Origin of the sequence: Escherichia sp. E2748 (genome assembly GCF_005781125.1) — a bacterium.
Lineage (GTDB): Bacteria > Pseudomonadota > Gammaproteobacteria > Enterobacterales > Enterobacteriaceae > Escherichia.
This window is the reverse complement of sequence record NZ_VATP01000019.1, coordinates 171,191-252,583: the sequence shown is the minus strand read 5'-3', so window position 1 is coordinate 252,583 and position 81,393 is coordinate 171,191. Positions and strand designations below refer to the sequence as shown.

76 protein-coding genes and 1 pseudogene (1 of these 77 running past the window's edge) are annotated in these 81,393 nt (G+C 52.6%); 55 read left to right on the top strand and 22 right to left on the bottom strand.

Going from position 1 to position 81,393, the window contains the following annotated elements; genetic code table 11:
* Positions 1–121: 121 nt before the first annotated feature.
* The 31 genes and pseudogenes from FEK42_RS16250 to FEK42_RS23255 all read left to right on the top strand — a co-directional run.
* Complete coding sequence (locus FEK42_RS16250; protein WP_000799656.1) at positions 122–1,174, top strand: site-specific DNA-methyltransferase; 1,053 nt, start codon at positions 122–124, stop codon at positions 1,172–1,174.
* A gap of 67 nt (positions 1,175–1,241) precedes the next feature.
* Positions 1,242–1,457 (top strand): phage lysis protein EssD, encoded by a 216-nt coding sequence (gene essD, locus FEK42_RS16245; protein ID WP_000839596.1) that lies wholly within the window; start codon positions 1,242–1,244, stop codon positions 1,455–1,457.
* Positions 1,458–1,461: 4 nt separating this feature from the next.
* Positions 1,462–1,776 (top strand): DUF1327 domain-containing protein, encoded by a 315-nt coding sequence (locus FEK42_RS16240; protein ID WP_135493256.1) that lies wholly within the window; start codon positions 1,462–1,464, stop codon positions 1,774–1,776.
* Positions 1,777–1,831: 55 nt separating this feature from the next.
* Entirely contained in the window at positions 1,832–2,365 is a 534-nt protein-coding gene (locus tag FEK42_RS16235; protein ID WP_001274714.1) for a lysozyme, read from the top strand.
* Positions 2,362–2,799: a lysis protein gene (locus FEK42_RS16230; protein ID WP_135493257.1), complete on the top strand. Its 438-nt coding sequence runs from the start codon at positions 2,362–2,364 to the stop codon at positions 2,797–2,799. The genes FEK42_RS16235 and FEK42_RS16230 overlap by 4 nt, the downstream gene beginning before the upstream one ends.
* Before the next feature lie 201 nt (positions 2,800–3,000).
* The gene (locus FEK42_RS16225; RefSeq protein ID WP_000839225.1) at positions 3,001–3,498 is read left to right on the top strand and encodes a KilA-N domain-containing protein; all 498 of its coding nucleotides are present in this window, start codon (positions 3,001–3,003) and stop codon (positions 3,496–3,498) included.
* Complete coding sequence (locus FEK42_RS16220; protein ID WP_001283921.1) at positions 3,495–3,752, top strand: hypothetical protein; 258 nt, start codon at positions 3,495–3,497, stop codon at positions 3,750–3,752. Before FEK42_RS16225 ends, FEK42_RS16220 begins: the two co-directional genes overlap by 4 nt.
* A gap of 608 nt (positions 3,753–4,360) precedes the next feature.
* Positions 4,361–4,855 carry a DUF1441 family protein gene (locus tag FEK42_RS16210; protein WP_000373425.1) on the top strand — a complete coding sequence of 165 codons (495 nt, stop codon included), beginning with the start codon at positions 4,361–4,363 and terminating at the stop codon, positions 4,853–4,855.
* Complete coding sequence (locus FEK42_RS16205; protein ID WP_000934130.1) at positions 4,855–6,957, top strand: phage terminase large subunit family protein; 2,103 nt, start codon at positions 4,855–4,857, stop codon at positions 6,955–6,957. The genes FEK42_RS16210 and FEK42_RS16205 overlap by 1 nt, the downstream gene beginning before the upstream one ends.
* Positions 6,954–7,166, top strand: a complete 213-nt coding sequence (locus FEK42_RS16200) for a hypothetical protein (protein ID WP_001072975.1) — start codon at positions 6,954–6,956, stop codon at positions 7,164–7,166. Before FEK42_RS16205 ends, FEK42_RS16200 begins: the two co-directional genes overlap by 4 nt.
* Positions 7,166–8,674 (top strand): phage portal protein, encoded by a 1,509-nt coding sequence (locus FEK42_RS16195; RefSeq protein WP_000985957.1) that lies wholly within the window; start codon positions 7,166–7,168, stop codon positions 8,672–8,674. The genes FEK42_RS16200 and FEK42_RS16195 overlap by 1 nt, the downstream gene beginning before the upstream one ends.
* The gene (locus tag FEK42_RS16190; protein ID WP_021538845.1) at positions 8,619–10,646 is read left to right on the top strand and encodes a ClpP-like prohead protease/major capsid protein fusion protein; all 2,028 of its coding nucleotides are present in this window, start codon (positions 8,619–8,621) and stop codon (positions 10,644–10,646) included. The genes FEK42_RS16195 and FEK42_RS16190 overlap by 56 nt, the downstream gene beginning before the upstream one ends.
* A gap of 86 nt (positions 10,647–10,732) precedes the next feature.
* Positions 10,733–11,056, top strand: a complete 324-nt coding sequence (locus FEK42_RS16185; protein WP_001097050.1) for a DUF2190 family protein — start codon at positions 10,733–10,735, stop codon at positions 11,054–11,056.
* Complete coding sequence (locus FEK42_RS16180; RefSeq protein WP_001283153.1) at positions 11,049–11,324, top strand: DNA breaking-rejoining protein; 276 nt, start codon at positions 11,049–11,051, stop codon at positions 11,322–11,324. The genes FEK42_RS16185 and FEK42_RS16180 overlap by 8 nt, the downstream gene beginning before the upstream one ends.
* Positions 11,325–11,335: 11 nt before the next feature.
* Positions 11,336–11,926 carry a phage tail protein gene (locus FEK42_RS16175; RefSeq protein WP_000677120.1) on the top strand — a complete coding sequence of 197 codons (591 nt, stop codon included), beginning with the start codon at positions 11,336–11,338 and terminating at the stop codon, positions 11,924–11,926.
* Complete coding sequence (locus FEK42_RS16170) at positions 11,923–12,324, top strand: phage minor tail U family protein (RefSeq protein ID WP_001079400.1); 402 nt, start codon at positions 11,923–11,925, stop codon at positions 12,322–12,324. The genes FEK42_RS16175 and FEK42_RS16170 overlap by 4 nt, the downstream gene beginning before the upstream one ends.
* A gap of 10 nt (positions 12,325–12,334) precedes the next feature.
* Positions 12,335–13,078: a phage tail protein gene (locus FEK42_RS16165; RefSeq protein WP_135493258.1), complete on the top strand. Its 744-nt coding sequence runs from the start codon at positions 12,335–12,337 to the stop codon at positions 13,076–13,078.
* A 60-nt stretch (positions 13,079–13,138) separates the two neighbouring features.
* Complete coding sequence (locus tag FEK42_RS16160; protein WP_001298500.1) at positions 13,139–13,525, top strand: phage minor tail protein G; 387 nt, start codon at positions 13,139–13,141, stop codon at positions 13,523–13,525.
* Positions 13,526–13,533: 8 nt separating this feature from the next.
* On the top strand, positions 13,534–13,863 hold the full coding sequence (locus FEK42_RS16155; RefSeq protein WP_001161009.1) for a phage tail assembly protein T: 330 nt from the start codon (positions 13,534–13,536) through the stop codon (positions 13,861–13,863).
* Positions 13,835–16,900 (top strand): phage tail tape measure protein, encoded by a 3,066-nt coding sequence (locus tag FEK42_RS16150; RefSeq protein WP_059336911.1) that lies wholly within the window; start codon positions 13,835–13,837, stop codon positions 16,898–16,900. The genes FEK42_RS16155 and FEK42_RS16150 overlap by 29 nt, the downstream gene beginning before the upstream one ends.
* On the top strand, positions 16,900–17,229 hold the full coding sequence (locus FEK42_RS16145; protein ID WP_000447253.1) for a phage tail protein: 330 nt from the start codon (positions 16,900–16,902) through the stop codon (positions 17,227–17,229). The genes FEK42_RS16150 and FEK42_RS16145 overlap by 1 nt, the downstream gene beginning before the upstream one ends.
* Positions 17,230–17,238: 9 nt before the next feature.
* Positions 17,239–17,937, top strand: coding sequence for a phage minor tail protein L (locus FEK42_RS16140; protein ID WP_001152385.1), 699 nt, complete (start codon positions 17,239–17,241; stop codon positions 17,935–17,937).
* Between the two features lie 4 nt (positions 17,938–17,941).
* Positions 17,942–18,685, top strand: a complete 744-nt coding sequence (locus FEK42_RS16135; RefSeq protein ID WP_032152077.1) for a C40 family peptidase — start codon at positions 17,942–17,944, stop codon at positions 18,683–18,685.
* Positions 18,583–19,230 carry a tail assembly protein gene (locus tag FEK42_RS16130; RefSeq protein ID WP_000741576.1) on the top strand — a complete coding sequence of 216 codons (648 nt, stop codon included), beginning with the start codon at positions 18,583–18,585 and terminating at the stop codon, positions 19,228–19,230. Before FEK42_RS16135 ends, FEK42_RS16130 begins: the two co-directional genes overlap by 103 nt.
* 60 nt (positions 19,231–19,290) lie before the next feature.
* Positions 19,291–22,689 carry a host specificity protein J gene (locus FEK42_RS16125; RefSeq protein ID WP_135493259.1) on the top strand — a complete coding sequence of 1,133 codons (3,399 nt, stop codon included), beginning with the start codon at positions 19,291–19,293 and terminating at the stop codon, positions 22,687–22,689.
* A gap of 67 nt (positions 22,690–22,756) precedes the next feature.
* Positions 22,757–23,356, top strand: coding sequence for an Ail/Lom family outer membrane beta-barrel protein (locus tag FEK42_RS16120; protein ID WP_135493260.1), 600 nt, complete (start codon positions 22,757–22,759; stop codon positions 23,354–23,356).
* Positions 23,357–23,420: 64 nt separating this feature from the next.
* A complete protein-coding gene (locus tag FEK42_RS16115) occupies positions 23,421–25,778 on the top strand; it encodes a prophage tail fiber N-terminal domain-containing protein (protein ID WP_135493261.1) in 2,358 nt (785 codons plus the stop codon).
* On the top strand, positions 25,778–26,047 hold the full coding sequence (locus FEK42_RS16110) for a hypothetical protein (protein WP_001204893.1): 270 nt from the start codon (positions 25,778–25,780) through the stop codon (positions 26,045–26,047). Before FEK42_RS16115 ends, FEK42_RS16110 begins: the two co-directional genes overlap by 1 nt.
* 12 nt (positions 26,048–26,059) lie before the next feature.
* Positions 26,060–27,100, top strand: a complete 1,041-nt coding sequence (locus tag FEK42_RS16105; protein WP_135493262.1) for a tail fiber domain-containing protein — start codon at positions 26,060–26,062, stop codon at positions 27,098–27,100.
* Between the two features lie 42 nt (positions 27,101–27,142).
* Positions 27,143–27,430, top strand: a complete 288-nt coding sequence (locus tag FEK42_RS16100; protein WP_138211890.1) for a hypothetical protein — start codon at positions 27,143–27,145, stop codon at positions 27,428–27,430.
* A 33-nt stretch (positions 27,431–27,463) separates the two neighbouring features.
* Positions 27,464–27,544, top strand: a pseudogene (locus tag FEK42_RS23255) (capsid protein); the annotation flags it as partial.
* Here FEK42_RS23255 and FEK42_RS16095 read toward each other — a convergent pair.
* Both FEK42_RS16095 and FEK42_RS16090 read right to left on the bottom strand, forming a co-directional pair.
* Positions 27,541–27,789 carry a DinI-like family protein gene (locus tag FEK42_RS16095; RefSeq protein WP_001217539.1) on the bottom strand — a complete coding sequence of 83 codons (249 nt, stop codon included), beginning with the start codon at positions 27,787–27,789 and terminating at the stop codon, positions 27,541–27,543. The pseudogene FEK42_RS23255 and the gene FEK42_RS16095 overlap by 4 nt on opposite strands.
* Before the next feature lie 61 nt (positions 27,790–27,850).
* Positions 27,851–28,948: a site-specific integrase gene (locus FEK42_RS16090; protein WP_135493263.1), complete on the bottom strand. Its 1,098-nt coding sequence runs from the start codon at positions 28,946–28,948 to the stop codon at positions 27,851–27,853.
* A gap of 88 nt (positions 28,949–29,036) precedes the next feature.
* Here FEK42_RS16090 and dusA point away from each other — a divergent pair, with 88 nt between their 5' ends.
* Together dusA and pspG are read left to right on the top strand one after the other, a co-directional pair.
* Positions 29,037–30,074: a tRNA dihydrouridine(20/20a) synthase DusA gene (dusA, locus tag FEK42_RS16085; protein ID WP_135410829.1), complete on the top strand. Its 1,038-nt coding sequence runs from the start codon at positions 29,037–29,039 to the stop codon at positions 30,072–30,074.
* A 133-nt stretch (positions 30,075–30,207) separates the two neighbouring features.
* On the top strand, positions 30,208–30,450 hold the full coding sequence (pspG, locus tag FEK42_RS16080; RefSeq protein WP_000891404.1) for an envelope stress response protein PspG: 243 nt from the start codon (positions 30,208–30,210) through the stop codon (positions 30,448–30,450).
* A gap of 163 nt (positions 30,451–30,613) precedes the next feature.
* Here pspG and FEK42_RS16075 read toward each other — a convergent pair whose 3' ends face one another.
* Entirely contained in the window at positions 30,614–31,597 is a 984-nt protein-coding gene (locus FEK42_RS16075) for a quinone oxidoreductase (protein ID WP_130259467.1), read from the bottom strand.
* Positions 31,598–31,679: 82 nt separating this feature from the next.
* On the opposite strand from FEK42_RS16075, the gene dnaB reads away from it, so the two are divergent.
* From dnaB to FEK42_RS16045, 6 genes are all read left to right on the top strand, one after another.
* Positions 31,680–33,095 carry a replicative DNA helicase gene (gene dnaB, locus FEK42_RS16070; RefSeq protein ID WP_000918363.1) on the top strand — a complete coding sequence of 472 codons (1,416 nt, stop codon included), beginning with the start codon at positions 31,680–31,682 and terminating at the stop codon, positions 33,093–33,095.
* Positions 33,096–33,147: 52 nt separating this feature from the next.
* Positions 33,148–34,227, top strand: a complete 1,080-nt coding sequence (gene alr / locus FEK42_RS16065) for an alanine racemase (RefSeq protein WP_130218569.1) — start codon at positions 33,148–33,150, stop codon at positions 34,225–34,227.
* A 253-nt stretch (positions 34,228–34,480) separates the two neighbouring features.
* Complete coding sequence (tyrB, locus tag FEK42_RS16060) at positions 34,481–35,674, top strand: aromatic amino acid transaminase (protein ID WP_135493264.1); 1,194 nt, start codon at positions 34,481–34,483, stop codon at positions 35,672–35,674.
* A 339-nt stretch (positions 35,675–36,013) separates the two neighbouring features.
* The gene (aphA, locus tag FEK42_RS16055; protein ID WP_130205816.1) at positions 36,014–36,727 is read left to right on the top strand and encodes an acid phosphatase AphA; all 714 of its coding nucleotides are present in this window, start codon (positions 36,014–36,016) and stop codon (positions 36,725–36,727) included.
* Between the two features lie 110 nt (positions 36,728–36,837).
* Entirely contained in the window at positions 36,838–37,254 is a 417-nt protein-coding gene (locus FEK42_RS16050; RefSeq protein ID WP_130205818.1) for a secondary thiamine-phosphate synthase enzyme YjbQ, read from the top strand.
* A gap of 3 nt (positions 37,255–37,257) precedes the next feature.
* On the top strand, positions 37,258–37,608 hold the full coding sequence (locus FEK42_RS16045; RefSeq protein ID WP_135408646.1) for an MmcQ/YjbR family DNA-binding protein: 351 nt from the start codon (positions 37,258–37,260) through the stop codon (positions 37,606–37,608).
* A 213-nt stretch (positions 37,609–37,821) separates the two neighbouring features.
* Here FEK42_RS16045 and uvrA read toward each other — a convergent pair whose 3' ends face one another.
* Positions 37,822–40,644 (bottom strand): excinuclease ABC subunit UvrA, encoded by a 2,823-nt coding sequence (uvrA, locus tag FEK42_RS16040; protein ID WP_130205822.1) that lies wholly within the window; start codon positions 40,642–40,644, stop codon positions 37,822–37,824.
* A 252-nt stretch (positions 40,645–40,896) separates the two neighbouring features.
* On the opposite strand from uvrA, the gene ssb1 reads away from it, so the two are divergent.
* Positions 40,897–41,433 carry a single-stranded DNA-binding protein SSB1 gene (gene ssb1 / locus FEK42_RS16030; RefSeq protein WP_000168309.1) on the top strand — a complete coding sequence of 179 codons (537 nt, stop codon included), beginning with the start codon at positions 40,897–40,899 and terminating at the stop codon, positions 41,431–41,433.
* 99 nt (positions 41,434–41,532) lie between these two features.
* On the opposite strand, the gene FEK42_RS16025 is transcribed toward ssb1, so the two are convergent.
* Entirely contained in the window at positions 41,533–41,814 is a 282-nt protein-coding gene (locus FEK42_RS16025; protein ID WP_064525602.1) for a YjcB family protein, read from the bottom strand.
* A gap of 439 nt (positions 41,815–42,253) precedes the next feature.
* On the opposite strand from FEK42_RS16025, the gene FEK42_RS16020 reads away from it, so the two are divergent.
* Complete coding sequence (locus tag FEK42_RS16020; protein WP_130259473.1) at positions 42,254–43,840, top strand: EAL domain-containing protein; 1,587 nt, start codon at positions 42,254–42,256, stop codon at positions 43,838–43,840.
* 2 nt (positions 43,841–43,842) lie between these two features.
* On the opposite strand, the gene soxS is transcribed toward FEK42_RS16020, so the two are convergent.
* Complete coding sequence (gene soxS, locus FEK42_RS16015; RefSeq protein WP_000019357.1) at positions 43,843–44,166, bottom strand: superoxide response transcriptional regulator SoxS; 324 nt, start codon at positions 44,164–44,166, stop codon at positions 43,843–43,845.
* A gap of 85 nt (positions 44,167–44,251) precedes the next feature.
* On the opposite strand from soxS, the gene soxR reads away from it, so the two are divergent.
* The 3 genes from soxR (at position 44,252) to FEK42_RS16000 (ending at position 48,409) form a co-directional block, all read left to right on the top strand.
* Positions 44,252–44,716, top strand: a complete 465-nt coding sequence (gene soxR, locus FEK42_RS16010; protein WP_000412432.1) for a redox-sensitive transcriptional activator SoxR — start codon at positions 44,252–44,254, stop codon at positions 44,714–44,716.
* A 544-nt stretch (positions 44,717–45,260) separates the two neighbouring features.
* Positions 45,261–46,610: a guanine/hypoxanthine transporter GhxP gene (gene ghxP / locus FEK42_RS16005; protein ID WP_130205830.1), complete on the top strand. Its 1,350-nt coding sequence runs from the start codon at positions 45,261–45,263 to the stop codon at positions 46,608–46,610.
* A gap of 149 nt (positions 46,611–46,759) precedes the next feature.
* A complete protein-coding gene (locus tag FEK42_RS16000; protein WP_130205832.1) occupies positions 46,760–48,409 on the top strand; it encodes a Na+/H+ antiporter in 1,650 nt (549 codons plus the stop codon).
* A gap of 82 nt (positions 48,410–48,491) precedes the next feature.
* Here the strand turns inward: FEK42_RS16000 and actP are convergent, their stop codons facing one another.
* The 3 genes from actP to acs form a co-directional block, all read right to left on the bottom strand.
* Complete coding sequence (actP, locus tag FEK42_RS15995) at positions 48,492–50,141, bottom strand: cation/acetate symporter ActP (protein ID WP_130259474.1); 1,650 nt, start codon at positions 50,139–50,141, stop codon at positions 48,492–48,494.
* The gene (locus FEK42_RS15990; RefSeq protein WP_001296646.1) at positions 50,138–50,452 is read right to left on the bottom strand and encodes a DUF485 domain-containing protein; all 315 of its coding nucleotides are present in this window, start codon (positions 50,450–50,452) and stop codon (positions 50,138–50,140) included. The genes actP and FEK42_RS15990 overlap by 4 nt, the downstream gene beginning before the upstream one ends.
* Positions 50,453–50,652: 200 nt before the next feature.
* Entirely contained in the window at positions 50,653–52,611 is a 1,959-nt protein-coding gene (gene acs / locus FEK42_RS15985) for an acetate--CoA ligase (protein ID WP_138211889.1), read from the bottom strand.
* A gap of 393 nt (positions 52,612–53,004) precedes the next feature.
* Between acs and nrfA the strand changes: the two genes are divergently transcribed.
* The 8 genes from nrfA (at position 53,005) to gltP (ending at position 61,035) form a co-directional block, all read left to right on the top strand.
* Positions 53,005–54,441 (top strand): ammonia-forming nitrite reductase cytochrome c552 subunit, encoded by a 1,437-nt coding sequence (nrfA, locus tag FEK42_RS15975; RefSeq protein WP_130205836.1) that lies wholly within the window; start codon positions 53,005–53,007, stop codon positions 54,439–54,441.
* Positions 54,442–54,486: 45 nt separating this feature from the next.
* Positions 54,487–55,053 (top strand): cytochrome c nitrite reductase pentaheme subunit, encoded by a 567-nt coding sequence (nrfB, locus tag FEK42_RS15970; RefSeq protein WP_001296647.1) that lies wholly within the window; start codon positions 54,487–54,489, stop codon positions 55,051–55,053.
* Positions 55,050–55,721 (top strand): cytochrome c nitrite reductase Fe-S protein, encoded by a 672-nt coding sequence (gene nrfC / locus FEK42_RS15965; RefSeq protein ID WP_000220281.1) that lies wholly within the window; start codon positions 55,050–55,052, stop codon positions 55,719–55,721. The genes nrfB and nrfC overlap by 4 nt, the downstream gene beginning before the upstream one ends.
* The gene (gene nrfD / locus FEK42_RS15960; RefSeq protein ID WP_130205839.1) at positions 55,718–56,674 is read left to right on the top strand and encodes a cytochrome c nitrite reductase subunit NrfD; all 957 of its coding nucleotides are present in this window, start codon (positions 55,718–55,720) and stop codon (positions 56,672–56,674) included. Before nrfC ends, nrfD begins: the two co-directional genes overlap by 4 nt.
* A gap of 19 nt (positions 56,675–56,693) precedes the next feature.
* Positions 56,694–58,412, top strand: coding sequence for a heme lyase CcmF/NrfE family subunit (locus tag FEK42_RS15955; protein WP_138211888.1), 1,719 nt, complete (start codon positions 56,694–56,696; stop codon positions 58,410–58,412).
* Positions 58,405–58,788 carry a heme lyase NrfEFG subunit NrfF gene (gene nrfF / locus FEK42_RS15950; protein WP_130205843.1) on the top strand — a complete coding sequence of 128 codons (384 nt, stop codon included), beginning with the start codon at positions 58,405–58,407 and terminating at the stop codon, positions 58,786–58,788. Before FEK42_RS15955 ends, nrfF begins: the two co-directional genes overlap by 8 nt.
* Positions 58,785–59,381 (top strand): heme lyase NrfEFG subunit NrfG, encoded by a 597-nt coding sequence (gene nrfG / locus FEK42_RS15945; protein ID WP_130205845.1) that lies wholly within the window; start codon positions 58,785–58,787, stop codon positions 59,379–59,381. Before nrfF ends, nrfG begins: the two co-directional genes overlap by 4 nt.
* A 340-nt stretch (positions 59,382–59,721) precedes the next feature.
* Positions 59,722–61,035, top strand: a complete 1,314-nt coding sequence (gltP, locus tag FEK42_RS15940; protein ID WP_130205847.1) for a glutamate/aspartate:proton symporter GltP — start codon at positions 59,722–59,724, stop codon at positions 61,033–61,035.
* Between the two features lie 78 nt (positions 61,036–61,113).
* Here gltP and yjcO read toward each other — a convergent pair whose 3' ends face one another.
* The 7 genes from yjcO to yjcS all read right to left on the bottom strand — a co-directional run bounded on the left by yjcO (position 61,114) and on the right by yjcS (position 71,275).
* Positions 61,114–61,803: a Sel1 family TPR-like repeat protein YjcO gene (gene yjcO, locus FEK42_RS15935; RefSeq protein WP_064525643.1), complete on the bottom strand. Its 690-nt coding sequence runs from the start codon at positions 61,801–61,803 to the stop codon at positions 61,114–61,116.
* Positions 61,804–61,896: 93 nt separating this feature from the next.
* Positions 61,897–64,044 (bottom strand): formate dehydrogenase subunit alpha, encoded by a 2,148-nt coding sequence (fdhF, locus tag FEK42_RS15930; RefSeq protein ID WP_077629246.1) that lies wholly within the window; start codon positions 64,042–64,044, stop codon positions 61,897–61,899.
* 197 nt (positions 64,045–64,241) lie between these two features.
* Positions 64,242–65,708 (bottom strand): multidrug efflux transporter outer membrane subunit MdtP, encoded by a 1,467-nt coding sequence (mdtP, locus tag FEK42_RS15925; protein WP_130205853.1) that lies wholly within the window; start codon positions 65,706–65,708, stop codon positions 64,242–64,244.
* Positions 65,705–67,756 carry a multidrug efflux transporter permease subunit MdtO gene (mdtO, locus tag FEK42_RS15920; protein ID WP_135408657.1) on the bottom strand — a complete coding sequence of 684 codons (2,052 nt, stop codon included), beginning with the start codon at positions 67,754–67,756 and terminating at the stop codon, positions 65,705–65,707. Before mdtO ends, mdtP begins: the two co-directional genes overlap by 4 nt.
* On the bottom strand, positions 67,756–68,787 hold the full coding sequence (gene mdtN, locus FEK42_RS15915) for a multidrug efflux transporter periplasmic adaptor subunit MdtN (RefSeq protein ID WP_000446357.1): 1,032 nt from the start codon (positions 68,785–68,787) through the stop codon (positions 67,756–67,758). Before mdtN ends, mdtO begins: the two co-directional genes overlap by 1 nt.
* A gap of 18 nt (positions 68,788–68,805) precedes the next feature.
* A complete protein-coding gene (locus FEK42_RS15910) occupies positions 68,806–69,081 on the bottom strand; it encodes a YtcA family lipoprotein (protein WP_001308208.1) in 276 nt (91 codons plus the stop codon).
* A 208-nt stretch (positions 69,082–69,289) separates the two neighbouring features.
* Positions 69,290–71,275 (bottom strand): alkyl sulfatase YjcS, encoded by a 1,986-nt coding sequence (gene yjcS / locus FEK42_RS15905; RefSeq protein WP_135493265.1) that lies wholly within the window; start codon positions 71,273–71,275, stop codon positions 69,290–69,292.
* A gap of 290 nt (positions 71,276–71,565) precedes the next feature.
* Here yjcS and FEK42_RS15900 point away from each other — a divergent pair, with 290 nt between their 5' ends.
* Complete coding sequence (locus FEK42_RS15900; RefSeq protein WP_130224323.1) at positions 71,566–72,273, top strand: response regulator transcription factor; 708 nt, start codon at positions 71,566–71,568, stop codon at positions 72,271–72,273.
* Here FEK42_RS15900 and FEK42_RS15895 read toward each other — a convergent pair.
* Genes FEK42_RS15895 through FEK42_RS15870 form a run of 6 tightly spaced genes read right to left on the bottom strand, consistent with a single transcriptional unit; the run spans position 72,270 to position 78,344 of the window.
* Entirely contained in the window at positions 72,270–73,271 is a 1,002-nt protein-coding gene (locus FEK42_RS15895; RefSeq protein WP_130205861.1) for a carbohydrate kinase family protein, read from the bottom strand. The two genes, FEK42_RS15900 and FEK42_RS15895, sit on opposite strands and share 4 nt — an antisense overlap.
* Positions 73,268–74,128: a ketose 1,6-bisphosphate aldolase gene (locus FEK42_RS15890; protein ID WP_135493266.1), complete on the bottom strand. Its 861-nt coding sequence runs from the start codon at positions 74,126–74,128 to the stop codon at positions 73,268–73,270. Before FEK42_RS15890 ends, FEK42_RS15895 begins: the two co-directional genes overlap by 4 nt.
* Positions 74,129–74,142: 14 nt before the next feature.
* Positions 74,143–74,826, bottom strand: a complete 684-nt coding sequence (locus FEK42_RS15885) for a D-lyxose/D-mannose family sugar isomerase (protein ID WP_135493267.1) — start codon at positions 74,824–74,826, stop codon at positions 74,143–74,145.
* Between the two features lie 54 nt (positions 74,827–74,880).
* Positions 74,881–75,822 (bottom strand): ABC transporter substrate-binding protein, encoded by a 942-nt coding sequence (locus tag FEK42_RS15880; RefSeq protein ID WP_130205867.1) that lies wholly within the window; start codon positions 75,820–75,822, stop codon positions 74,881–74,883.
* Positions 75,823–75,852: 30 nt separating this feature from the next.
* Positions 75,853–76,827, bottom strand: a complete 975-nt coding sequence (locus FEK42_RS15875; protein ID WP_130215630.1) for a ribose ABC transporter permease — start codon at positions 76,825–76,827, stop codon at positions 75,853–75,855.
* The gene (locus FEK42_RS15870; RefSeq protein ID WP_135493268.1) at positions 76,824–78,344 is read right to left on the bottom strand and encodes a sugar ABC transporter ATP-binding protein; all 1,521 of its coding nucleotides are present in this window, start codon (positions 78,342–78,344) and stop codon (positions 76,824–76,826) included. The genes FEK42_RS15875 and FEK42_RS15870 overlap by 4 nt, the downstream gene beginning before the upstream one ends.
* Before the next feature lie 113 nt (positions 78,345–78,457).
* On the opposite strand from FEK42_RS15870, the gene FEK42_RS15860 reads away from it, so the two are divergent.
* The gene (locus FEK42_RS15860; protein ID WP_135493269.1) at positions 78,458–80,722 is read left to right on the top strand and encodes a hybrid sensor histidine kinase/response regulator; all 2,265 of its coding nucleotides are present in this window, start codon (positions 78,458–78,460) and stop codon (positions 80,720–80,722) included.
* An 80-nt stretch (positions 80,723–80,802) separates the two neighbouring features.
* Positions 80,803–81,393, top strand: partial view of a GNAT family N-acetyltransferase gene (locus FEK42_RS15855; protein ID WP_131161367.1) — the 5' portion only. Its footprint extends 42 nt past the window's final position; the window shows 591 of its 633 coding nt (coding positions 1–591); its start codon is at positions 80,803–80,805; its stop codon lies off the right edge, out of view.

Here is an 81,393-nt window from a genome sequence, read left to right as displayed (position 1 = left end):
CTGGTGGGTGTTGGTAGCACGTGCCAGCCATTCGCTCATGCTTACTGGTCACAAGCGAACCACGGCCCACTGCTTTAGCGCAAAAGCAGAGTGAGCCTACCAGAGTTACGCTTACTGATCCATGAAAAATACTGTAAAAATAAACAGTGTTGATTTAATCAACGCTGATTGCCTGCATTTTATTCAGTCCCTGCCTGATGATTCCATTGACCTGATTGTTACCGATCCGCCGTACTTCAAGGTGAAACCCAACGGCTGGGACAATCAGTGGAAAGGGGACGAAGATTACCTTAAGTGGCTGGACCACTGTCTGGCCCAGTTCTGGCGGGTGTTAAAACCTGCCGGAAGCCTTTACCTGTTCTGTGGGCATCGCCTGGCATCTGATATTGAGATCATGATGCGTGAACGTTTCAACGTGCTTAACCATATCATCTGGGCGAAGCCGTCCGGACGTTGGAATGGGTGTAATAAAGAAAGTCTGCGCGCATATTTTCCTGCCACAGAGCGCGTTCTGTTTGCTGAACATTACCAAGGGCCATATCGCGGCAAAAGTGACGGCTATGCGGCAAAAGAAAGGGAACTCAAACAGCACATAATGGCACCGCTGATATCGTATTTCAGGGATGCTCGTGCCGAACTGGGTATAACGGCAAAACAAATTGCCGAAGCCACAGGTAAGAAAAATATGGTTTCCCACTGGTTTGGTGCCAGTCAGTGGCAGTTGCCGAATGAGGCTGACTATCGGAAGTTACAGGCACTGTTTTCCCGTATAGCGGCAGAGAAGTTTCAGGAACAACAACTGGAACAACCACACCACCAGCTGGTGGCATCTTATGATTCACTGAATCGCAAATATTCTGAATTGCTGGATGAGTTTAAATCTCTCCGGCGCTATTTCTCCGTATCAGTCTCCGTGCCTTATACCGATGTCTGGATGCATAAACCCGTTCAGTTCTACCCGGGTAAACATCCGTGTGAGAAACCGGCGGATATGCTCAGGCAAATAATCAATGCCAGTAGTCGACCTGGTGATCTGGTTGCTGATTTTTTTATGGGATCCGGTTCCACAATAAAAGCAGCAATGGCGCTGGGGCGTCGGGCCTTAGGTGTTGAGCTTGAGTCAGAGCGGTTTAACCAGACAGTGAAAGAGATAAACGAGCTGGTGGGGAAATAATCTGGTGGCCACGTCAGGTGGCCTTTTTATTTCCATTACACAGCACCCGCATCTGCGAGGTGGGGTTATGAAATCCATGGATAAGTTAACAACGGGTGTCGCCTATGGCACCTCAGCAGGTAGTGCCGGGTACTGGTTTTTACAGTTGCTCGATAAAGTCACGCCCTCACAGTGGGCGGCAATAGGTGTGCTGGGTAGTCTGGTGTTTGGCCTGCTGACGTATCTGACAAATCTTTATTTCAAGATTAAAGAAGACAAGCGTAAGGCTGCACGGGGAGAGTAATTCAATGACTCAAAACTATGAACTGATTGTGAAAGGGATCCGCAATTTTGATAATAAAGTTACGGTAACTTTAGCGTTACGGGACAAAAAACGCTTTGACGGTGAAATTTTTGACCTGGACATCTCGCTGGACCGTGTTGAAGGTGCCGCGCTGGAGTTTTATGAGGCAGCAGCCAGAAGGAGCATCAGACAGGTCTTCCTGGATGTTGCTGCTGGGTTATGTGAAGGGGACGAGCTGTTGCCAGAAACGCGCCCCTGTTCAGAGGCGCGGTATACCATAAAAATTAACAGTTCTGATAACTCGATTACGGGTTGTTAGCTTTTTGCAGTTGGCTTTCCAGTATCTTTCATTGGTAGCATCCTGATAAATATCCATGAGCGCAAAAATCAAATACGGCCTGTCAGCTGCTGTTCTGGCGCTGATTGCTGCAGGCGCGTCTGCTCCTCAAATACTTGACCAGTTTCTGGATGAAAAAGAGGGTAACCACACTACGGCATACCGCGATGGTTCCGGTATATGGACCATCTGTCGTGGTGCCACAATGGTGGATGGTAAGCCCGTCATACCGGGAATGAAGCTGTCGAAGGAAAAATGCGACCAGGTTAACGCTATTGAACGTGATAAGGCGCTGGCATGGGTGGAGCGCAATATTAAAGTACCACTGACCGAACCACAGAAAGCGGGTATAGCGTCATTTTGTCCCTATAACATTGGCCCCGGTAAGTGTTTCCCGTCGACGTTTTATAAGCGGCTGAATGCCGGTGATCGTAAGGGCGCATGCGAGGCGATTCGCTGGTGGATAAAAGATGGTGGGCGCGATTGCCGCATACGTTCAAATAACTGCTATGGACAGGTTATTCGTCGTGACCAGGAAAGCGCATTAGCCTGTTGGGGGATAGATCAGTGAGCAGAGTCGCCGCGATTATTTATGCTCTGGTTATCTGCATCATCGTCTGCCTGTCATTGGCTGTTAATCATTACCGTGATAACGCCATCGCCTACAAAGAACAGCGCGATAAGGCCGCATCCATTATCGCTGACATGCAGAAACGTCAACGTAATGTAGCTGAACTCGATGCCAGATATACAAAGGAGCTTGCTGATGCTAACGCGACTATCGAAAGTCTCCGTGCTGATGTTTCTGCTGGGCGTAAGCGCCTGCAAGTCGCCGCCACCTGTGCAAAGTCAACGACCGGAGCCAGCGGCATGGGCGATGGAGAAAGCCCAAGACTTACAGCAGATGCTGAACTCAATTATTACCGTCTCAGAAGTGGAATCGACAGGATAACCGCGCAGGTTAACTACCTGCAGGAGTACATCAGGACGCAATGCCTGAAATAATTTTTTTGCAAATCACAAAGTCAATTTAATGAGCCTCGCGATGCGGGGCTTTTTGCAATAAATGCGTACCGCAACGCATGTTTTTTACACCGAACCTGCCCCTTTGGAATGGGCCTTTGAGGATACCAGTTAGTGCTGGCGAGCCTCGGTGGGCTGGTTTCCTGTGCGGCAAAGGTTCATTTCAAAGAGTAGGTACACGCTATGAAATCATTAACCCTCTTCAATCAACCAATTCGTATCGGTGAAGATGGCATGATCTGCCTCACTGATATGTGGAAAGCCAGTGGTAAAAGTGAATCTGAATCTCCGTACCACTACCTGCGAAACAAGCAGACCAAAGAGTTCTTAGCCGAGCTGGAGAAAAACCACGAATCTGTGGTTTTTACTGAGCGCGGTGTACACGGTGGAACATATGGCGGGAAGTTTGTTGCTTATGATTATGCAGCATGGCTAAACCCCGGATTTAAATATGCAGCCTATAAAGTCCTGGATGACTACTTCACCGGAGAACTTCAGCATCGCAACAGCTTAAGTGCGCAGCTCAATATGAAGTGTCATGAGTTTGATCAGAAAAAAGATATGGCGAGCTTCTGTGGACAAGGGCTGGCGGCATGGCGCTATACGAAGCCAGTGTTGGTCGCTGAGATTAACTCCCTGGCTAACCAGCTGCAGATAACGATCCCCGGGCTTCCGGGATGAGTGATCGTGTCATTGAATGCGCCTCCAGAGCGGGGCGCGACTTCTCAGAGTTCATGAAAGGCGAGAAGGGCATGATGGAAGCATTGGCCTCGGTGGATGAGTTTGGCGAGCAGCTGCGCCTCAACGGCTGTGTCAATCATCACTTTGTTAGCTACATGATGCGGAACTCGATCATGCAGGCATTCATGGACATGGCAAAAGCCGAGAGGAAAGAAGAGCGCCGGCGTAAGCGAGCGGAAGCAAAAGCGAAGTAGCCATTACAAAGCCCATCTACTGGTGGGCTTGATAATGGCTTATACCCTACACGGGATAACTTAACTGATATCCCTTTTAACGGATAAAGGTATTCAAGCCTGACACATCATGCGCTGTATCGTCGCTGTATTCCTGCATTAACCATGACCGTAGCCCGACGGGGAACTCCTTCTGCGCGAGTGTGCGGGAATAATCAAAAACGATGCACACCGGGTTTTTACCGCGCTAATGATTCGCGGGTTTGTCCCTCATGCTCGCCAGTCCTGTGCGGGGGTGGAAGAAACAGGACACTCACACAGATTCTTGTGGGTCGATGCTATTCCTTTCTGGATTATCCCGATGCCATTCATGCAAGGGCTGTATCAGACGTTCGTCATGGCTGTCAGGCTGACGGGTCCTCCCGGTGGGGTGGCCTGCCACGGGGCGGGAGCGTCGCGGAAAAAGGCTAGTTTTTGAAATTTCATTCGTCATCACCACTACTGTAATGTATTGATATTACAGTGGTTTTATTTTTGTGGTGTCGATTTTGATTGTTTTTTGTTCATCGCTAACACCGTTTGCCTAAAGTTGTTCGCAAGATGCATGTTTAAAACATTCTGGAGCGGGTATGGATCGAGAGTTAAAAAATCTGACGCTGAATATCAGTCAACTGGCGGCACTGTCAGGTGTACATCGCCAGACTGCTGCGGCAAGGCTGCAAAATCTACCCGTTGCAGGGGGGCATGAAAGCAACCTCAAGCTTTATCGGGTGGTTGATATTGTGTCGGCATTTCTGGCATTACCACCGCCGGTTGCAGAAGGCGAAATGGACGCGCATGAGCGCAAAGCCTGGTATCAGTCTGAACGTGAGCGTCTTAAGTTCGAACAGGAAACGGCACAACTCATTCCGGCCAGTGATGTCAGACGGGAGTTTGCCATCTGGGCAAAAGCGGTCGTGCAGGTGCTGGAGACATTACCGGATATTCTTGAACGTGACTGCGGTCTGCAGCCTGCCGCTGTGAGCCGTGTTCAGTCCATTATTGATGATCTGCGCGATCAGATAGCCCTGCGGGTGACTGAAGCAGGTGCGGATGATGAGGAGGAATTACAGCAGGAGGAGTAATGCTGAATCAGGAAACCGCAAAGGCAGCACGAACCGATTCAGGTTATATCCTTCGCGCACCGAGACGAATGCGGGTTGCTGATGCCGTTGCTCAGTATATGCGGGTGCCCATGGGGGCAGGGAACTCAGTCCCGTGGGATCCGCTGGTGGCACCGTATGTTATTGAGCCGATGAACTGCCTGGCCTCGCGTGAATACGACGCAGTGATATTTGTTGGCCCGGCACGAACCGGCAAGACTATCGGCCTGATTGACGGCTGGGTGATTTACAACGTGATTTGCGATCCTGCTGATATGCTGATTATTCAGATGACGGAGGAAAAAGCCCGCGAACACTCCAAAAAACGACTCGCCAGAACGTTTCGCGTCAGCCCGGAAGTGGTCAGTCGCCTGAGTCCGAACAAAAATGACAACAACGTTTATGACAGAACATTCCTTGCTGGTAACTACCTGAAAATCGGCTGGCCGTCAGTCAATATCATGTCCTCATCAGATTATAAATGCGTCGCGCTGACGGATTATGACCGTTTTCCGGAAGATATTGATGGCGAGGGGGATGCTTTCTCTCTTGCCTCAAAACGTACCACAACATTTATGTCCAGTGGTATGACGCTGGTGGAGAGTTCCCCCGGCAGGGATGTGAAGGATGTGAAATGGCGACGGACTTCACCGCATGAGGCTCCACCAACCACGGGGATACTATCGCTCTATAACCGTGGCGATCGCCGTCGCTGGTACTGGCCCTGTCCACACTGTGGTGAGTATTTTCAGCCCTGCGGCGATGTGGTTGCTGGTTTCCGTGATATTGCCGATCCCGTGCTGGCAAGTGAGGCGGCTTATATTCAGTGTCCTTCCTGTTCAGGACGGATTATGCCTGAACAAAAACGTGAGCTGAACGGACGTGGGGTCTGGTTGCGGGATGGTGAATCCATCAATGCGGATGGCAGTCGTTATGGTGATCCCCGACGCTCACGTATTGCGTCATTCTGGATGGAGGGTCCGGCAGCTGCTTACCAGACACTCTCGCAACTCGTTTACAAACTGCTTACTGCAGAACAGGAATACGAGACAACCGGAAGTGAAGAAACACTCAAGACGGTTATCAATACCGACTGGGGATTACCTTATCTTCCCCGCGCCAGCATGGAGCAACGAAAAAGTGAACTGCTTGAGCAGCGGGCAGAGCCAGTTCCTTCCCGCAGTGTGCCGGATGGCGTTAATTTCCTTGTGGCGACAGTGGATGTGCAGGCGGGACGTCATCGCCGTTTTGTGGTTCAGGTAACGGGCTATGGCAGCCGTGGCGAACGCTGGATTATTGATCGTTACAACATCACGCAGTCATTGCGCGGTGACAGCGACGGGGAGAGCCAGCGAATTGATCCGGCCAGCTATCCGGAAGACTGGGATGTCCTGCTGACGGATGTTTTTCATAAAAGCTGGCCGCTGGCCTCCGATCCTTCTCAACAAATGCGACTGATGGCAATGGCGGTGGACTCCGGCGGTGAAGACGGGGTCACTGATAATGCCTATAAATTCTGGCGTCGTTGCCGTCGTGATGGCCTTGGTAAACGTATTTACCTGTTTAAGGGCGACAGCATCCGGCGCGCAAAACTGATCACCCGTACATTCCCTGATAACACCGGACGAACGGGCCGACGGGCGCAGGCCGCAGGTGATGTGCCGCTCTGGCTTCTTCAGACGGATGCACTGAAAGACCGGGTGAATAACGCGTTATGGCGTGACTCGCCAGGTCCCGGCTATGTGCATTTCCCTGACTGGCTGGGGAGCTGGTTTTACGACGAACTGACGTATGAAGAGCGGAGCAGTGACGGGAAATGGAGTAAGCCGGGTCGCGGTGCCAACGAAGCTTTTGACCTGATGGTGTATGCCGAGGCTCTGGTCATTCTGCATGGATACGAAAAGATCCGCTGGCCGGATGCACCGGAGTGGGCGAGCCGGGAAACCTGGCTGGAGTGTGTCCCGGACAGTACCGAACCGTCACCCTCACCGGAACCGGTATCCACGCCTGTTAAAAAACAAAAACGGAAGAAAACAGTAACTGACGATGTTAACCCCTGGCTGACTTCCGGAGGATGGTTATGAACCAGAATGATATCGAAGCCATGATTCAGCGTTATACGGAAGCTGAAATGGCGGTGCTGGACGGAAAATCCGTCACCTTTAATGGTCAGCAGATGACCATGGAAAACTTATCTGAGATCCGGCAGGGACGGCAGGAGTGGGAGCGCCGCCTTGCGGCTCTGATTACACGACGACGGGGGCATCCCGGGTACCGGCTGGCGAGGTTCTGATGGCAATTCTTGATGATGTGATTGGCGTTTTTTCACCAGGATGGAAAGCGGCAAGGCTGCGTTCCCGGGCGGTGATCCAGGCTTATGAGGCCGTAAAAACTACGCGGACACACAAAGCCCGGCGGGAAAACCGAACTGCCGACCAGTTAAGCCAGTACGGGGCCGTGTCGTTACGTGAGCAGGCCCGTTACCTTGATAACAACCACGATCTGGTCATTGGTGTATTTGACAAGCTGGAAGAACGGGTGGTGGGGAAAAACGGGATTATTGTCGAGCCACATCCGGTATTACGCAATGGGGCCATTGCCCGTGATCTGGCAGCGGAGATACGCACCCGATGGAGTGAATGGTCTGTCAGTCCGGAAGTTACCGGGCAGTTTACCCGTCCGATGCTGGAACGTCTGATGCTGCGTACCTGGCTGCGCGATGGTGAGGTGTTTGCCCAGATGGTTTCCGGGCGCATAAACAGCCTGACGCCTTCTGCCGGTGTTCATTTCTGGCTGGAGGCACTCGAGCCAGACTTTATTCCCATGACCAGTGATGAGAGCAACAGGCTGAATCAGGGCGTGTTTGTTGATGACTGGGGGCGTCCCGAAAAATATCTGGTGTATAAAAGTCGTCCTGTATCCGGACGGCAGATGGAAACCAAAGAAGTGGATGCAGAGCGAATGCTGCATCTTAAATTTGTTCGCCGTCTGCACCAGATGCGCGGGACGTCTTTATTGTCCGGTGTGCTGATCCGCCTCAGTGCCCTGAAAGAATATGAAGATTCTGAGCTGACTGCAGCAAGGATCGCTGCTGCTCTGGGGATGTACATCCGCAAAGGCGACGGACAGAGCTATGAAACGGATGGTAATGACAGCAAGGAGAATGAACGCGAGCTTACCATTCAGCCAGGCATTATTTACGACGATCTGAAACCCGGCGAAGAAATCGGAATGGTGAAGTCGGATCGCCCCAATCCTAACCTTGAAACTTTTCGTAATGGTCAGTTGCGTGCCGTGGCGGCGGGCAGTCGTCTGAGTTTTTCCAGTACAGCGCGCAACTATAACGGCACTTACAGCGCCCAGCGTCAGGAGCTGGTTGAATCCACTGATGGCTACCTGATCCTGCAGGACTGGTTTATTGGTGCCGTCACCCGCCCGATGTATCGTGCCTGGCTGAAACAGGCTGTGGCATCCGGTGTTATCAGGCTACCCCGCGATCTTGACCGTTCTTCACTGTATACCGCGGTGTATTCCGGACCGGTGATGCCGTGGATTGACCCTGTTAAGGAGGCTGAGGCCTGGAAAATTCAGATTCGTGGTGGAGCGGCGACAGAATCAGACTGGGTACGTGCAGGTGGTCGTAATCCGGATGATGTCAAACGTCGGCGCAAGGCAGAAATTGATGAAAACCGCAAGCTGGATCTGGTATTTGATACCGATCCGGCCAGTGATAAAGGAGGCAGCAGTGCCGCAACGAAACGACAGGAGCCGCAGCACACCGACGACCAGTCCGAAGAATAATTCCTGGTTCAGGATGCAGGCTGGTCACCAGAGTGACGCGGATATTTATATTTATGACGAGATTGGTTTCTGGGGTGTTACAGCGAAGCAGTTTATCAGTGATCTGAATGCACTGGGCGATATCACCCACATTAATCTCCATATTAATTCACCGGGTGGCGATGTCTTTGAAGGCATCGCCATTTTTAATGCGCTGAAAACACATGGTGCGTCCATTACCGTTTATGTCGACGGTGTGGCGGCGTCAATGGCGTCGGTCATTGCGATGGTGGGAAACCCGGTCATTATGCCGGAAAACACCTTCATGATGATTCATAAACCATTTGGCTTTACGGGCGGTGATGCGGAGGACATGCGCACCTATGCCGACCTGCTCGATAAGGTTGAGGCGGTTCTGTTACCCGCTTATGCACAGAAAACCGGGAAAACCACCGATGAAATTGCTGCCATGCTGGCGGATGAGACCTGGATGTCCGGTGCCGAATGTCTGGCACATGGATTTGCTGATCAGGTAACGCCAGCCGTTAAGGCAATGGCATGTATTCAGTCAAAACGTACAGAGGAATTTAAAAAGATGCCGGAATCCATTCGAAACATGATTACTCCGCCACGCAACAGTGCTCCACGCGTACAGGATAATGAACCTGTAGCCTCCCGGACGCCAGTGCAGGCAGCAGCACCCGTGGTGGATGAAAACAGTATCCGTGCGCAGGTACTGGCAGAGCAAAAAGCGCGTGTAAACGGTATTAATGATTTGTTTGCCATGTTTGGCGGGCGTTATCAGACGCTGCAGGCTCAGTGTCTTGCCGATCCTGAATGTTCGCTGGAGCAGGCCCGCGAAAAGCTGTTGAACGAGATGGGGCGCGAGTCCACGCCATCCAATAAAAATACCCCGGCTCATATTTATGCCGGTAACGGTAATTTTGTGGGGGACGGGATCCGCCAGGCGCTGATGGCGCGTGCCGGATTTGAAAAAACCGAACGTGATAATGTCTACAACGGGATGACCCTGCGTGAATATGCTCGTATGTCACTGACTGAACGGGGGATTGGGGTTTCCAGTTATAACCCGATGCAGATGGTCGGTGCGGCGTTCACACACAGTACGTCTGACTTCGGTAATATTCTGCTGGATGTTGCGAACAAAGCCATTCTGCAGGGCTGGGAAGATGCCCCTGAAACCTATGAACAGTGGACGCGGAAAGGTCAGTTGTCTGATTTTAAAATTGCCCATCGTGTGGGTATGGGGGGCTTCAGTGCTCTGCGTCAGGTGCGTGAAGGGGCGGAATATAAATACGTCACCACCGGAGATAAACAGGCCACTATTGCACTGGCGACCTATGGCGAGCTGTTCAGTATCACCCGTCAGGCCATTATCAATGATGATCTGAATATGCTGACCGATGTCCCGATGAAACTGGGCCGTGCGGCGAAATCCACTATTGCCGATCTGGTTTATGCCATTCTGACGTCTAACCCGAAAATCTCCACAGATAATGTAAGTCTGTTCGATAAAGCGAAACATGCAAACGTACTGGAGAGCGCTGCAATGGACGTGGCATCGCTGGATAAAGCCCGCCAGTTGATGCGTGTTCAGAAAGAGGGGGAGCGTCATCTGAATATTCGTCCTGCGTTCGTACTGGTACCGACGGCGATGGAGTCTGTTGCTAACCAGGTCATTCGCTCCTCAAGTGTCAAGGGGGCTGACATTAACGCCGGTATTATTAACCCGGTGAAAGATTTTGCGACCGTTATTGCAGAGCCTCGTCTTGATGATAACAGCCAGACCACTTTCTACCTGGCTGCGTCCAAAGGCTCCGATACGATTGAAGTGGCTTATCTCAACGGTGTGGATACGCCATATATTGATCAGATGGAGGGCTTCAGTGTGGATGGCGTGACAACGAAAGTGCGTATTGACGCCGGTGTCGCGCCAGTTGATCACCGCGGTCTGGTGAAATGTACGGCGTAAACGTCGCAGACAACAACTCTGATGGCCCGTAAGGGCTTTTTTTGTACCTGAAATCAGCCCCTGAACGGGGCTGTGCGGAGACAGTTATGGCAAAGAATTTTGTAGAAGAAGGAAAAACGGTGGCGATTGTTGCCAGTGCAGCCATCAGCAGCGGAGATCTGGTGCAGGTGGGCGATGTTTTTGCGGTGGCGCTGACCGATATTCCACAGGGTGAAACAGGCGACGGCATGACCGAAGGTGTGTTTATGCTGCCTAAGCTGAAAACGGATGACATGAAAACGGGTAAGAAGGTTTATCTGAAGTCCGGAAAAGTTCAGCTGACTAACAGCGGCTCTGATCCGCTGGTCGGGGTTGTCTGGGCAGATGCTGGAACCAGTGCAGAAGAAGTGCCGGTAAAACTCAATGTCTGATCCCTTTTCCCGGTTGGCAGCGCGTATGGATGCTATCACGGTCAGAAAGATGGGAAAGACAGCCTCGATTAATGATGTCGATATGACTGTGATCCCTGGAGAAACACTGGCAGAGCTGAATGCTCTGTCCGGACCTGCGGTCTCTCTGGTGGTGTTTTCTTCGGGATACCGCCCACGGCGCGGGGATCGCGTTGTTTATGACGGACAACAATGGACGGTCACACGGCATGAACGCTTTAACGGTAAGCCAATGATTTTTATTGAGTAAAGAGGTGTGGGATGAAGGGGCTTGAGAATGCCATCCGCAATCTGAACAGCCTTGATACCCGTATGGTGCCACAGGCCAGCGCATGGGCGATAAACCGTGTGGCACAGAAAGCGGTCTCGGTTGCCACCCGGCAGGTTGCCGGGAATACCGTTGCGGGAGATAACCAGGTGAAAGGGATCCCCCTGAAACTGGTACGTCAGCGTGTCCGGGTGTTTAAAGCCAGTCCGTCAGGAAAAATGACGGCCAGGATCCGCGTTAACCGGGGCAATCTGCCCGCCATCAAACTGAACACAACACGGCGGCGTGCTGGTGAAGGACTGAGAGTGGGAAAATACTTTTTCCGGGGGGCATTTGTTCAGCAACTGGCGAATGGCCGCTGGCATGTTCTGAGGCGTCTTCCTGAAGCGCGTTTTGCAACAGGGCATGACCATCAGGGCAGGCCAAGAAAAAATCGTCTTCCTGTGGAGGTAGTGAAAATCCCGCTGTCCGGACCGCTGACACAGGCATTTGAAGATGCCCGCGACCGCATCATTGCTGCGGAAATGCCGAAACAGCTGGGGTATGCACTGAAACAACAACTGAGGTTATGGCTGACCCGATGAACCGACATACACAAATCCGCCAGGCCGTACTGGCACGCCTTCGGGAACAGTGTGGAGACAGCGCCACGTTTTTTGACGGGCTTCCGGCATTTATTGATGCGCAGGAACTGCCTGCCGTGGCGGTGTGGCTGAGTGATGCTCAGTACACCGGAAAAATGACGGATGAAGATGACTGGCAGGCTGTTCTGCATATTGCTGTCTTCATCCGGGCACAGGCACCGGATTCAGAGCTGGATATGTGGATGGAGAGCACCATTTTCCCGGCCCTGAATGATGTACCGGCACTTTCCGGACTCATCGACACCCTGATCCCACTCGGTTTTAACTATCAACGTGATAATGAGATGGCCACCTGGGCGATGGCGGAAATCACGTACCAGATCACGTACACGAATTAAGGAGGTGGCAATGACCACACCAAATCCACTGGCAAAGACGAAAGGTGCGGGGACGACGTTCTGGATGTATACCGGCAACGGCGACGCATTTGCGAACCCTTTGTCGGACACTGACTGGCTGCGTCTTGCGATGGTGAAGGATCTGCAACCTGGCGAAATGACCGCTGATGCAGAAGATGATACTTATCTCGATGATGAAGATGCAGACTGGAAAACGACAACCCAGGGGCAGAAATCAGTCGGTGATACTTCGGCGACGCTGGCCTGGCGTCCGGGTGACAGCGGGCAGAAAAAACTGGTTCAGTTGTTCGACTCCGGTGAAGTCTGCGCGTTTCGTATCAAATATCCCAACGGTACTGTTGATGTTTTCCGTGGCTGGCTGAGTTCACTGGGTAAAACCATTGCCTCAAAAGACGTGATGACCCGCACTGTGAAAATCAGCGGTGTGGGGCGTCCGTATCTGGCAGAGGAAGGCACTGATACAGTGAGCGTTACCGGGCTGACGGTGGCACCGGCATCTGCCAGTGTAAAAGTGGGAGCAACCACCACGCTGACCTTTACAGTAAAACCTGACGGAGCCAGTGACAAAGCGATCAGTGTGCATTCGTCAGATCCACAGACTGCCACGGTGACCCTGAACGGGCTTGTAGCCACGGTGAAAGGCGTGAAGCAGGGCAGTGTCAGCATTGTGGGCATGACCGCTGACGGGAATTTTGTGGCTGTGGCTGCGGTGACTGTCAGCGCCGCAGGTTAACAGGACGATACTCATCATTTGCCCCGGTTATCCGGGGCTTTTTTGCAGGTGGAGAACATGATGTTTCTGAAACAGGGCACGTTTAATTATGAAAAACAGTCCGTGGTGCTCAGTGAGCTGTCCGGGCTGCAGAGAATTGAATATCTGGCGTTTGTTCAGCAGCGAACGGCAAAGTTTGATGCCGGTGAGGGAGAACTGCCGGAGGCTGAACGACAGATTGCTTTTCTGCGGATGGGGATGGATATCAATGCCTGGCTGGTTTCCCGCTCACTGTGGAATGCGGATCAGTCTAAGGATGTAGAGACGCTTTGCGCATCCGTTATTACAACATGGTCGTATGATGCCCTGGGTGCGGGGGCGGAGATGGTTCTGTCGCTGAGCGGTATGGGGGCCATTGATAATGCCGGGGATGATGAGCATGAGGCGCTGACGCCGGAAAAGTCCTGACGCGGGAAATGCAGTTTGTCATGCGGCTTGCCCGGGAGTTCCGGCGGGCAGACTGGCGGCGGATGCTGTCGGAAATGTCGGCCACTGAGCTTGGTGAGTGGGGCGATTATTTCCGGATGCAGAGCTTCAGTGATGTGTGGATGGATGCGCAGTTTGCCTCGCTGAAGGCATTGATCGTGAGAATGGTGTCCGGCAGCAGTGATGCTGCGGTGGCTGATTTCAGCCTTTTACCGGAAGAGAACGGGATACCGGAGCGAACGGACGAAGAACTGATGCATCTTGGGGAAGGTATTTCCGGAGGTGTGCGTTATGGACCAGATAGCCAACCTGGTCATTGATTTGGGGATTGATGCGGCAGAGTTTAAAAATGAAATCCCCCGTATCAAAAACCTTCTGAATGGTGCAGCCAGCGATGCAGAACGGTCTTCTGCCCGTATGCAGCGTTTTATGGAGCGTCAGACTCAGGCCGCCCGGCAGACAACGCAGGCGGCGTCTTCGGCTGCAACAGCCGCATCCGTCCATGCGCAGACGGTGGAGAAGAACGCACAGGCTCATGAACGCATGGCCCGCGAGGTGGAGAAAACCCGCCAGCGCATGGAGGCGCTGAGCCAGAAAATGCGCGAGGAACAGGCGCAGGCCATGGCTCTGGCGGAGGCTCAGGATAAAGCGGCTGCTGCGTTTTATCGTCAGATTGACAGTGTGAAACAGGCCAGTGCGGGGCTGCAGGAATTACAGCGTATTCAGCAGCAGATCCGACAGGCCAGAAACAGTGGCGGGATTGGTCAGCAGGATTATCTGGCGCTGATTTCTGAGGTTACGGCGAAAACCCGTGTTCTTACACAGGCTGAGGAAGAGGCTACCCGACAGAAAGTGGCGTTTATCCGTCAGCTTAAAGAGCAGGCAACCCGCCAGAATCTTTCTTCTTCTGAGTTGCTTCGTGCTAAGGCTGCCCAGCTGGGGGTAAGCAGTGCTGCAGAAGTGTATATCCGCAAAATGGAGCAGGCAGGAAAAGCCACGCATTCGCTGGGGCTGAAAAGTGCAGCGGCCCGTCAGGAGATAGGCGTTCTGATAGGTGAACTGGCCCGCGGAAATTTAGGTGCGCTGAGGGGATCCGGAATAACGCTGGCTAACCGTGCCGGGTGGATAGACACATTGATGTCACCGAAAGGCATGATGCTTGGCGGGGTTATTGGCGGTATTGCCGCGGCTGTCTATGGTCTGGGTAAAGCCTGGTATGACGGTCAGAAGGAGGGGGAAGAATTTAACCGCCAGCTGTCGCTGACGGGGCATTATGCCGGAGTCACTGCCGGGCAGCTGTGGACGCTCAGTCGTGCTATTTCCGGGAATGGTATCACGCAACATGCTGCAGCCGGTGCGCTGGCTCAGGTGGTGGGGAGTGGTGCATTTCGTGGAAACGATATCGGTATGGTGGCGAGAGCTGCCGCACAGATGGAGCGATCGGTTGGCCAGTCGGTCAGCGATACCATAAGTCAGTTTAAGCGGCTGAAGGATGATCCTGTAAATGCCGCGAAGGCTCTGGACAATGAGCTGCATTTTCTTACTGCCACTCAGCTTGAGCAGATACGCGTCCTTGGGGAACAGGGGCGGTCCAGTGATGCGGCACGGATAGCCATGTCTGCACTGGCAGAGGAAACCGGTCGGCGTACTGCGGATATTGATAATAACCTCAATGCGCTGGGCAGTACGCTGAAGTATCTGTCTGATTTATGGAGTCGTTTCTGGGATGCGGCCATGAATATTGGTCGTGAAGACTCGCTGGATGAACAGATTTCCGCTTTACAGGAGAAAGTGTCGCGGGCGAAAAGACTCCCCTGGACGGCATCATCTTCTCAGGTTGAGTACGATCAGCAGCGTCTTAACGAGCTTCAGGAGAAAAAACGCCAGAAGGATTTGCAGGATGCAAAAGAGCAGGCAGAGCGGAATTATCAGGAGCAACAGAAACGCCGTAATGCTGAAAATGCTGCACTGAACCGGATGAATGAAACGGAAGCAGCACGACATCAGCGTGAAATTGCGCGTATTAATGCCATGCAGTACGCCGATCAGGCTGTCAGGGATGCGGCGATACAACGTGAAAATGAACGTTACGAGAAAGCCCTGGCATCCGGTAAGAAAAAAACACGCGAAACCCGTAATGATGAGGCCACCCGGTTATTGCTGCAGTACAGTCAGCAACAGGCACAGGTGGAAGGACAGATTGCTGCTGCCAGACAGTCAGCAGGCATTGCCACGGAAAGGATGACAGAAGCGCATAAACAGCTTCTGGCTCTGCAGCAGCGCATCAGCGACCTGGACGGGAAAAAACTGACGGCAGATGAAAAGAGTGTGCTGGCCCGTAAAGATGAACTGATTCAGGCACTGACGCTGCTGGATGTAAAACAGCAGGAGCTTCAGAAACAGACGGCACTCAACGAGCTGAAGAAAAAAACAATTCAGCTGACCAGTCAACTGACTGAAGAAGAGCGCGCTCAGCGTCAGCAACATGACCTGGATATCGCCACGGTGGGTATGGGTGATCAGCAGCGGCAGCGATATCAGGTACAACTGAGTCTTCGCCAGAAATACCAGCAACAGCTGGAGCAGTTGAGGCGGGATAGTGAGCAGAAAGGGACATATAACACGGATGACTACAGAAAGGCCGAGCAGGCGCTGACGGAGAGCCTGAACCGACAACTGAATGAGAATCGCCGTTACTGGCAACAGCTTGAAGTTGTGCAGGGTAACTGGAAAAACGGAGTCCTGCGTGCATTTCAGGATTTTACCGTGGATGCAGATAATACGGCAGGAACAGCAGAACAGGTGTTCTCGTCAGCCTTCAGCAACATGGGAAATGGCCTGGCAACTTTTGTCACTACCGGCAAACTCAATTTCAAATCCTTCACCTCTTCTGTGCTGTCAGATATGGCGAAAATCCTGGCGCAGGCAACCATGATGAAATCGATAAAAGGGATTGGCAGTGTACTGGGATTTGATCTCAGCAGCCTTTCCCTGAATGCCAATGGGGGGATTTATCAGTCTGCTGATTTGAGTCGCTACAGTGGCACGGTGGTTAACCGTCCGACGTTTTTTGCTTTTGCAAAAGGCGCGGGTGTGATGGGGGAAGCTGGACCTGAAGCCATTCTGCCACTGCGTCGTGGTGCTGACGGTAAGCTGGGGGTTGTGGCGGATATTGGTGGTTCAGGTATGGCGATGTTTGCCCCGCAGTACAACATCGAGATCAATAACGATGGCACGAACGGGCAGATAGGTCCGGCTGCCCTGAAGGTGGTTTATGACCTTGGGAAAAAAGCGGCAGCGGACTTTATGCAACAGCAGGCCCGTGATGGTGGTCGGTTAAGTGGAGCATATCGGTAATGGAGACGTTTCACTGGAAAGTGCGCCCGGATATGAATGTGGTATCAGAGCCGAAAGTGGTGACAGTGAAGCTGGGCGATGGTTATGAACAGCGTCGTGCGGCGGGACTGAATAACCAGTTGTCGACTTACAGCGTGACGATACGTGTTCGTAAATGTGAACACCCATCTTTAAAAGCCTTTCTGGAACGGCACGGTGGCGTCCGCGCATTTCAGTGGACGCCACCTTATGACTGGAAGCCGATCAGGGTGGTTTGTCGTAAATGGTCGGCAAGCGTGGGGGCGTTGTGGGTAACCATAACGGCAGATTTTGAACAGGTCGTGGCATAGGAGGCTCTGATGCAGGATATTCCACAGGAAACACATCATGAGACGACACGCCTCACTCAGTCAGCCCAGGTGGTGCTCTGGGAAATCGATCTGACAGAGGTCGGTGGTGAACGTTATTTTTTCTGTAATGAGCAGAACGAAAAAGGTGAGCCGGTTACCTGGCAGGGGCGGCAGTATCAGGCATACCCCATTCAGGGGACGGGATTTGAACTGAACGGCAAGGGCAGTGCTGCCCGTCCGACACTGACGGTTTCTAACCTGCACGGAATGGTCACCGGGATGGCGGAAGACCTGCAGAGTCTGGTCGGCGGAACGGTGGTCAGGCGTAAGGTTTACGCCCGTTTTCTGGATGCGGTGAACTTCGTCAACGGAAACAGTGACGCCGATCCGGAGCAGGAGGTGATCAGCCGCTGGCGCATCGAGCAGTGCAGCGAACTGAGCGCGGTCAGTGCCTCTTTTGTACTGTCCACGCCGACGGAAACGGACGGTGCTGTTTTTCCGGGGCGCATCATGCTGGCTAATACCTGCACCTGGACCTATCGCGGTGATGAGTGCGGTTATCACGGTCCGGCTGTCGCTGATGAATATGACCAGCCGACGTCCGATATCACGAAGGATAAATGCAGCAAATGCCTGAGTGGTTGTAAGTTTCGCAATAACGTCGGCAACTTTGGCGGCTTCCTTTCCATTAACAAACTTTCGCAGTAATCCCATGACACAGACAGAATCAGCGATTCTGGCGCACGCCCGGCGATGTGCGCCAGCGGAGTCGTGCGGCTTCGTGGTGAGAACGCCGGAGGGGGAAAGATATTTTCCCTGCGTGAATATCTCCGGTGAGCCGGAGGCGTATTTCCGGATGTCGCCGGAGGACTGGCTGCGGGCAGAGATGCAGGGTGAGATTGTGGCGCTGGTCCACAGCCACCCCGGTGGTCTGCCCTGGCTGAGTGAGGCTGACAGGCGGCTGCAGGTGCAGAGCGATTTGCCTTGGTGGCTGGTCTGCCGGGGTGAGATTCATAAATTCCGCTGTGTGCCGCATCTGACCGGGCGGCGCTTTGAGCACGGGGTGACGGACTGTTACACGCTGTTCCGGGATGCTTATCATCTGGCGGGGATTGAGATGCCGGATTTTCATCGCGGGGATGACTGGTGGCGTCACGGTCAGAATCTCTATCTGGATAATCTGGAGGCCACAGGGCTGTATCAGGTGCCGTTGTCAGCGGCGCAGCCGGGCGATGTGCTGCTGTGCTGTTTTGGTTCATCGGTGCCGAATCATGCCGCCATTTACTGTGGTGACGGCGAGCTGCTGCACCATATTCCTGAACAACTGAGCAAACGAGAGAGGTATACCGACAAATGGCAGCGACGCACACACTCCCTCTGGCGTCACCGGGCATGGCACGCATCTGCCTTTACGGGGATTTGCAACGATTTGGCCGCCGCATCGACCTTCGTGTGAAAACGGGGGCCGAAGCCATCCGGGCGCTGGCCACACAGCTCCCGGCGTTTCGTCAGAAACTGAATGACGGCTGGTATCAGGTGCGCATTGCCGGGCGTGATGCAGGTGAAACCGAATTATCTGCCCGTCTTAATGAGCCGCTGGCAAATGGTGCCGTGATCCATATCGTGCCGCGTCTGGCGGGAGCTAAAAGTGGCGGTGTATTTCAGGTGGTGCTGGGGGCGGCGTTGATTGCGGTGGCATGGTGGAACCCTGTGGGCTGGCTGGGTGCCGCGGCTGTATCGGGCATGTATGCGGCAGGGGCCAGTATGATCCTGGGCGGTGTGGCGCAGATGCTGGCACCGAAAGCCAGGACGTCCACGGCAGCCAGTACAGATAACGGCAAACAGAACACCTATTTCTCCTCACTGGATAACATGGTTGCTCAGGGCAATGTTTTGCCTGTTCTGTACGGTGAAATGCGTGTGGGGTCGCGGGTGGTTTCTCAGGAGATCAGCACGGCAGACGAAGGGGACGGTGGTCAGGTTGTGGTGATTGGTCGCTGATGCAAAATGTTTTATGTGAAACCGCCTCCGGGCGGTTTTGTCGTTTATGGAGCATGACGAATGGGTAAAGGCAGCAGTAAGGGGCATACCCCGCGAGAAGCGAAGGACAACCTGAAATCCACGCAGTTGCTGAGTGTGATTGATGCCATCAGTGAAGGGCCGATTGAAGGTCCGGTGGATGGATTAAAAAGCGTGCTGCTGAACAGTACGCCGGTGCTGGACACTGAGGGGAATACCAACATCTCCGGTGTCACAGTGGTGTTCCGGGCAGGTGAGCAGGAGCAGACTCCGCCGGAGGGATTTGAATCCTCCGGCTCCGAGACGGTGCTGGGTACGGAAGTGAAATATGACACGCCGATCACCCGGACCATCACGTCTGCAAATATCGACCGTCTGCGCTTTACCTTCGGTGTGCAGGCACTGGTGGAAACCACCTCAAAGGGGGACAGGAATCCGTCGGAAGTCCGCCTGCTGGTTCAGATACAACGTAACGGTGGCTGGGTGACGGAAAAAGACATCACCATTAAGGGCAAAACCACCTCGCAGTATCTGGCCTCGGTGGTGGTGGATAACCTGCCGCCGCGACCGTTCAATATCCGGATGCGCAGGATGACACCGGACAGCACAACAGACCAGCTGCAGAACAAAACGCTCTGGTCGTCATACACCGAAATCATCGATGTGAAACAGTGCTACCCGAACACGGCACTGGTCGGCGTGCAGGTGGATTCGGAGCAGTTCGGCAGCCAGCAGGTGAGCCGTAATTATCATCTTCGCGGGCGCATTCTGCAGGTGCCGTCGAACTATAACCCGCAGACGCGGCAATACAGCGGTATCTGGGACGGGACGTTTAAACCGGCATACAGCAACAACATGGCCTGGTGTCTGTGGGATATGCTGACCCATCCGCGCTACGGCATGGGGAAGCGTCTCGGTGCGGCGGATGTGGACAAATGGGCGCTGTATGTCATCGGCCAGAATTGCGACCAGTCGGTGCCGGATGGCTTTGGTGGCACGGAGCCGCGCATCACCTGTAATGCCTACCTGACCACACAGCGTAAGGCGTGGGATGTTCTCAGTGATTTCTGCTCGGCGATGCGCTGTATGCCGGTATGGAACGGGCAGACGCTGACGTTCGTGCAGGACCGACCGTCGGATAAGGTGTGGACCTATAACCGCAGTAATGTGGTGATGCCGGATGATGGCGCGCCGTTCCGCTACAGCTTCAGCGCCCTGAAGGACCGCCATAATGCCGTTGAGGTGAACTGGATTGACCCGAATAACGGCTGGGAGACGGCGACAGAGCTTGTTGAAGATACGCAGGCCATTCTCCGTTACGGTCGTAACGTCACGAAGATGGATGCCTTTGGCTGTACCAGCCGGGGGCAGGCACACCGCGCCGGGCTGTGGCTGATTAAAACGGAGCTGCTGGAAACGCAGACCGTGGACTTCAGCGTGGGTGCAGAAGGGCTTCGCCATGTACCGGGCGATGTCATTGAAATCTGTGATGATGACTATGCGGGTATCAGCATCGGCGGGCGCGTGCTGGCGGTGAACAGCCAGACGCGGACACTGACGCTCGACCGTGAAATCACGCTGCCATCCTCCGGCACCACGCTGATAAGCCTGGTTGACGGACAGGGGAATCCGGTCAGCGTGGAGGTCCAGTCCGTCACCGACGGCGTGAAGGTGAAAGTGAGACGGGTTCCTGACGGCGTTGCAGAATACAGCGTGTGGGGGCTGAAGCTGCCGACGCTGCGCCAGCGCCTGTTCCGCTGCGTGAGTATCCGTGAGAACGATGACGGTACGTATGCCATCACCGCCGTGCAGCATGTGCCGGAGAAAGAAGCCATCGTGGATAACGGGGCGCACTTTGACGGCGACCAGAGCGGCACGGTGAATGGTGTCACTCCGCCAGCAGTGCAACACCTGACCGCAGAAGTCACCGCAGACAGCGGGGAATACCAGGTGCTGGCGCGCTGGGATACGCCGAAGGTGGTGAAGGGCGTGAGCTTTATGCTTCGCCTGACCGTGGCAGCGGATGACGGCAGTGAGCGGCTGGTCAGCACGGCCCGGACGACGGAAACCACATACCGCTTCAGGCAGCTGGCTCTGGGAAATTACAGTCTGACAGTCCGGGCGGTAAATGCGTGGGGGCAGCAGGGCGATCCGGCGTCGGTATCGTTCCGGATTGCCGCACCGGCAGCGCCATCGCGGATTGAGCTGACGCCGGGTTATTTTCAGATAACCGCCACGCCGCATCTTGCGGTTTATGATCCGACTGTACAGTTTGAGTTCTGGTTCTCGGAAAAGCGGATTGCGGATATCAGGCAGGTTGAAACCACAGCCCGCTATCTTGGCACGGCGCTGTACTGGATAGCCGCCAGTATCAATATCAAACCGGGCCATGATTATTATTTTTACGTTCGCAGTGTGAACACCGTCGGCAAATCGACATTCGTGGAGGCTGTCGGTCGGGCGAGCGATGATGCGGAAGGTTACCTGGATTTTTTCAAAGGCCAGATAACCGAATCCCATCTCGGCAAGGAGCTGCTGGAAAAAGTCGAGCTGACGGAGGATAACGCCAGCAAACTGGAGGAGTTTTCGAAAGAGTGGAAGGACGCCAACGATAAATGGAATGCCATGTGGGGCGTCAAAATTGAGCAGACCGAAGACGGCAGGCATTATGTCGCGGGGCTTGGCCTTAGTATGGAGGATACGGAGGAAGGCAAACTGAGCCAGTTCCTGGTTGCCGCTAACCGTATCGCGTTTATTGACCCGGCAAACGGGAATGAAACGCCGATGTTTGTGGCGCAGGGCAACCAGATATTCATGAACGAAGTGTTCCTGAAGTATCTGACGGCTCCCACCATTACCAGTGGCGGCAATCCGCCGGTATTTTCCCTGACACCGGACGGGCGGCTGACGGCGAAAAATGCCGATATCAGCGGTAACGTGAATGCGAACTCCGGGACGCTCAATAATGTCACGATTAACCAGAACTGTCGGATTCTGGGAAAACTGTCTGCCAACCAGATTGAAGGTGATATTGTCAAAACGGTGGGAAAAGCCTTTCCGAGAAATGGCAGTTATGCCAGCGGTACAATAACGGTCACTGTGTACGATGACCAGGCTTTTGACCGTCAGATAGTAATCCCACCCGTTCTGTTTCGCGGTGGTAAGCATGAAAACTTCAACAGCAACAACCAACAGTCATACTGGTATTCAACCTGTAAGCTGCAGGTGCTGAAGAACGGACAGGAAATCTTTCAGCAACCCGCGACGGATGTCAGCAGGGTATTTTCATCCGTCATTGATATGCCTGCCGGACACGGTCATGTCACCCTGACTTTCAATGTTTCTTCATATGGTGCTAATAACTGGACGCCAACGACCAGTATCAGCGACCTTCTTGTTGTCGTGATGAAGAAATCAACAGCCGGTATCAGTATCAGTTGAATTTTATAACCCCAATACGGGCGCCAGAAATGGCGCCTTTTTTATTGCAGAAAAGCGAGAGGTAATTATGCGTAAATTATGTGCTGTTATTCTGTCTGCAGTAGTCTGGCTGGTCGCCGCTGGTACGCCAGCGAGTGCAGCAGAGCATCAGTCCACACTAAGCGGCGGGTATCTTCAGTCCCATACTGATATGCCCGGCAACGATGACCTGAAGGGCATTAACGTGAAATACCGTTATGAATTTACGGACACGCTGGGGCTGGTGACGTCATTCAGCTATGCAGGAGACAAGAATCGCCAGCTTACCCGTTACAGCGATACCCACTGGCATGAAGATTCCATTCGTAACCGCTGGTTCAGCGTGATGGCGGGGCCGTCTGTGCGCGTGAATGAATGGTTCAGCGCGTATGCGATCGCGGGTGTGGCTTACAGCCGTGTGTCGACTTTTTCCGGGGATTATCTTCAGGTGACCGACAACAAGGGGGATACGCACGATGTGCTGACCGGAAGTGATGACGGTCGCCACAGCAACACGTCTCTGGCGTGGGGGGCTGGCGTGCAGTTTAACCCGACCGAATTCGTGGCCATTGATATTGCTTATGAAGGTTCCGGCAGTGGCGACTGGCGCACTGACGGTTTCATCGTGGGTGTCGGTTATAAATTCTGATTAGCCAGGTAACACAGTGTTATGACAGCCCGCCGGTTCAGGCGGGCTTTTTTGTGGAGTGGATATGGCAGCAGTAAAAATCTCAGGTGTGCTGAAAGATGGTGCGGGTAAACCAATACAGAACTGCACTATTCAACTGAAGGCAAAGCGTAACAGCACCACGGTACTGGTGAACACGGTGGCCTCTGAAAATCCGGATGAAGCCGGGCGTTACAGCATGGATGTTGAGTATGGCCAGTACAGCGTCATCCTGCTGGTTGAAGGTTTTCCGCCTTCACATGCCGGGACCATTACCGTCTATGAAGGCTCCAGACCAGGTACGCTGAATGATTTTCTCGGTGCCATGACGGAAGATGATGTCATGCCGGAGGCATTGCGTCGTTTTGAGGCAATGGTGGAAGAAGCGGCACGCAACGCCGAAGCCGCCTCTCAGAGCGCAGCGGCGGCAAAGAAATCCGAAACTGCAGCGGCATCATCGAAGAACGCGGCGAAAACCTCAGAAACGAATGCAGCTAACAGCGCACAGGCGGCAGCGTCCTCGCAGACTGCATCGGCAAACTCCGCGACAGCAGCCAAAAAATCAGAAACCAACGCGAAAAACAGTGAGACAGCCGCAAAGACGAGCGAAACCAACGCAAAGTCCAGCCAGACGGCAGCGAAAACAAGCGAAACGAATGCCAAAGCCAGTGAAACTGCGGCGAAAAGCAGTCAGGATGCAGCAGCCGAAAGCGAGAGTGCTGCAGCTGGTTCTGCGACTTCAGCAGCTGGATCAGCAACTGCTGCGGCTAACAGCCAGAAAGCCGCGAAGACGAGCGAAACTAACGCAAAGTCCAGCCAGACGGCAGCGAAGACCAGCGAAACGAATGCCAAAGCCAGCGAAACTGCGGCGAAAAACAGTCAGGATGCAGCAGCCCAAAGCGAGAGTGCCGCAGCTGGTTCTGCAACAGCGGCAGCTAATAGCCAAAAAGCTGCAAAAACCAGTGAAACTAACGCAAAGACGAGTGAAACAAAAGCAGCAGCCAGCGAGACAGAAGCAACGTCAGCCGCAACAAGAGCAGAGAATGCAGCCCGGATTGCAGAAGATGCCGCTGATCCTGCTTCTGTCCCTCCGCTTCCTGATATCTGGCTACCCTTGAATGATTCTCTGGAAGCGATAACAGGGTATGCCCCGGGCTATAAAACAATAACCATCGGCAGTGATGAAATAACAATGCCTGTTAATGGCATATGCCAATTTAGCCGGGCTTCATCTGCAACGTATATTGATAAGTCCGGGCATATTACCGTGGCAGGGAATAACGTTCCTCGTTTTGAAAAATATGGTTTGCTGATAGAGAATCAGCGAACAAACATGTTCGTAAATAGTTTTAATCCTGATGCCTGGAATAAAAGCGGTGGTATATCTGTAACATCATCAACAGATGAATTTGAGTTTAAATATGGACGTTTCACGGTAGGAAGCGATATAGCAGGAACGACAACAGGGAGAAATATATGCACAGTTGCTGGTAACAAAGGCATAGATGTGACTGGCGATGATCAGTACAGTAAAGGTCCGTATGTTACCGCGTCGTTCAGGGTAAGAAGTGATCTCAATGTTCGCGCACGTATCCGTTTTGAACGGTATAACTCGGAAGGATACACCTTCCTTTGCGACGCCTATTTGTCATTACAGACCCATGAACTACAAATTACTGGTGGCAATGCCCAGCTATTAACAGCAAACTTTGAAATCGATCCAGGTAGTGGATGGATATACTTTCAGGCAACACTGAAATGTCTGCCAGAATGGGGAATGGTTGGTACGCAGCTGCAAATTGCAGCCGACAGAGCTGTGGGGTCTTTTGCAACAGGTGACTGGATAGAAGTAACCACCCCGCAATTCGAGTATGGTGCTTGTGCAACTTCCTTCATCATAACGACAACTGAGCCAGCGACTCGTGCATCAGATTTATGTAAATTTCCGCTGATGAAAAATATGTATACCATGCCTTTTACGTTCATGGTGGAAGTCCATAAAAACTGGTTTATTTCTCATAATGCGGCACCGCGTGTCATTGATTCAGAAAATCACCAGTCCGGAGGCCCATTTATTATGGGGTTTGGTTCTTCTGGAACTATTAGTCAGGACGGTTATTCGTATTGCGATATAGGCGGGGCTAACCGACGTGTATATGAGTCATGCGGAGTAAGAGATCTTGTTATGGGATTCAGGGTTAAGGCTGACGGCATGACATGCTCATTTGCAAATAAGCATATAAGCACAGAAACAAAAACAGTATGGAAATATATTCGTGAAGCTGCTGTGATTCGTATCGGGGGACAAACGACGACAGGATTACGACACCTTAATGGTCATATAAAAAACCTCCGTTTCTGGAACAGAGCATTGTCAGATACGCAGCTTAAGGAATACGTATAATGCGGGATATAACATTACGATTCGATAACAGAGAACAGTTTAACGCAATTGTATATGACAGTGGCCTGTTCAGTCTTGAAGAAGAAAACGGGGTTCTTGTTGATGTTATTGGCTGCGTTATCGATTACGAGGAGCCAGAAAACGAAAGATGTACAGGCATTGATCGCGGTGGTTTTTTCGTAAACATGAGGATCGTTGATAGCAGTAAAAACATATCTTCTTTAATGCCTTTCATTACGACAGATCAGCATGTAAGGACATGGGCTTAATGGAGTAAGACAATGGTTACAAAAACAGTAATTCCTGATGACATCAAAACGCTAAAATCCGATGTTAGTAAACTAAAAGCTGATCAAGGAAGCTATGCAACAAAATCTTATGTAGACAATAAAACAACATGGAATGGTTATTGCAATGTAATCTATGATCAAAAAACATTGCCAACAACTGGAACTATATTCAGCGGTAAGCTGCATTTGTCAAATAAGACTGGTGAAACGGAAAACGCTTATAGTGACATATATACCAGAAAAAATATTGATGGTACTAAAGATACAATGACGAGGATCGTCACACATAACGGGACAAAAGGTATCTTTTGGGACTTTAGTGATCTTTACGGAGGAACTTTAATTTTCCCTGGCACTGCTGGTTATTTGAAAATGGGTAAGTGCCTCATGTCCTATGGGGATCGTGTAGATAATGCCCTGATTAAATTTGATTATACAGACACATTACAGATCAAATATGCCAATCATGGTTCGACCATGACACTAAACACACAGGGAACCGCTCACGCTGGCGTTACTGCTAAATTGTGGGGCAATTCTAGCCGTCCGGTTGTTTATGAAGTTGGTGTAGATGGTGGGGCTTTTATATTCTTTGGTCAAAAACAAACAGATGACACATATGCATTTGCTGTTAATGGTGCATGTCAAGCGACCGCATTTAACCAGACCTCTGACCGAGACCTGAAAGATAATATTCAGGTGATTGATAATGCAACCGATCGCATCCGTAAGATGAATGGTTATACATACACGCTTAAAGAAAACGGGATGCCTTACGCTGGTGTTATCGCACAGGAAGCCTTAGAAGCAATTCCAGAGTCCGTAGGCTCTACGATAAAATATAGGGACGGTGGTAGCGGATCTGAAGGCGAAGAAGGTGAACGGTATTACACTGTAGATTATTCTGGTGTTACTGGCTTGCTTGTTCAGGTAGCCAGAGAGTCAGACGACAGAATAACAGCACTGGAAGAAGAAAACGCAGAATTAAGACAAATGTTATCTGCAATTGAGGCGGCGCTTGCGTCTAAATAATATTAAGGGGCCGAGCGCCCCGTTTTATTGGGTAGGATGAAAATGGATATAACACCCTTACTTCATGCACTTTGTGCTGTGGCTGCGCAGCTACTGATTGGTCTTTTTACCGGGAACTGGGCTTACGGAGCGATAGCCGGTTGTACGTTCTTCATTGCGCGTGAACACACCCAGGCAGAATATCGCTGGATTGAAATGTTCGGACATGGCAAGCGTATGAATATGCCGTGGTGGGGCGGTTTTGATCCGCGCGTGTGGGATGTAGCAAGCCTGATGGATTTTGCTGTGCCGGTGATGGCGTGTCTGCTGGTCTGGCTGTTTATCCGTTAAACATAAAAAGCCGCAGCAACTTGTCATGGCAGAATACTGCGGCTGGCTGGTGAACTTCCGATAGTGCGAGTATTGAATGATTTCCAGCCGTTATCGATTTTACGTATTAATTAATGAACAAACCACTCGTCAGCAGACTCCCAGGTATCTTTCAGAGTTTCCTGAACAAAAGTTTTAGCTGAATCTTTATCGGCGGTGCGCGTAACAGAAAGGCCATCGTTGCTGGTGGCTTTTACGATCACCTCTACATCGTCATAACGCTTACTGATGCGTCGAGTTAATTCTTCCTTCAACGCATCCACAGCACCGTTTGGCATTTTAGTCATTTTCTCTTTGGCTATGCAGATCTCAATACGCATAAAAATCCCTCTATACTGTGTTTGTATACAGTATTATTTTTAACTGTATGAATAAACAGTGTCAAGAGGTCTTATTTCTGCTCCTTTGGAGTTCTTCAAAACGATTATGTAAAGATTTTGGATACAGTTCGGTATATACCTGCCATAGCACGTTTAATGAACGATGCCCTGTAACCTGGGCGACTTCCTCAATACTAAAACCAGCCTCAAATAAGCGACTTGCCCCTTCTCTACGCAAATCATGGTATCGCAGATCTTTAATACCTAATTTGCTTCTTACCCTCTGAAATCCTGCGGTAACAGAAGTGCTGTTGTATGGAAAAATGAATTCAGATTTTTTGGGTTGTCGTTGGACGATATCCCAGGCTTCCCCAAGCAAGGCCACTTTCATATGGTTACCTTCCTTTTTACGTGGATCTTTCCTGTCTCTTACTAGTATAGATTTTTGTTCCTGGTCGAGATCTTCCCATCGTAACCGGCATACTTCTCCGATTCGCATACAGGACCACACAGAAAATTTGAGGATATCAACGAACGGAATTTTTGAGCATTTATGAGTAGATCGTTGTTGAAGGCCTTCAATGAGCATGTCTAGTTCATCAGATGCTGGTCTACGATTACGACGATTTGATTTACCAATTAAACCAAGTTTAAGTAGATATGGACGAGCGGCTTTTGCTGGGTTTGATGTGTAATTAATTCCGTATACAGGTTTGGCTGCATCCAGAACACTGCCAAGATAACTAACATCGTGGCTAACAGTAGCTGGACCTGCACCGGCGTTGTTTCTCAACCTGCAATGTTCTATTACGTCATTTTCTGTTAATTCAGATAGTCTGATCGCAGAAATGTCACTATCCATAAGTAGTTCCAGCACATATCTTTTAGTGCGGCCTGCTTTACCTCCTGCATTTGGATCATTTAAATATTTGTGTAGCAAATCACGGACAGTAAGGCCGTCAATCTCGCTTGATGATGGGATTCCATACAAATCTAGTTCCATCACTTTCTGTGTACCCCATGTTTTGGCATGAGCATGTTTGGGAAAGGTTTTACTTTCCCTGTAAGTGATGACACCTTTTTCTTTAATAATCACGGTGCAACGATAGCGTGGTGTGCCATCGGATTTTAGCCGTTTCTCTATGTTATAGTACGCCATTACTCAATCTCGTCATTTCAGGTTCCCATGCGTTGTGGGAACCTGTGCGGGAACCTAACGCGAGAAAAATAGCCTGAAATGTTCAAAAATGCACGATAATCATGAAACACAAAAAATTAATCAAACCAGCGTGATGCCTGAAAAAACTGGTGTTTACTGGAATTCTCGGTTTAGCATTGCTCCTATGCTCGACTGGACGGACAGACACTGCCGTTATTTCCTGCGTCTGCTCTCCCGTAATACGCTGCTCTATACCGAAATGGTGACCACAGGGGCGATTATTCACGGTAAAGGTGATTACCTGGCATACAGTGAAGAAGAGCATCCGGTGGCGTTGCAGTTGGGCGGTAGCGATCCGGCGGCGCTGGCGCAGTGTGCGAAGCTGGCAGAAGCGCGCGGATATGATGAGATCAACCTGAATGTTGGCTGCCCGTCAGACCGGGTACAGAACGGCATGTTTGGCGCGTGCCTGATGGGGAATGCGCAACTGGTGGCTGACTGCGTAAAAGCGATGCGCGACGTAGTGTCGATTCCAGTGACGGTGAAAACGCGTATTGGCATTGACGACCAGGACAGCTATGAATTTCTCTGTGATTTTATCGACACTGTTTCCGGCAAAGGCGAATGCGAGATGTTTATTATCCATGCGCGCAAAGCCTGGCTTTCTGGTTTAAGTCCGAAAGAAAACCGTGAGATCCCGCCGCTCGATTACCCGCGTGTCTATCAACTGAAGCGTGATTTCCCGCATCTGACTATGTCGATTAACGGCGGCATCAAGTCACTGGAAGAGGCTAAAGCACACCTGCAACATATGGATGGCGTGATGGTCGGGCGTGAAGCGTATCAAAACCCAGGCATTCTGGCGGCGGTGGATCGAGAGATATTTGGTTCCTCGGATACCGATGCCGATCCGGTGGCGGTGGTACGAGCTATGTATCCGTACATTGAGCGTGAACTCAGCCAGGGGACGTATCTCGGTCATATCACCCGGCATATGCTGGGGCTGTTCCAGGGGATTCCTGGTGCGCGGCAGTGGCGGCGGTATTTAAGTGAAAATGCCCATAAAGCGGGCGCTGACATTAACGTGCTGGAACATGCGCTCAAACTGGTAGCGGATAAGCGTTAATTTTTCACCACAAAGTAGTCAAATTCACCACGCCCTGCGCTTCGACGCGGGGCGTTTTGTTGATAAATCAATATGTTATTTCTGGCATGATTCTTGTAAAGCCAGCAAGAGATTTCATTTTTGGGAGAACATCATGCTGGAACTACTTTTTGTGATTGGCTTTTTTGTCATGTTGATGGTCACCGGCGTTTCATTGCTGGGCATTATCGCTGCGCTGGTTGTGGCGACGGCCATTATGTTCCTCGGTGGGATGCTGGCATTGATGATTAAGTTGCTGCCGTGGCTGCTGTTGGCGATTGCGGTAGTGTGGGTGATCAAGGCGATTAAAGCGCCAAAAGTGCCTAAATATCAGCGTTATGACCGCTGGCGTTACTAAGGGATTGTGCGGATGATCACAACCTCGGGTTTTATCCTTAGAACAAAATAGGAATTGATAATCAAATCTGTCACTATTGCGCGTCAAACAAATTCATCGAGCTGTACCCTACATACAGCCGAACTATAAAAGAAAGGGCTTCCCAGGTGGAAGCCCAATTTCTTTATGGAATCAGTAAGCTGGAACCCTGCGTCGCCCGGCTTTCCAGAATCTCATGCGCACGCCGCGCATCCTTCAGCGGGTACTTCTGATGTTCTGCGACATCCACTTTAATTACGCCGCTGGCAATCAAAGAAAACAGTTCATTACTGGCTTCAGTTAACTCTTCCCGCGTGGTGATATAGCCTTGCAGGGAAGGGCGTGTCACATACAGCGAGCCTTTCTGATTGAGAATGCCTAAGTTCACACCCGTCACCGCGCCTGATGAGTTGCCAAAACTGACCATTAAACCGCGACGTTGCAGGCAATCCAGCGAGCGTTCCCAGGTATCTCTGCCCACGGAATCGTACACTACGCGCACTTTCTTGCCGTCGGTGATCTCTTTTAACCGCTCGACCAGATTCTCTTCGCGATAGTTAATGACCTGCCATGCCCCGGCTTTTAAGGCGCTTTGCGCTTTTTGCGCCGTTCCCACGGTGCCAATAAGTTTTGCCCCTAAGGCTTTTGCCCACTGACAGGCAATTAAGCCAACGCCGCCAGCAGCCGCATGGAACAGGAACTGTTCGTCAGGTTTGATTTCATACGTTTTGCGTAGCAGATAATAAACCGTTAAGCCTTTAAGGAATGATGCGGCGGCTTGCTCAAAAGAGATCGCCGCGGGAAGAATTGCGGCTTTATCGGCATTGACGTTATGCACAGAGCTGTAAGCCCCTAACGTTGACTGCGCATAAACCACGCGATCGCCTGCTTTAATATGCTTCACGCCGCTGCCGACTTTGCTCACTATGCCAGCCGCTTCTGTGCCTAACCCGCTGGGTAGCGATGGCGGCGGATAAAGGCCGCTGCGGATATACGTGTCGATAAAATTGATGCCAATGGCTTTATTTTCGACCTGGATTTCATTCTCTGCCGGATCGACAGGAGTAAACTCCACGGCTTGCAGTACTTCCGGGCCACCGTGCTTGTGAAATTCAATTCGTGTTGCCATGTGTCCTCCAGAACGTATCGTCAGGGTCTGCTTCATATGGTAAAGTTTCGACCCATTCTTTATCTCGGTAACTCCATTCACTATGGCAGGAAATAAACCCTTCAACAAACAGCAGGCTGAACCCCGCGAACGCGATCCACAAGTTGCCGGGCTGAAAGTGCCTCCGCACTCGATCGAAGCGGAGCAGTCGGTGTTGGGCGGTTTAATGCTGGACAACGAACGCTGGGACGATGTGGCCGAGCGTGTAGTGGCAGACGATTTCTACACCCGTCCGCACCGCCATATTTTTACCGAAATGGCGCGTTTGCAGGAAAGCGGTAGCCCGATAGACTTGATAACTCTGGCGGAATCGCTGGAGCGCCAGGGGCAACTTGATAGCGTCGGTGGTTTCGCTTATCTGGCAGAGCTGTCAAAAAATACGCCAAGTGCGGCGAACATCAGCGCTTATGCTGACATCGTGCGCGAACGTGCCGTTGTCCGTGAGATGATCTCAGTTGCTAATGAGATTGCCGAAGCCGGTTTTGATCCGCAAGGGCGCACCAGCGAAGACCTGCTGGACCTGGCTGAATCCCGCGTCTTTAAAATTGCCGAAAGTCGTGCCAATAAAGACGAAGGGCCGAAGAACATCGCCGATGTGCTCGACGCTACCGTGGCGCGTATTGAGCAACTGTTCCAGCAGCCGCACGATGGCGTCACCGGGGTAAACACCGGCTATGACGATCTCAACAAAAAAACCGCCGGTTTGCAGCCGTCGGACTTGATTATCGTCGCGGCGCGTCCGTCGATGGGTAAAACGACATTTGCGATGAACCTCGTCGAAAATGCGGCGATGTTGCAGGATAAACCGGTGCTTATCTTCTCGCTGGAGATGCCATCGGAACAGATTATGATGCGTTCTCTGGCATCACTGTCGCGCGTTGACCAGACCAAAATCCGTACCGGGCAGCTGGATGATGAAGACTGGGCGCGTATTTCCGGCACGATGGGCATTTTGCTCGAGAAACGTAACATCTATATTGATGATTCCTCCGGTCTGACGCCAACGGAAGTGCGCTCGCGCGCGCGTCGTATTGCCCGTGAGCACGGCGGCATCGGGCTTATCATGATCGACTACCTGCAGTTGATGCGCGTACCGGCGCTTTCCGATAACCGTACGCTGGAAATTGCAGAAATCTCCCGCTCGCTGAAAGCGCTGGCAAAAGAACTGAATGTGCCGGTGGTGGCCCTGTCCCAGTTGAACCGTTCTCTGGAACAACGTGCCGACAAACGTCCGGTCAACTCCGACTTGCGTGAATCCGGCTCCATCGAGCAGGATGCGGACTTGATCATGTTTATCTATCGTGATGAGGTTTATCACGAGAACAGTGATTTGAAAGGCATCGCGGAAATTATTATCGGTAAACAACGTAACGGCCCAATCGGGACGGTACGCCTGACCTTTAACGGTCAATGGTCGCGCTTCGACAACTACGCGGGGCCGCAGTACGATGACGAATAATAATTATTTTATGTATTAGGTAATTAAAGCAAACACTTATCAAGGAATACAAATGCAAGCGGCAACTGTAGTGATTAACCGCCGCGCTCTGCGACACAACTTGCAACGTCTGCGTGAACTGGCCCCCGCCAGTAAACTGGTTGCGGTGGTGAAAGCGAACGCTTATGGTCACGGTCTTCTTGAAACCGCGCGAACGCTTCCTGATGCCGACGCCTTTGGCGTAGCCCGTCTCGAAGAAGCCCTGCGGCTTAGAGCAGGGGGCATCACGCAACCTATATTGTTACTGGAAGGCTTTTTTGAAGCAGACGATCTGCCGACGATCTCCGCTGAACATCTGCATACCGCCGTGCATAACGAAGAACAGCTTGCTGCTCTGGAAGAGGCCAGTCTGGAGGAGCCAGTTACCGTCTGGATGAAACTCGACACCGGTATGCACCGACTGGGCGTTTTACCGGAACAAGCTGAGGCGTTTTATCAACGTCTTACGCAATGTAAAAACGTCCGTCAGCCGGTGAATATTGTCAGCCACTTTGCTCGCGCTGATGAGCCAAAATGCGGCGCGACTGAGAAACAACTCGATATCTTCAATACCTTTTGCGAAGGCAAACCCGGCAAGCGTTCAATCGCCGCATCGGGTGGAATTTTGTTATGGCCGCAGTCGCATTTTGATTGGGTGCGCCCGGGCATCATTCTTTACGGCGTGTCACCGCTGGAAGATGGCTCCACCGGTGCTGATTTCGGTTGCCAGCCAGTGATGTCACTGACCTCCAGCCTGATTGCCGTGCGTGAGCATAAAGCGGGTGAACCGGTAGGCTATGGCGGCACCTGGATTAGCGAGCGCGATACCCGCCTTGGCGTGGTGGCGATGGGCTATGGCGATGGCTACCCGCGCGCCGCGCCGTCCGGTACGCCAGTGCTGGTTAATGGTCGTGAAGTGCCGATTGTCGGTCGCGTGGCGATGGATATGATCTGCGTAGATTTAGGTCCACAGGCGCAGGATAAAGCCGGGGACCAGGTCATTTTATGGGGCGAAGGTTTGCCCGTAGAACGTATCGCAGAAATAACAAAAGTGAGTGCTTACGAACTTATCACGCGCCTGACGTCAAGGGTCGCGATGAAATACGTGGATTAATCGTTCTGTAATAGTTGATTGTCTATGCCGGATGCGGCGTGAATGCCTTATCCGGCACGTAATATCTTGTAAATTCAATAAATTGATATTCTCGCATAGGCCTGATAAACGTCATGCTTCTGGTGGTTTTGCGTTTGTCATCAGTCTTACCCTCTGGTTAATTGCCGTTCGTCGCTGAACATCCTCTCGATCTTCGCCATCTTCCGGTTTATTGTGTTTTAACCACCTGCCCGTAAACCTGGAGAACCATCGCGTGTTTCAAAAAGTTGACGCCTATGCTGGCGACCCGATTCTTTCGCTTATGGAGCGTTTTAAAGAAGACACCCGCAGCGACAAAGTGAATTTGAGTATCGGTCTGTACTACAACGAAGACGGGATTATTCCGCAACTAAAAGCTGTCGCGGAAGCGGAAGCGCGTCTGAATGCACAACCTCATGGCGCTTCGCTTTATTTACCGATGGAAGGGCTGAACAGCTATCGCCATGCCATTTCGCCGCTGCTGTTTGGCGCTGACCATCCGGTGCTACAACAACAGCGTGTGGCGACCATTCAGACGCTCGGTGGTTCGGGGGCATTAAAAGTAGGCGCTGACTTCCTGAAACGCTACTTCCCGGAATCAGGCGTCTGGGTCAGCGATCCTACCTGGGAAAACCACGTAGCAATATTTGCAGGGGCTGGATTCGAAGTGAATACTTACCCCTGGTATGACGAATCGACTAACGGCGTGCGTTTTAATGACCTGTTGGCGACGCTGAAAACATTACCTGCCCGCAGCATTGTGCTGCTGCATCCGTGCTGCCATAACCCAACGGGCGCCGATCTCACCAACGACCAGTGGGATGCGGTGATTGAAATTCTCAAAGCACGCGAGCTTATCCCATTCCTCGATATTGCCTATCAAGGATTTGGTGCCGGTATGGAAGAAGATGCCTATGCCATTCGCGTGATCGCCAGCGCCGGATTACCTGCTCTGGTGAGCAATTCATTCTCGAAAATTTTCTCCCTCTACGGTGAGCGTGTCGGCGGTCTTTCTGTGGTGTGTGAAGATGCCGAAGCCGCAGGTCGCGTACTGGGGCAGTTGAAAGCAACTGTTCGCCGCAACTACTCCAGCCCGCCGAATTTTGGTGCGCAGGTGGTGGCTACGGTGCTGAATGATGCGGCGTTAAAAGCTAGCTGGCTGGCAGAAGTGGAAGAAATGCGTACCCGTATTCTGGCGATGCGTCAGGAACTGGTGAAGGTATTGAGTAAAGAGATGCCAGAACGCAATTTTGATTATCTGCTTAAGCAGCGCGGCATGTTCAGTTATACCGGTTTAAGCGCTGCTCAGGTTGACCGACTGCGTGACGAGTTTGGTGTTTACCTGATTGCCAGCGGCCGCATGTGTGTTGCCGGACTTAATGCGCAAAATGTGCATCGCGTGGCGAAGGCGTTTGCAGCCGTGATGTGATGTCGTTAGCAGGTGGTTGAACAGCCGCCTGCTCAATTTTAACTTGTTGATATAATTAGTATCATTGAGAATAGAGAGAAAGAAAAACTCTGCCCCTCATATAAAGCCGCTCACTTCTGGTAAGCGATATTAACCACGGACTAAATGGATATACCTACTCCATGGATAGACATTAAGCTATTAAAAAACACGAACTTCTCTCATGTGATCCTGCTCCCTTTCTCTAACAAAACCGCAGATAATCCTTCCTTTCCCTCGCTGCTGGCGTTATGGTCAGATGGTTTTTTCAACAAATCTCACAATAAAAAGTTTTAACTTACTGACTATTTAGGGAAAAATATGCGCAAGATCACACAGGCATTGAGTGCCGTTTGCTTATTGTTCGCTCTAAACAGTTCCGCTGTTGCCCTGGCCTCATCACCTTCACCGCTTAATCCGGGTACTAACGTAGCCAAACTCGCTGAACAGGCGCCAATTCATTGGGTTTCAGTCGCCCAAATTGAAAACAGTCTGGCAGGACGCCCACAGATGGCTGTTGGGTTTGATATTGATGACACTGTTCTGTTTTCCAGCCCTGGATTCTGGCGCGGCAAAAAAACGTTCTCGCCAGAAAGCGAAGATTATCTAAAAAACCCGGCATTCTGGGAAAAGATGAACAACGGTTGGGATGAATTTAGTATTCCAAAAGAGGTCGCGCGTCAGCTGATTGATATGCATGTCCGCCGTGGCGACACCATTTTCTTTGTGACAGGTCGTAGCCCTACGAAAACTGAAACAGTGTCAAAAACGCTGGCTGATGACTTTCACATTCCTGCAACCAGTATGAACCCGGTGATTTTTGCGGGCGATAAAGCAGGACAAAATACAAAAACGCAGTGGCTACAGGATAAAAATATCCGAATTTTTTATGGTGATTCCGATAACGATATTACCGCTGCACGTGATGTTGGCATCCGTGGCATCCGCATTCTGCGAGCCTCCAACTCCACCTACAAACCCTTACCACAAGCGGGTGCATTCGATGAAGAGGTGATCATCAATTCAGAATACTGATAAGTCGGGAGAGCGCCTGACTCTCCCGAATGCTGTTTTTTTAATCGCATCTTTATCCTTTCGCTGTCTTGCTGCAAACTGATTAAGAGAGTTTTATCAAGGAGCAGCACATGTGGTTTCAAAAGACGCTCACGCTTAGCGCTAAATCTCGTGGGTTTCATTTGGTAACGGATGAAATCCTGACTCAACTAGCTGATATGCCGCGTGTTAATGTCGGTTTACTGCACCTGTTGCTGCAACACACTTCCGCCTCTCTGACACTTAATGAGAATTGCGACCCCACAGTACGCTATGACATGGAGCGTTTTTTCCTCCGCACCGTTCCCGACAACGGAAACTATGAGCATGACTATGAAGGGGCAGACGATATGCCTTCTCATATCAAATCCTCGATGCTGGGGGTATCGCTCGTACTGCCAGTGCATCAGGGGCGTATTCAGACCGGCACCTGGCAGGGAATATGGCTTGGGGAACATCGCATCCACGGCGGTTCGCGTCGCATTATCGCGACACTACAAGGGGAGTAAAAAATGACCATTTCGGAGTTGCTACAATATTGCATGGCAAAACCAGGCGCAGAACAGAGTGTGCATAGTGACTGGAAAGCAACGCAAATCAAAGTGGAAGATGTGCTGTTTGCGATGGTGAAAGAAGTGGAAAATCGCCCAGCGGTTTCGCTGAAAACCAGCCCTGCGCTGGCCGAGCTTTTGCGACAGCAGCATAGCGATGTTCGTCCCAGTCGGCATCTGAACAAAGCGCACTGGAGCACCGTATATCTCGACGGCTCGTTGCCGGATTCGCAAATCTATTATCTGGTCGATGCGTCTTATCAGCAGGCGGTGAATTTGCTGCCGGAAGAAAAACGTAAATTGCTGGCGTAACTCTGAAAGGAAAAAGCCGTTCAGCAAGCGGCCTGAGAATGATGACAAACGCAAAATTGCCTGATGCGCGACGCTTATCAGGCCTACGTAACCCATGCAATATATTGAAATTGCATGTTTTTGTAGGCCTGATAAGGCGTTCACACCGCATCCGGCAAGAACAAAGCGCACTTTGTCAATAATCTGAGGCCGCTCAGAAAGCGGCCTTAACGATTACAGCATCGGCTTGAGGAAGCGTGCCGTGTGTGATGCTTCACACTCCGCGACGGTTTCTGGCGTACCGGAGACGAGGATCTCGCCGCCGCCGCTACCACCTTCCGGCCCCAAGTCGACAATCCAGTCTGCGGTTTTGATTACGTCGAGATTGTGCTCAATCACCACAATGGTGTTGCCCTGATCGCGCAGTTTATGCAGCACGTCGAGCAGTTGCTGAATATCGGCGAAGTGCAGGCCGGTAGTCGGCTCGTCGAGAATATACAGCGTCTGCCCGGTGCCGCGTTTTGACAGCTCACGCGCCAGCTTCACACGCTGGGCTTCACCGCCGGAAAGCGTGGTTGCGGACTGCCCCAGGCGAATGTACGTCAGGCCAACATCCATCAACGTTTGCAGCTTACGCGCCAGTGCAGGTACGGCATCGAAGAACTCTCGCGCCTCTTCGATGGTCATATCCAACACTTCGTGGATGGTTTTGCCTTTGTACTTAATCTCCAGCGTTTCACGGTTATAGCGTTTACCTTTGCACTGGTCGCACGGTACGTAAATATCCGGCAGGAAGTGCATCTCCACTTTGATTACACCATCGCCCTGACAGGCTTCGCAGCGTCCGCCACGGACGTTAAAGCTGAAACGCCCCGGCGTATAGCCGCGCGCACGAGATTCCGGTACGCCCGCAAACAGTTCGCGCACAGGCGTAAACACGCCAGTATAGGTCGCCGGGTTAGAACGCGGAGTACGACCAATCGGGCTTTGGTCGATATCGATGACTTTATCGAAATGCTCAAGTCCCTGAATATCTCGATACGGTGCCGGTTCGGCGATGGTTGCGCCGTTCAACTGGCGTTGGGCAATCGGGAACAGCGTGTCGTTAATCAGCGTCGATTTACCGGAACCTGAAACACCTGTAATGCAGGTAAACAGACCGACTGGCAGTGTCAGCGTCACGTCTTTCAGGTTGTTGCCACGCGCGCCTGTCAGCTTCAACACTTTTTCCGGATCCGCCGGAACGCGTTTCTTCGGCACTTCAATCTTGCGTTTGCCGCTCATGTACTGCCCGGTCAACGACTCCGGCACGGCCATAATCGCTTCCAGCGGACCTTCCGCGACCACTTCACCACCGTGTACACCCGCGCCCGGGCCAATGTCGATAACGTGGTCAGCGGCGCGAATAGCGTCTTCGTCGTGCTCCACCACAATCACGGTATTACCGAGATCGCGCAGGTGGATAAGCGTACCCAGCAGGCGTTCGTTATCGCGCTGGTGCAGGCCGATAGACGGCTCATCCAGTACATACATCACGCCAACCAGCCCCGCGCCAATCTGGCTCGCCAGACGGATACGCTGGGCTTCACCGCCGGAAAGCGTTTCTGCCGAGCGGGAAAGTGTCAGATAGTTCAGACCGACGTTAACGAGGAATTTCAGACGATCGCCAATCTCTTTGAGGATTTTTTCTGCAATCTTCGCCCGCTGACCAGCGAGTTTGAGATTGTTGAAAAACTCCATCGCATGACCAATGCTCATGTCGGAGATAGCAGGCAGCGGCGTATTCTCGACATACACGTGGCGTGCTTCCCGACGCAGACGTGTTCCGTCGCAGCTGGTACACGGGCGATTGCTGATAAACTTGGCTAACTCTTCGCGTACCGCGCTGGATTCCGTCTCTTTATAACGGCGCTCCATATTGTGCAGCACGCCTTCGAACGGATGACGACGAATGGAGGTATCGCCGCGATCGTTCATGTATTTGAATTCAATATTTTCTTTGCCAGAACCGTAAAGCACCACTTTATGCACGTTCGCGCTCAGGCTGCCCCACGGCGCTTCGACGTCGAACTTATAGTGATCTGCCAGCGATTTCAGCATCTGGAAGTAATAGAAGTTGCGGCGATCCCAGCCACGGATCGCACCGCCAGCCAGCGACAGTTCCGGATTCTGGATCACGCGGTCAGGATCGAAATATTGCTGTACGCCGAGGCCGTCACAGGTCGGGCAGGCCCCCGCCGGGTTGTTAAACGAAAACAGACGTGGTTCCAGTTCACGCATACTGTAGCCGCAAATCGGACAGGCGAAGTTGGCGGAAAATAGCAGCTCTTCCGCTTTTGGATCGTCCATATCAGCGACGACCGCTGTACCGCCAGAAAGCTCCAGCGCCGTTTCAAACGACTCAGCCAGACGTTGGGTGAGATCGTCGCGCACTTTGAAACGATCAATAACCACTTCAATGGTGTGTTTCTTTTGCAGTTCCAGTTTCGGTGGATCGGAAAGATCGCAGACTTCGCCATCTATGCGCGCACGGATGTAGCCTTGACTTGCCAGATTCTCCAGCGTTTTCGTGTGTTCGCCTTTGCGCTCTTTAATAATCGGCGCCAGCAGCATCAGACGTTTACCTTCCGGCTGCGACAGCACGTTATCCACCATCTGGCTGACAGTTTGCGCCGCCAGCGGAACATCGTGGTCCGGGCAGCGCGGCTCACCGACGCGAGCGTACAGCAGACGCAAATAGTCGTGGATTTCGGTGATTGTCCCCACCGTAGAGCGCGGGTTATGAGACGTCGATTTCTGTTCAATTGAGATGGCGGGTGAAAGCCCCTCAATATGGTCGACGTCCGGCTTTTCCATCAGTGACAGAAACTGCCGCGCGTAGGCGGAAAGGGATTCAACGTAACGACGCTGCCCTTCGGCATATAAGGTGTCGAAAGCGAGCGAGGATTTGCCAGAACCCGAAAGCCCGGTCACGACAATGAGTTTGTCGCGGGGGATAACGAGGTTGATGTTTTTTAGATTATGGGTGCGGGCGCCCCGAACTTCGATCTTATCCATTCACCTTTCCCGGATTAAACGCTTTTTTGCCCGGTGGCATGGTGCTACCGGCGATCACAAACGGTTAATTATGACACAGAATGACCTGAATGAATATACAGTGTTGGAATGTGAAACCCAGAGCGCGATGTAACAATGTTTGACCAGAATTGTTTAGCGGAACCGAGGTCACAACATAGTAAAACCGCTATTGGTAATGCTACAATCGCGCGTTTACACTTATTAGAACGTTTTTTTTCAGGAGACATGAACATGGCCAGCAGAGGCGTAAACAAGGTTATTCTCGTTGGTAATCTGGGTCAGGACCCGGAAGTACGCTACATGCCAAATGGTGGCGCAGTTGCCAACATTACGCTGGCTACTTCCGAATCCTGGCGTGATAAAGCGACCGGCGAGATGAAAGAGCAGACTGAATGGCACCGCGTTGTGCTGTTCGGCAAACTGGCTGAAGTAGCCAGCGAATATCTGCGTAAAGGTTCCCAGGTTTATATCGAAGGTCAGCTGCGTACCCGCAAATGGACCGATCAATCCGGTCAGGATCGCTACACCACGGAAGTGGTGGTGAACGTTGGCGGCACCATGCAGATGCTGGGTGGTCGTCAGGGCGGTGGCGCTCCGGCTGGCGGTAACGTCGGTGGCGGTCAGCCGCAGGGCGGTTGGGGTCAGCCTCAGCAGCCGCAGGGTGGCAATCAGTTCAGCGGCGGCGCGCAGTCTCGCCCGCAGCAGTCCGCTCCGGCAGCGCCGTCTAACGAGCCGCCGATGGATTTCGATGACGATATCCCATTCTGATTTTGTTTTAAAACAATAGATTATATTGTTTTAAGGTAGGTGATTAGCGCATCTGCCAGGGATAAAAAAAGAAGCCTCCATAATGGAGGCTTCTGCATATCACACCAAAATCATCGGCCATTGTGGCGGTGCCTGATTTGTGGCTTCGACCATTACCGACTCAATATTGTGCCAGATTGCGGCAATATCCATCATGGTGATTCCGAGCAGTCCCATCGCGAACCAGCAGGCGGAAACAACGCCCAGGCCACTACTGATCACCGCGAGTCCTACGTAATCAGACCGACGAAAACGGATGTTGAGCGTACTTGCCAGAAACATCAGTACGGCGCTAAGAAGCTGCCAGCGAAGAAGAACCACGCCAGTGGTGAGGGTAGCCATCGAACATTTCCTCTGAAAATAACCGATGCCCTGGACAGCACGGTGTTGTTCACGGGAGGCGTGATGCACTCTGGCTATCATGGGGCTTGCAAAATACCAAAATGAAACAATTAGTGCGTTTCATTATTTTTGTGAACTATATCACAATTGGTTGTTTGTTAGCCAGATAGAGTCGCTATTTTTATTAGCATGCTTATTTTGTGGTTTTTCAGTGGCGTCGCGGAAATACAAAATATCGTATCTTCCTGACTGACCCGTATTTTTTAGTAAATTCTTTTTGATATCAGCGTGTTATTTTTAATAAAACAACGATTATAAAGGTATCAATTTCAAATCAGGCAAAAGTGCTATTTATACCGTAAGATTTATCTAACGTCGTCGGTGGCCAAGGTTTTCACCTTGCAATGACCAGCTATAACCAGACAGGGAATTGATAGAAATGAGTCATCGTGCACGACACAAATTGCTGGCGTTGCCGGGCATTATCTTTGTAGCACTCCTCCCCATCATCCTGTCACTATGGATTGCCTTCATTTGGGCAAAATCAGAAGTGAACAATCAGCTTCGTGTCTTTGCCCAACTGGCGCTGGATAAATCCGAGCTGGTCATTCAACAGGCAGATTCAGCGAGCGATGAAGCGAAACGCTATCAGGGGCAAGTTTGTACACCGGATCATCAAAAGCGAATGTTGAATATTATTCGTGGCTATCTTTATATCAATGAACTGATATATGCCCAGGATAACCATTTTTTATGTTCTTCACTTATCGCCCCTGCTGACGGATATATGATCGCCCCCGCGGATTATAAGCGTGACCCTGACATTTCTATCTATTATTATCGCGATACCCCTTTTTTCTCCGGTTATAAAATGACTTATATGCAGCGGGGTAATTATGTGGCGGTCATCAATCCTTTATTCTGGAGTGAGGTGATATCTGACGATCCGACGCTACAATGGGGCGTGTATGATACGGTGACGAAAACCTTTTTTTCGTTAAGCAACCAGGCCTCGGCTGAAACGTTTACTCCGTTAATTCATCTGAATGATTTAACGGTGCAACGAAATGGTCATTTGTATGCAATGGTACATTCGACAAAACGCCCAATAGCGGCCATTGTTGCCACTTCAAATAAACGTCTTATCGCTCATTTTTATAATCATCTTATCTTTGCTTTGCCCGCAGGTATTTTTTGCAGTCTGGTACTCCTGTTACTCTGGTTGCGGATTAGCCAGGAGTACCAGTCACCCAAACGCAAATTGCAACGCGCCCTCGAAAAAAGACAGCTTTGTCTTTATTACCAGCCAATTATCGATATCAAAACAGAAAAATGTATTGGCGCTGAAGCGTTGCTACGTTGGCCAGGTGGTCAGGGGCAAGTGATGAGTCCGGCAGAGTTTATCCCATTGGCGGAAAAAGAGGGGATGATTGAGTTAGTCACTGATTATGTTATTGATAATGTATTCAGCGATCTGGGGGCGTATCTGGCAACACATGCCGATCGCTATGTTTCTATTAACCTGTCGGCCTCCGACTTTCATACATCGCGTTTAATTGCGCGAACCAATCAGAAAATAGAGCAATACGCGGTGCGTCCGCAGCAAATTAAATTTGAAGTTACTGAACATGCGTTTCTTGATGTCACCAAAATGACGCCGATTATTCATGCTTTCCGTCAGGCCGGTTATGAAGTTGCGATTGATGACTTCGGTATTGGCTACTCCAACTTACACAACCTTAATTCATTGAATATCGATATTTTGAAAATCGATAAATCGTTTGTTGAGACGCTGACCACGCACAAAACCAGCCATTTGATTGCGGAACACATCATTGAACTGGCGCACAGTCTGGGGCTAAAAACGATAGCGGAAGGGGTAGAAACGTCAGAACAGGTTAATTGGCTGCGCAAACGCGGCGTGCGTTATTGTCAGGGCTGGTATTTTGCAAAGGCGATGCCGCCGCAAATGTTTATGGAATGGACAGGGAAATTACCCGCACATGAGTTAATGTGCGGGAAATAATTCTAGATACGGTGGCGATAATCGCTGGGAGTGCGATCAAACTGCCGACGGAAAACGCGGGAAAAGGTCTGCTGCGAGACATACCCAAGATCCATTGCGATATCAAAAATAGGGCGCTCGGTGGTGCGCAACTCAACGGCAGCCAGTAACAGGCGGCGTTGACGAATGTAATCACCAAGTGTCTGATGCGTTACCGTGCGGAACATCCGCTGTAAGTACCACTTTGAATAACCTGATTTTTTTGCGACGACATCAATGTTCAGTGGCTGGTCAATATGCTCGTCAATCCATGCGATAAGATCCTGAATAATTTTCTGATGGGACATAAATCTGCCTCTTTTCAGTGTTCAGTTCGTTAATTCATCTGTTGGGGAGTATAATTCCTCAAGTTAACTTGAGGTAAAGCGATTTATGGAAAAGAAATTACCCCGCATTAAAGCCTTGCTCACCCCAGGCGAAGTGGCGAAACGCAGTGGGGTAGCGGTATCTGCACTGCATTTCTATGAGAGCAAAGGGCTGATTACCAGTATTCGAAATAGCGGCAATCAGCGACGATATAAGCGTGATGTGCTGCGATATGTGGCGATTATCAAGATTGCTCAACGTATTGGCATTCCATTAGCGACTATTAGTGAAGCATTTGGTGTGTTGCCTGAAGGGCATACATTAAGCGCCAAAGAGTGGAAGCAGCTTTCTTCGCAATGGCGAGAAGAATTAGATCGGCGCATTCATACCTTAGTGGCTCTGCGAGATGAACTGGACGGTTGTATTGGCTGCGGCTGCCTTTCGCGTAGCGACTGCCCGTTGCGTAACCCGGGCGACCGCTTAGGGGAAGAAGGTACTGGCGCGCGTTTGCTGGAAGACGAGCAAAACTAAAGCGCCACAAGGGCGCTTTAGTTTGTTTCCGGTCTTTGTCTTTCACTCTATCCCGCTGGTACACAGGAGGGTTTCCCCCGACGTCAACACACCTCATTCGAGCACGTGGTGGAGGTTCCGGTTGGTGTTGATACTTTAATTGTATGCCGCCTCCGTATCTTCGCCAGTGCAAAAAGACGTTTTTTAGACGCAATGTTTTTGCCATCTTGCACGATTTTTTACTGCAACCCTTCGCTACAAGCTACCTACAAATGCCGTAATTTTGCGCATCGACGATAACGTTTGCGCATCAATTGCCTGGTTTTTCATCGTCAATACAAGAAAAGGGAAAAAAGCAGCAAACTTCGGTTGAAAAAGCCGCTATGATCGCCGGATAATCGTTTGCTTTTTTTTACCACCCGTTTTGTATGCGCGGAGCTAAACGTTTGCTTTTTTGCGACGCCCCACATTGTCGCAAACCTGAAGCAGGAAGATAACGTTTCGCTGGCAGGGGATTGTCCGCCACGCATCTTGACGAAAAATAAACTCTCAGGGGATGTTTTCTATGTCTACGCCATCAGCGCGTACCGGCGGTTCACTCGACGCCTGGTTTAAAATTTCACAACGTGGAAGCACTGTCCGTCAGGAAGTGGTTGCCGGGTTAACAACGTTTCTGGCGATGGTCTACTCGGTCATCGTCGTTCCGGGCATGCTGGGTAAAGCAGGCTTCCCACCAGCAGCAGTTTTTGTTGCGACCTGTCTGGTTGCCGGGATTGGTTCTATCGCGATGGGGCTGTGGGCCAATTTGCCGCTGGCTATCGGTTGCGCTATCTCCCTGACCGCGTTTACTGCATTCAGCCTGGTGCTGGGGCAGCATATTAGCGTTCCGGTCGCGCTGGGCGCCGTGTTCCTGATGGGGGTGCTGTTTACAGTCATTTCTGCAACGGGTATCCGTAGCTGGATTTTGCGCAACTTGCCACACGGTGTGGCGCACGGTACGGGGATTGGTATCGGCCTGTTCCTGCTGCTGATTGCTGCGAATGGTGTTGGCCTGGTCATTAAAAATCCGCTCGACGGTCTGCCGGTTGCGCTGGGTGATTTCGCCACCTTCCCGGTTATTATGTCGCTGGTAGGTCTGGCGGTGATCGTCGGTCTGGAAAAACTGAAAGTGCCGGGCGGCATTCTGCTGACCATTATCGGTATCTCGATTGTGGGCCTGATCTTCGATCCTAACGTTCATTTCTCCGGCGTTTTCGCTATGCCGTCTCTGAGCGATGAAAATGGTAACTCGCTGATTGGTAGCCTGGATATCATGGGCGCGCTGAATCCGGTGGTACTGCCGAGCGTACTGGCGCTGGTGATGACGGCGGTCTTTGATGCGACCGGAACCATCCGTGCAGTCGCCGGTCAGGCGAACCTGCTGGATAAAGACGGGCAGATCATTGATGGCGGCAAAGCGCTGACCACCGACTCCCTGAGCAGCGTTTTCTCAGGCCTGGTGGGGGCGGCTCCGGCCGCGGTATACATTGAGTCTGCGGCGGGTACGGCAGCGGGTGGTAAAACCGGTCTGACGGCAATCACCGTTGGCGTGCTGTTCCTGCTGATTCTGTTCCTCTCTCCGCTTTCTTACCTTGTTCCAGGTTACGCAACGGCTCCTGCGTTGATGTATGTTGGCCTGCTGATGTTGAGTAACGTGGCGAAAATCGACTTTGCTGATTTTGTCGATGCGATGGCGGGGCTGGTGACGGCGGTATTCATTGTACTGACTTGTAACATCGTGACCGGCATTATGATCGGTTTCGCGACCCTGGTTATTGGCCGTCTGGTTTCTGGCGAATGGCGTAAGCTGAACATTGGTACCGTTGTTATCGCCGCGGCACTGGTGACCTTCTACGCGGGGGGCTGGGCTATCTAATCTTTAATAAGATTCTGAAAACGGGTGGCAATGGCTGCCCGTTTTTATTTTCTCCGTACATTGTGTGAGCTTTTGCGATATTCTGAAAAAACTGAGAATTCAGGCATAACGCCTTTCTCAAACCATAAAACATCGCAAACAGGGAACGCATGGAAATCTTCTTTACCATACTGATAATGACCCTCGTGGTTTCGCTGTCCGGGGTGGTCACTCGTGTCATGCCCTTTCAGATTCCGCTTCCGCTTATGCAAATCGCCATTGGTGCGCTACTGGCGTGGCCGACGTTTGGTTTGCATGTGGAGTTTGATCCTGAACTCTTTTTAGTTTTGTTTATCCCGCCGCTGCTCTTTGCTGATGGCTGGAAAACGCCGACTCGTGAATTTCTCGAACATGGTCGGGAGATCTTCGGTCTTGCGCTGGCGCTGGTGGTAGTCACCGTAGTCGGCATTGGCTTCCTCATTTACTGGGTGGTGCCAGGCATTCCGCTAATTCCGGCCTTTGCGCTGGCGGCGGTGCTCTCTCCGACCGATGCCGTGGCGCTCTCCGGGATTGTTGGCGAAGGGCGAATACCGAAAAAAATCATGGGCATTTTGCAGGGCGAAGCGTTGATGAATGACGCCTCCGGCCTGGTGTCGCTGAAGTTTGCCGTGGCAGTCGCGATGGGAACGATGATCTTCACTGTTGGCGGTGCGACGGTCGAATTTATGAAAGTCGCGATCGGCGGTATTCTCGCGGGGTTTGTGGTGAGCTGGCTATATGGTCGCTCGCTGCGCTTCCTGAGCCGCTGGGGCGGCGATGAACCTGCGACACAGATAGTCCTGCTGTTCCTGCTGCCGTTCGCCTCTTATCTGATTGCCGAACATATTGGCGTTTCCGGTATCCTTGCGGCAGTTGCTGCCGGGATGACCATTACCCGTTCAGGCGTGATGCGCCGTGCGCCGCTGGCGATGCGTCTGCGTGCGAACAGCACTTGGGCGATGCTGGAGTTTGTCTTTAACGGCATGGTGTTCTTGCTGTTGGGCCTGCAACTGCCGGGCATTCTGGAGACGTCGCTGATGGCGGCAGAGATCGACCCGAACGTCGAAATCTGGATGCTGTTTACCGACATCATCTTGATTTACGCAGCGCTCATGCTGGTCCGTTTCGGCTGGCTGTGGACGATGAAAAAGTTCAGTAACCGCTTCCTGAAGAAGAAACCGATGGAGTTTGGTTCGTGGACCACACGAGAAATTCTTATCGCGTCTTTTGCCGGGGTTCGCGGGGCTATCACCCTGGCTGGTGTGCTCTCTATTCCGCTGCTGTTGCCGGATGGCAACGTCTTCCCGGCGCGTTATGAGCTGGTGTTCCTGGCGGCTGGCGTCATTCTCTTCTCGCTGTTTGTTGGCGTGGTGATGCTGCCTGTTCTGCTGCAACACATTGAAGTCGCAGATCATTCTCAGCAGCTGAAAGAGGAACGCATTGCGCGCGCGGCAACGGCAGAAGTGGCGATTGTGGCGATCCAGAAAATGGAAGAGCGACTGGCGGCGGACACTGAAGAGAATATCGACAACCAGCTGCTTACCGAAGTCAGCTCGCGCGTCATCGGTAACCTGCGTCGTCGCGCCGATGGCCGAAACGACGTTGAGAGCTCCGTCCAGGAAGAGAACCTGGAGCGTCGCTTCCGTCTGGCGGCGTTGCGTTCTGAACGTGCGGAACTTTATCACCTGCGCGCCACGCGGGAGATCAGCAACGAAACGCTGCAAAAGTTGCTACACGATCTCGATCTGCTGGAAGCGTTGTTAATAGAAGAGAACCAATAACGCTTTGGCGGTGTAATCGGTAAAAAGGTGCAGTACATCGCACCTTTTTACCGTTGGTCAGGTGACCAGAGGCTAGTGGAGATTAATGCGCGCGGCCCTGCTCAACGCCAAAGCCGGTCTGGGAACGGATAAATTGCGCACGGAACAGTTCACGCTCGCGCGCCCCTTCCGCTGAATTATCGGTTGCCGAGAAGAACCAGATGCCGAGGAATGCCACGGAGATGGAGAACAGCGCCGGGTATTCGTACGGGAAGATGGCTTTTTCGTGACCGAGGATCTGTACCCAAATCGTTGGGCCGAGGATCATCAGTACTACCGCAGTAATCAGCCCTAACCAACCGCCCATCATTGCGCCACGAGTAGTCAACTTCGACCAGTACATGGAAAGCAGAATGATTGGGAAGTTGCAGCTCGCGGCGATGGCAAACGCCAGGCCCACCATGAACGCGATGTTCTGATTCTCAAACAGCACGCCGAGGATAATGGCAATCACGCCGAGGATCAGCACGGTGATTTTCGAGACTCGCAGCTCTTCACGTTCGGTTGCGCCTTTTTTGAAGACGTTAGCGTACAGGTCATGCGAAACCGCGGAAGCGCCCGCCAGCGTCAGACCCGCAACTACCGCGAGGATAGTGGCGAAAGCAACCGCTGAAATAAAGCCGAGGAACAGGTTGCCGCCCACCGCATTGGCCAGGTGAACTGCCGCCATGTTGTTACCACCAATCAGATGGCCCGCAGCGTCTTTATATTCCGGATTCGCACCGACCAGCATGATCGCGCCAAAGCCGATAATAAAGGTCAGGATGTAGAAGTAGCCCATAAATCCGGTAGCGTAGAACACGCTCTTACGCGCTTCGCGTGCATCGCTGACCGTAAAGAAGCGCATCAGAATATGCGGCAAGCCAGCCGTACCAAACATCAGCCCAAGCCCCAGCGACAGTGCGGAGATCGGATCTTTCACCAGTCCGCCCGGCTTCATGATGTCGACACCTTTCGGGTGTACCGCCATCGCTTCGCTGAACAGGTTGTTGAAGCTAAAGCCGACGTGTTTCATCACCATGAAGGCCATAAAACTAGCGCCGAACAGCAACAGAACGGCTTTGATAATCTGTACCCAGGTGGTCGCCAGCATGCCGCCGAACAGAACGTACATCATCATCAGCACGCCGACCAGCACCACCGCAATGTGATAGTTAAGGCCAAACAGCAGTTCAATCAATTTACCGGCGCCGACCATCTGGGCGATAAGGTAAAGCGCCACCACCACCAGAGAACCACAAGCCGAAAGAATACGAATCGGCCCTTGTTTCAGGCGGTAAGAAGCCACATCCGCAAAGGTATAGCGGCCCAGGTTACGCAGACGTTCAGCAATCAGGAACAGAATGATTGGCCAGCCCACCAGGAAGCCCAGCGAGTAGATCAGCCCGTCATAGCCGGAAGTAAACACCAGCGCGGAGATCCCCAAAAATGAGGCGGCAGACATATAGTCCCCGGCAATCGCCAGCCCGTTCTGGAAGCCAGTGATATTGCCGCCTGCGGTGTAGTAGTCATTACGAGAACGTACGCGTTTTGACGCCCAGTAGGTAATGCAGAGCGTGAACACGACGAAAATCAGGAACATAATAATCGCCTGCCAGTTTGTTGGCTGGCGCTCAACGGCCCCGCTAATAGCATCCGCGGCGTTAGCTGCGAAAGGGAGTGTGGCGGCAAGCGCCGTCAGAACTCTTTTCATGATGCTTGTACCTCATGCAGGACTTCGTTATTAAGACGGTCGAATTCGCCGTTCGCCCGCCAGATGTAGATACCAGTGAGAACAAAGGAGATAACAATGACCCCAACGCCAACGGGAATACCGCGTGTGACGCTGGTGTTCGGATTCAGCGGGGTGCCCAGCCAGCCGGGCGCGAAGGCGATCAGTAAAATAAAGCCGATATAAACTGCCAGCATAATAATCGACAGGATGGTGGCAAACCGTTGCCGTTTTTCGACTAACTCCCTGAAATGCGCATTGTCTTCTATCCGCTGATAAATAGTGCCATTCATCACAGATTCTCCAGAGGTAATGTAGGGATTGTTTTAATTCCCGCTCCCTTATGGGAGAAGGTTAACGCTCGGGTAACCCTTGCCGAATGTAGGCCGGATAAGGCGTCATACGCCGCATCCGGCAATTAATGCCTGATGCGACGCTGTCGCGTCTTATCAGGCCTACAAACCGTTACCGACTCGCATCCGGCAATTGTGGGTTACGATGGCATCGCGATTGCCTGCTTCTCTTCAAGCAGCTTCTCGACAACGCCAGGATCGGCAAGCGTCGAGGTATCGCCCAGGTTGCTGGTATCGCCCGCCGCAATTTTGCGCAGAATACGGCGCATAATTTTGCCGGAGCGGGTTTTAGGCAGGGAGTCGGTCCAGTGCAGCACGTCTGGCGTCGCCAGCGGGCCAATCTCTTTACGCACCCAGTTGCGGACTTCTGCGTATAGTTCTGGTGACGGTTCCTCCCCGTGATTAAGCGTGACGTAGGCGTAGATCGCCTGACCTTTAATATTGTGCGGAATACCCACCACGGCGGCTTCGGCAATCTTCGGATGCGCCACCAACGCCGACTCAATCTCCGCCGTCCCCAGACGGTGACCAGAGACGTTCAGCACGTCGTCCACGCGCCCGGTGATCCAGTAATAGCCATCTTCATCGCGACGCGCGCCGTCGCCGCTGAAATACATATTTTTGAAGGTGGAGAAGTAGGTCTGTTCAAAACGTTCGTGATCGCCAAACAGCGTACGCGCCTGACCCGGCCAGGAATCGGTGATCACCAGACTGCCTTCAGCGGCACCTTCTTGTGGATTACCTTCGTTATCCACCAGCGCCGGTTGTACGCCGAAGAACGGACGCGTTGCGGAACCGGCTTTCAGTTCGGTCGCTCCAGGCAGCGGCGTAATCATGAAACCGCCAGTTTCGGTCTGCCACCAGGTGTCGACCACCGGGCATTTCTCGTTGCCGATCTTCTTCCAGTACCACTCCCACGCTTCCGGATTGATTGGCTCGCCCACGGAACCGAGAATGCGTAGCGACGAACGGTCAGTGCCTTCAATCGCTTTATCGCCTTCCGCCATCAGCGCGCGAATCGCCGTTGGCGCGGTGTAAAGAATATTGACCTGATGCTTATCCACCACCTGCGCCATACGGGCAGGCGTCGGCCAGTTCGGTACACCTTCAAACATCAGCGTGGTCGCGCCGCAGGCCAGCGGGCCGTACAGCAAATAACTGTGTCCGGTAACCCAGCCCACATCAGCGGTACACCAGTAGATATCGCCCGGATGATAATCAAAGACATATTTAAAGGTCAGCGCCGCGTACACCAGATAACCGCCGGTAGTGTGCAGTACGCCTTTTGGCTTACCGGTAGAACCGGAGGTATAGAGAATAAACAGCGGATCTTCGGCGTTCATCTCTTCCGCCTGGTGCCGATCGCTGGCTTGCTCAACCAGGTCGTGCCACCACAGGTCGCGCCCTTCCTGCCAGTCAATTTTCCCGCCAGTACGCTTCAGTACCACCACATGCTCTACGCTGGTGACGTTCGGGTTTTTTAGTGCGTCATCAACGTTTTTCTTCAGCGGAATACTACGCCCGGCGCGCACACCTTCATCGGAAGTGATCACCAACCGTGAGTTAGAATCGATAATGCGTCCGGCAACGGCTTCCGGCGAGAAGCCGCCGAAAATTACCGAATGCACCGCGCCAATGCGGGCGCAGGCCAGCATCGCGACCGCAGCTTCCGGTACCATCGGCATATAAATCGCCACCACATCACCTTTTTTAATGCCCAGCTCGAGCAGGGTATTGGCGAAGCGGCAGACGTCGCGGTGCAGCTCTTTATAACTAATATGTTTGCTCTGACTGGCGTCATCGCCTTCCCAGATAATAGCGGTACGATCGCCGTTTTCTTGCAGATGGCGGTCAAGGCAGTTTGCCGCCAGATTCAGCGTGCCGTCCTCGTACCATTTAATGGACACATTACCGGGGGCAAAGGAGGTGTTTTTCACCTTCTGGTACGGTTTGATCCAGTCGAGAATTTTTCCCTGTTCGCCCCAAAAGGTATCTGGTGCGTTAATTGATTGTTGGTACATCGCTTCGTACTGCTGAGGGTTTATCAGGCAATGGTCTGCGATGTTGGCAGGAATGGTGTGTTTGTGTATTTGGCTCATGCTTTTGTTCTCCTTGTAGGATGTTAATAATATGTGTCATAAGCGTTAAATGTAGGGGTATTGGCAGTTTTGTTTAGTATTTGGGCGGCAGATCACGCAAAAGTAGAATTGTGCAAATAAACGACAGGATTATTTTTGAAGGACACCAACAAAAGTTGGCATTTTCTTTCTGGAACATGCAGTTATGCATGTGTTTGAAATGGAGGGAATTATCAACTAACTCTAAAGTGGTATTTTACATGCACTTACAATTGATTAAAGACAACATTCCGCATGTGGTTATTTGTTACACATAGGGGCGAGCAATGTCATGACAGTGTATGTGCGGTTACTGTCATGAAAAAACAATAAAAACTGCCATTGCCTCAATGGCAAAATTTGGATAAAGCCCCTATGACAAGGATAAAAATAAACGCACGCCGTATCTTCAGCTTGTTGATTCCTTTTTTCTTTTTCACTTCTGTTCACGCTGAACAAACGGCCGCTCCCGCGAAACCTGTAACTGTGGAAGCGAAGAATGAAACCTTTGCCCCACAGCATCCCGATCAATATCTCTCCTGGAAAGCCACCTCGGAACAGTCAGAGCGTGTTGACGCCCTGGCGGAAGATCCACGGCTGGTGATCCTGTGGGCGGGGTATCCCTTCTCGCGCGATTACAACAAGCCGCGTGGACATGCCTTTGCTGTGACCGATGTGCGTGAAACTCTGCGTACCGGTGCGCCGAAAAACGCCGAAGATGGTCCGCTACCGATGGCATGCTGGAGTTGTAAAAGCCCGGATGTGGCGCGCCTGATCCAGAAAGACGGCGAAGATGGCTACTTCCACGGTAAATGGGCGCGCGGCGGCCCGGAAATCGTCAACAACTTAGGTTGTGCCGACTGCCATAACACCGCCTCACCAGAGTTCGCCAAAGGTAAGCCGGAGTTAACCCTTTCCCGTCCATATGCGGCGCGTGCAATGGAAGCCATTGGCAAACCTTTTGAGAAAGCTGGACGTTTCGACCAGCAATCGATGGTTTGCGGTCAGTGCCATGTGGAGTATTACTTCGACGGTAAAAACAAAGCGGTTAAATTCCCGTGGGATGACGGCATGAAAGTCGAAAATATGGAGCAGTATTACGACAAAATTGCCTTCTCTGACTGGACTAACTCCCTGTCGAAAACGCCAATGCTGAAAGCGCAGCACCCGGAATATGAAACCTGGACAGCGGGCATTCACGGCAAAAACAACGTGACCTGTATCGACTGCCATATGCCAAAAGTGCAGAACGCCGAAGGCAAACTCTACACCGACCATAAAATTGGTAATCCGTTTGATAACTTCGCCCAGACTTGTGCGAACTGCCATACCCAGGACAAAGCCGCCTTGCAAAAAGTTGTCGCGGAACGTAAGCAGTCGATTAACGACCTGAAAATCAAGGTTGAAGATCAACTGGTTCACGCTCACTTCGAAGCGAAAGCTGCACTGGACGCAGGCGCGACGGAAGCCGAAATGAAGCCGATTCAGGACGATATCCGTCATGCCCAGTGGCGTTGGGATCTGGCGATCGCTTCCCACGGCATTCATATGCACGCACCGGAAGAAGGTCTGCGGATGCTCGGTACTGCGATGGATAAAGCGGCGGATGCGCGTACCAAACTGGCGCGCCTGCTGGCGACCAAAGGCATCACCCATGAAATCCAGATCCCGGATATCTCGACCAAAGAGAAAGCCCAGCAGGCAATTGGCCTGAACATGGAGCAAATCAAAGCCGAGAAACAGGATTTCATCAAAACGGTGATCCCGCAGTGGGAAGATCAGGCACGTAAAAACGGTCTGTTAAGCCAATAATCCCCGTTCCGCCTCGCAAGGGGCGGAAAACAAAATGGAGTGAATATGAGCGTATTACGTTCGTTATTAACTGCTGGGGTGCTGGCGTCGGGCCTGTTGTGGAGCCTGAACGGAATTACCGCTACCCCTGCGGCGCAGGCATCTGGCGATCGCTACGAAGTTACCCAGCAGCGTAACCCGGATGCCGCCTGTCTGGACTGTCATAAACCAGATACCGAAGGTATGCATGGCAAACATGCTTCCGTTATCAACCCGAATAACAAACTGCCGGTCACCTGCACCAACTGTCACGGCCAGCCATCACCGCAACACCGCGAAGGGGTGAAAGATGTGATGCGCTTTAACGAGCCGATGTACAAGGTTGGAGAGCAGAACAGCGTCTGTATGTCCTGCCATCTGCCGGAACAGTTGCAAAAAGCGTTCTGGCCGCACGATGTTCACGTAACCAAAGTGGCGTGCGCCAGCTGCCATTCCCTGCATCCACAGCAAGATACGATGCAGACGTTAAGTGACAAAGGACGGATCAAGATTTGCGTCGATTGCCACAGCGATCAGCGCACCAATCCGAACTTTAACCCGGCGTCTGTTCCGTTGCTTAAGGAGCAGCCATGACCTGGTCACGTCGCCAGTTTCTCACCGGCGTCGGTGTGCTGGCAGCCGTCAGCGGCACCGCAGGGCGCGTGGTGGCGAAAACGTTGAATATCAATGGGGTGCGTTACGGCATGGTGCATGACGAGTCGTTATGCATCGGCTGTACCGCCTGTATGGATGCTTGTCGGGAAGTGAACAAGGTGCCGGAAGGTGTCTCGCGCCTGACGATTATTCGTAGCGAGCCGCAGGGCGAATTTCCTGATGTGAAATATCGCTTCTTCCGTAAGTCTTGTCAGCACTGCGATCATGCGCCGTGCGTTGACGTCTGCCCGACCGGTGCGTCTTTTCGCGATGCCGCCAGTGGGATTGTCGATGTTAATCCGGATCTCTGCGTCGGTTGTCAGTACTGCATCGCCGCCTGTCCGTACCGCGTGCGCTTTATCCATCCGGTCACGAAGACAGCGGACAAATGCGATTTCTGCCGCAAGACTAATTTGCAGGCCGGTAAGTTACCCGCGTGCGTTGAAGCTTGCCCGACGAAGGCGCTGACGTTTGGCAATCTGGACGATCCCAACAGTGAGATTTCACAACTGCTGCGCCAGAAGCCCACTTACCGCTACAAGCTGGCGCTGGGAACCAAACCGAAGCTGTACCGCGTGCCGTTTAAATACGGGGAGGTGAGCCAATGACTCAGGCTTCCGCATTTCATTTTGAATCGCTGGTGTGGGACTGGCCGATTGCCATCTATCTGTTTTTGGTGGGGATCTCTGCCGGACTGGTGACGCTGGCGGTGTTGCTGCGTCGCTTCTACCCGCAGGCGGGTGGTGCAGACAGTACGTTGCTGCGCACCACGCTGATTGTCGGGCCTGGCGCAGTGATCCTCGGCCTGCTGATCCTCGTCTTTCATCTGACGCGTCCGTGGACCTTCTGGAAGCTGATGTTCCACTACAGTTTTACCTCGGTGATGTCGATGGGGGTGATGCTGTTTCAGCTCTACATGGTGGTGCTGGTGCTGTGGCTGGCGAAAATCTTTGAACACGATTTGCTTGCCCTGCAACAACGCTGGTTGCCGAAGTTGGGGAGCGTGCAAAAGGTCTTGAGCCTGCTGACGCCCGTTCATCGCGGACTGGAAACGTTGATGCTGGTGCTGGCGGTGCTGCTGGGGGCTTATACCGGCTTTCTGCTGTCGGCGCTGAAATCGTATCCGTTCCTCAATAACCCGATCCTGCCTGTGCTGTTCCTCTTCTCCGGCATCTCGTCCGGTGCGGCGGTGGCGCTGATCGCCATGGCGATACGCCAACGCAGTAACCCGCATTCCACGGAAGCGCACTTTGTTCACCGGATGGAAATCCCTGTGGTATGGGGTGAAATTTTCCTGCTGGTGGCGTTTTTTGTCGGTCTGGCGCTGGGCGATGACGGTAAAGTGCGTGCGCTGGTGGCGGCATTGGGTGGCGGTTTCTGGACGTGGTGGTTCTGGCTTGGTGTCGCTGGGCTGGGGCTGATTGTGCCAATGTTGCTCAAACCGTGGGTCAATCGCAGTTCCGGCATTCCTGCCGTGCTGGCGGCGTGTGGGGCCAGCCTGGTCGGCGTGTTGATGCTGCGCTTTTTCATTCTCTACGCCGGACAGTTGACGGTGGCGTAAGCCAGAAAAGAGGTGGTTTCTGGACGTATTCCTTCCTGAAGTCGGTTTTCTGGCGTTGTTGTTAAGTCTCGGGGTCAATGTTTTGACCCCGTTGATGAGCTTCGTGGGAGTGCGGTTGCGCTGGCCTGCCATGATGCGGCTCACCAGCATTGGCATTCTGGCGCAGTTCACACTCCTGCTGCTCGCCTTTGGCGTACTGACGTATTGTTTTCTCATCAGCGATTTCTCGGTCATTTATGTCGCACAACATAGCTACAGCCTGCTGTCGTGGGAACTCAAACTGGCGGCGGTGTGGGGCGGTCATGAAGGTTCGTTGCTACTTTGGGTACTGTTGCTTTCCGCCTGGAGCGCGCTGTTTGCCTGGCATTATCGGCAGCAAACCGATCCGCTATTTCCGCTGACGCTAGCCGTTTTATCTCTCATGATCGCCGCACTGCTACTGTTTGTGGTGCTGTGGTCCGATCCCTTCGTGCGGATATTCCCCCCAGCAATCGAAGGCCGCGATCTCAATCCGATGCTGCAACATCCCGGTCTTATCTTTCATCCACCGCTGCTTTACCTTGGCTATGGCGGTTTGATGGTGGCGGCGAGCGTGGCGCTGGCGAGTTTACTGCGCGGCGAGTTTGATGCGGCCAGCGCCCGAATTTGTTGGCGCTGGGCGTTACCTGGCTGGAGCGCATTAACGGCGGGGATCATCCTCGGTTCCTGGTGGGCCTATTGCGAACTCGGCTGGGGCGGCTGGTGGTTCTGGGATCCGGTGGAAAACGCCTCTTTATTACCCTGGCTTTCTGCCACTGCGCTGCTGCACAGTTTATCCCTGACACGCCAGCGGGGGATTTTCCGCCACTGGTCGCTGCTGCTGGCGGTAGTTACTCTGATGCTGTCGCTGCTGGGGACGTTGATTGTCCGTTCTGGCATTCTGGTTTCGGTTCATGCGTTCGCGCTGGATAACGTCCGCGCCGTGCCGTTGTTCAGCCTGTTTGCGCTGATTAGCCTTGCGTCTCTGGCTCTGTATGGCTGGCGAGCGCGGGACGGTGGCCCGGCGGTGCGTTTTTCAGGGTTATCGCGAGAAATGTTAATCCTCGCTACGCTGTTGCTGTTTTGCGCGGTGCTACTGATCGTGCTGGTGGGAACGCTTTATCCGATGATTTACGGCTTGCTGGGCTGGGGACGCCTCTCCGTTGGCGCACCGTATTTTAACCGCGCGACGTTACCGTTTGGTCTGTTGATGCTGGTGGTGATTGTGCTGGCGACGTTTGTCTCTGGCAAACGCGCGCAGCTTCCGGCGCTGCTGGCGCATGCGGGCGTGCTGTTATTTGCCGCGGGGATCGTGGTTTCCAGCGTCAGCCGTCAGGAGATCAGCCTGAATTTACAGCCGGGGCAGCAGGTAAAACTGGCAGGATACACCTTCCGGTTTGAGCGCCTCGATCTACAAGCTAAAGGCAATTACACCAGCGAAAAAGCGATAGTGGCACTGTTTGACCATCAGCAACGTATTGGTGAATTAACGCCGGAGCGGCGTTTCTATGAAGCACGCCGTCAGCAAATGATGGAGCCGTCAATTCGCTGGAACGGCATCCATGACTGGTATGTGGTCATGGGCGAGAAAACCGGAGCGGATCGTTACGCTTTTCGTTTGTATGTACAAAGCGGTGTGCGCTGGATCTGGGGGGGAGGATTGTTGATGATTGCAGGCGCATTGTTAAGCGGATGGCGGGGGAGGAAGCGCGATGAATAAAGGGCTTCTCACTTTGCTGCTGCTATTTACCTGTTTTGCGCACGCTCAGGTCGTAGACACCTGGCAATTCGCCAATCCGCAACAACAGCAACAGGCGTTAAATATTGCCAGCCAGTTACGTTGTCCGCAGTGCCAGAATCAGAACTTACTGGAATCCAATGCGCCGGTTGCAGTCAGTATGCGCCATCAGGTTTACAGCATGGTGGAGGAGGGGAAAAGTGAAGTCGAAATCATTGGCTGGATGACCGAACGCTACGGAGATTTTGTTCGCTATAACCCACCGTTAACTGGTCAGACGCTGGTGTTGTGGGCGCTGCCAGTGGTGTTGTTACTGCTGATGGCACTGATCCTCTGGCGAGTAAGGGCGAAGCGATGAAACAGCCTCAAATACCGGTGAAAATGCTGACAACACTCACGATTTTGATGGTATTTCTCTGTCTCGGCAGTTATCTGTTAAGCCCAAAATGGCAGGCGGTACGTGCGGAGTATCAGCGTCAGCGCGATCCGCTACATCAGTTTGCCAGCCAGCAAACCCCGGAAGCGCAGCTTCAGGCATTGCAGGATAAAATCCGCGCCAATCCACAAAACAGTGAACAGTGGGCGTTGCTGGGCGAGTACTATCTGTGGCAAAACGATTACAGCAATTCGCTGCTGGCGTACCGTCAGGCGTTGCAACTACGTGGTGAGAACGCTGAACTGTATGCGGCGCTGGCGACGGTGCTTTATTACCAGGCCAGCCAGCATATGACCGCCCAGACTCGCGCAATGATCGACAAAGCCCTCGCGCTGGACAGTAATGAAATCACCGCCCTGATGCTGCTGGCTTCAGATGCGTTTATGCAGGCGAATTACGCGCAAGCCATCGAACTATGGCAAAAAGTGATGGATCTAAACTCACCACGAGTTAACCGAACACAGCTGGTTGAGTCGATTAATATGGCAAAACTGCTGCAGCGGCGAGCGGATTAATCATTCAGTGTTGAAGATTATGTTATTGAGATGTGTAAAAAATAATCGAATGAACACATGCAAAAAATAATCACCAATCAGTATTATTGCAAATTAAACAAATAAAAATCTTTTCATAACAAATGGTTATTCATTAATTTTGCCATAAAGTCGCGTTATTATGCATTAATGCAGCGAAAAGCTCTGTTGTTAAAGGGTTGCGCGACATACCGCGCAAATGATACTGATCATAAGCGTTAAAAAAATCCACAAACCAACGCAACACAATCCATACCCTGCAGTTTATAACGTTCTTGCGTTTTTGAACGGGGAACGGCGTTCCACTGAGGAAGTCAATCGTATGAAAAATATAAAAATCAGCCTTGCCTGGCAGATACTCATTGCTATGGTGCTGGGCATTCTCCTGGGAAGTTACCTGCATTATCACAGCGACAGCCGTGACTGGTTAGTCGTTAATTTTCTCTCCCCGGCAGGTGATATCTTTATCCACCTGATTAAAATGATCGTTGTGCCGATCGTGATTTCCACGCTGGTGGTCGGTATCGCGGGTGTCGGCGATGCCAAGCAGCTTGGGCGAATTGGCGCGAAAACCATTATCTACTTTGAGGCGATCACCACTGTCGCCATCATCCTGGGGATCACCCTGGCGAACGTCTTCCAGCCTGGAGCAGGGGTCGATATGTCACAGCTGGCGACTGTCGATATCTCGAAATATCAGAGCACCACGGAAGCGGTACAAAGCAGTTCTCACGGTATTATGGGGACGATTTTGTCGCTGGTGCCGACGAACATTGTGGCATCGATGGCGAAAGGCGAAATGCTGCCAATCATCTTCTTCTCGGTGCTGTTTGGTCTGGGGCTTTCCTCCCTGCCCGCGGCGCATCGCGAACCGCTGGTGACCGTGTTCCGCTCCATCTCTGAAACCATGTTTAAAGTGACGCACATGGTGATGCGCTATGCCCCAGTGGGGGTGTTCGCGCTGATTGCGGTGACGGTGGCTAACTTTGGTTTCTCTTCTCTGTGGCCACTGGCGAAACTGGTGCTGCTGGTACATTTCGCCATTCTGTTCTTTGCGCTGGCGGTGTTGGGAATTGTGGCGCGCCTGTGCGGGTTAAGTGTCTGGATCTTGATTCGTATTCTGAAAGATGAGTTGATTCTGGCGTACTCCACTGCCAGCTCAGAAAGCGTACTGCCGCGAATTATTGAGAAGATGGAAGCCTACGGCGCCCCGGCATCGATCACCAGTTTCGTGGTGCCGACCGGTTACTCTTTTAACCTCGATGGTTCGACGCTGTATCAAAGTATTGCGGCTATCTTCATCGCGCAGTTGTATGGCATTGACCTGTCTATCTGGCAGGAAATCATTCTGGTGCTGACGCTGATGGTGACCTCGAAAGGGATTGCTGGCGTGCCGGGCGTGTCGTTTGTGGTGCTGCTGGCGACGCTGGGCAGCGTAGGTATTCCGCTGGAAGGTCTGGCGTTTATTGCTGGTGTTGACCGTATCCTCGACATGGCACGTACCGCGCTGAACGTAGTGGGTAATGCGCTGGCGGTGCTGGTGATTGCCAAGTGGGAACACAAATTTGACCACAAAAAAGCGATGGCCTACGAGCGTGAAGTGCTGGGCAAATTTGATAAGACTGCGGATCAGTAATTGAAGATTGCCGGGGACATCCTCCCGGCAATGTGTGGATGCCTGATGCGACGCTTACCGCGTCTTATCAGGGCTACCTTAACCATTGGTTAATTTTTCAAACTCTTCACACCCGGTATCAAACCCTTCCATACAGCTCAGGTTCAACCAGTGCAGCGCCTTCTGTTTGTTCTTCTCGATAAAACCTTCTTCACCGTTTAAGAACATCATTCCTGCCCAGTACTCGGAATAACCGGTACGGGAAATCGCAGAGCTACGCTTGAAATACCAGGTCGCTTTCTCATCATCGGCCTTAATGCCTATGCCGTTGGCGTAAATCAAACCAAGCAGCATCTGGGCATCGACGGCGGAGTCGTTCTCCAGATCTTCCGAGGCGTTTTCTAACAGCGAAATCGCCTTTGGATAATCCGGTTTACCCGCCTGGGTATTCACCAGAATATGTGCCAGCGTCACTTCACCTTCTTTACTGCCCGCTTGCGCTGCTTTTTCGGCGAGAATTTTTGCTTGTGGATAGTCCAGACTGACCGGATTGGTGATTTTAATCTGCGCCAACAGCGCGCAGGCATCGGCATCACCACTGTCGGCGGCTTTCTGTGCCCAATATTCGGCTTTGCTCAAATCGCCGGAGCTAAACCAGCTGTCGGCAAGAAAATATTGTGCGCGTCTGTCTCCGGCCTCTGCCGCCTTTACATACTGGCTGCCAGGCTCAGAGTCATTCGCGTGGGCAAAGAATGTCAAAAACAACATCAATGCGATAATTTTTTTCATTTTGATAATACGATTGGGTAGGGTGTATCCAGTATAAAGAGTTCGAATGGATAAAAAAACAGCCTCCCAGAGGAGGCTGTAGAAGGGACTTATTTACGCCAGTGCCGCTTCGCGCAGGCGAGTTTTCAACTTGTTGTACTCGTCAATAACGTACTGCTCGGCGGCGCGCTGATCGGCGATCGGCTCGACGCGCACGGCGCAGTATTTGTATTCCGGCGTTTTGGTAATCGGGCTTAAGTTCTCGGTAACCAGCTCGTTACAGGCGCCAATCCACCACTGGTAGGTCATGTAAATCGCCCCTTTGTTAGGACGATCGCTGACCTGCGCACGGGTGATAATTTTGCCTTTACGCGAGTGCACCCAAACCAATGCCTCATCTTCAATACCCAGACGTTTGGCGTCTTCGGTATTGATTTGTGCGTAGCCAGGTTCATCAGCCAGCGCCGCCAGTGCCGCACAGTTACCGGTCATCGAACGGCAAGAGTAGTGGCCAACTTCACGCACCGTTGACAGTACCATCGGGTACTCGTCGGTGAGTTTGTCGATTGGCGCTACCCAGTCGCAGGTGAAGAACTGCGCCAGACCGTTCGGGGTATCAAACTTCTCTTTAAACAGATAAGAAGTCCCCTGATCGGCATCTGACGTATCGCGGCAAGGCCACTGGATGAAGCCCAGTTCGCCCATTTTCTCGTAAGTTGCACCGTAGAAATCCGGGCACAGATGACGTAACTCGTCCCAGATCTCCTGGGTGTTGTTGTAGTGCATCGGATAACCCATACGGGTGGCGATTTCACTGATAATCTGCCAGTCCGTTTTCAGATCCCACTTCGGTTCAACCGCCTTGAAGAAACGCTGGAAGCCACGGTCAGCCGCAGTATAGACACCTTCATGCTCGCCCCACGACGTTGACGGTAATATGACATCCGCCGCCGACGCGGTTTTGGTCATAAAGATGTCCTGAACGATGACCAGTTCCAGATCTTCAAAGGCTTTACGGACTGCCGACAGTTCCGCATCCGTTTGCAGCGGATCTTCGCCCATAATGTACGCGGCACGCACTTCGCCATGCGCTGCGCGGTGCGGCAGCTCGCTGATGCGATAGCCGGTATGAGCAGGCAGGCTTTCTACGCCCCAGGCTTTGGCGAATTTCTCGCGGTTAGCCGGATCTTTCACGTACTGGTATCCCGGATACGTATCCGGCAGCGCGCCCATATCACAGGCGCCCTGCACGTTGTTCTGACCACGAACCGGGTTAACACCCGCATGCGGCTTACCGAGATTACCGGTCAGCATCGCGAGGCTGGTCAGAGAACGGACGGTTTCCACGCCCTGATAGAACTGGGTCACACCCATGCCCCACAGAATAGATGCGCTTTCCGCCTGGGCATACATCCGCGCCGCCTGACGAATCTCACTGGCGCTAACGCCGGTGATATCTTCAACCGACTCCGGCGTGTAGCCTTCAACGATTTTACGATACTCTTCAAAGCCCTCTGTGCGAGAAGCGACGAACGCTTTGTCGTACAGATTTTCTTCAATAATGACATGGCCCATCGCATTCAACAGCGCGATGTTCGAGCCGTTTTTCAGTGCGATGTGCATGTCAGCAATGCGCGCGGTTTCAATTTTGCGCGGATCGCAGACGATAATTTTCGCCCCGTTACGTTTAGCGTTAATCACGTGATTCGCCACGATAGGGTGGGAATCCGCCGGGTTGTACCCGAAAACGAACACTAAATCGGTATTATCAATTTCGTTAATGGCATTGCTCATTGCGCCGTTACCGACCGATTGGTGCAGACCTGCAACCGATGGGCCGTGTCAGACGCGAGCGCAGCAGTCAACGTTATTGGTACCAATAACGGCGCGCGCAAATTTTTGCATTACATAGTTGGTTTCGTTACCCGTACCACGCGAGGAGCCTGTCGTCTGGATGGCATCCGGACCGTACTTCTCTTTGATGGCGCTCAGGCGCTCGGCAACGTAATTCAGTGCCTCATCCCAGGAAACAGGTTCGAGTTTGCCGCCACGCTGGCGACGGATCATGGGGGTTTTCAGGCGCGGGGTCAGGATCTGGGTATCGTTAATAAAATCCCAGCCATAATAACCCTTCAGACACAGAGTACCCTGGTTGGTTTTCCCCTGTGCTGCCTCCGCCCGGACGATTTTGCCGTTATCGACGACCAGGTTGATTTTGCAACCTGATGCGCAATATGGGCAAACCGTGACGACTTTTTTCATCAGTCTCGCTCCAGTTAATCAAATCACGCATACGCGCTCTCGACCACAGTATGCATCTTTTATGCCACATTTTATTTGAGGCTATTCCCTGATATTACGGGCACTATTTATTCAAAACTCTGACGAAAAACAGGCTGTCGTCAGTTTTGACGTGACGAAACGAAATACCGCGTGACAGCCATCACGCGGCAGACATTTTATTTTTTCTCAACGACGGGAGCCGCCTGATACCCACCGCCCAGCGATTTCATCAACTGAATACTTTGAATCACACGGCGGCTGTCCAGCATCAGTAATGACATCTCTTCGGAAAGCACCGGCAACTGAGCTTCGGTGGCCAGTAAACGGCTGGTTAGACCGCGTTGGTAGGCGGCGTCGGCGGCACGCTGGGTGAAGCGGGTTGCTTCTACGCGTTCTGCCTGCATCTCCCGCTCGTCGTTGAGCGTTTGCAGACGCGTGCCATTGACTGCAACGTCGCGCACCGCGTTCAGTACTGACTGGTTGTAACGTTCAATCATCATGTTGCTGGCGGCGCGAGTGCCTTCGAGATTGGCATTCAACCGTCCACCGTCAAACAGCGGCAATTTCAGACCCGGGATGAAGTTGAACTGGCGACTGGTTTTTTTGAATAAGGTATCCAGGTGGATGGAGTCCAGACCGAAAAACGCTTTGATATCAAAGCTCGGATAGAACAACGCCCGCGCGGAATCTACCTGATCTAATGACGCCTGAACATACCAACGCATGGCTTGCAGATCCGGGCGCCTGGCGAGCAACTCATAAGAGAGTGTCGCCGGAATACCGGTCTGTACTTGCGGTAATGCCACCGACTTGATCTCCGGCATATCGCTGGCTCCCGCGCCAATCAATGCACGCAGAGATTCTCGCGTTTCGGTGATTTGCCCTTTGACGGCAGCAATTTGTTTATCGACGGCCAGAATCTGCGCCCGCGCGCCGTGGAAAGGCACTTGCGCTTCCAGACCGTGCGCCACTTTGCTCTGGTGCGCTCTCACCGCGTAATCAATCACATCGCGAGTTTGCTCTAACAGATCAAGCATCTGGTAGCTGGCCTGCATGCTGTAATAAAGCTGCGCTACGCCAGTGGTCAGCGATAGCTCTACTGCTGCGGTTTCTGCCAGCGCGGCATTATGCGCGCCAATGGCGGCGGCAACCGCCGAGCGATGCACACCCCACAAATCAAGATCCAGTCCGGCAAACAAACCTACTGTGGCTTCCGTATAGTACGGCCCGTCCATACCCAGTGCTGGCGCATCCATTGAATAAGGGCTTAAAAAACCGTTCGCCGAGACGCGTTGGCGGTTGAGCATCCCTATCGCCGCCACCTGCAATTGTGAACCGGCATCTAACAGGTCGGCCTGTGATTGCGCTTTTTCTTCCCGCAGTTTCGCTTCGGCAAGCGTGTGTGAACCTTGCAACGTGTGCTGGATCAGGGCATCCAGTTGCGGGTCGTTAAATTGTTTCCACCACTGCGCCTGCGGCCAGCCGGAACTGGCCAGATGAATATCATCGGCAAGTTTGATTTGTTCCGGTTTGAGCTGTTGATGAGGCGCAGAATCCTTGCGTACCAGGGCACAGCCGGAAATCAGCGTCGTGCTGCCGAGAATGCTGCACAACAGCAGACGTGAAAGTTGACGATTGATCATTGTGTGGCTCCTTGTGCCTGTTCCGTGGCGGGCGTTAATGCCGGGGCTGTCCAGTCTGGCAAGCGGGCGAAAAGCTGGCAGACGTGTTGCTCCTGTTTTAATAAGGTGGGCAGGATGGCCTGCGAGGCGGGTGTTTCTTCAAGCGTTATTTGAGGAGAACGGCTGAGTGCAGTTGCCAGACCGGCGGCGTATTTCTCCAGTGCGTCGGCAAACTGGCCTGCTCTGTCCGGCTGTAGTGCGTTATCCAGCGCCTGCGCCGAGTTCCAGGTCGCATCCCAGGCGTGAAGAATGTCGCGTCCCTGACGAATAACCGTTTGCGAACGTTCAATCAGTAATGCACGTTCTTCGCTGTCCAGTTGACGCTCCAGCGCCACGCGTTGGCACATCTCTTCACAGGCATTAAACGCCGCATGCAGACCTATGCGAATTTGCAGATAAGTGCGCAGAGCCGTGGCTTCCTGCTGGCGTGGGATCCGCATTACCTTACTTAACATACCCAGCGCACCAGCCAGTTTTTGCGGCAGCGTGCGCGCTTCACTTTCGGGCCAGACAAAGGTGTAAATCACCGCGGACACCACGGTACCAATGATGATACCCAGGGCGCGATCGCGAATTTCCACCAGGTCGTACACCGGGCCAAAAACGTTTTCGAGCGTGGCGAGCGCGAAGGTGACCACCATCTGTGTGCCGATATAAGAAGAACGTTCGGAGCTGGTGGCAATCCATGCGCCCAACAGGAAAATCGGTGCCAGCACAAACAGCAATTCGACAATATTGTCCAGCCAAGGCATGACCAGTAGTGTAAATAACAGCGCCAGAATCGCGCCGCAAAAAGCCCCGCCAAAACGCAGCACCATCTTCTGGTACGACGAACCGACATTTGGATTAGCGACGATCACGCAGGTCAGCATACAGGTGTGAATGCCTTCCCAGTCCACGCCGCTGTAGAAGGTGTAACAGATCAAACAGGCGAGCAGCGTTTTTACCGCGTAGCGCATATAGTCTGGATTGGTAAAAGCATCGGCGACCATTGACGGCGGTTTGGCTGCGGGCGTTGGCGGCGTATTCGGGTCCATCTGACCCAGTTGCAATAACGTCTGGCAGATATTCTCCAGGTTACATTCCCGTGCCGCCATCGCTTCATCTTCACTAAGTCGCCAGTCGCTTTGCCAGCACTGACCTTTGGCAATGGCATGTCGCAGCTTGTTGATTTCTGAGGCTAATTTTTGCCGAAATTCAATGATTGCCTGAGAATCAGCAAAAGAGGTGGGATCGTAGCGATTCAGCGTCGAGTAAATGTAGGTTACCGTTGCCACGCAGCTTTGCCACCATGCGCTTTGAGTTCGCCAGTTGGCATCGTCCGCGAGACAAAAGACATTGAGTTTTTGCAGCGCCAGCGCCTCTCTTTCAATCCGCGTTTCGGGTAGCGGTGCGAGGCTGTCCGTCAGGTGACCAATGGCATCATCAAGCCGATCATTAAGCGCCTGATGCATTTGCGTAATGGCACGACTGGGAAACCACAGCACGCCGATTAACGTCATCAGCAAGGTTGGATAGAGGCCAACAACGATACACCACAGCGTTAAGCGCACGACCACTTCCGGATAGTCGAGCATGGCGGGGAAGGTTTGCCCGTAAATAGCGACAATGGCGACGGCGAAAAAGACCAGCCCCAGCCGATGGGTGCGCATCAAAAACATGCAGCCCATCAGGATCGGTCCGGCGATGATCAATCGGATCAACGGTTCGCCGTATGACCATTTGTAGATCAAAAACAGGCTGGCGATCTCCAGCACAGTGGCGACCACAAACAAGATCGCCACAAATTTGGTGTAAAACGCGTTCGACTGAATACCGTAAAACAGCACTGCCAGCGATAACGCCACAAAAGGGATCTCAAAGGTCATCGAGATCAGAATCACCAGCAGGCAGCCTACCCAGAGTTGCACGGTCTGCGGCACGCGGCCTGGTCGCCGCTCGCTTAACTCTTCATGAAAGAACGCCAGCAGCCTGACCACCGGTAATGGCAGGGAGTTGAGCGCGCTCATTATTGCGGCTCAAGATTAGCGACTGCCGAAGCACCGATGCGGAACATTTCCGGATCAGGTTTATCAACCATGATTTTGACCGGAAAACGCTGGGCGACGCGGACCCAGTTAATAGACCGTGACACTTTCGGCAGGCCGCCCAGCACCAGGCCGCCGTCATCCGGTAGCACGCCGTAGCCAATCGAATCCACTTTACCCTCGAAGGTTTTGCCGCTGTCGCTCATCAGGCGAATCGTTGCGGGTGTACCGGCATGAATGTTTTTCAGATCAGTTTCGCGGAAGTTGGCGATAACGTACCAGTGACGAGTGTCGATTAGGGTGAAAATAGGGCGCATGGCAGAAGCAAATTGCCCGACGGAGGTTTTGAGGGAAATGACCCGGCCATCAAACGGCGCGCGAACGGTTGCCATTTCCAGATGCAGTTTGGTCAGCGCGATATCCGCTTCGACTGCCGCACGCTGGGCAACTAATGCATCGACGCCGCTGACGGCGCTGGCGGCTGACTGCGCCTGCAACAATACGGCATTAAGATCCGCTTCTGCGGCGCGCTGCGCAGTTCTTGCACGGTCAACGTCTTCCGCTGAGACAAAACCTTCTTTCAGTAATGGCTCGGTGCGGCGTAATGTATCGCTGGCCTGTTTTGCAGCGGCACGGGCTTTTTCTACCGTGGCATTAACCGAGTCGGCACCAAACTGTTGCGCGTCAACGCTACGCTGGGTGAGCATAATTTGCTTATCCAGCGCCGCGAGGGAGGCTTCAGCTTTCGCCAGATTGGCTTCGTACGGGCGCGGGTCGATGCGGAACAGCAAATCGCCCTGTTTCACCGCCTGGTTGTCGGTGACCGCCAGTTCTACAATGCGACCGCTGACTTCCGGCACCACATCAATGGTATCTGCTGACGCGTAAGCGTCATTAGTTGATGGCGCACTGTCTACGCGCCAGATAACGAAAACAAGGGCAACCAGCGCCAGCGCAACCACTAACAGAGCAGGGAATTTACTGCGAGGAGCTTTTTTCGGCGTACTTTCCATGAGCGCGTCTCAAATAGATTAGAAAAATGCCAGCCAGAACAGCATGGCGTAGAGAGCAAAAAGGGCGGTATAAATAATTCCGACAAATGCCAGATTGATATTTGTCCGCTGAATAATTCGCCTCGTGATGAGCGTCAAAATAAGGCTGGCAATAGCGCAGAAAAACCAGCTGGGATAATAAGCGCCGATCACCGGGATTGCCGGAGATAATGAACATCCCGAAACCATGAAGACGGGAATTATCCAGGCTGTTTTTTTGAGTTGCATCGCCATGCGAGAGAGAACTGTTGGCATATTAAATACATCCTGTCTGCTGCGAACAATATCTGTAGTGAATATCAATATCCATTGAAGGCGTCAGTATGGCTATTTTCTCGATGAATAAAAATAGCTTTATTCAGCCACCGCATTCATAACTTATATATTTTATGTATTAATTTGTTGTATGTATTTTTAAAATAAATACTTTTGGGGGCTTAAGCGCCCCCAAAAGCGAGTGGCATTAATTGGGAGTTACGATATTCACCCACAAATCGAAATTATCCAGACAGGCAATAATTTCTTCCAGTTTCGCGCCATTGCCAATAATTTTGGCTTTCTTCGCTTTTACCAGATCCGCCATTTTGGCTTGCCCGGTCAGCACGGCGTGAAGATCTTCACGGCTGATGTAGAAAGAGGCGTTGGCTTGCGGTTGCAGTGTTTTACGGTAGTTAAGCACGCTATCGTTCAGCGTCAGGTTGAGGTTATCGCCGTTGCTCATATTGAAGTTCAGGCTGATATTTTTACCCGCGGCTTTCGCGCTATCGAGGCGAACGGCCATAAAGTCGAACAGCATTTCGACCGACATTCCGCGAATGGTGTCCGGGGAACCGGTGGTGCCGTGGCTGAACTTATGTACCCCTTCGCGCAGTTCTTTCGCGCCGGTCAGGTAGAAACCGCGCCAGGTAGCGGACTCGGCCTGATAGCCCAGCTGTTCAAAGTTATTCGCTTGCAGATTCTTCGCCACCTGGTCACCCGGGTTGGCGGCGATCACCTGTTTCAGCAACTCTGCGGACCAGCGATAATCACCTTGCTTGTTCGCTTCTTTCGCCAGGTTGATGACACGGGCAGAACCGCCCAGCGCCTGCACATAACGTTTACCCATCTCCACCTGACCATACGGATGCAGGTTAGCCGGGTTACCGTCGTAATAGCCAAGATAGAAGTTATACACCGCGCGGGCGTTGTGGCTGACAGAACCGTAATAGCCGCGGCTGGCCCAGTTATTGGCAAGCGCAGGTGGCAGCTTAATCATGTCGCCGATTTCATTCATGGTGTAGCCCTGGTTCGCCAGGTGCAGGGTCTGGTCGTGAATGTACTTGATAGTATCGCGATATTTACCAATATAATCATTGATATGCTTGTTGCCCCAGACCGGCCAGGTGTGCGGCATAAACAGTACTTCCGCTTCGTTACCCCACATATCCAGCGTTTCGTTCAGATACTCGGTCCACTTGCTGGTGTCGCGGGTTTTCGCGCCGCGCAAAGTGTAGAAGTTGTGCAGGGTATGCGTGGCGTTTTCGGCGGTACACAGGGCTTTCAGGGCCGGAATATAGAAGTGCATTTCGGCTGGCGCTTCGCTGCCTGGGGTCATCAGGAAGTCAAACTCCAGGCCGTCGATAATCATCTTCTCGCCAGTTCTGACGATAGTTTTAGTCGGTGCAATAATGCTCGGGTCGCCCGTTGCCAGCGTCACACCGAGGCCGTTGCCCACGTTGCCTTGCGCGTTGTGCGGCAGTAACAGACCGTAAGAGTAGAGCGCACGGCGGCTCATGATGTTCCCCGCCAGCACGTTTTCGCTGATGGCTTCGTCCATAAAACCAGCTGGGGCAATCACCTGAACTTTGCCGGATTTCACATCGGCTTCAGAGATAATACCTTTCACGCCACCATAGTGGTCGGCGTGGCTGTGAGTGTAGATAACGGCAACAATCGGTTTTTGCGGACGATGCTGGAAGTAAAGGTCAAGTGCGGCTTTTGCGGCAGGCGGCGTCACCAGCGGGTCGATAACAATAATGCCTTTCTCGCCCTCAACGAACGTAATGTTAGAGATATCCTGGCCGCGCACCTGATACATTTTATCGGTGACTTTGAACAGGCCAGAAATACCGTTGATTTGCGACTGACGCCACAGGCTGGGGTTTACGGTTTCCGGCGCAGCGGCATTAATATCAAATTTGTAATCATTCGCGCGGTAGTAAACTTTACCGTTCGCATCACGCAGAATACCTTCATCCAGCAGCGGGGCGATAAATCCACGCTGGGCATCGTCAAAATCCTGACGATCGCTAAACGGCAATGATTTGGCGTAATTCTGATTAACCTGCTGGGTATATTGAGTGGCGCCTTTCGCTTCATCTGTTGCGTAAGCGGTATTTATCATCATGCCGCTGACGGCGGTTAAGGCAATAACAATCCTGCTCAAACGGAATAACCGAGAGTTATTCATATAAATCTCCATTTATCATTTATGTCGTAAATATGTAATCCATGCAAAATACGTCATTTAAAGCTGGCGTTATCATAATTGGGAATTTGCGACTTTAATAAGTGGAAGTGTGAGCGGAACGAGCCATTTTATTAGGCATTTGTGCTGAAGAGGGAAAATTACGGCATATTTATTATTGTCATCAATAATGTGACCTAACTTATGTTTTTATTATATATATTGCTTTTCTCTTTCACTTCGGCAAGAAGTCCGCACAATGATTAATCAGGTGAATAATTCGGAGTATAACCATGAAACCTGTTGTGCTGGTGGTGGATGATGACACGGCTATCTGCGCACTGTTGCAGGACGTGTTAAGTGAACATGTCTTTACGGTTTCAGTCTGCCATACCGGGCAGGAGGCAATATCACGTGTTGAGGGCGATCCTGATATCGCGCTGGTGGTGCTGGATATGATGCTACCCGATACCAACGGCCTGAGGGTATTGCAACAATTACAGAAAATGCGTCCTGCACTGCCGGTGGTGATGCTGACCGGCCTGGGCAGTGAGTCTGATGTGGTGGTCGGGCTGGAAATGGGCGCAGATGATTACATCTGCAAGCCGTTTACCCCACGGGTCGTGGTCGCGCGACTAAAAGCGGTGCTACGGCGCGTTGGCGCGCTGGCAGTCAATGAGGAGAAAAACGCCGGGCTGTCATTCAATGGCTGGTATCTCGATACCACGCGCTGCCAGTTGCACAATCCGCTACAACAACATGTCGAGCTGACCCAGGGCGAATATGGCTTGTTACTGGCCCTGGCGCAAAACGCTCGTCGGGTATTGAGCCGCGAGCAGTTGCTGGAGTTCACCCACAGCGATAGCGTGGAGGTGTTTGATCGCACCATCGACGTATTAATCATGCGCTTACGCCGCAAAATCGAACTAAACCCGCATCAGCCGATGTTGATTAAAACTCTGCGCGGTCTGGGGTATGTCTTCGCTGCCGACGTGCACTAATCCGACAATTCTGTTTGTAGTTCTTCCAGCGTTTTTGCCCCGTCGATAGCATTGGCACATAACAGGCTTGCCCGCGCGCAGGCGTGTGCCAGTTTGATGCTCTCGGTAAGCGTCCAGCGTTCATGGCAGCCATATAAAAATCCGGCACAAAATGCATCGCCCGCGCCGACGCTGCCGATAATTTCCCGTTGTTCTAACTTTTGCGAAGGGATCCACACGCCGCCCTGTTCCGGTGTCTCTCCCCAGGCACCTTCCGGGCAGTGGATCACCACTCGCTGGCGTACGCCCGCATCTAACAGTTCACGCGCGGCGGCAGCAATATGCACGATATGCGGTTCGCCGTTGGGTAAGCGAATTTCCAGCCCGCTAAACTCCCCGGCCTCCAGTTCGTTAATTATCAGATAATCCAGATGGCGCAACGCGGGCAGCACCATCGGCTGATAACGCGGATCGCCCTTGCGGGAGACAAGGTCGAGCGAGGTTTCAAAGCCATTATCACGCATTTGCGCCAGCAGACGCGCGCTACGAGTACCGTAAACATCGTCCGGCATATCCAGGCTATCGAGCAACAGTAAATAGCCGAGATGGAAAATCTTCATGCTGTTATCAAGCTGATCGAACGCCGGAAGATCAAGCAGTCGGTTAGCGCCCGGCGAATGGAAAAAGGTGCGCTGCCCGCCGGGGTCGGTCATCACCTGCGACATCGACGTCGGGGCAAAGGTGGTGCGCTGCACATGCTGGCGATTGACGTGATATTGCTCAAGCATCGCCATGATGTAATCGCCGTCGCTGTCCTGACCGATTAGCCCGACCGCCTGTAACGGCAACCCGGTGCGCATTTTCGCCAGCGTCAGCAGGACGTTAAGCGGCGCGCCTCCGGTTGAGCGTTCGCTGTGGGTGATTTCCGCCAGCCAGCCGCGCTCTGGCCACTGGATAATCTGATGGACGTGGTCAACCAGCATATTGCCTGCGGCGATAATCCCTTTACGTTCCATCATGCTTGCCCCGCACTGCCGAAAATACGCATCTGTTGTGCAACCGTATAGCTGATGGCGGCTTCCACTGCCAGCAGTAACTCGGCAAACTCGTCATACATCGGCAGACGGCGCGCCATTCGGGCCTCAACGGCTGCCAGCGCCGCTTGCGACATACCCGTGTAGAAATTGATTTTGTGGATACCCAGTTCGATGGCGCGGCGGAAATCGGCATCGCTAATCCCTGAGCCGCCGTGTAACACCAGCGGGATAGCCGCCTGCTGGCGGATAGCGTCGAGGCGCGGGAAATCGAGTTTCGGTTCGCCGCGATATTTGCCGTGTGCATTGCCAATCGCCACGGCCAGCGCGTCAATGCCGGTACGGTCGACAAAATCACGCGCCAGTTGCGGATCGGTAAACAGAGATTCATCGGCATGACCGTAAAGCGCACCGCCTTCGTCGCCACCTACCGCGCCCAGTTCAGCTTCTACCGATACGCCAACGGCATGGCACATTTTCACCACTTCCCGCGTCTGGCGGACATTTTCTTCATACTCCAGCGTGGAGCCGTCAAACATTACCGAGCTGAATCCCAGCCGCAATGCTTGCACCACCGATTCAAAATGCAGCCCGTGATCGAGATTTAACACCACCGGAATGGCATGGCGCGCCGCTTCAAATTTCACGGCTTCGACCAGGGAATCCAGCGAGATATATTTAAAATGTACTTCGGCAATGTTGATAATAAACGGCGAGCGTTCCTGTCTGGCCGCAGCGAATAGCGCGCGTAAAAAGTGTGAGTCCAGCACATTAAACGCGCCTAACGCATAGTGATGTTCGCGGGCATGAGCCAGCCCTTCAGCGAGAGAAATCAACGGCATAACGTTCTCCTTATTCAGCGGAACTGGCGGTATTCGTTACACAACACCAACTGGGCCGGTTCGTCTTCGTCAATCAGGTTGTAGCGGTCCAGCGGCTGTAAAAAGTGGTTATCGTGGTCGTCGTCATTAACAGAAGAGACTTCGCCAACCAGCACATCGCCAAAACCGGCTTCTGCCCAAAAGCTGTGATAAAGGCCAGGCGGCAGGCAGATACTTTCGCCGGGAGACAGGCGCAACTGACTGCCTGCGGTATGTTTCTGGCGGCAGCCGTCGATCACCACCGTAACGTCTCTATCAACCGTTTGCTCGTTGCTATCGGCATTCCACAGTTCAACAATCAAATTGCCGCCGCCGCGATTGATAATGTCCTCACGCTTACGCCAGTGAAAATGCATTGGCGTTACCTGCGCATCGCGCACATGCATGATCTTCTCGGCGTAACATTTCACATACGGCATTCCTTTTGGTGAGCCGTTACGCAGGGTAAACAGCGTCAGCCCCTGTGCAGCAAAGTCGTTGCCACCAAAAGCGGTAACATCCCAGCCGAGTTTGAGCTCAAAAACTTCCTCCCACGCAGTGGAGTCGAGTTGTTGCCATTGGGCAGGCGTGAAACTGGCAAAGGGCGGAAGATGCACGTCATGTTGCGAAAAGAATTGCCGTGTATGGCCGAGAATGTCGTTTATAGCGGAGCGTTTCATCGAAAGCGTTCTCCTTAGCGGTGGCCGGGCAGCTGCGCCGCCCGGCGTGTGGACTTATTTCACCGTCCAGCCTTTGTAATTGCCGACGTTGTTTTTGTCGATCATCGTCACCGGGATCAGCACCGGCTCTTTCGGCGCGGGTTTGCCCTGCAAAATGTCGTAGCCAATTTCCACCGCTTTCGCTGCCATCACCTGGGGATCTTGCGCAGGGGTGGCGACAAACAACGAGTTCTCACGTTTCAGCGCCTCTTCGGCGTCCGGGCTTCCGTCAACGCCGACAATAAAGAACTCGCTACGTTGTGCCTGTTTGGCTGCCAGATCGGCCCCGATCGCGGTGGGATCGTTAATGGCAAATACGCCGTCGATCTTCGGATTTGCCGCCAGCAGTCCGGTCATTACCTCCAGCCCGCCTTCACGACTGCCTTTGGCGTTCTGGTTGTCAGAGAGCACCTTGATGTCAGGATGGCGTTTAAATTCAGTCTGGCAGCCTTCAACGCGGTTTTGCACGGCGGACACCGGAGGCCCGTTGATGATCACCACGTTGCCTTTGCCTTTCAGGCGATCGGTGATGTACTTACAGGCCATTTCGCCTGCCTGGGTGTTATCGGAAGTGATGGTGGCATCGGCGCCTTCTGCCGCTACGTCAACTGCGACGACCACGATCCCGGCGTCTTTCGCCCGTTTCACCGCCGGGCCGATCCCTTTTGAATCGGCAGCGTTGAGGATGATCATATCGACGTTAGCGGCGATAAAGTTGTCGATCTGCGACACCTGCTGGCCCAGATCGTAGCCGCTGGACACCAGCGTCACTTTGACGTTATCGCCCGCCAGTTTGCGCGCTTCCAGCTCCGCGCCTTTGGTGATCTGCACGAAGAATGGGTTTGCCAGATCGCCTACCGTCACGCCTATCGACTTCAGTTCTTTTGCCTGGGCGAACGGAGCTGCGGCCAGCAGCGCGCCTGCACAGAGCGCGGTCACTAAGGGCTTCAATCTCATGCTGTATTCCTCATGTGTAGGGTATTGTTGTTATGCGCTTTGATGATGTCGGGTACGGTATTTATCGATCAGCACCGCAATGATGATCACCGCCCCTTTGATCACCAGTTGCCAGAAGTAAGAGACGCCCATTAGGGTCATGCCGTTGTTTAGCGTGGCGATAATCAGCGCCCCAACCAGCGTGCCGGTGATGGTGCCGATACCACCGACAAAACTGGTCCCGCCGAGGATCACCGCCGCAATGGCATCCAGTTCGTACCCCATGCCTAAGTTGCCGTTGGCGCTGTACAACCGCGAGGCGCTCATAATCCCGCCAAGCCCTGAAAGCAGGCCGCTCATGCCATAAACAAACAGCAGCACCAGCCAGACCTTAATGCCGGTAAGACGCGCTGCCTGCATATTGCCGCCGACGGCGTAGATATGAACGCCAAGCGTGGTGCGGCGCAGAATAAACCAGCACAGCACAATCACTGCGAGGGCAATCACCACCAGCCACGGGACAGGCCCAAGATAGTTATTACCTATCCACTCGAAATTAATGTTGGAGTTGATGACCGTGGTGCCGTCCGCCAGCAGATACGCCGCCCCGCGTAGCGCCGTATAGGTGCCGAGCGTGACGATAAACGGTGGCAATCCGGCAAAGGCCACCAGCGCGCCGTTGAACAAACCCAGCAGCAGGCCGAGCATCAGCGCCGCTGGAATCGACAGCATGGCGAACTCCGGGCTAAGGGAGACGACCATCGCCGCTACCGCCGTGGTGCCGAGAATTGAACCTACAGAAAGGTCGATCCCGCCAGTCAAAATGATGAAGGTCATCCCCGCCGCCAGCACAATGTTGATCGACGCCTGGCGGGTAATATTTAGCAGGTTGCTTTCGGTAAAAAAGTTTGGCGCGATAAAGCCAAATACCGCCACGATCAGAATCAAAATGGGCAAAATGCCGACCGTTTGCATCAGATCGCTCATCAGCATTTTTTTGGCAGAGGTCTTTGCAGAGGTCATCATGAGGGCACCGCCTGGGAATGGGCGTCGTTGACGCCAGTCGCTAAGGTCATAATGTTTTCCTGGGTGATGTTTTTGCCGTTTAACTCGCCGGCAATGCTGCCTTCGCGCATCACATAAACGCGATCGCTCATCCCGACTATCTCCGGCAGTTCGCTGGAGATCATCAGTATCGCCACGCCTTTGCGCGCCATCTCGTTCATGATCCGGTAGATCTCGCTTTTTGCGCCGACATCCACACCACGCGTGGGTTCGTCGAGCAGTAAAATACGCGGGCCAATCGCCACCCAGCGGGAGATCAACAGTTTTTGCTGATTGCCGCCTGAAAGCCCGCCCGCTCGCACCTGGGCATGAGGCACGCGGATGTTGAGCAACTTGATGGCGTCATCGGAGATGGTTTGTGCTTTTTTGCGGTTGAGTATTCCCCAGCTGGCATCGCGCTCCAGGGTTGCCATGGTGATGTTTTCGGCTGCTGCCATTTCAAGGAACAAACCTTGTTCTTTGCGATTTTCGGTGAGAAAACCAATGCCAAGATCGATGGCCTCACGCGGGGAGTGGATCACCACCGGTTCACCATCGACTTCAATCATTCCGCCCGTCGCTTTATGCACGCCGAAGATCAACTGCGCCAGCTCTGAACGTCCGGCTCCTACCAGCCCGGCGAGGCCGACAATTTCGCCGGAACGCACCAGCAGGCTACTCGGCTGGACTTTGCCACCGTCGGTCAGGTGGTGAACATTCAGGCGGGCTTTACCGAGCGGGATATCGCGCTCTTTATTGAACAGATCGCTCAGTGGCCTGCCGACCATCATCCGCACCAGCTCCCCGGCGTTGAGGTTATCGCGGGTCAGGCTGCCAACGTATTGCCCGTCGCGCAGCACGCTGACGCGATCGGAAAGCTCATACACTTCCGCCATGCGGTGGCTGATATAGATAATCGCCATCCCTTCATCGCGCAGCCGCATAATCAGTTCAAACAGGCGGTGAGTTTCACGCGAGGAGAGGGCGGCGGTGGGTTCGTCCATCACCAGAATGCGGCTGTTGCGATGCAGCGCGCGGGCGATTTCGACCTGTTGTTGCTCGGCAATGGTCAGCGTCATGACTTTATCGCTGGCGTTAAACTGCGCGCCGAGGCGGTCGATCACTTTTTGCGCCTGCATCAGCATCTCTTTGCGCTGCACCAGCCCGCCGTGGGAAAGCTCGCTGCCGAGGAAAATGTTTTCAGCTACCGTCAGATTCGGTGCCAGCTGCATCTCCTGATAAATCAGCGTAATACCGGCGCTTAAGGCATCTTTTGGCGTGCGAATGTGAAAGGGCTTGCCGTCAATCAGGATCTCGCCGCTGGTGGCGGTATAAGCCCCCGCCAGCACCTTCATCAGCGTGCTTTTTCCCGCGCCGTTTTCCCCCATCAGGGCATGGATCTCGCCAGGGTAAACCGTCAAATCCACCCCCTTGAGCGCATAAAATTTGCCGAAGGCTTTGGCAATATTGCGCATCTCCAGAACCGGCGTGCTGTTCATGGCAGACTCCTGCGAGGTTGTCGATATCAGCACTCCATCACAGGAAAGTAAATGCAAAATGTCAGAAGCCGTTCATATTTGTCATATTGCGATTTTTCTTTACGGAGCGTGATATGGCGCACCCCGGACGTCACTTTTTTGCCAGCGCGCGCGGGCGATTGCTGCTTTTAAATTTGCTGGTGGTGGCGGTGACGCTGATGGTCAGCGGCGTGGCGGTAATGGGTTTTCGTCATGCCAGCCAGATGCAGGAGCAGGTGCAGCAGCAAACGGTGGATGATATGACCGGCAGCCTGAATCTGGCGCGCGACACGGCAAACGTGGCGACGGCGGCGGTGCGATTGTCACAGGTGGTGGGGGCGCTGGAATACAAAGGTGAAGCCGAGCGATTGCAGGAGACACAGCGGGCATTAAAAAGCTCGCTTGAGCAACTGGCGGACGCGCCTTTAGCGCAGCAGGACGCCGGGCTAGTGGCGCGCATCATCACGCGTAGTAACGAACTGCAAACCAGCGTCGGCGGAATGCTGGAGCGCGGGCAAAGGCGGCATCTGGAGCGTAACGCGCTGTTAAGTTCGCTATATCAAAACTTAAGTTATCTGCGGCATTTGCAAAAAGTCACTCACGCGGAAGATGACATTTTGCTTAACGAGATGAACCGACTGATTGTTGCCGCTATTGCCACGCCCGCGCCGCAGGCGATTATTCATCAACTGGTCGGGGTGATGTCTGCATTCCCGACCCACAGCGATACGCCGTTGGTCAATACGCTACTCACTGATTTTAATCGTGAACTGCGCAATCTGGCGCCACTTTCGGAAGCTCTGGAGCAAAGCGATCTGGCAATCAGCTGGTATATGTTTCACATCAAAGCGCTGGTGGCGATCCTCAATAGTGACATTAACCGTTACGCCGAACAGGTAGCGACGCTCTCCGGTCAGCGGGTGGCGCAAAGTTACCAGGATCTGCGCTCCGGCGAGAGGCTGATCATGATTTTCGCTCTGTTAGCGGTGGTGATCACCGCGTTTGCAGGCTGGTATATCTATCGCAATCTCGGCTCTAACCTGACGGCAATTTCCCGCGCCATGAGCCGCCTGGCGCACGGCGAAGCGGACGTCACTTTTCCGGCGCTACAGCGGCGCGATGAGTTGGGTGAACTGGCGCGCGCCTTTAACGTCTTCGCCCGCAATACCGCGTCACTCGAACGAACGTCCCGGCTGTTGAAAGAGAAAACCACGCAGATGGAGATTGCCCAAACCGAGCGGCAGGGGCTGGAAGAGGCGCTATTGCACAGCCAGAAGTTGAAAGCGGTCGGGCAACTGACGGGCGGGCTGGCGCATGATTTTAATAATCTACTTGCAGTGATTATCGGCAGCCTGGAGCTGGTGAACATGGACTCGCCCGACGCGCCGCGAATACAGCGGGCGCTGCAAGCCGCCGAACGTGGGGCGCTACTGACCCAACGGCTACTGGCGTTTTCTCGCAAGCAGTCCTTACATCCGCAAGCCGTTGAACTGAAAACTCTGCTGGAAGAGTTAAGCGAATTAATGCGCCACTCCTTACCGGCAACCCTGGCGCTGGAGATTGAAGCGCAGTCTCCGGCGTGGCCCGCGTGGATTGACGTCAGCCAACTGGAAAACGCCATCATCAATCTGGTAGTGAACGCCCGCGATGCGATGGAAGGGCAGACGGGAATCATCAAAATTCGCACCTGGAATCAGCGTGTCACCCGCAGCAGTGGGCAGCGACAGGACATGGTGGCGCTGGAGGTTATCGATCATGGCTGTGGTATGTCGCAGGCGGTGAAAAGCCAGGTGTTCGAGCCGTTCTTTACCACTAAACAGACGGGCAGTGGCAGCGGTCTGGGCTTGTCGATGGTCTATGGGTTCGTGCGCCAGTCCGGCGGGCGCGTGGAAATTGAAAGCGCGCCAGGGCAAGGAACAACGGTCAGATTACAGCTTCCCCGCGCGCTGGTGGCGGAGAAAAACGTATTGCCAGCGGTGGTAGAGCAGACAGCCGTCAGCGGCGATAAACTGGTGTTAGTGCTGGAAGATGAAGCCGCGGTGCGCCAGACCATCTGCGAGCAGTTGCACCTGTTGGGCTATTTGACGCTGGAAGCGAGCAGCGGCGAACAGGCGCTGGACCTGCTGGCGGCATCAGCAGAAATCGATATCTTTATCAGTGACTTAATGCTCCCCGGCGGTATGAGCGGCGCAGAAGTGGTCAATGCAGCCCGCAAACTTTACCCGCACCTGACGCTGCTACTCATCAGCGGCCAGGATTTACGCCCCAGCCATAACCCCGCGCTGCCCGATGTGGCGCTACTGCGCAAACCTTTTACCCGCGCGCAGCTGGCGCAGGCGCTGGGGCAAATTGAGGGATGATTTTCAGAATTTATCAAGAGGCCTGAAGCAAACGTGCTGCTATTGTGAGCAATTCTGTTCTGAATTGAAGTGATTTACATATGATCGTGATGCCAACCACCTATAGCCCTATGACGGTTGCTCGTTCTTTTCGCGTGGTGGAAGAGATCGAGCTTTCTGGACGTCTGTTACAGGTAATTTATGACAAGCAGACACCAAGAGCGGCCATCATTGAAGCGGACATTGAAGTTTTTGCAGGCGTGCCGCGTCATCGGGTACTTGCCGCTCTCGATCTGCAGCGTAAAAAAGAGTTCGGCAGCGATATCATTGCCGTTGAACGCTGGTGGGAAGACTCGGATCTGGTACAGGTGGAAGGTATTTGTGTCTCTCCTGGTGAGCGCGATAAGGGGCTGGCAACTCGGCTGTATGAAGCGCTAATTCTGCAATGCGGTATCACGCTAATCAGCGATTTTGATCAATATGATGGCGGGAAGATGCTCTGGCAGAAGATCGCGCGCGAGTCCGATCAGATTTCCGTGTTTGTATTAGACACTGAACAAGGGGCATTTTGGCCTTACGATAGCACGAAAGTGATCTACGATGGCGGTTGCATTCCGGAAGAGCGTATCTGGAGTATTTCACCGGATCAAAAATGTCATGGCATTGTGCTGGTGGCGGAAAATAAACAGCGA

What these genes read in the sequence shown, in the direction of transcription:
- mdtP (WP_130205853.1), bottom strand. Translation starts at nt 65,708, where the DNA reads ATGATCAATCGTCAACTTTCACGTCTGCTGTTGTGCAGCATTCTCGGC.
- dnaB (WP_000918363.1), top strand. Translation starts at nt 31,680, where the DNA reads ATGGCAGGAAATAAACCCTTCAACAAACAGCAGGCTGAACCCCGCGAA.
- FEK42_RS16075 (WP_130259467.1), bottom strand. Translation starts at nt 31,597, where the DNA reads ATGGCAACACGAATTGAATTTCACAAGCACGGTGGCCCGGAAGTACTG.
- yjcO (WP_064525643.1), bottom strand. Translation starts at nt 61,803, where the DNA reads ATGAAAAAAATTATCGCATTGATGTTGTTTTTGACATTCTTTGCCCAC.
- FEK42_RS16105 (WP_135493262.1), top strand. Translation starts at nt 26,060, where the DNA reads ATGGTTACAAAAACAGTAATTCCTGATGACATCAAAACGCTAAAATCC.
- FEK42_RS16150 (WP_059336911.1), top strand. Translation starts at nt 13,835, where the DNA reads ATGGACCAGATAGCCAACCTGGTCATTGATTTGGGGATTGATGCGGCA.
- FEK42_RS16225 (WP_000839225.1), top strand. Translation starts at nt 3,001, where the DNA reads ATGAAATCATTAACCCTCTTCAATCAACCAATTCGTATCGGTGAAGAT.
- FEK42_RS16205 (WP_000934130.1), top strand. Translation starts at nt 4,855, where the DNA reads ATGCTGAATCAGGAAACCGCAAAGGCAGCACGAACCGATTCAGGTTAT.
- FEK42_RS16020 (WP_130259473.1), top strand. Translation starts at nt 42,254, where the DNA reads ATGAGTCATCGTGCACGACACAAATTGCTGGCGTTGCCGGGCATTATC.
- FEK42_RS16170 (WP_001079400.1), top strand. Translation starts at nt 11,923, where the DNA reads ATGAACCGACATACACAAATCCGCCAGGCCGTACTGGCACGCCTTCGG.
- FEK42_RS16185 (WP_001097050.1), top strand. Translation starts at nt 10,733, where the DNA reads ATGGCAAAGAATTTTGTAGAAGAAGGAAAAACGGTGGCGATTGTTGCC.
- FEK42_RS16025 (WP_064525602.1), bottom strand. Translation starts at nt 41,814, where the DNA reads ATGGCTACCCTCACCACTGGCGTGGTTCTTCTTCGCTGGCAGCTTCTT.
- FEK42_RS16160 (WP_001298500.1), top strand. Translation starts at nt 13,139, where the DNA reads ATGTTTCTGAAACAGGGCACGTTTAATTATGAAAAACAGTCCGTGGTG.
- nrfB (WP_001296647.1), top strand. Translation starts at nt 54,487, where the DNA reads ATGAGCGTATTACGTTCGTTATTAACTGCTGGGGTGCTGGCGTCGGGC.
- FEK42_RS16115 (WP_135493261.1), top strand. Translation starts at nt 23,421, where the DNA reads ATGGCAGCAGTAAAAATCTCAGGTGTGCTGAAAGATGGTGCGGGTAAA.
- aphA (WP_130205816.1), top strand. Translation starts at nt 36,014, where the DNA reads ATGCGCAAGATCACACAGGCATTGAGTGCCGTTTGCTTATTGTTCGCT.
- FEK42_RS16090 (WP_135493263.1), bottom strand. Translation starts at nt 28,948, where the DNA reads ATGGCGTACTATAACATAGAGAAACGGCTAAAATCCGATGGCACACCA.
- nrfD (WP_130205839.1), top strand. Translation starts at nt 55,718, where the DNA reads ATGACTCAGGCTTCCGCATTTCATTTTGAATCGCTGGTGTGGGACTGG.
- FEK42_RS15910 (WP_001308208.1), bottom strand. Translation starts at nt 69,081, where the DNA reads ATGCCAACAGTTCTCTCTCGCATGGCGATGCAACTCAAAAAAACAGCC.
- soxS (WP_000019357.1), bottom strand. Translation starts at nt 44,166, where the DNA reads ATGTCCCATCAGAAAATTATTCAGGATCTTATCGCATGGATTGACGAG.
- FEK42_RS16120 (WP_135493260.1), top strand. Translation starts at nt 22,757, where the DNA reads ATGCGTAAATTATGTGCTGTTATTCTGTCTGCAGTAGTCTGGCTGGTC.
- FEK42_RS15860 (WP_135493269.1), top strand. Translation starts at nt 78,458, where the DNA reads ATGGCGCACCCCGGACGTCACTTTTTTGCCAGCGCGCGCGGGCGATTG.
- FEK42_RS15990 (WP_001296646.1), bottom strand. Translation starts at nt 50,452, where the DNA reads ATGAATGGCACTATTTATCAGCGGATAGAAGACAATGCGCATTTCAGG.
- mdtO (WP_135408657.1), bottom strand. Translation starts at nt 67,756, where the DNA reads ATGAGCGCGCTCAACTCCCTGCCATTACCGGTGGTCAGGCTGCTGGCG.
- nrfA (WP_130205836.1), top strand. Translation starts at nt 53,005, where the DNA reads ATGACAAGGATAAAAATAAACGCACGCCGTATCTTCAGCTTGTTGATT.
- FEK42_RS16095 (WP_001217539.1), bottom strand. Translation starts at nt 27,789, where the DNA reads ATGCGTATTGAGATCTGCATAGCCAAAGAGAAAATGACTAAAATGCCA.
- FEK42_RS15880 (WP_130205867.1), bottom strand. Translation starts at nt 75,822, where the DNA reads ATGAGATTGAAGCCCTTAGTGACCGCGCTCTGTGCAGGCGCGCTGCTG.
- FEK42_RS16220 (WP_001283921.1), top strand. Translation starts at nt 3,495, where the DNA reads ATGAGTGATCGTGTCATTGAATGCGCCTCCAGAGCGGGGCGCGACTTC.
- ssb1 (WP_000168309.1), top strand. Translation starts at nt 40,897, where the DNA reads ATGGCCAGCAGAGGCGTAAACAAGGTTATTCTCGTTGGTAATCTGGGT.
- FEK42_RS16130 (WP_000741576.1), top strand. Translation starts at nt 18,583, where the DNA reads ATGGCAGCGACGCACACACTCCCTCTGGCGTCACCGGGCATGGCACGC.
- FEK42_RS15885 (WP_135493267.1), bottom strand. Translation starts at nt 74,826, where the DNA reads ATGAAACGCTCCGCTATAAACGACATTCTCGGCCATACACGGCAATTC.
- nrfC (WP_000220281.1), top strand. Translation starts at nt 55,050, where the DNA reads ATGACCTGGTCACGTCGCCAGTTTCTCACCGGCGTCGGTGTGCTGGCA.
- ghxP (WP_130205830.1), top strand. Translation starts at nt 45,261, where the DNA reads ATGTCTACGCCATCAGCGCGTACCGGCGGTTCACTCGACGCCTGGTTT.
- uvrA (WP_130205822.1), bottom strand. Translation starts at nt 40,644, where the DNA reads ATGGATAAGATCGAAGTTCGGGGCGCCCGCACCCATAATCTAAAAAAC.
- FEK42_RS16045 (WP_135408646.1), top strand. Translation starts at nt 37,258, where the DNA reads ATGACCATTTCGGAGTTGCTACAATATTGCATGGCAAAACCAGGCGCA.
- dusA (WP_135410829.1), top strand. Translation starts at nt 29,037, where the DNA reads ATGCACGATAATCATGAAACACAAAAAATTAATCAAACCAGCGTGATG.
- alr (WP_130218569.1), top strand. Translation starts at nt 33,148, where the DNA reads ATGCAAGCGGCAACTGTAGTGATTAACCGCCGCGCTCTGCGACACAAC.
- pspG (WP_000891404.1), top strand. Translation starts at nt 30,208, where the DNA reads ATGCTGGAACTACTTTTTGTGATTGGCTTTTTTGTCATGTTGATGGTC.
- soxR (WP_000412432.1), top strand. Translation starts at nt 44,252, where the DNA reads ATGGAAAAGAAATTACCCCGCATTAAAGCCTTGCTCACCCCAGGCGAA.
- FEK42_RS16240 (WP_135493256.1), top strand. Translation starts at nt 1,462, where the DNA reads ATGACTCAAAACTATGAACTGATTGTGAAAGGGATCCGCAATTTTGAT.
- FEK42_RS15900 (WP_130224323.1), top strand. Translation starts at nt 71,566, where the DNA reads ATGAAACCTGTTGTGCTGGTGGTGGATGATGACACGGCTATCTGCGCA.
- FEK42_RS16125 (WP_135493259.1), top strand. Translation starts at nt 19,291, where the DNA reads ATGGGTAAAGGCAGCAGTAAGGGGCATACCCCGCGAGAAGCGAAGGAC.
- FEK42_RS16140 (WP_001152385.1), top strand. Translation starts at nt 17,239, where the DNA reads ATGCAGGATATTCCACAGGAAACACATCATGAGACGACACGCCTCACT.
- FEK42_RS16145 (WP_000447253.1), top strand. Translation starts at nt 16,900, where the DNA reads ATGGAGACGTTTCACTGGAAAGTGCGCCCGGATATGAATGTGGTATCA.
- FEK42_RS16165 (WP_135493258.1), top strand. Translation starts at nt 12,335, where the DNA reads ATGACCACACCAAATCCACTGGCAAAGACGAAAGGTGCGGGGACGACG.
- mdtN (WP_000446357.1), bottom strand. Translation starts at nt 68,787, where the DNA reads ATGGAAAGTACGCCGAAAAAAGCTCCTCGCAGTAAATTCCCTGCTCTG.
- FEK42_RS15875 (WP_130215630.1), bottom strand. Translation starts at nt 76,827, where the DNA reads ATGATGACCTCTGCAAAGACCTCTGCCAAAAAAATGCTGATGAGCGAT.
- nrfG (WP_130205845.1), top strand. Translation starts at nt 58,785, where the DNA reads ATGAAACAGCCTCAAATACCGGTGAAAATGCTGACAACACTCACGATT.
- FEK42_RS16210 (WP_000373425.1), top strand. Translation starts at nt 4,361, where the DNA reads ATGGATCGAGAGTTAAAAAATCTGACGCTGAATATCAGTCAACTGGCG.
- FEK42_RS16155 (WP_001161009.1), top strand. Translation starts at nt 13,534, where the DNA reads ATGCAGTTTGTCATGCGGCTTGCCCGGGAGTTCCGGCGGGCAGACTGG.
- FEK42_RS16000 (WP_130205832.1), top strand. Translation starts at nt 46,760, where the DNA reads ATGGAAATCTTCTTTACCATACTGATAATGACCCTCGTGGTTTCGCTG.
- FEK42_RS16135 (WP_032152077.1), top strand. Translation starts at nt 17,942, where the DNA reads ATGACACAGACAGAATCAGCGATTCTGGCGCACGCCCGGCGATGTGCG.
- FEK42_RS16250 (WP_000799656.1), top strand. Translation starts at nt 122, where the DNA reads ATGAAAAATACTGTAAAAATAAACAGTGTTGATTTAATCAACGCTGAT.
- FEK42_RS16050 (WP_130205818.1), top strand. Translation starts at nt 36,838, where the DNA reads ATGTGGTTTCAAAAGACGCTCACGCTTAGCGCTAAATCTCGTGGGTTT.
- acs (WP_138211889.1), bottom strand. Translation starts at nt 52,611, where the DNA reads ATGAGCCAAATACACAAACACACCATTCCTGCCAACATCGCAGACCAT.
- FEK42_RS15895 (WP_130205861.1), bottom strand. Translation starts at nt 73,271, where the DNA reads ATGATGGAACGTAAAGGGATTATCGCCGCAGGCAATATGCTGGTTGAC.
- FEK42_RS16180 (WP_001283153.1), top strand. Translation starts at nt 11,049, where the DNA reads ATGTCTGATCCCTTTTCCCGGTTGGCAGCGCGTATGGATGCTATCACG.
- essD (WP_000839596.1), top strand. Translation starts at nt 1,242, where the DNA reads ATGAAATCCATGGATAAGTTAACAACGGGTGTCGCCTATGGCACCTCA.
- FEK42_RS16195 (WP_000985957.1), top strand. Translation starts at nt 7,166, where the DNA reads ATGGCAATTCTTGATGATGTGATTGGCGTTTTTTCACCAGGATGGAAA.
- yjcS (WP_135493265.1), bottom strand. Translation starts at nt 71,275, where the DNA reads ATGAATAACTCTCGGTTATTCCGTTTGAGCAGGATTGTTATTGCCTTA.
- nrfF (WP_130205843.1), top strand. Translation starts at nt 58,405, where the DNA reads ATGAATAAAGGGCTTCTCACTTTGCTGCTGCTATTTACCTGTTTTGCG.
- FEK42_RS16200 (WP_001072975.1), top strand. Translation starts at nt 6,954, where the DNA reads ATGAACCAGAATGATATCGAAGCCATGATTCAGCGTTATACGGAAGCT.
- FEK42_RS15890 (WP_135493266.1), bottom strand. Translation starts at nt 74,128, where the DNA reads ATGCCGTTGATTTCTCTCGCTGAAGGGCTGGCTCATGCCCGCGAACAT.
- FEK42_RS15870 (WP_135493268.1), bottom strand. Translation starts at nt 78,344, where the DNA reads ATGAACAGCACGCCGGTTCTGGAGATGCGCAATATTGCCAAAGCCTTC.
- FEK42_RS16235 (WP_001274714.1), top strand. Translation starts at nt 1,832, where the DNA reads ATGAGCGCAAAAATCAAATACGGCCTGTCAGCTGCTGTTCTGGCGCTG.
- FEK42_RS16100 (WP_138211890.1), top strand. Translation starts at nt 27,143, where the DNA reads ATGGATATAACACCCTTACTTCATGCACTTTGTGCTGTGGCTGCGCAG.
- actP (WP_130259474.1), bottom strand. Translation starts at nt 50,141, where the DNA reads ATGAAAAGAGTTCTGACGGCGCTTGCCGCCACACTCCCTTTCGCAGCT.
- FEK42_RS16175 (WP_000677120.1), top strand. Translation starts at nt 11,336, where the DNA reads ATGAAGGGGCTTGAGAATGCCATCCGCAATCTGAACAGCCTTGATACC.
- gltP (WP_130205847.1), top strand. Translation starts at nt 59,722, where the DNA reads ATGAAAAATATAAAAATCAGCCTTGCCTGGCAGATACTCATTGCTATG.
- FEK42_RS16110 (WP_001204893.1), top strand. Translation starts at nt 25,778, where the DNA reads ATGCGGGATATAACATTACGATTCGATAACAGAGAACAGTTTAACGCA.